Genomic DNA, 113,352 nt, shown 5'->3' on the forward strand with positions numbered 1-113,352 from the left:
CGTGCGCCACCATTATCGCGAGGCGTTCCGCGAACGGCTCGACACGTTGTTCGCGCGCAAGCAGCCGGAGCGCGCGCAGCGCCAGCCGTGGACACCGAACCCGCCGCGAGGAAGCGGCAATCGCCGTTTCGGTCCTGACCCGCGGCTCCAGCCTCCGGTCGACGAAGCGCGGTCGATCGGCCAGATCGGCATTGGCGGCCACTATGCAGCGGCGTTGATCGGCGGATTGCTGCGTTTTCCCGAAGCGCTGCGGCGTAATGAGGAGGCGCTGACGCGGCTCGCGGTCACCGATTCCAGCGACGCCGAACTGCTTGGCGCAATGCTTGACAGCGCGGGTGCACAGGAAGGGCTTGATTGCGAGGGGTTGCTTGCCATATTGGAGCCAATGAAAGTGTATAATAGGGCGATGACATTGCTCAGAGCCGACGGAATGCACTTCTCGTTCAATCGCAGGCTTGACGGCGAAGAGGTTGATGCAGCGCGGGAAACGGCGCTTCGCGACCTGGATGAATATATCGGCGTGCTGGTGACCCAGCCTGAAATTCGCACCCGGCTTGCCGAAGCCACCGCGGATTACATGCGCTCGATGGACGACGAAGGCCATGCGCGGCAGCAAAAGCTGCGCGCGATGGACGAGGAATTGACCCGCCGCCTGGCCGCGCTGTCCGACAGCAGCCCAGGCTGACCCACTGATTGCCCCCAAGGCAGGAACATATATGGCCACCAAGAACACCGCAGCCGAAACCGAAGCCGATACCGACGGCCCGCTGATCGACCTCAACGAGGCCGACGTCAAAAAGCTGATCGCGCGCGGCAAGAAGCGCGGGTATTTGACCTATGACGAGCTGAATGCTGCCTTGCCGCAGGACGAGATGTCGTCCGAGCAGATCGAGGACATCATGTCGGCGATTTCCGACATGGGCATCAACATCGTCGAAAGCGACGAAGATGTGCAGGAAGAGGCCGACGCCGAACCCGACGACGAAGTCGATGTCAGCGCCGGGACCGGTTCGGTTTCGAACCCCGCGATCGAAAAGAAGAAGGAAACGGTCGATCGCACCGACGATCCCGTTCGCATGTACCTGCGCGAAATGGGCGCGGTCGAGCTGCTCAGCCGCGAAGGCGAAATCGCGATCGCAAAGCGCATCGAGGCTGGTCGCGACACGATGATCCTGGGGCTGTGCGAAAGCCCGTTGACGTTTAATGCGATCATCGAATGGTCGAACGCGCTGAACAACGGCGATATGCAACTGCGCGAGATCGTCGATCTGGAAGCGATGTTGTCGAAGGACCCGGCGCCCGAGAATCTCGAGGAAGAGGGCGCCGAGGATAACGGCGAGATCAGCGAGAAGACGGCCGGCGTCTCGTTCAAGGACGAGGACGAGGTCGAGGAAGAACCCGAAGCAAGCTCGGACGACGAGGACGGCGAAAGCTCGTCAGGCAAGCGCGAAACCTTTGAGGAGGATGAGGAAGACAACACTCTCAGCCTCGCCGCGATGGAAGAGCTGCTCAAGCCCGATGCGCTCGAGAAGTTCGCGAACATCACCAAAAGCTTCAAGGCGTTTTCGAAACTGCAGGATGCGCGGCTCGAGGCGTTGTCGGGCATTGGCGAATTTCCCGCGGCGTCGGAAAAAAAATATCACAAGCTGCGTGAAGACCTCACCGCGCAGGTCGAAGGCGTGCAGTTCCACAACACCAAGATCGAATATCTGGTCGATCAGCTTTACAGTTATAACCGCCGCCTGACCGCGCTGGGCGGCCAGATGCTGCGCCTGGCCGAGCGCCACAAGGTGCCGCGCAAGGCGTTTCTCGACAATTATGTCGGGCGCGAGCTGGAAGAAAACTGGATCGATAGCGTCAAGGCGATCGACAAGAAATGGGTTGCTTTTGCCGAAAACGAAGCCGGCGCGGTCGATCGCATCCGCATCGAAATCTCGGAAATCGCGCAAGCCGCGGGCATGAGCCTGACCGAATTCCGCCGCGTCGTGAACATGGTCCAGAAGGGCGAGCGCGAAGCACGGATTGCCAAGAAGGAAATGGTCGAGGCGAATCTGCGGCTCGTGATCTCGATCGCCAAGAAATATACGAACCGCGGCCTGCAATTCCTCGACCTCATTCAGGAAGGCAATATCGGCCTGATGAAGGCGGTCGACAAGTTCGAGTATCGCCGCGGTTACAAGTTCAGCACCTATGCGACCTGGTGGATCCGTCAGGCGATCACCCGCAGCATTGCAGATCAGGCAAGAACGATCCGTATCCCGGTCCATATGATCGAGACGATCAACAAGCTGGTGCGTTGCAGCCGCCAGTTCCTCCACGAAAGCGGCCGCGAGCCGACCCCCGAGGAAATGGCCGAGCGTCTGTCGATGCCGCTCGAAAAGGTCCGCAAGGTGATGAAGATCGCCAAGGAGCCGATCTCCCTCGAAACGCCGATCGGCGACGAGGAAGACAGCCACCTCGGCGATTTCATCGAGGACAAGAATGCCGTCATCCCGGTCGATGCCGCGGTGCAGTCGAACCTCAAGGAAACGGTTACGCGTGTCCTGGCGTCGCTGACGCCGCGTGAAGAACGTGTGCTGCGCATGCGCTTCGGCATCGGGATGAACACCGATCACACGCTGGAGGAAGTCGGCCAGCAGTTCAGCGTGACGCGCGAACGTATTCGCCAGATCGAGGCGAAGGCGCTCCGCAAGCTGAAGCACCCATCGCGCAGCCGCAAGATGCGCAGCTTCCTCGACCAGTAAGCGTTCGGGGTTGAAAGAAATCAGGGGCGGTCCGGCAACGGGCCGCTCCTTTTTATGTCGGCTTTGGGGTGGTGAGCGGACGTTCGCTTGTCCCCTCCCGCAAGCGGGAGGGGCAGCGAGACTTGGGACTTGCTCCCTAGTCGCAGCGGGGTGGGCCATCGCGACGTCGCTGCCCACCCCCGACCCCTCACGCCTGCGGGAGGGGAGAAGAATGTCCTAAAATGATCGCTTCCTGACCGTCGTCCCGGCGTCATGCGTGAATGACGCGTAGAGCGCTGCTCTGACGCAGAGCCGCCCAATGCTGCACCGCACAAATATTTTGCCCGATCCTCTTTAAATCTTCACATTTCAACGCCAGATAGCCGTCGTCACGCGATACGGCGCGCTTCATCACGGGTTCAGGCGCTGCCCATCAAATGGCAATCATTCCCAAGCGATGGGAATGGATTCACGGTCAAGAGCGGGCAGTTCAGCGCAACCGGCCCCAAAAAGCCCGGAAATTCGGGGACTGCTGAAATTGGCACGGCCTTTGCGATGCATATGGCATCGGCGCGAGGCCGTGATCGCAGCCACAACGAAAGACGAAAAAATGGACAACGCAACCACCAATCTCTTCCAGCGTCGCGACACCTTCTTCGGTATCTGCGAGGCCGTGGGCCAGGATTTCGGCTTTAACCCGCTGTGGCTGCGCCTCGCCTTTGTTGCGCCGCTGTTCTTCTTCCCGGTCGAGACCTTTGTCGGCTATTTTGGGCTCGGCCTCGTCGTGCTGGCCTCGCGCCTGCTGTTCCCCGCCAAACCCGCCGGTGCTGGTCAACCCCTGTTGACCGCCGTCGAACCGACGGACCGGCCGGCCGAAAAAATCGAGGAACTCGCCCTCGCAGCTTAAGCGGTAGCGGCCGACCATCCCTCTCAAGGGTTCGGCCATTCCGCGCTGGTGGTGTCCAAACGGACATCACCGATGGGACCGGCACGCTTCCCCCGGGGCTGGCCGGTCCCTTTAATTGTCCCTGACTGAAACAGCACCGGTACAAATCAACCGCCGTCTATAAACGCGACGTTTACGACGTGGCTTTATGACTCGGTTGATATTCCACCGGCCTGGCCCTCGCGGCCCGCGCCACAGGCGAGGAACAAGCGTTGAGCCAGTCGACCCAGCCCCTGCTGCAGCCGCGCGGCGTCGCCGAGATGCTCGATTCGCTGGTCGCCAGCGGCGGCACCGGGGCGCATCCCCACGTCCGCGCCGGCGCGCTGTCGAGCGGACCCGACGCGATGCGCAACTTGGCCGACGCTGTCCATTTTCTCTGCCTGCTCCACGGCCGCCATCCCGGGGTCATCGACAATGCCGCGCGCAAGGCGGTCGATCCGGCATCGCGCCAGTGGATGGACGAGGCCGCCGACGCCTTTGTCCAGGAACGCGCCTTTCTGACGAAAATTGCCTCGGCGGTCGGCCCGGTGCCCAGCACCCAGGGTCAGGCGCAATGCGAGGCCGCGGTCGCCGCACAGCGCAAGGCGATCGACATGCTCGCCGAATCGGATCGCCACGGCTGTGCCGTCGGCGCGGCGATCGCGCTGACGCTCGACTGGCGGACGATCCGCGTCCTGCTCGACATCAGCGCCCAGCGGCTCGACATGACCCCCCCGACCTGCGCTCTGCCCGACCTGCGCGACACCGCAAGGCTCGCCGGCACTGTCGCCGACAGCCCCGCCGTCGAACGCGCGATGATCTTTGGCGCGCAGCAACTGATAACACAGCACAGCGGGTTGTGGGATCTGATGGCGGTGCGCGCGGCCAGCCGGGCGCATCCGTAAATCTTCTCCCCTCCCGCAAGCGGGAGGGGTCGGGGGTGGGCCGGAAAGCTACGACTACCCACCCCGCTGCGACTAGCAGACAAGTTTGCAGGTCTCGCTGCCCCTCCCCGCTTGCGGGAGGGGAGACAAGCTTGCACGCTCTCCATCCCCTCGCTATGCCCGCCCTTGATTGACGTTCACGTTAAGGGAAAGACGAGCCCATGCGTTTCGATGGAACCAGCGCCTATATCGCCACCGACGACCTGAAGGTCGCGGTCAATGCCGCAACGCTGCTGCGTCGCCCGCTGCTGGTGAAGGGCGAACCCGGCACCGGCAAGACCGTGCTGGCCGAGGAGATCGCCAAGGCGTTCGATGCGCCGCTGATCACCTGGAATATCAAATCGACGACGAAAGCCCAGCAAGGCCTCTACGAATATGACGCGGTCGCGCGGCTGCGCGACGGACAGCTCGGCGAAGAGCGTGTCCACGACATCCGCAATTATATTCGCAAGGGCAAATTGTGGGAGGCGTTTACCTCGCCCAAGCTGCCCGTGCTGCTGATCGACGAGATCGACAAGGCCGACATCGAATTTCCGAACGATCTGCTTCAGGAACTCGATCGCATGGCGTTCCATGTGTACGAGACCGACGAGACGGTGACCGCGGTCGAACGCCCGATCGTCGTCATCACATCCAACAATGAAAAGGAACTGCCCGACGCGTTCCTGCGCCGCTGTTTCTTCCATTATATCAAATTCCCCGACCGCGACACGATGCACGCGATCGTCGACGTCCATTTCCCGGGGATCCAGAAGACGCTGGTTAGCCGCGCGATGGACATCTTTTACGAAGTCCGCGACGTACCGGGCTTGAAGAAAAAGCCGTCGACCAGCGAACTCATCGACTGGCTGAAACTGCTGCTGAACGAGGATATGCCGCTCGAAGTCCTCCAGAACCGCGACGTCGGCAAGGCGATCCCGCCACTCCACGGCGCGCTGCTCAAGAACGAACAGGATGTGATGCTGTTCGAAAAGCTGGCGTTCATGGCGCGCCGCCAGGGCAGCTGAGTTCGGGCCAACCGGTATCCCCAATTCCCGTTCGCATCGAGCGAAGTCGAGATGCCACTCGGTGTGGCGCTCTCTCGATGGGTGTCTCGACTTCGCTCGACACGAACGGAGACGATAGGGCTGCTCTACCTATAGCTGGTACGCGACCTCGACGTCGCCCCAACGCCGCCCGTTGATCACCACCGGCGTATAGACGTTGCGCACCGTGACATAATTGGTGCCGTCGCCTTCCTGGCGATAGACCGCCATGAAGAAGGGGGCGTTGCTCCGCTTGGCGGCCTTGTCGGTCTCGTCGAACAGGATGCGGCCGTTGCGGCAATAAGCGGTGTCGTGCGCGACATCGCCCGTCGGGGCGCGCGAACATTCGGTGATGTGGGTCGGCAGAAAGCCGTTCATGTCACCCGCCGACGACATCTTCACTTCGGGATGATTGCCGACAATATCGTCGAACAGCGGCCGCCAATGGGCGTCGGCCCAGTCACACAATGTGGTGCGGAAGCGTTCGGGGTTAGACCCCGCGACGCGGACATAATTGGTGTCGAACAGCTGCTCCGTCGTCAGCTCACCGTTCGCGATCGCCCGTTCGGCCAGCGCGACGAATTTGTCGCGAACCTTGGCGGCCAGATCGACGACCGCCGAATCCTGCGGCGAGACCCCCGCCGAAATCACCGCATTGAACATCCGGTTCGACACATGCTCCATCGACAAAATCGACGTGCGCGTATCTTCCAGTGTCGAGCGATTGTCGCGGACCGACCCGACAACGCGGTCGACCGCTTCGCGGACCTTGGCGCCATTGGCATGGACCATGGCACTCGACTGCGCGATCCGGTCGCTCTGGTCATCGAGCAGCGCCACCAGATGCGTCGCGTCGTGCAGCGCGTCGGTAATCGTTTCGAACTGCGCCTCGGCACGGCTCGACTGTTCGACCCCAGTCTGAATTTCGGTGACAAGCCCGCCCGCTTCGGCCGCCAAGCTGCCGATACTGCGGCGGATCTCATCGGTGGCGCCGCGGGTGTTCTGCGCCAGCTTTTTCACTTCGGCGGCGACGACGGCGAATGTGCGCCCGGCGTCACCGGCGCGCTCGGCCTCGATCGCGGCGTTGAGCGCCAGCATGTTGGTCGTCTTGGCGATCTGTTCGATCGACTGGCTGACCTGCTGCACTTGTTCCATCACCGCGGCGAAATTGGTCACGTGCGTACCGAGCCGCGCGACGAGGTCGATCACCGAGCGAAATTCGGTGACCGCGGCGTTGACGCGTTCGGCGCCGCTGTCGAGCTGTTCGCACGCACGCGCCGAAAGCAATTTCGCTTCGTCGGTCGAATCGGCGATCTGGCGCTGGTCGGATTCCAGGCTCACCACAAATTCTTCGAGTCGGCCGAGCTCGTCGATCTGACGGTCCATCTGACGGGTCGCGCGCTTGATCCGCCCCGCCGCTTCGCTGCATCCCACGGCCAGTTCGCCGCAGTCGCTGGCGACCGACTGGTCGAGCACCGGGCCTGCCGGATTGATCGGATCATATTTCATGCGCGCACCCACCTTATTTTCATCGACGGGTCATGCCGGATAATGGTTAACGGGGCGTCAATGGGTGAGACGACCGACCGACCTCGCAGATGGCCGGAATGGGTTGGGAAGCGGACGTTGCTTATCCTCACTCCGTCATCCCGGGCCTTGACCCGGGACCCGCCTTTTTCTTCAAGGCAGGCAGGCCCGGGGTGACGATAAAGGGGGTGTCCGCAACTGGTCGTTACCCGTCACTCCCGTTTCCGTTCGTGTCGAGCGCAGTCGAGACACCCATCGACCTCGCGCCACGCTGAGGGGTATCTCGACTTCGCTCGATGTGAACGGGAGAATAGGCGGCCGCAAACCAGCCACCCCGCTCTTTCCGTTTACGTAAAGCAGTTGCGCGAGGCACCCGGACGCGATAACCGTCCCCCATGTTTTTCGGCTTTCTCGACGAGCTTCGCGCCGCGGGCATTCCCGCCAGCCTGAAAGAGCATCTGATGCTGCTGGAAGCGCTCGACCGCGAGGTAATCGACCGCAGCCCCGAGCAATTCTATTACCTCAGCCGCGCGATCTACGTGAAGGATGAAGGCCTGCTCGACCGCTTCGACCAAGTGTTCAACAAGGTCTTCAAGGGCATCATCTCGGACTACGGGCAGAACCCGGTCGACGTCCCCGCCGACTGGTTGAAGGCAGTCGCCGAGAAATTCCTGACGCCGGAGGAAATGGCGGCGATCGAGTCGCTCGGCGACTGGGACAAGATCATGGAGACGCTGAAAGAGCGGCTCGAGGAACAGCAGAAGCGCCACGAGGGCGGCAGCAAGTGGATCGGCACCGGCGGCACCTCGCCCTTCGGGAATTCGGGCTATAATCCCGAGGGCGTCCGCATCGGCGGCGAAAGCAAGCACAAGCGCGCGCTGAAAGTCTGGGAAAAGCGCGAATTCGCCAATCTCGACAACACCAAGGAGCTCGGCACCCGCAACATCAAGGTCGCGCTGCGCCGCCTGCGCAAATTCGCGCGTGAGGGTGCGGCGGATGAACTCGACATTCCGGGCACCATCGATGGGACGGCCCGCCAAGGCTGGCTCGACATCAAGATGCGTCCCGAACGGCGCAATGCGGTCAAGCTGCTGCTCTTCCTCGACGTCGGCGGATCGATGGACCCGTTCATAAAGCTGTGCGAAGAATTGTTCAGCGCGGCGACGACCGAATTCAAGAACCTCGAGTTCTTCTATTTCCACAATTGCCCCTATGAAGGGGTGTGGAAGGACAACAAGCGCCGCTGGTCCGAACGCCACCAGATGTGGGACATCCTCCACAAATATGGCCATGACTATAAGGTGATCTTTGTCGGCGACGCGTCGATGAGCGCGTATGAAATCACCCACCCGGGCGGCAGCGTCGAACATTTCAACGAGGAATCGGGTGCGGTGTGGCTCGGCCGGATCACCAAAGTCTATCCCGCCGCGGTGTGGCTGAACCCGGTACCCGAGGCGCATTGGGGCTACACCCAGTCGGTCAAGCTGATCAAACAGCTGATGAACGACCGCATGTACCCGCTCAGCCTCGCCGGACTGGACGATGCGATGCGCGAGCTGACGCGAAAGCATTGACGCAGCGTGGGCGGGGTGTAGGGGCGCGAAGATGATCGACCTCCCCCTCGTCACCATCCTGCTGCTTACCGGCTTCATCAACCTGATCGGGGCGCTGGCTTATGCCGCGCGCATCGCCGGGGTCCGCACGCGGCGGATCGCGATGTCGTTCGCGCTGTTCAACATCCTCGTGCTGTTCTCGCGCACCTCGAACAGCTTCCTCGGCCCCTTCCTCGCCAAACGGATCGAGACGCGCATCCACGACGGCAGCGGCGCGTCGCTGTTCATCGACATGCAGTTCGTACTCGCTGCGGCGAGCGTCGCGACCTTGGTCGGCATCCTGCTGGTCCCCACCGGGCAGCGCATGTTTGCCGCCGCGATCGATTGGTATCAGACCAACCGGTCGACGACAAAGCTGGCGGTGAAGGCGATGAGCCCCAGCGGGCTGCGCACCCTGCGCCGCTCGCTGAGCTTCCCGAGCTTCGCGCATCTGCGCGGCTGGCATATGCCGAAGGGGATCAGCTGGGGCGTACTGATCGCCAATTGCCTGGCACAATCGCTGCTCGCGGTCGGGGTCGTCGCCTCGCTCTATGCCGGCTATCTGGCGCCCGAATTTCGCGTCACCGCATCGCAGTTGTCGGCGCTGATCAACGGCTTTGCGACGATCCTGCTGTTCGCCTTCATCGACCCGCAGCTGTCGGTGATGACCGACGACGCGGTCGAGGGCAAAGTCGGCGAAGGCGAGTTCCGCCGCGCGATCATGCTGATCTCGCTGAGCCGTCTGGCCGGCACCATCCTCGCGCAGCTGTTGCTGATGCCCGCCGCGCTGCTGATCGCCTACGTCGCCGTGCATGTCTGAACCGCGGCCGGACGCGGTGGGCGGCCAAAGCCGCTTTCACGCGGTCCGCGCACGGCTGGAGGCGATGGCGATCGTGCCGGGGCCGCGCGGCTGGTTCCTCGAATTCCTCGTCTTCGGGTTCAAGCAAGGTTGGGCGTGTCTGTTCGGCGGCCTGATGCTGACGCTGCTGCTTGGCACGCATCTGTTCTGGCCCGATAACGCGCCGCTGCATCGCTATGATGCGATCACGATCGGCGCGGTGCTGATCCAGCTCGGCATGCTCGCGTTCCGGCTCGAGACGCCCAAGGAAGCGCTCGTCATCCTGATCTTTCACATCGTCGGCACGGTGATGGAATTGTTCAAGACCGCCGCGGGGTCGTGGCAATATCCCGAGGCGAGTCTGCTCCACATCGGCGCGGTGCCGCTGTTTTCGGGCTTCATGTACGCCGCGGTGGGCAGCTATATCGCGCGCGTCTGGCGCATCTTCGATTTTCGTTATTCGGGCTATCCACCGATCTGGGCGACCTATGCGCTGGCGGCGGCGATCTATATCAATTTCTTCGCGCACCACTGGCTGCCCGATATCCGCTGGCCGTTGTTCGCGGCAACCGCGCTGCTGTTCTGGCGCTGCCAGGTGTGGTTCCGCCCGCTCCACGTCCACCGCCGCATGCCGCTGCTGATCGGCTGGGGGCTCGTCGCGCTGTTCATCTGGTTGGCCGAGAATATCGGGACGTTCGCGCGGGCGTGGACCTATCCCAGCCAGGACGACGGCTGGCATATGGTCGGGGTCGAAAAGCTCGGCAGCTGGTATCTGCTGATGATCATCTCGTTCGTATTGGTGAGTTTGGTGCAGCGGCCGAAGACCCCCGACTAACCGAATGGCTGATCGATCGACGGCGGCGGTTCGCTGAACCACTTCGGGCCGCTATCGGTCATATAGAAGCAATCCTCGAGCCGGATGCCGAACTCGCCCGGGATATAAATCCCCGGTTCGTTCGAGAAACACATGCCGGGCGCCAGCTTCGTCGTTTCGCCGCGCACCAGATTCACCGGTTCGTGGCCGTCGAGGCCGATGCCGTGGCCGGTGCGGTGCGAGGTGCCGGGGAGCTTATAGTCGGGGCCCCAGCCGAGACCGGCATAATAGGTGCGCACCGCGTCGTCCACCGCACCCGCGGGCGTGCCGAGCTTGGCCGCGGCGAAGGCGACGTCCTGCCCCTTGCGCATCTGGTCCCACACCTGCCGCTGGCGCACGCTGGCCTTGCCGTAAACGAAGCTGCGCGAAATGTCGGATTGATAGCCGTGGACGGTGGCGCCGCAGTCCATCAGCACGACCTCGCCCGCGCGCACCGCCTGTGGCTTGCCGCTGCCGTGCGGATAGGCGCTAGCCTCGCCCAGCAGGATCAGCTCGAACTCGCTCTTGCCGCCGAGCGCCTCGGTCGCACGCTTCATGATCGCGCCGATATCTGCGGGGGTCATCCCAACCTCGATCTGCGGGGCTGTGTGGCGATAGGCGGCGAGAGTGATATCGGCGGCGACCTGCATCAGCGCGATTTCGGCGGGCGACTTGTGCATCCGGCACCCGCGCACCACTGGCGCGCCATTGACCACGGTCGCGCCCGGCATCGCCTTTTCGAGGCCGTCGACCGCGAAGTAACGCACCGTTTCCTCGACGCCGATGCGGCCTTTCGTAAGGCCGCGCTTGCCAAGCCACGCGGCGACCGCCGCCAGCGGGTTCTCGTCCTCGTTCCACGTCAGCACCTCTGCCTCGATGCCCAGGCTTTCGCGCACCGACGGTTCTTCAAAGAACGGCGTGACGATCGCGATCTCGCCTTCGCGCGTCAGCACCGCAGCGGTCAGCCGCTCGCTGCGCCACCATTCGACCCCGGTGAAATAGATGAGACTCGATCCGGGCTCGATCAGTAACGCGCCGATATCGTTCGCGCGCATCAGGTCTTTGGCCTTGGCGATCCGCGCCATGCGCTCGACCTTGCCGATCGGCACCGCCTTGGCGGCAAGGTTGGGGAGCGCTCCGGTGTCGGCCGCGAGCACCGGGGCGGGTAAGGCCGCTGCCAGCCCGCCGATTGCCGCCGTCCCAAGAAATTGCCGTCGGTGCATTATCGTCCCCTTCGTCAGTAGATCAGCAAGTCTGCTATTTCCTCGCGCCACGCCGCCTCGTCGGGCAGCGCCAGCGCGTCGAGATCGCCCGCGACCGCGCCTGCATCGTCGACCCACTCGCGCAGGCCCGGCCCGCCGTTGATCACGTCGATTGCCAGCACATCGTCGGTATATTCATATTTGAAATCCGTGCCGCGCCAGATGGGATAGTCTGGATAAAGCGACCGGATCGCCTTGAACCCCAGCGCCTGGACGCGCCACGGCTGGAACGCGGCATCATCGTACCACGGACCCTCGGCATGGATGTGGACGCCGCTACACAGCTGTCCGGCGTGCTTGTGAAAGGTCGGCTGGAACCAGATGTCGCGCAGCTTGCATCCCGCGAGCCAGTGCGGCGCGAGGCGGTGCATTTCGGCGATCACCGCCTTGGCATCGATGTCGGGGGCGCCGAAGATTTCGAGCGGGCGGGTCGTGCCGCGGCCTTCGCTCAAGGTCGCACCCTCGACCATCACCGTGCCGGCATAGGCGCGTGCCATGTTGACGTTTGCGGCGTTGGGGCTGGGGTTGATCCAGACGCGATCGGTAGGCCAGCCGTGGCCCGGACCGACTGCGGGCGCCCACCCTTCCATTTCGATCACGCGGTAATCGACGTCGAGATTGAAGTGGCGGATGAACCACCCGCCCATCTCGCCCATCGTCAGCCCGTGGCGCATCACCATCGCCGCCGCGCCGACGAAGCTTTCCCAGCCCGGGCGGAGCAATGTGCCTTCGACGGGGCGTCCAGCCGGATTCGGGCGGTCGAGCACCCACACCGCCTTGCCATGCTGCGCCGCGGCCTCGAGCATGTAGAGCAAGGTCGTGACATAGGTGTAGATGCGGCAGCCGAGATCCTGGAGGTCGATCAGGACGACGTCAAAGGTGTGCATCGACTGGCCGGTGGGGCGGCGCACCTCGCCATAGAGGCTGAAACAAGGGACGCCATGCACCGGGTCGGTGAAGTCGGGCGACTCCATCATATTGTCCTGCAGGTCGCCGCGCACACCGTGTTGTGGTCCGAACACCGCAGTGACATTCACGCCAGCGGCGACTAGCGCGTCGAGGCTGTGGGTCAGGTCGGCGGTGACCGACGCGGGATGCGCGAGCAGCGCGACGCGCTGACCCATAAGCGGCCCGCGAAGCGCGGGGTCGGCGAGCAGGCGGTCGATGCCAAATTGGACGGTCATGCCGCGTCGGGTGCCGCAAGCGTCAGCGCAAAGCAATCGGGATGATGAAAATCGGGTTTGCCGGGCGGGTGGGCGAGCGCCCAATAGCTTTTGGTGCCGTCGACTTCCTCGATCACCGCGCACAGCGCGAGTTTGGAACCGGTGTCGGGAAAAATCCCGGGCTCGACGCGCAGCGCATATTGTGTTTCTCCGCGCTCGGCCACCATTTCCCATGGCGCAAGCTCGTCGGGGCGGAGCAGCGAGCGATAATCGTCGAACTGGTAACAGGCCCAGCGGCCATCGGGCGCATAGTTGAATTCGGTATAGTCGGGCTGTCCCTCCTCGGTCAGGAACGCTTCGAAACAGGTGCTTTGCCACAGGCCATCGGTCGCGCTGTCGGCGATGACAAGCTGCCCGTCGCCCGGCGGCAGGACGATATCGCTGACCGCGCCATCGACCATGTAGCGCAGCGCAAAGCCGTCATCGAACGACAGCGTGACCTCGACCGCGACCGACCGGATGGTCTTGGCACGAGTGTCGGGGTGACAGACCAGCTCTTTCCGAATGCTATCCAAAGTTCAAACCCCATGCTAAGCGCCCGCCCGCTATGACGAACCATCAATCCGACCTGCTGCGCCTGCTCGACGAGCGAGGCTATATCCACCAGATGACCGACGCGGAAGGGCTGGATGCACTTGCCGCGAAACAGGTCGTCCCCGGATATATCGGTTTCGACGCAACTGCGCCCTCGCTGCATGTCGGCAGCCTGGTCCAGATCATGATGCTGCGCCGGATGCAACAGACAGGACACAAGCCCGTGGTGCTGATGGGCGGCGGGACGACGCGGATCGGAGACCCGACCGGGCGCGACGAAAGCCGCAAGATGCTGTCGGACAACACCATCGCCGCGAACATCGCGTCGATCTTCAGCATCTTTCAGCAATTCCTTACCTTTGGCGATGGGCCGACCGACGCGGTGATGGTCAATAATCACGACTGGCTGGGTCAGCTTGGCTACATCGAATTGCTGCAGGAAGTCGGCACCCATTTCACGATCAACCGCATGATGACATTCGATTCGGTGAAACTGCGGCTGGAACGCGAACAGCCGATGACCTTCCTCGAATTCAACTACATGATCCTCCAGGGATATGATTTCCGGCATCTGGCGAAAGACATGGGGGTGCGGCTCCAGATGGGCGGGTCGGACCAGTGGGGCAATATCGTCAACGGCATGGAGCTGGGCCGCCGCATGGACGGCGCCGACCTGTATGGCCTGACGACTCCGCTGCTCACCACCGCCGCGGGCGCCAAAATGGGCAAAACCGCCGCCGGTGCGGTTTGGCTTAATCAAGAACAACTGTCCCATTTTGACTATTGGCAGTTCTGGCGCAATTGCGACGACCGCGACGTCGGCCGGTTTCTGAAGCTGTTCACCGATCTGCCGCTCGATGAGATTGCGCGGCTCGAAGCGCTCGATGGCGCCGAAATCAACGCCGCCAAGAAAATCCTCGCCGATGCGGCGACCGCGCTGTGCCGCGGCGAAGAGGCGGCGCGCACGGCTTCGGACACGGCGGCGCAAACCTTTGAAAAGGGACAGATTGGCGGCGACCTGCCGCAAGCTGCTGCACCCGCCGACGGGATCAGCGTCGTCGACGCGCTGCGCGAAATGGGTTTTGCCGCATCGAACAAAGAGGCCCGCCGCAAGCTCGATGAGGGCGCCGTCAAGGTTGACGGGATCGTCATTCGCGATCCGCATCACCTGATTCAGCCTGGCGACGAGCCCGTGCCGGTCAGCCTGGGATCGAAAAAACATGGTCTTGTGACCCGCTGACGCGCACAACAGCATTTACGACTTCTTCAGCAATCGGGTGGATCGTCATGGCCAAACAACCAAGGTCCACAAAAATGCGCAAGATCGACACTAGCAAGGCCCATTATGTCGGGCTCGACCAGCGGATCGCCCCGCGTAGCGACGTCTATGTCCGTTTGCCTTTCGTCATGCCCGACGGACGGCAGGAAATGTGCACCTGCGTCAACATCAGCGCCGACGGCATGTTGATGCGGTTCGAGCGCGGGCTCGAGATCGGCGATCTGGTTGTGTTCCGCATGCCGATTATCGGCCGCACCGCAGCGAAGGTCGTGTGGTCGCTCGCCGGCAAGATCGGTGTCCAGTTCGACAAGTCGATCGCGGTCGAAGATTATCTGCCGATGATCCGCGCCATGGGCGCCCGGGCCGACGTCAGTTAACCACTCCGCAATAGCGGCACCGCCGCGTCGCGTTCGAACAGATACAGGCAGTGCCGCACCGCTTCGCCGCGCGCGCCGTCCATGCCGCCGTCGCGCTCGACAAACAGCCGCGCGTCGTCGTGCGCCACAGGCAACAGCCGCACGAGCTGTTCGGCGCTCGCCAGCCCATAATCGGCGTCGCCCGACTGTTTGAGCCCCAGCAGTTCGCCGCCGCCGCGTAGTTCCAGATCCTTTTCTGCAATCATGAACCCGTCGTTCGTTTCGCGCATCAGGGCCAGCCGTTCGCGCGCGGTTTCGGACAGGTTCTGCGAGCGCAGCAGCAGGCACACCGATTTCGCCGCGCCGCGCCCGACCCGCCCGCGCAGCTGGTGCAACTGGGCCAAGCCGAAATTCTCCGCATGTTCGACGATCATCAGGCTGGCGGCGGGCACATCGACCCCGACCTCGATCACCGTCGTCGCGACAAGCACCCCGATCTGGCCCGCTTGAAACCGCGCCATGACGTCATCCTTGTCGGGTCCCTTCATCCGGCCGTGGACCAGCCCGACGCGGCCCGCGCCCAGACGCTCGCGCAGCAAAGCGGCGCGGTCTTCGGCGGCGGCGAGTTCGCTCGTCTCGGTCTCAGCGACCAACGGGCAGACCCAATAGGCCTGCGCCCCAGCCGCCAGATGACGCTCGAGCCCGCCAACCACTTCATCGAGCCGGTCGACCGACACAACGCGGGTGTCGACCGGGGTGCGCCCCGGCGGCATCTCGTCGATCCGCGACACGTCCATCTCGCCATGATTGGCGAGTTGCAGCGTGCGCGGGATCGGGGTCGCGGTCATCACCAGCAGGTGCGGCGGCCGCGCCGCTTTCTGGGTCAGCATCAACCGCTGCGCCACGCCGAACCGATGCTGTTCGTCGACCACCACCAGCGCCAGGTCGCGGTACGCCACCGCGTCCTGAAAAATCGCATGGGTGCCGACGAGGATGTCGATGCTGCCGTCGGCCAGCCCCATCAGGGTGGATTCGCGCACCCGACCCTTGTCGCGCCCGGTCAGGATTGCGATGTGCACCGGCAGCCCCGCGAGCATCGCCTGCAAGGTCGCAAAATGCTGGCGCGCCAAAATCTCGGTCGGCGCGAGCAGCGCCGCCTGCGTCCCCGCCTCGACCGCCGCCAGCATCGCGCGGAGCGCGACCAGCGTCTTGCCCGACCCGACGTCACCCTGGAGCATGCGCAGCATTGGCGTTTCGCGGCCCATGTCGGCGGCAATCTCACGCCCCACCCGCTCCTGCGCCCCGGTCAGCCCGAACGGCAGACGCAGCGCGTCGATCAGCCGTCCGTCGCCGACCACCGCGCGCCCCTTGCGCTTGCGCAGCCCTTCACGGATCAGCATCAGCGCGACCTGGCTCGCAAAAATCTCGTCATAGGCCAGCCGGTCGTGCGCCGGGGCGTCGTGCGGACTGGCATGGGCGCGCGTCAGCGCCTCGCGCCAGGCGGGCCAATTGCGGCTGGTCAGAAGCGGCCCGTCGATCCATTCGGCCAATTTGGGGCGTCGTTCCAGCGCGATCTCGACCAGCTGCGCCAACCGCGCGTTGGTCAGCCCCTCGGTCAGCGGATAGACCGCCTCGCTCGTGGCAATCGCCTCATCGCTATCGGGTTCACTGACATGGTCGGGATGGACGATCTGACGCATGTCGCCATAGCTGTCGAGCCGACCCGAAACCTGCCGCGCTTCACCCAATGGTAACAGCTTCTTCGCGAGCCCCGCAGTGCGGCCGAAATAGACGAGCCGGACATGATCGCCCGCCGCATCGAACGCTTCAACGCCAAAGGGCGCGCGCGGGCTGCGCCCCGACCGATAATCCTGCGCGGTCAGGGTAACGATGATCTGCTGCCCCACCTGCGCATCATCGAGTCGATCGACCGGATAGCGCTGGACCAGCCCCGTCGGCAGATGAAACAGCACATCGACGACACGCTCCAGCCCCAGACGCGTCAGCGGCTTGGCGAGCTGCGGCCCGACGCCTTTCAGGTCGGTCAGCGCGGCAAAGAGCGGATTGAGGATTTCGGGTCGCATGGCTAGGGGGTTTCTAGCCCCCACATTCCGTTCGTGTCGAGCGAAGTCGAGACACCCATCGATGCAGCGCGGGGCTGACGGGTGTCTCGACTTCGCTCGACACGAACGGACTTGGTGATCTTCGTTGCTGAATCATTCGATCGGACTAAAAGGCCCGCCATGACCGACCGCCTCAAACGCCTGAAATTCCGCGCCTGGCATCGCGGCACGCGCGAGGCCGACTATATGATCGGCGGCTTTTTCGATCGCTATGCCGCGGCGTGGAGCGAGGACGAAATCGCCTGGTACGAAATCGTCGTCGAGGAAGACGATGTCGACATCATGGCGTGGGCGCTCGGCACCGGTACGCCGCCGGCGCATCTCGACCGGCCCGAGATGATCGCCGCGATGCGCCGTCTGGACTATATCCCGCTGCCATGACGATGTCTGCCGCCGACATTTTTGCCGCCATCGGGCAGGCGTCGATGCCGCTGACGCTGGCGCGAGCCGCCGACGGCTTTCTGCCGCTGCTGCTCGCCGATCTGGCGCGCGCCAGCGATAAGCGCCTCGTCTATGTCGCGACCGACGATAGCGCGATGCAGGCGATCGCCGACGCTGCGCCCTTCTTCGCGCCCGACCTGATCGTCCACCGCTTTCCCGCTTGGGACTGCCTGCCCTATGATCGCGCCGGACCGTCGATGCGGGCCAGCGCGGACCGGCTGGCCACATTATCGGCGTTGCAGATCGCGCCGAAGCGCGGCGAACTGATCCTCACTACCGTCGCCGCCATCACGCAGCGCACACTGACCCCGTTCCGCATCCGCCAATTGGCGACGACGCTTGCCGCAGGGCAGCATATCGACCGCGATTCGATAGCGGAACTGCTGGTCGCCAACGGGTTCAGCCGCGTCGACACTGTCGCCGACCAAGGCGAGTTCGCGGTGCGCGGCGGGATCGTCGACTTGTTCCCGGCGGGCGAGGAGACGGGCCTACGCATCGATTTCTTCGGCGACGAGATCGAAAGCATCCGCCGTTTCGACCCCGCCGACCAGCGCAGCCTTGGCCCCGCCAAAGCGCTGCAACTGCTGCCCGCCACCGAAACCCTGCTCGATCAGGACACGATCAAGCGCTTCCGCTCGGCCTATCGCGACATTTTCGGCGCGCAGGCGACCGGCGATCCGCTGTATCAAGCGGTCAGCGAGGGGCGGCGACAAGCGGGTATGGACCATTGGCTGCCGTTGTTCGAGGACCGGCTGGCGACCCTGTTCGACCATATCGATCCCGCGACACCGGTCCTGCGCGGCCACCGCAGTGAAGCGACCGCCGAGACGCGCTTTGCCGCAATCGCCGATTATCATGCGAACCGCGTCGCAGCGGAGCAGGAATCGACCGGCAGCTATCGCCCGCTGGCGCCCGAGACACTTTATCTGACGACAGGCGAATGGGCCGACGCGGCGGCAAGCCGTCCGATCCATATCGTCACGCCGTTCGACGTGCCGCCCGCGCCGCAGATCATCGACCTAGAAACCTTTGCCGCGCGCGATTTCACCCCTGAGCGCGCCGCCGACGCCAACGTCTATCAGAAGGTCGCCGATCATCTGAGCGACGAACGCCGCAAGGGCCGCCGCACGATCATCGCCAGCTACTCGGGCGGCGCGCGCGAGCGCTTATCGGGGTTGCTACGCGAGCATGGCGTCACCTCGCTGGCGCCCGCCGACGGCTGGCAGGACGCGCTGGGCACCGCTTCGGCGACAAGCGGCGGCGCGACCGCGATGGTCGTCCTGCCCCTCGATCATGGCTTTGCCTCCGACGCGGTTAGCCTGCTCACCGAACAGGATATCCTCGGTGAACGGCTCGTCCGTCGCCAGAAGCGCCGCAAAAGCGCCGACGCCTTCCTCGCCGAACTCGCGACGCTCAGTGTCGGCGACATGGTCGTCCATCTCGACCATGGCATTGGGCGCTATGAGGGACTGACCCAGATACCCGTGGGGAGCAGCCCGCACGATTGCGTCGCGCTGACTTACGCGGGCGGCGACAAGCTTTACGTCCCCGTCGAAAACCTCGACGTCCTGTCGCGCTATGGCGGTGAAAGCGACGGGGTCGCGCTCGACCGGCTGGGCGGCGAAGCATGGCAGCGCCGCAAGGCGCGGATGAAGGACCGCATTCGCGAGATCGCGGGCGAATTGCTCGCGACCGCGGCGCAGCGCGCGCTGCGCTCGGGCGAGATGCTCGCCGCCGACGCCGCCTATCCGGCCTTTGCCGACCGCTTCCCCTATCAGGAAACCGACGATCAGGACCGCGCGATCGGCGATGTGCTGGCCGACATGGCGTCCGGCAAACCGATGGACCGGCTGGTGTGCGGCGATGTCGGGTTCGGCAAGACCGAGGTCGCGCTGCGCGCCGCCTTCGTCGCAGCGATGGCGGGGGTCCAGGTCGCCCTCGTCTGCCCGACCACGCTTTTGGCGCGTCAACATTTCACCAATTTCGTCGAGCGCTTCAAAGGCTTTCCGGTCAACATCGGCCGCCTGTCACGCCTCGTCCCCGCCGCCGAGGCGCAGCGGACGCGCGACGGCCTGGCGAGCGGTCACATCGATATCGTGATCGGCACCCATGCCGTCATCGCCAAATCGGTCGAGTTCAAACAGCTCGGCCTCGTCATCGTCGATGAAGAACAACGTTTCGGCGTCGTCCACAAGGAGCGGCTGAAACAGCTCAAGACCGACGTCCATGTGCTGACACTCACCGCGACTCCGATCCCGCGCACACTCCAGATGGCCATGTCTGGCTTACGCGAACTCAGCGTCATCCAGACGCCACCGGTGGATCGGCTCGCGGTGCGCACTTATGTGGCGCCCTGGGACGCCATCGTGTTGCGCGAAGCGTTACTGCGCGAGCATGATCGCGGTGGGCAGAGTTTCTTCGTCGTCCCGCGGATCAAGGATCTGCCCGACATCGAGGAATTCCTGCGCAACCGGGTGCCCGAAATCAAATATGTTGTCGCGCACGGCCAGATGACCCCGACCGAGGTCGAGGACCGGATGAGCGCCTTCTACGACCGCAAATATGATGTGCTGCTGTCGACGACGATCGTCGAGAGCGGGCTCGACATTCCGAGTGCCAACACGCTGATCATTCACCGCGCCGACCGCTTTGGCCTGGCGCAGCTGTACCAGCTGCGCGGGCGCGTCGGGCGCGCCAAGACGCGGGCTTATGCCTATCTCACGACCCCCGAGCATGGCGCGATCACCGACACCGCCGAAAAGCGGCTGAAGCTGCTCGGCGACCTCGACACGCTTGGTGCGGGGTTCCAGCTCGCGAGCCACGATCTCGATATTCGCGGTGCCGGAAATCTCGTCGGCGACGAACAATCGGGGCATATCCGCGAGGTCGGCTTCGAACTCTACCAATCGATGCTGGAAGAGGCGATCCTGATGGCCAAGGCTGAAGGCGCGGGCAAGCTGCCGCCGCGCGAGGCGTTGTCGCCGACGATCACCGTTGATGCGCCAATCCTGATCCCCGAGGATTATGTCCCCGACCTGCCGCTGCGCATGGCGCTCTATCGCCGCCTCAACGATGCCGAGGATCGCGCAGCGCTGGACGCCTTTGCGGCGGAAATGATCGACCGTTTCGGCCCGCTACCGCCGGAGACTGCCAATCTCGTCCAGCTGATGGAGATCAAGGCGAACGCAAGAATTGCAGGCATCGCCAAGCTCGATGTCGGGACCAAGGGCGCGCTGGTCAGCTTCCACAGCGACCAGTTCGCCAACGTCCCTGGGCTGATCGCTTATGTCGAACGGCTGAAAGGCCGTGCGCGCCTGCGCCCCGACAACAAACTGTCGGTCAGCGGCGACTGGGTGAGCACCGGCGCACGATTGAACGGCGCGCTGCAGTTGTCGAAGGGGTTGGGGAAGCTGGCAAAGCAGGCTGGATAAATCATCTCCCCCGCCTTCGCGGGGGCGACGATTATTTCATCAACTCCACCAACTCATCCCCCGGAACCGGCCCAGCGCGCAGAAAACCCTGCCATGTCGCGACCCCCAGTTCGGATAGCCGCGCCAGCTGGCGCTCATGCTCGATCCCTTCGGCGACCACCAAAAGCCCCAGCGCGCGCGCCAGATCGACGATCGCGCGGACGACGATGCGGTCGCGGTCGCTGCCGTCGATGGTACGGGTGAAACCGCTGTCGATTTTCAGATAGTCGATCGGCAGCCGCGCGAGCAGCGACAGGCTGGAATAGCCCGTACCGAAGTCATCGATGGCAACCGCACAGCCGAGCGCGCGGATCTGTGCCAGCTGTTCGGCGGCGCTCGCGGGATCGCTCAGCATCGCCTGTTCGGTAAGTTCGAGCGTCAACCGGTCGGGATCGATACCAGCCGTTTTCGCCATGCCTGCAAAGCGCCCGGCGAAGTCGGGATCGCCCAGATCGGCGGCGGTGATATTGAGCGAGACGCGCAACTTTGCCAGCGATTTGGGCCAGTTCGCCATTTCGGTCAGCGCGACCCGGTGGGCATGTTCGGTGAGTTCGCATTCTAGCCGCGCGGCACGCGCCGCGGTGACCAGCGGCCCGGCGCCGAGCAGACCCAATTCGGGATGCTGCCAACGCAATAGCGCCTCGACCCCGGTCATTTCGCCGGTACCGACGTCATATTGCGGCTGGTAATGGATCACTACCTCGTTTTGCGACAACGCCGCGTGGACCATCACCCCGTCGCGCGCCGACGCGGGACGCGACAGCTGGTCGCCAGCGTTGCGAAGCTGGGTGGCGACCGATTCATCGCGGGTGATCAGCGCCGCAGCGATACGGATCGCCAGCCGGCCGTTCGGGTCACCAACGATCGGTTCGGCGAGCGCGACGTGCAGCGCCCGCTCCTGCGCTCGCAGCGCGCCCAGCGACATCGGCATCGACGGCACGATCAGAAAGCGTGGCCCGTCCAGCCGATCGACGCACGACCCTTGCCCGAATTCGTCGCTGGCGAAATTTTCCAGCCGCCGCCCGATCTCGTCGAGCACCGCGTCGCCAGTGGCAGTGCCAGCGCTATTGTTGATGCGCGCCATCTGGTCGATCTGGACCAGAATCACGCCGGCGTCGGCGTCATGCTGTTGGTGCAGGGCTTCCAGTTTCCGGACACAGGCAGAAAGGGATTCGGACAAGCGATTCATCGGATTCCTTTAGCAGGCTTTGCTTGCCAAGCTGCTGCCTTTTGCATCACAAGGTGCGAGTGGCTGCCACATTATCCCAATATGCCGCATCATCGGCTCCGCTGATCGACGGCCACGGCCGACAGATCAGCTACTTAAGGCTGTCGGTCACCGACCGTTGCGACCTGCGTTGCCGTTATTGCATGGCCGAAGACATGACCTTTCTGCCCAAGTCGGCGGTGCTCAGCATCGAGGAAATGGCCGAATTGGCCGAGCGATTCGTCGCGCGCGGGATTCGCCGCGTCCGTCTGACCGGCGGCGAGCCGTTGGTCCGGCGCGGCATCGACACGCTGGCAATGCGGCTGGGGGCGATGATAGGTCACGGCCTCGACGAACTGACACTAACCACCAACGCGATGCGGCTGGCCGAATATGCATCGATGCTCGCCGAAGCGGGCGTGCGCCGGATTAACGTCAGCCTCGACACCCTCGATTCTGCCGCTTTCCGTCATATCACCCGCGTCGGCGACCTTGAGGTCGCGCTCCGCGGGATCACCGCGGCGCGCGCCGCAGGGCTTGCAGTGAAGATCAACATGGTCGCGCTCGCGGGGCTCAACGAGGATCAGTTGCTCCCGATGCTCGCCTATTGCGCCGCGAACGGCTGTGATCTGACACTGATCGAGACGATGCCGCTCGGCGAAGTCGAAGCCGACCGCAGCGATCATTATATCCCGCTCCACCATTTTATCGCGCCGCTTCGCCACGCCCACGCTATCCATCCGATCGATCAACGCACCGGCGGTCCGGCACGCTATTTCGCGGTCGAGGGCAGCAGCGTCACGCTGGGGCTGATCACCCCGCTGTCCGACAATTTCTGCGCGACCTGCAACCGGATCCGTCTGACGGTCGAGGGCCGCGTCTATATGTGCCTGGGGCAGGACGATCATGTCGACCTGCGGTCGGCCTTGCGCGACGGCGGTGATGTCGATGGCTTGATTGATGCGGCGTTGGCTGGCAAACCCCGCGCGCATGACTTTCACATCGAACGAAAATCCACACCGGCGGTCGCGCGTCATATGAGTGCAACGGGCGGCTAGTCAGCCGTCCCAATGTTTGAAGGCACGGGGGAAGCGGACCATTATGCATCGCAAGATAGCGCTAGTCGCGTCGAATTCGCCTGTCGCGATGGAGGCCGAGGCGGAGTTGCGCCCGCTCTACGACTTTGTCGATCTGAACGAGGCCGACCTGCTGATCGCGCTTGGCGGCGACGGTTTTCTGCTGCACATGCTGCACCAATTGCTCGACCAGCGGCGCAGCATGCCGGTGTTCGGCATGAACCGCGGGACAATCGGCTTTCTGATGAACGAGTTTCGCGTCGAAGGACTGGTCGATCGGCTGACCGCGGCGCGGCCGTTTCTGATCCATCCGCTCAGCGGCGACATTACGACGATCAGCGGCGAGCGGCATATCTTGCCGGCGATCAACGAGATTTCGTTGCTGCGCGAAACGCGCCAGGCGGCCAAGCTCGAAGTGCTGATTAACGAAAAGACGATGCTCGAAGAGCTGTCGTGCGACGGTGTGCTTGTGTCGACCCCCGCCGGATCGACCGCTTATAACCTCAGCGCCAACGGCCCGATCCTGCCGCTCGAATCGGAAATGCTGGCGCTCACGCCGATAAGTCCATTCCGCCCTCGCCGCTGGCGCGGGGCGCTGGTTCCCGAATCGACAAGTATCCGCTTCAATGTTCGCGAGGCGGCAAAACGCCCGGTCAGCGCGGTTGCCGACCAGCGCGAAATCCGCGATGTGAAGACCGTGCTGGTCACTACCGACCGCAGCCGCCCGCTGACGTTGCTGTTCGATCCCGACCAGGGTCTCGACGAACGCATCGCGATGGAACAATTTATCGTTTGAGGCCTTGCAAAATGCTGCGGGCGACGGCAAAGGGTCCGCCTTGTCCGCTTCGGCGGCGTGTTCCTCGGTAGCTCAGTGGTAGAGCAATCGACTGTTAATCGATCGGTCGTAGGTTCGAATCCTACCCGGGGAGCCATTTCTTATTTTCGCCGATTATGGCGCTGGAAGCGCCCTCCCGAGCCTCAGCTTTGGGAAGGCTTTCTACTATGATATCAAAGGGTTTGTGAAAGGCCGCAGACACACCCCCGTCGCTGTACGAGCAGTTCGATAGGAGGTGGTGGAGGATGTTTCGTTTGCCCGCGAAATCGGCCTCCGCCAACTTCCGCCGTGCGTCCTTCGCGATACCGAGCAGCGCGATCCCGTCCTCAATATCTGCATGATCTGCTTCAGACAGGCGATCAGATTCCCGCGAGAGCCCTTTCAAATCCCCGCGATAGTCTTCGGCGATTCGCGCAAAGAGCGCTTCCTCGAGCTTGCCATCGACGTGGTCGAGATGCACACCCGTGCCACCGTGTCGACAAACTGCTCAAGCAACTTCTCCTGGCGCACATAGGGTGCCTTGCAGTTCCCTTTGTGTCGGCTGCACCGGTAATAGATGTATTTCTGCTTCTTGATGTCATGATGAACGCCGCCGCGCTGTAGATCGACCAGGATGGCAAAAGTGACCTCGGCGGAATTTATCGAGCGATGATCGAGGCCGCGATGACCGAATGACCGACAGTGTGCGAGAAAATAAGCGGTAGCGCTGGTAGTCGAAAATGGCTGGTTACCGTCAGTCGGGTCTTGAACGCTCGTCGCTCCAAGCAGACATTACACCATCGACACGTTGGGTATGGCCGAGATCAGGCGCTGGCTGCCGAGCCGCTTTTCCATTCCACCTGACCATAAGTTGACTGACCGCTTTCAGGAATCACGCCGGATGATAAGGTCGTTTGGCGCGCCAAGGCTAGCCGCCGAAACTCTTTTCGCGCCGCCGTAATTCGGTCGGCGTCATTCCGAAACGGCGCCCAAAGGCGCGCGTGAAACTGGCGTTGCTTTGATAGCCACAGCGATATCCAATGCTGGAAACCGGCAGGTCGCTAAGCGTCAACAGCGAGCGAGCGTTGCCTAATCGCCGCTCGCTTACCGCCTCGGCGACCGTGCATTTGTACATTTCACGAAAGCCTTGGGTCAGCTTTGCTTTGCCTAGTCCCGAGCGCCGCGCGACATCGGCGACAGTCAAGGGTTTCTGCCAGCTTTCACTCACCAGTTGGTGCGCCGCGGCAACGCGCTGGGCGTCGACTACGCTCAGCATCGTGCTGCCATGATATTCGACCATCCGATGTTGTTCGAGTGCCACGAACAACCGGCAGAGCAACTCCATACTGCGCGCGGTGCGGAGCATGGCGGCCACCTCGCTTTCGCCTTCAATGGCAACGAGCGCCCGACCGAGTTCGCGCAGATCGGCGGCGAGATACCAGCTAGCCTTCACGCTTGGCAAAAGGCGGAACATGCGGAGGCAGGAGGGTCGACTGATTGCGAAGAGGAGGATATGGCCGCTTGCACCATCGCTGATCTGCTCGGTCGCCAGAATGGTGACCGCAGGTTCGCCCATGTCGCCAAACCCGATGACGATCGGCTCGGGCGGCAGGCAGGCTGTGTCTAGCGCGCCATGCCCGACGAAACTCGTGAACTCCGCCGATATGATGATAGCGCGCTTGTATGTCATCGATCCTGTCAGCCTCCCCGCACCCGTCTATGATTCAACAAGAAAGGCGTCCAGTTCTGCCAGCAACAGTCCGGGAACCTCTTCTTGAGGGCTGTGTCCGCAGGGGAGAGCGTGGCCGCGCATGTCGTGAGCTTTGGATCGCCAGCTTTCAATGACGTCAAAGAGCGTGCCTACGGTCCCATGTTCGCCCCAAAGCAGCAGCAATGGCGCCTTGATCCGTCGTTTGCTGTCGGCCGCATCATGGTCGAGATCGATGCTTGCTGCAGCGCGATAATCTTCGCAGATCGCGTGGCGGGTCGCCGGGTCGCGGTAGCAGCGGCGATATTCGGCAACGACGCGCGGATCGAGCGCGCCTTCGACCTTGATCTGGCCGGCGAGGTGGCGGTCGAGAAAATGGTCGGGATCCGCCGCGATCATGCGTTCGGGCAGATCGAACGGCTGGATCAGGAAGAACCACCAAAAATAGCGCGTGGCGAACTCGCGGTTCGTTTCCGCATACATGGTCGCGGTGGGCGCGATGTCGAGCAGTACGAGCCGCGCGACGCGGTCCGGATGATCGAGCGCCATGCGGTGCGCGACGCGGGCGCCGCGATCGTGCGCGACGACATCGAACCGGTCAAAACCTAGCGCCGCCATCACCGCGACCTGATCGGCCGCCATCGCGCGTTTCGAATAATTCGCGTGCGCCGGACCGCCCGGCAGTTTTTCGCTGTCGCCATAGCCGCGCAGATCGGTCGCGACGACGGTGAAGCGTTTCGCCAGATCCGGCACAATCTTGTGCCAGGTCAGATGGGTCTGCGGGTGCCCGTGGAGCAGCAGAAGCGGCGGCCCCGCCCCGCCAACCGCGGCACGGATGCGGACGCCGCCCGCGTCGACGTCCTGCCAGCGAAAACCGGGCATAAGATCAGGATATTCAGGTCTCATGCTCATCGCTGTCAGCACCCATAAGCCAAGGCTTGCGGCCGAGATAGGCCTTCTCGAACGCGCGGATGCGGTCGGCGTGCATCAGCGTCTCTCCGATCCGGTCGAGCCCCAGCATCAGCGCCTGCCGTGTCGCGGGATCGATGTCGAAATCCGCCGCATACGTGCCCATCGCAATACGCTGTGCATCGAGGTCGACGGTCATATTCCCCGCCCCCTCATCGAGCGCCGCCACGAGCGCTGAGATTTCCGTGGTCTGCAGCGACAACAGGAGCAAACCGTTGTTCGCAGCATTGTCGGCGAAGATCGCGCCATAGGAGGAGCCGATGATGCCGCGGATGCCATATTGCAGCATCCCCCACACCGCATGTTCGCGCGACGAGCCACAGCCGAAATTGGGTCCGACGATCAGGAAGCGCGTCTCCGCCATATCGGCGCGGTTGAGGACGAAATCAGGCCTCAACGCTCCGTCTTCATCGAAACGAAGATCATGGAAAAGGCCGATCGCCAGCCCCGAACGGTCGATCCCCTTCAGATACGCTTTTGGCATGATGACATCGGTATCGATGTTGGCGGCAGGCATCGCTGCGGCGCGGCCCGACAAACGGATGAAACGCTCCATCAGGAAATATCCTCTGCCGCGAGTACCCTGACATCGGCGAGCCTTCCGGTGACCGCGGCGGCCGCGACCATCGCGGGACTCATCAGGTGCGTGCGGCCGCCGATCCCTTGGCGGCCCTCGAAATTGCGGTTGGTGCTTGATGCGCAGCGTTCGCCTGGGGCGAGGCTGTCGTCATTCATCGCGAGGCAGAGCGAACAGCCCGAGCGGCGCCACTCAAACCCGGCGTCGATGAAGATGCGATCGATTCCTTCCGCCTCGGCGGCGCGGCGGACGCCGCTGCTGCCCGGCGAAATCATCGCGCGTACCCCCGGCGCAACTTTACGCCCCTTCAATATCCGCGCGGCATCGCGCAAGTCGCTCAGGCGCGCGTTGGTGCATGATCCGATGAAGGCGCGATCGATCGTGATGTCCTGCAACAACGTGCGCGGCGAAAGGTCCATATAGGCCATGGCACGGATCGCGTCGGCGCGGCGCTCGGCAGGCAGTTCCGCCGGATCGGGGACAGCGCCGGTGATCGCCAGCGACTGGTCGGGACTGGTGCCCCAGCTCACCATCGGCGGGACATCGCCGGCTTCGAGGATGATTTCCTTGTCGAACGACGCGTCGGGGTCGCTGCGGAGCCCACGCCAATCGGCGCGCGCGCGTGCGAGCAATTCGGCCGACGGAGCGCGTGGACAGCTTGCAATATAGTCGACGACCTTGTCGTCGGGCGCGATCAGCGCCACCCGCGCCCCGCATTCGACCGCCATGTTGCAGATCGTCATGCGCGCCTCGACGCCGAGCGCGTCAATCGCCTGGCCCGCGAATTCGACGGCATGGCCTGTCGCGCCGTCGGCGCCAATCCGTCGGATCACGTCCATGATCAGGTCCTTCGCGGTCACGCCGGGCGCCAGCGTGCCGTCGATCGTGATCCGCATCGTCTTGAGGCGGCGATAGACGAGCGTCTGGGTTGCCAGCAAATGCTCGATGTCCGACGTGCCGATGCCAAAGCCGACCACGCCGAATGCGCCGTAGGTGGTCGAATGGCTATCGCCCGCGGCGATCACCATACCCGGCAGCACGAGGCCGAGTTCGGGCATCACGACATGCTCGATCCCCTGCCGCGGATCGAAGAGATCGAAGATTTCGATGCCGAAATCGCGGCCGTTCTCCCCTAAATACTCGATCTGCCGCCGCGCCCCGTCATCGAGTTCGCCCGCGTCGCGGTCGGGGTGGGTCGAGTTGACATGATCGACAACGCCCAACGACGCAGCGGGACGCCAAGGGGTTCTTCCGGCGGCACGCAGCCCGCTGAACGCTTGGGGGCTTGTATATTCGTTCAGCACCGTTCTATCGATATAGAGCAATAATCGTTCGCCACCGTCGCCGGATTCGCCAAAAGATAATATGCGATGGTCGTCGACGATCTTGTCATAGAGCGTTTTTGGCGACGACATTCTTCATACCCTTCCTGCGGTTTCGCGGGGAGGGATTACCGTCAGCGGTTCAGACGAAGCCAATGCCGGGACAGTATCAATTGATGCGACGAGTGGAATCAAATGGATATCATGTGGCTCGAGGACTTCATCAAGCTCGCGGATGAAGGCAATTTTTCCCGCGCAGCCGAAGCGCGCAACCTGACCCAGCCGGCCTTTAGCCGTCGTATCCGCGCGCTCGAGGACTGGGTAGGTGCGACGCTCGTCGATCGCGACACCCACCGCATCGCACTGACCGAAGCGGGACAGGCGTTCCGCGTCCTGGCGGAAGAAATCATGCGGCGCCTGACACTGGGCCGCGATCATGTCCGCGAAATCGGCGGTACGCTAAGCAATGAAATCCGTTTCGCGTCGACGCACGCGCTGTCGACAAGCTTTTTCCCACCGTGGCTGCGCAGCCTCCACGACGGGCACGAGGCCGGGACGATCACGTTGATCGCCGACCATATGGTGGCGTGCGAACGCTTCATGCTGGAGGGCAAGGCCGATTTTCTCCTCTGTCATCACCATACCGCCGCGCAGCACCGCCTCGATCCGGCGGGCTTTACTTCGCTGGCGCTTGGCGAAGATGTGCTGATGCCGGTGACCGCGCCGCTCGGCGACGGTTCGCCGACCCATCTGCTGCCGGGCCGTGGCGACCAGCCCCTCCCCTATCTGGAATTTGAGGAAAAATCGGGCATGGGCCGCATCCTGCAAGCCGCACAGGTTATTTCCGCGGGCTCGGCTTCGCTTCGCACCGTGTTTCGATCGCATATGGCAACCGCGCTGCTGTCGATGGCGCGCGATGGGCGCGGCCTGTGCTGGGCGCCGCTCAGCGTCGCCGCAGCTGACCTGGAAAGCGGCCGGCTGGTCGCCGCGGGCGACGCCCGCTGGCATGTTCCGATCGAGATTCGCATCTACAAACCGATCGCGCGGCGGAGTCCGAGCGTCGAGGCGTTCTGGACGATGCTGAAAAATCGTTTGAAGGCCGACAGCGCGTAGCAGGCCCGCCGGGACACAGAGACAAACTGCGTAACAATACTGCGTAGATGCCGGTCACGCCGCACGAATGATTCTATGTCGAACCGGCATTGGGAACGATGTCCGCATCTCCATAGACAGGCTGAACCCTAGCACTAGCCGACGAACGGACGGCGCTGGCGGGGTTAAGGGCGGAGAAAAAACATGATCCAGGGATCGGCAATGGCAGCCAAAAGCGGCCAGCTCAAAATTTCCACATCGCTTTTCGCCATCGCGCTGTGCGCGGGTCTGGCAGGCACCGCACAGGCTCAGGACGCCATCGTCGCACCGGCCGATGAGCAGGCTGTAGAGGGTGGTAGTGACATCGTCGTGACGGGGTCGCGCATCGGTCGCCCCGTCCTCGACCTGCCGACCCCCGTCGGCGTCGTGACCTCGGAAGCCCTCGACAACAACAACGCCCAGTTCGACATCGGCCGCGCGCTCGCTCAGCAACCGTCGATCGGCTTTTCGGGCAGCATGCAGCAAAGCCAGCAGACCGGCGCCTCGGGGTCGCGCGGCGAAAACAGCGGTGGCCTCGCCCTCGTCGATCTGCGCAGCCTCGGGTCGAACCGCACCCTTGTGCTCGTCAACGGCAAGCGCCGCGTCGCGGGGGCCACTGACAGCACCGCCATCGACCTCAATTCGATCAATCCCAATTTGATCGAGCGCATCGAGGTCATTACCGGCGGTGCGTCGGCGATCTATGGCTCCGATGCCGTGTCGGGCGTGGTCAACATCATCACCAAGGATGATTTCGACGGGTTTCGCCTGTCGTTCAACGGCTCGCAACCCGCGCGCGGTTCGGAAGGTCTGACCTACGGCGCCAGCCTCGTTGCCGGCATGAACTTCGCCGACGGCCGCGGGAACATCACGGTGGCCGGCGATTATACGAAGGTCAAGGAACTGACGCCGCGCCAAGCCGACATGACAAACAATGTCGCGATGCTCAATCCCGCCGACACGGGTCCCGACGACGGCATCCCCGACATGATCGTCGTCCCCGGCGGCGAAGCATTGCGCTTCTCGGGTTATGGCGTTGTGGGCTTCGGCAACGACACCGGCGGCCTTGGGCGCTTTGTTTTCAACGATGATGGCACCGCCCGCCCCTTCCCGACGCCCAGCCTGACCGACGGTAGCCTGTTCGGTATTTTCGACAATTGCGGCGTCGCGTGCTTCCGCTTCGACGACTCGATCTCGATCGTTCCGGACATCGAACGCTACAACCTCAACCTCAGCGCGCACTATGATTTCAGCGACAGCGTGCGCGGCTATTTCGGCGTCGATTACAATAATACCTCAAGCTATGGCCGCGGCCAGCCGGTGATCCGATCGGGCGCTGCGATCAACATCGCCCAAAACGCCTTCCTCAATCAGGACTTCCGTCAACGTCTTCTCGCAGCGGGGGCGACGACTTTGCGCCTCGACCGTCTCTATACCGATGTCGGCCTTCGCTTCAGCCAAGTTGATCGCAACAGCCTGTCGTTCGTTGGCGGCGTCAAGGGAGAGTTCGAAACGGGTTTTGCCGATCTTCGCTATGATGTTTACGGCACCTATGGTCGTACCAAGGCGAAGTTCATCGGCTACAACCGCCTCGTCGTTCCCAATTTCCTCGCCGCACTCGACGCAGTGGTCGATCCTGCGTCCGGGCTGATTCGATGCCGCGCCGACGTTCCCGCGCTGCAGCCGGTCGGCTATGTGCGCCCGAATATTCAGGGCAGCGCGCCCTGCGCTCCATTCAACCCCTTCGGATCGACCGCCAGTTCGCCGGAAGCCCGCAACTTCGTCAAGACGACGACCGTGTCGGAGGCCTTCATCCGCCAGACGACCGCGGGCTTTTCACTCGCGGGCGATACCGAAAAATTCCTGACCATGCCGGGCGGCGGTGCCGTCGGCTTCGCTCTCGGCGCCGAATATCGCAAGGAGCGCAATGGCCGCACGACCGACCCGCTGGTCAAAGCGGGCCTGACCAATCAGGCCGCAACGCAGGATTATGAAGGCGGCTACGATGTAACCGAATTTTTCGGCGAGCTCAGCATCCCGATCCTGACCGACATGCCCTTCTTTGAATTGCTGTCGATCGAGGGCGCGGTGCGCCACGCCGATTACAGCCATGCCGGACAAGCGACGTCGTGGAAAGCAGGGGCGATCTGGGAGCCGACCGATGGCCTGCGGCTGCGCGCAACGATCAGCCGCGCGATCCGCGCCCCGAACATCTTTGAGGCCTTCCGTCCGAGCGAGGGACAGACGACCAACGTCAACGACCCCTGCGCCCAGACCAACCTCGGCCTCAACCCGAACCGCGCCGCCAACTGCGCCGCGCTCGGCCGCCCGGCGGGCTTCACCCCGTTGAACGGCGGCGTCGGAGTTCCGTTCATCGTATCGGGCAACCAGGATCTCAGCCCCGAAGTTTCGGACAGCTGGACCGCGGGCATCGTTCTTACCCCGAACTTCTTGCCCGGCCTCCAGATCTCGGCGGACTGGTTCAACATCGAGATCGACGATGCGATCAGTTTTCTCAGCCCTCAGCAGATCGCCGAGAACTGCGTCGACCGCGCCGGTGGCCCCGATCTCGACCTCTGCTCGCTGATCACGCGCGAGTCGAATACCGCCAGCCCGAACTTCTTCGGCATCACGACGGGCAACAGCACCTATGTCAACACGTCGAAGCTCGAAACATCAGGGCTCGACACGCAGCTGTTCTACGCGCTCCCGCTCGGCAGCGGCCGCATTTCGACGAACGTCGCCTTCACCTATCTGCACCGCCTGCGGACCTACACGTTCCAGTCGCGGCCGGACCTTTTTACGGTGCTCGAAGGCTTCTACGGCTACCCAAAGTATAAAGGCGTCGTCGGCCTGACCTACAGCAACGGCCCGCTGACGCTCGGCTGGCAGGGACGCTATCAGTCGAGCCAGGCATTGACCGATATCTCGCCGGGGATCAGCCGCGAATTGCTTTCGCCCGACCGCACGGGATCGCGTTTCTACAACGACATCTCGGCCTCCTACACATTGTCGATGAACGGCAAACAGGAAGCCAAATTCTCGTTCGGGGTTACCAATCTCTTCAACGAGAAGCTGCCGGTGATGGAATCGGTGCAGGTCATCGATCCGTCGGGTGGCGGTTTCGAACAATTCGGACCCGTCATCCGCGCGGGACTTGAAGTGAATTTCTGACACGACCCAGACGGACGAGGCTCGCGTGCCATTTGCTGCGCGCGGGCCTCATCCCGTTTTTCAAAGGAGAACCCATTTTGCCCGGTCAGGAAGGCGCGATCGCGAGCGGCGAAACCATCCGCCCCACGCGCCAAAGGGGATTTCTGGGTTTCGTTGAACGGGTAGGCAATCTCTTGCCCGACCCGACCATCATATTCCTCTACCTGATCGTCGTGCTGATGATCATATCGGCAATCGGCGCGGCGCTAGGTTGGAGCGCTTCTTTGCCCTATTTGGGCAAGGAAGCCCCCCCCGGCGCCGAACTTGCTGGCGGCGTGCTGACCTATCGCGCGTCTAGCCTGTTCTCCGCCGACAATATCGCGCGGCTATTTACCGAGATGCCGCGCACCTATGCCGGCTTCGCCCCGCTCGGCATCATCCTGACGATCATGATGGGCGCTGCGGTGGCCGAGCGATCGGGATTGTTCTTTGCGCTGATCCGCGGCTCGCTGCGGGGTACCCCGCGCCGCTATATGACCCCGATCATCGCGGTGGTCGGCATGGTGTCGCACCACGCGGCCGACGCCGCCTATGTCGTGCTGATCCCGATGGCGGCGGTGCTTTTCGCGTCGGTCGGGCGTCACCCGCTCGCGGGGATTGCCGCCGCGCTTGCCGCCGTATCGGGGGGCTATGCCGGCAACATCATGCCCGGCCAACTCGACGTCCTGCTGTTCGGTTTCACGCAGGAAGCGGCGCGGATTGTCGATCCGGGCTGGACGATGAACCCGCTCGGCAACTGGTATTTCATCCTGGGGATCGTCATCTTTTTCACGCCGATTATCTGGTTTGTTACCGACCGGATTGTCGAACCGCGGCTTGGCGCGTGGAACGAGGTGATCGACGACGAATTGCGTGCCGACCTCGAAAAGGGCGACCTCAGCGATGGTGAGCGGCGGGGACTTCGCCACGCCGGGATCGCCGCGCTGCTGGTCGTCGCGGCGTTTGCAGCGCTTTGCCTGTGGCCAGGGTACACGCCATTCATCAACCAAGATGCCACTGGACCGATCCGACTGCAGCCACTTTACGGATCAATCATCGCGGCGTTGTTCCTGCTGTTCCTGCTCACCGGCATCGTCTTCGGGCGCGCGGTCGGGACAGTGAAAGGATCGAACGACGTCGTCGCGATGATGCGCGAGGGGGTAAAGACAATCGCGCCCTATCTCGTCTTCGTCTTTTTCGCCGCGCATTTCGTCGCGATGTTCAACTGGTCGGGTATCGGCCCGATCATCGCGATCAGCGGCGCCGAAAAATTGCAGGGCATGGCCCTCCCCGCGCCGCTGCTGCTCGTCTGCGTGCTTCTCCTATCGTCGGTGATGGACCTGTTCATCGGGTCGGCCACGGCGAAATGGAGCGTCTTGTCGTCGGTCGTGGTACCGATGTTCATGCTGCTCGGCATCAGCCCCGAAATGACGACCGCCGCCTATCGCATGGGCGACAGTTACACCAACATCATGACCCCGCTGATGAGCTATTTCCCACTCGTCCTCGTCTTTTGCCAGCGCTGGGACAAGTCGATGGGGGTGGGATCGCTACTCGCGCTGATGCTGCCCTACGCACTCTGCTTCATGGTGACTGGGATCGCGATGGTCGTCGCCTGGGTCACCTTCGACCTTCCGCTCGGCCCGGGCGCGCAGGTCTTTTATCAGGTCGCTGCGCATGCCGCACCGTGACGGAGCTGATGATGGAATTTTCCGCCGAGCATGCAACCATGTCCAATAAGCATTGGGGTCCGGAGGACGCTATCCCTAGCGTGACCTCGCCGCTGCGCCAGGAGGTGCGTCCCCATGTCCTTTGACCTGACATCGCTCGAAACCGACATGACCGGCTGGCGCCGGCATATACACCAGCATCCCGAGCTCGGTTTTCACGAGGACAGCACGGTCCGGTTCATTCTCGACCTTCTTGAAAGCTTTGGCATCGACGAGGTTGCGACCGGCATCGGCGGCACGGGCATCGTCGCCACGATCCGCGCCGGCGGGTCGGATCGCGCGATAGGCATCCGCGCCGACATCGACGCGTTGCCGATGACCGAACTGACCGAGTCCGACCATAAATCCTGCACCCCGGGTGTGATGCACGCCTGCGGCCATGACGGGCACACGACGATGCTGCTCGGCGCTGCAAAGCATCTGGCTGCGACGCGCAATTTTGACGGTGCGGTGCATCTTATCTTTCAGCCTGCCGAAGAGTCACTCGGCTATCGGGGGCCGGGCGGCGATCCCGATGGCGGCGCCAGCGCGATGATCCGCGACGGCCTGTTCGAGCGCTTTCCGATGGACGCGATCTTCGGCGTTCATAACCGCCCCGGCCTCGCCGCGGGCAAGCTCGCGGGGCGCGCGGGGGCGCTTTATGCCGCGGCTGATAAGTTCGAGATCATCGTCACCGGCAAGGGTGGCCATGCGGCGCGCCCGCACCTGACCGTCGATCCGGTGCTCGTCGCCGCGCACATCGTCGTCGCCGTGCAAAGCATCGTCGCGCGCAATACCGATCCGATGGACGCCGCCGTCGTATCAATCTGCAAGGTCGAAGCAGGCACCGCATTCAACATCATCGCTGACGAGGCGCACATGGGCGGAACAGTACGCACCTTGTCGCGCGCCAGCCAGGACGCGACCGAGCAGCGGCTGCGCGAAATCGTCACCGGGGTCGCGGCATCGTTCGGCGCGACCGCCGAGCTTCATTACGAGCGCGGCTACCCTGCCCTGCACAATCCGGCCGATCTTTACGCCCAGGTCCGCGAGATCGCGATCGGCGTCGTCGGCCCCGATCGCTTCATCGACCTCGACGCGCCGGGCATGGGGGGCGAGGATTTTGCACGCTATCTCGACGTCGTGCCCGGCTGCTTCCTCCTCCTAGGCAACGGCGACGAGGGGCCGGGGTCGGTGATGCTCCATAATTCGCACTACGCCTATGACGACAGCATTTCACCGACGGGTGCGGCGCTGTGGGTCGCCTTGGCCGAGACATTCCTGCCCAAATAGCCAATCCGGGGAGACGCTTTGATGCGCCGTTCGACTGCCGCCTTGCTCCATGGTTCGACGCTTCTGCTCCTCGCGGTGGCCGCGCAGGCGAACGCCGCCGAAAAGGTCAGCATCTACCGCGACGATTTCGGGGTGCCGCACGTGCAGGCGGAGACGTCCGACGCCGTGATGTTCGGCGCGGGCTATGCGATCGCGTCCGATCGCCTCGCCGCGATGGAACTGGCGCGGCACAACACGCAGGGCCGCCGCGCCGAATTATCGGGTGCCTCGGCGCTCGAAGGCGACAAGATGATGCGCGGTCGGCGGCTGTCCGACGCGGTGCTGATGCAGCGTTACAAGGCGCTGGAGCCCGAGCATCGCCAGATGATCCAGGCGATGGTCGACGGCATCAACAAGCGCATCGACGAAGTGAATGCCGATCCCGCGCGGCTGACCCCGCTCGAATTCATCCGCTGGGGGATCAAGCCAACGCGCTGGCGTCTCACCGAATATCTCGCGCTGATCAGCGCCGCACCGCTCGGCCGCGAAAGCTATGAGATCCAGAACCTCAAATTCCTGAAAGACATGACAGCGCGCTATGGGCTGGAAAAGGCGTGGCAGATCTTCAACGACGTCGTGCCGATTTCCGATCCCGATTCGCCTACGACGATCCCCGCGGGCGACGATCTTGCCCCTGCCCGACCCATACCCACGCCAGTGCTCGCGCCGATCCAGCTGCCGTCCGGCGCCATCGCGTCGGCCGCCGCGCAGGTCGCGCCGCTCCAGCCAGTGAAGGGAGCGAGCCGTTGCATGGTCGTCGGCCCCGAAAAGTCCGCGAGCGGCAAGGTCCTGATGCTCGAGGCGACCGCCGACGGTCCCGAAATCCACCTGCACGGCGGGGGTTTCGACAACGCCGGGTTCGGATCAACCGGCTGGGGCGTGCCGACGATGGGACGCGGCGCGCAGCATGGCTGGCTGCTCGTGTCGGGAAGCAGCGAGGCCGGCACCGTTTTTGCTGAAAAGCTCAACCCGAAGAACCGGTATGAATATTGGTACAAGGGCGCGTGGAAGCGAATGGAGCACCGGACCGAGAGCTTCAAGGTCAAGGACGGGGCAACGGTGACGCACGACGTCGCGTGGACGATCCACGGGCCGGTGATCGCGTGGGATGCCGAAAACGGCACCGCCTATGCGCAGCAGATGGGCGTCCACGGGCGCGAACTCGACACATGGGTCGCCTTCGCAGAAATGGGCCGCGCCAAAAGCCTCGCCGAATTCCGCGAGAAGGGCGTCGATCGGCTCGGCTGGAACCTCGGCGCCTGTTACGGCGGCGAGGATGGCACGATCGCCTATTTCGAGGCGGGCGCGCTACCGAAGAAGGCGGCCGGGGTCGATCCGCGGCTGCCGACGCCGGGTACCGGCGAATATGACTGGAACGGCTTTCTGACGCGCGATGAAAAGCCGCACATGATCAACCCGGGGCAAGGCTATCTCTTCTCTTGGAACAGCAAGGCGACGGGCTGGTCGCAGGAGGGCGACAATGCCCGGATCGGCGCGACCTTTCGCACCTGGCTCGGCGACCGGCTCGCCAAGGAGGGGCAGTCGCTGACCTTGCTCGACATGCGCGAGTTCAACGGCAAGATTTTCAACGCGCTTGGCGCGGTCGATCGCAATCAGGCCGCCCCCGATTTTTTCGCGCCCTACATCCGGCGCGCGATCGAGGCGAGCGACGATCCTGAGGTCAAGCGCGCGGGCGAATATATGATGGGGTTCAACGGGCTCTATCAGGACCGCGATAGCGACCATAAATATGACGACCCCGGACTGACGCTCTATCGTGCCTGGCTGCAAGTCGCGCCGCGGGTGGTGTTTGGCGACGACATGGGGGACGGGTGGAAGACGATCGATGAGGGGCGCTACCTCACCTATCAGACAAGCCTGTTGCTGCGCGCCTTTCAGGGCGATGCCGCCGGAGCGCCGCTGGGCGTGGACTATTTCAACGGGCGCGACCGCACCGCAGTAATGATCGACACGATCAAGGCGACGCTTGCCGAGGTCAAGCCGCGCTTCTCCGGCAAGGATATGGCCGAGTGGAAGCAGCCGATATTCTGGAAATATTTCGACGCCTCGCTGGAAACCCCCGATCGGCCGCAAATGGCCGAGGATGCCCCCGAAAAGCGCCTGTCCGCGTTGCTGCGGCTCGGCCCGACGATGGCGCCGCACAATGGCGGCGAAAGCTGGGTCGGGTTGATGGAAATCGGCGCCGACCGGCGTGCGCTCTATTCGGTCGTCGATGCCGGCGGGCAGAATCTGTTCATCGGTCCCGACGGCAAGGGCAATCCGCATCTCGCCGATCAGACGATGATGCACGAGACCAACGAGCTCAAGAAGATCGAGCTTTCTCCCGACCGGATACGCAAAACGGCCCGTTCGACCACCACGCTCGAATATCGGCCGCAGGCCCGATAACGCGGCAGCGGCGATGAACCAGCACCCCCGACCGGCGGCGATTCCGATCCAGCGACGGGCGATGCTCGGGATGATCGCCGCGCTGCCGCTTTCCGCCTGCGCGGGTCCGCCGCGTGCGCCGGGCGAGCTGTGGGTTGGGTCGTCGCCGACGGGCGTGCCGTTCAGCTATGTCGATCCTGCGACCAACGAACTGACGGGCGCCATGATCGATATTGCGCAGATCGTTTTGCGCGAACTGGGGATGAATGGCGATTATCGCGCCGCGCCTTTCGCCGCACTGATCCCTTCGCTGACGACGGGCCGGATCGACATGATCGCGGCGGCGATGCAGCGCACACCCGAACGCGCCAAAATCGTTGATTTCAGTGCGCCGGTTTTTTCCTATGGCGGCGGGCTTGTCGTCCGCCGAGAAGATCGCGGCACCTATCCCACCCTGTCTGCGGTGCAGCACCTGCGCGTGGGCGCGCAGGTTGGCACGCGCTTCGTCGACCAGCTGCGCGGCGTCGGCGTGACGCGGGTCAAAACCTATGACGGGCTCGGCGAGATCGTTCGCGACCTCGCCAACGGCCGGATCGACGCCGGCTATGGGGACGAACCGATCCTTCGCTACCAGCTTCGGGTTGGCCCCGAGCGGCCCGTTCGCATGGCTCGCGAATTCACGCCGCCGGTCGAGGAGGATCTTTGCCTGATCGTCGCCAAGGGCGATCGGTTGCTCCCCCGCCTCAACGCGGCGATTCTGCGCCTGAAGGCGGCGGAAATACCCGCGATCCTGCAACATTGGGAGCTTGGCTGATGCAGGAATTTCTTGCCGACGCCGTGCTGTTCCTGCCAGTTCTGCTGCGCGGGCTTGGCATCACCCTGTTGCTCACCGTCGCGGCACTCGTCGTCAGCATCGCGCTCGGTCTCGTGTGGGTGCTGATGGGCTATTCGCGCTTTGCCCCGCTGCGCTGGATCAGCGGCACGGTCATCAATGTCATCCGCGGCATCCCGATCATCGTCCAACTCTTCTGCATCTATTTCGTCCTGCCCGAATGGGACATCGACTTGCCCCCCTTTGCGGCAGGCGTGCTCGGCCTCGGCCTCGCCTATTCGGTGTATCAGGCCGAAAATTTCCGCGGCGGGCTGTCATCGGTCGACAAGGATCTGATCGAAGCGGGTACCGCGCTCGGCATGACCTGGCCGGTGCTGATGCGCCGCGTCGTGCTGCCGCTCGGCATCCCCGCCGCGCTGCCCTCGCTGGGCAATACGACGATCATGCTGCTGAAAGACTCGTCGATCGCCTCGACGATCACCATCGCCGAACTGACGCGTGCGGGTCAGTTGCTTGCCATCTCCACCTTCAAGAACGGCACCGTCTATCTGCTCATCGCGTTGCTTTACCTCGCCGCCAGTCTGCCGATGGCAGCGGGCGTGCGCGCCCTCGAACGCCGGTTTGCACGCAAATGATCCGGCTGCGCGGCGTCCGCAAATCTTTCGGCGGGCGCGAGGTCTTGCGCGACGTGAACTTTGAGGTCGCGGCGGGCGAGGTCACGTGTCTGATCGGTCCCTCGGGGTCGGGCAAGTCGACGATCCTCCGCTGCATCAACGGGCTCGAAGCCCATGATGCGGGGACGATCGAGGTCGACGGCGTGCCGGTGACGCCGCACGCGCTGCCGCATGTCCGCATGGCGGTGAGCATGGTATTTCAACGCTTCAACCTGTTCCCGCACCGCACCGCACTCCAGAATATCATCGAAGGTCCGGTCCATGTGCTCGGGCAGCCAATCGCCGAAGCGACCGCACGCGCGATGGCGCTGCTCGAAAAGGTCGGCATGGTGTCGCACGCCAACGCCTTCCCGCGTCAATTGTCGGGCGGCCAGCAACAGCGCATCGGCATTGCGCGCGCGCTCGCGATGGAGCCGCGCGCGATCCTGCTCGACGAGCCGACCTCGGCGCTCGATCCCGAGCGCGTCGGAGAGGTGCTGAAGGTGATGCGCGATCTTGCCGACGGCGGCATGACGATGATCGTCGTGACCCACGAAATCGCCTTCGCGCGTGAGGCGGCGGACAGTATCCTGTTCGTCGACAATGGCGTGATCACCGAGCAGGGACCCGCTGCCGAATTCCTTTCCAATCCCAAGACCGACCGCACCCGCCTTTTCCTGAGCCGGGTCCGCCACCCCATGTGATCCAGGAGCCACATATGACCGCCGAAGCGATCAGCCTATTTCGCTCTCACGAACTTCTCGCCATCGGCGCAATCGCACCCGTCGCTGCGCCCCTGGGCGAACCGGTTTCGCAGGTACGATCGGTCGCGATACCCGGGGCTGGCGCAAGCCGCCATGGCGTTTGGCATTGCACCCCCGGCGTCTGGCGCCGACAGGTCGTCGAGTCCGAGTTCTGCCATTTTCTTGCTGGAGAAGCGATCTTCCGGCCCGACGATGGCGAGCCTTTGCACATCACCGGCGGCGACACTGTCTATTTTCCGCCGCGAACCGGCGGAACCTGGGAAATCCTGCGCGATAGCGAAAAGATCTTCATTGTCTTTGACGAGGTCGGAGCCGCCCGATGAGCGCAACCGTTTCACCCGCCGACATCGGCAGCTATTGGCTCGCGAGCTGTAACGACGATCTGACGCCGCGACCTGCCGTTTCTGGCGACGATACGGTCGACGTTGCGATCATGGGCGGCGGTTTCTCTAGTTTGTGGACCGCCTATTTTCTGCTGCAAGACAACCCGGACCTGTCGATCGCAATCGTCGAGCGTCAGTTTTGCGGTTTTGGCGCGTCGGGGCGCAATGGCGGCTGGTGTTCACCGCGCTTTCCGATCAACCCCGCGGCATTGACCCGCCGTTTCGGCGCCGCGACCGCCCGCGCGATGCTGGTCGCACAGCAGACGATGATCGACGAGGTTGGCCGGATTTGCGACCAGGAAGGCATCGATTCCCAATTCAATCGGGTCGGGGTGCTGACGCTTGCCCGCAGCGCCGAACAAATACCCTCGGTCCGACATTCCTATGATGCCTATTGCAAACTGGGGATGGCCGATGCTTGCGAGCTGCTCGACGCCGGTCAGGCCCAGGCAGCCGTGCATGCCACCGACGTCCACGGCGCGCTGCGCCTTCATGCCGGCGCGACCATCCATCCGGGCCGCCTTGTGCGCGGGCTCGCGCGCGCACTCGAGCGACGCGGCGTCCGCATCTACGAGCGCAGCGAGGTGCTGCAAATGGTTGAGAGTCCGGCGCCCGCGCTGGTCACGGCGGGCGGCACCATTCGCGCCCGCCGCGCGATCCTGCTCGCGGGCGAGGCCTATCTGACGGCGCAGCCCGGCTATCGGCGCCGGTTGATCCCGATGGCGTCGACGATCATGCTCACCGCGCCGCTGACCGCCGCGCAATGGGACAGCGTCGGCTGGCGCGGCGGCGAGTGCCTTTCCTCCTACGTCCACACCACCAATTACCTGACCCGCACCGCCGACGGGCGCATCCTGTTCGGCAGTCGCGGCGCGCCCTATCGCTACGGATCGGACATGGACGAAGCCGCGCTCCGCGAAAATGCCAACTTCGACTGGATCCGCGAACGGCTGATCGAATGGTGGCCATCGCTTAACGGCATCGAATTCACCCACCGATGGGCGGGTTATCTCGGCATCCCGCGCGACTGGCTGCCCACCGTCCATTTCGACCCCGAACGGCGGCTTGGCCACAGCTACGGCTATACCGGACATGGCGTCATCACCAGCGCGATTTGCGCGCGGGCGATGGCGGGGCTGGTCACCGGCCGCGCGCCCGATCCGCATGCCCCTTATATCCGCGCGCAGGCGCCAAACTGGGAAGTCGAGCCGCTGCGCTGGGCGGGCATCCGCTACGTCCAGAACGCCTATCTGCGGATGGATGTCGCCGAGGCGGCTCAGAAATCACCACCGCTCGATGCGAACCTCGCCAAATATCTCGGTGAGCCTTAGCCGACGATCACTTCGCCATGTCATCCAGCGCCCGTTCGAGCCCGGGCACAAACTGCGCGCCGGTCTTCAACTCGACACGCGACCCGACAAGATCGTCGCCAAAGGGTTCGGCCGGTCCCCCAAGGCATTTCGACAGGAAGTGCTCGGCGATCGCCGCGAACGAGATATTCGTCGCGTCCTTCGCATAAACATGGCCTTCGTCGGGATAGAAGGCATAAGTCACTGGCTTGCGTCTTGCTTTCAACGCATCGACGATCTCTTCCGACTGGCTGGGAAAGATGCGCGGGTCGTTCGCGCCGTTAGTAACAAGCAGCGGCTTTGAGATCGCGTCGACGCGCGCGATCGGCGAGCGCCGCATCAGGTCCGCCGCACCCTCGGGCGTCGTCGGATCGCCGACGCGGTTGATGAACTGCGGGCGCTGCCAGGTCCACCAGTCGGGCATGGCCGCCACTTGCCGTACCAGATTGCTCGGCCCAGCCAGATCGACGCCGCACTGGAAAGTATCGGGCGTGAAACTGAGCGAGACGAGAGTCGAATAGCCGCCGTAGGACAGCCCCATCGCCGCGACGCGATCCTTCGCCGTTACCCCCTTGTCGATCGCCCACTGCACCCCGTCGAGCAGGTCGTCGTGCATCGTTTCCGACCATTTCCTGTCGCCCTTCGCCATGAAGTCGCTGCCGAAGCCCCCTGACGCGCGAAAGTTCACCGACAGCACCGCATAGCCGCGGTCGGCGAGCCACGCATGCTGCGGATCGAAAGCCAGATCGTCGCGAAGCCAGGGACCGCCGTGAACGAGCAAAACCATCGGAACGGGCGTCTCAGGCATCCCATCGGCGCCGAGTTTCGTGTTGGTCGGAAGGGTCAGGTAGCTAGGGAGCGTCAGGCCATCGCGCGAAGCGATTATGACCGGGATACGGCGGGCCAGCACCTGTTGATCGAGATCGGGCCGCGTCGACAGCAGCGGCACGAGCGTCCGGTCGTTGCGGTTCCACCAGCTATAGCGGTCGGGACGGTTCGGAACCGTTTCGAGGAGCAGCCAGCGCGCATTGTCGGCGGTCTGATCGACAATCTTGAACGGCCCTGCGGCCGCCGCTTCGAGCGCCGCGAATTCGGCGCGCACGCCCTCCGATCGCACCGTCCATTCGCTGACCAGCGGGTCTTCGCGCGTCGCAATCAATGCACCGCTAGCTTCATCGAACAGCGGATCGACGATATCGGCGCGTCCAGCGGCGGCGAGCATGGTCTGCTTGCCGGTGCCGAGATCGACCGAGACGAGGTTCGCCTTGTCGCTGGTCCGGCTGTCGAACATCAGCAGCTTGCCCTTGCTATCGAGGCTCAGTATTCTGGAATTGCGTAGCGAGGCGAGCGGGATCGTCATGACCTCGCTTGGCCCAGCGGGGTCAAGACGGAGATAGGTCGACGAGCCGTCGACATTGCCACGAACGACCAGCCGGATGTTGAAATCGGGATCGGCCACGACGTCGATATAGTTTCTCTCGTTGCGGAACACCTCGGTCCGCTGCCCCGTCGCGAGGTCGATCCGGTAGATGTCGCGATAGCGGCGGTCGCGAATGTTCATGCCAACCAGGATTTCGCCCGGGCGGCGCTTCGAAACTTTCACGATCTTCGTCTGCACCGCAGGATCGGCGGTCATATTGGTGACCGTTCGTTTTTCGAGGTTCGCGACCCAGAGCTGGCTATGCTCCTCACCGCCGACATCCTTCACCACCAATATATACCGCCCATCGGCGCTCCACTGGAAACCGTCGGGCGGCCTTGTATCGAAACGGGTGACTGGGGTTGCAGCCTTAAGATCGTCGAGCGGGGCGACCCACACGTTCAGAACCCCGTTCAGCGGATGAAGAAAGGCCAGCTGTTTGCCGTCAGGGCTGATTTGCAGTTCGGAATAGGTCGGCGAAGCAAAGAGCGCATCGCGCGGGACGAGCGACGCCGCCTGCACCGGCCCCGGCTCGGCACCCAACACCGGCAGAGCGCTGAGGAGGATTCCTGCGCCAAGTATCGCGGCCGTCAATACCGTCACCCGACTGGCCCGATTTGGTCGTTCCTGCCGCAGCATGTTGAAATCCATCACTTACTCCCTCATTCAACCTGTCTGCGAAATTACCGCTCACCGATGCATGTCATCGCAGCGTTGGACGCAGACTGCCAATCGGGCGGGCACAGCTCCAATGCACAATATGGATCAATCCATGCTGATCAGCATGGGTAGGCCCGGCTCTTTCGACGCCCGCCCGCCAAACAATATTCGCCAGCTGCAGCGCGAGCTTGCCAGCAGCGTTCTGGCGGCGGGTTCAAATTAGAGACTGATTGCGAGAGCGCGAAGGTTGTTTTTGGCTGTTAGAGAACGGTCCGTATCGAAAGCATGAACCGCGAATAGCGCACGTTGCTATGTCTTGCTCTGCACATCGTCTCGTGGTGACTAGCAACGGGGACGTCGGCGCTGGTCACTGATTGAAGCGACCTCGTCCGTGTGAACCAGAAAGGACGTGATCTGTGCAGGTCCGAACGCCGTGGTGAGCGCGGTATCGGTCGCGTCGCGGCCGCGCGCCATCAAGATGCGGCCGATACGCGGGCGATTGTGGCGTGCATCGTAGGTGTACCAGTCGCCGTCGATATAGACGTCGAACCAGGCAGAGAAGTCCATCGGTGCATCGACGGGCGGGATCCCGATATCACCGAGGTAGCCGGTGCAATAGCGCGCGGGTATGTTCATGCAGCGGCAGAGTGTGATCGCGAGATGGGCGAAGTCACGGCACACGCCCTGCTTTTCTTGATAAGCGTTCCAGGCGGTCTTGTCCGAGCGCGCATGTTCGTAGCCGAACTTGATATGATGGTGGACGAATGCCACGATCGCATCGACGCGGTCGCGCGCCGACGCGATATGGGCGAATTCGGCCCAGGAGACGCCCATCAAGCGGTCGGTCTCGCAATAGCGGCTGCCGAGAAGATAGATGAGGATATCGTCGGGAAGCTCCTCGACCGGCGTCGGCGGCGCGTCGGGCGCGCGGGCATCTTCGAGACCGCTATCCTCGATCACGAAATCGGCCGACAGGGTAACGCCACCCGCCGGGACGGTTAGCCGGGTGCAGATATTGCCGAAGCTGTCCTCATAATTATAGATCGGGATGACCGGCACCGTCTCGATCTGCTGCGGAGTCTGCAGGTCCTTCTGCCGCGACGGATGGATGCTGAGCATCGCCATCATCGGGGTCGCACTCGCGGTCTCGAAGCGTATTTCATATCCAGCCCTGATCAACACGTTTGCTTATTCCTCATCTTGCCGGCGCTCCGGTTATTGGTCGCACCGCCTGAACGAATGTCCTGATCTTCGCTGGCTTCGGTACCCAGCTTCACTTCGACGGTGACGTCCATGCCGAGGTAGCTCGCGGGAAAGCCGCTCCAGCTCCCGGACAGAGGCACCGCCTGATAGGGGTCGCGCGCGACCGCGACGCGAACGAGGCCGCTGCTCCCAATGATACCGTTGGTGGGATCAAACTCGATCCATCCCGACCCGGGAAGGAAGACGCGCACCCAGGCGTGGGTGTTGCCGCCGCCGACACGGCCCTCGCTGCGGCTCGGATTATACACATATCCCGACACGAACCGGGCCGCGAGACCGAGTGCCCGGACCGCTTCGATCATCAGCACAGCAAAGTCGCGGCAGGTCCCCTGGCGCAGCGTCAGCGTCTCGATCGGCGACTGCGTCCCTTTCTCGTGCCGCGGCACATAGGTAAAGCTCTGTTTGATCGTCGTCGCCATGTCGGTGAGCAGCGCCAGCGTGTCGGTGGGTCCGTCCTTGCGGAGAAAATCGTTCGCCCATTTATCGATCACCCGCCCCACATCGAGATATTGGCGTTCGATCGAGCGCAGGAGGTCGGGCATGTCCTCAGAGGCATAGGTAAAAGGAAAATGGCGGGCATAAGCCTCGATATCGATCTGCTGGCGTTCGAGTGGGGCATGATCAAGGGTCATCTCGCTCATCACCCGAAGCACGTTGGCGCGGGTGTCGAACAACGCAATGGCGACCGAATTGCCGAGGACATCGTGCAACCATCGCAGCTCGCAGGGATGAGGCGAAATATCGAGCTCGGCCTTCACAAGACGCTGGTCGAAACTCTCGCGCGGCCGCATCATGATCCGGTGCTCGCCAAACGCGACCGGCTGCCGATACCTATATTCAGTCGTATGGCGGATCGTGAGCAAAGGCATAGAAGGCTTTCGTGATGACGCTTCTTGAAAACCCCCTCCTCGGGACGGCCGATCCTGCGGCGGCTCAGCTCTTCAACGCAGGTGGGCGGTCTCCGTTCCTTATCGTCGGGGATCACGCCGGAAATGCGATCCCGCATCGACTTGGGACATTGGGACTGACGGAGGCCGACCGCGCGCGCCACATCGCGTGGGACATCGGTGTGTATGATCTCGGGAAGGCGCTCGCCCAAGCCCTCGACGCGCCTTTCATTTTTCAACGCTATTCACGGCTCGTCATCGACTGCAATCGCGATCCAGGCCATCCCGACGCCGCGTCGGCAGTCTCGGACGGAAGCGTGATCCCGGGCAATGCCGGGCTCACGCCCGACCGCCTCGCGGCCCGAGTAGCGGCAATTCATACACCTTATCACGCGCGGATCGCGCTAGAGCTGGCGCGGCGTGACGCCGCGGCACAGCCGACGATCTTGCTCGCCTTGCACAGCTTCACCCCGACACTCGGCGGTAAGTCGCGCCCTTGGGAAGTCGGCATCCTCCACGACGGCGGCGACACGCGCTTCGCGAGGGTCCTGCTCGCCAGCCTCGTCGCGCGCGCTGACATCACCGTCGGCGACAACGAGCCCTATCGGATGGATGCTACCGACTACAGCGTGCCGCGACACGCCTACCCGGCAGGTCTGCCGTATGCCGAGATAGAAATAAGGCAGGATCTTCTTGCCGACGCGGCTGGCGTCGCAGCGTGGAGCCTTACCCTTTGCTCTGCTTGCAAAACGGCACTTCAAAGTACCGCAACGAGAGGTTCGGCCCCCTAGCAGCGGCCATGCGGAACACTCTCGGTTCCTGCGGCGTTGAATTGTATGCGGCGCAGCGCGACGCGTAACTTTCGGCATCGACAGGATGATCTAGGATGAAGACGCAGACGCTTCCGAATAGCGGCCGGATCAACCGCAGCAGCATCGAAGACATGCGAGCATGGTCGGACATCCTTGGTGCGCTGCAGGTCGAAATCCTGGTCGCGGTTGCCGCGGTCGGCCCATGGTACCAGGATGTGCGAACGTACCTGCGGGAGAAGTTTTGCTTTTCCAGCCGCGAGCCGGCACCCGAGGTCGAGATGGTCCCTCCCGAGGCGCGCAGCCTGGCCGCATGACGCCCTGACCGGCATCGTCGATCAATACGGCAATCGTCGATCGTTTTGGCCTACTCTTGGCCGCTTTCGGACAGCCAGGGTTCCAGGCAGGAATCGTGAGAAGCGGACATTCGCCGTCGCCGAGCCGCTACGACGTGAATCGACCAATTTCAGCTACGCCGGATCGGTCGGCGGAAAGCGCAATATGGCCGCGATCTGAGCTTCGGCTGTGGTTGCTTCAGCAATGAGCAGACGCAATGCCTTTGCGGTGTCTTCCAAAAGCCCGTCACCAAGAGGCCGCTCGCCATTGATGAAACGGCGGATCGCCCGCTCGTCTATGCCAAGACGCCGCGAGAATGCGGTGGTGCCGCCAAACAGTTGGACGCAATAAGCAAGATGCTCGCGTCGCTCGTCCACTGAAAATGGCGCGGCCATTGTATCCCCTTTTCGTTCGCTGCCGATGGCCATAGGCTATCTGTCGGATGAGGCGCAATCGACCAATTGCAGGTATTGGAAGTCGCGCCAAAGCGGACATTCGATCGCCGGCATTCTCGGTGTAAACGAGATGATCTACCCCGATGACCAAAACTGGCCGTTGGCGGACGGTCGGCTTTTGGGATGCCGGTAATCCAAAGCCGTCAGCCGGGCGAGCATTTTGAACGCTTTGGCCAGCATGGGCCGATGCAACGGAACGATCGCTGCAAAGGGCCGTAGTCTCCAGCGAAGGGCAGTTTGCCCTCAACGTGGGAGAAAGACAATGAAGAGGCTTCTGACAATTTTCGTACTTGGTAGTTCGATACTGGCGCTGTCTGCTTGCAACACGGTTGAAGGTGCAGGGAAAGATGTTGAATCCGTTGGCGACTGTGCTGATGGCGTGAAGGGCAACTGCTAAGGCGGCGCGGACTGATTGGCGTCGACCGCCATTCGCGGTTCAAATGATAGTCGCCCAACTGAGGCAGTCCGGTAGCAGGCCGAGACGGCAAAAAGCGGATTAGCGAGCTAAGGCCTGCGCAAGGAAACTGCGGTCGAGGCGAAGTCCGACGGGATCCACGGTGTGCGCCACACCGTGGGAAACGTGCGTCGTGACGTCGACGTCGAGGCGCTTGAGTTCGCTCTCCGACATGTTCAGCGCGGCGATCGGGACGACCCGATCGGCCGTGCCGTTCACCAATAGCCCGGACGGCTTTGGAAGTTTTCCGGGACTCAACCCGAGCATCCCCGCTAACATGCCAGAATAGTCAACGACGGCAGCCACAGCTTGCAGGCGATACAGCGCGACATGCAGTGCCGTCATCGCCCCCCGCCCCGCCCGATGACAGACGGGATGATGGCCATTGGGAACAGGGCAGATGGTGAAATGGCGCTGACGCTTGTCAAAGGTTTGGCGCCGCACTATTCCTCGCGGCCGTAGCCCCGGGCTCCCTGACCCAGCGGACACCGCCACCAAAGATTGCTTCCGCTGAGCCCTGTTCAAGCCACTCCCTATGTCGAACAGCTCAGCATCGGAGCGGGACGCCGTACGCTTGCCATAAGCCTGGCGGTGCTGATCCCGGCGCTTCTGCTGCTATTGCTGCTGTCATTTGGTGCGGAAAAGCCGCCCAAATTTCGGGAAGAGCGTGTGAGCATGGTGAGCCTCGAGGCCAACAAGGCTTCCGAGAAAGCCCCAGAACCGAGCAGCGCAGAGCGCGAGCAGGCCGAGGAGCGGCCCGTGCCGCCGCAGCCCGCCGCCGAGCAACCGCGACCGCCCACACCGCTACCCCCGCAACCCGCGGCACCCAAGGCGGCACCGACAGCGCCGACGCCCAGCGAACGGCCGCCGTCGCCGGCGAATCCCCCGATCGCGGTTCGTCCACCGGGCGGCGCGGTTTACGGGCCACCCAACATTGGAGGCTCCCCCTCCTCGGGCGACTCGGAGCGGGTAGGAACGGCCCCCAATGGCGAACCGCTCTATGCCGCGAAATGGTATCGCGAGCCGCGGGATGACGAGCTGCGCGGCTATTTGTCCACCGCCAGCGGACCCGGCTGGGGACTGATCGCGTGCCGGACGGCGCCGGATTATCGGGTCGAAGATTGCGTCGGACTGGATGAGTATCCGAACGGATCGCAAATCAATCGCGCGGTGCTTGCCGCAGCGTGGCAGTTCAAGGTGCGCCCTCCCCGCGTTGGCGGACGGTCCATGGTGGGCAGTTGGGTGAGGATCAGGATCGATTACGGCATCACGCGGCGTTAGCACCGGAGTGAGCGATGGGCGAAGCCATGAAGGCACGCGCGTCTCCTCGAACCGTTCGCTGGCGGCGATGCCGACACCGCAGCCGAACGCCCGATCCGGCACTTCGACGGCATCGGCCGCACCTTGGCAGCAAGCTGCGATCAGCTCGCCAACGCGCTCGAAGGTGACCGCAAACTTGGCGAATCGATCGTTGCGGCACGAACGCTGATCCAGGCGTAATTACGCGAAGAGATATCCCGGACCACCCTCACTGCCGCCGATCCCCGCTTTCAAGAGTTTCCGGCTCATGATCGGAAAGGCCGCCACCGAATGGCTTCACGTCACCTTTGTCACGCAAAACTGGGGCTATTTGGCTGACGAAACCATTACGCAAGGAACGATCGCCGAGGTCGAGGGACCCTCCGGCGTCTGCTTGCCCGCGCCTTCGATGTCGGCGCGTATGGCATCATCCTCGCCCATAATCATCCGTCGGGATCAGCGGAACCGAGCGCGAGCGATGTCGAAATGACGAAGAAGATCGAGTGACTGGCGAATGCGGTCGATATTCGCCTTCTCGATCGTCTCGTCATCGGCGGACGCACCATCGTGGGCATGCGCGAGAGGGGTCTGTTATGAGCGGGACGCCGGACGTGCGCGCGAGCGGTCGACGCAGGACAATCGCGTAATCCCTGTCCCACTGACAGCCCATGGTCTTGGCGGCAATGGAACGCTATCTGATCGGCCGCGCACGTCCGGCTGCGCGTCCGGCGACGTCTGTCGCGGCGCTCGCGTCCAGCGCTTGACTGCCGGCGGCGCTGCTGCCGAGAGGCTCGCCAAAGCCCACTCGCCCCCGCCAATCACGTGACGGCGTCGCGCGCCTGATATTCCAGGCTTTTCCAAACGCCATCGTCCATGATTGTCGCCAGCCGGTCAACGGCATCCCACACATCGGCATAGCCGATATAAAGCGGGGTAAAGCCGAACCGCATCGTATCGGGGGCGCGGAAATCGCCGATGACGCCGGCGGCGATCAGCGCACGCATGATCGGATAGCCCGCGGCATGGGCAAACGACACCTGGCTGCCGCGCGCCGCGGCATCGCGCGGCGAGGCCAGCGCAAAACCGGACCCCGCACACCGATGTTCGACCAGACGGATGAACAGGTCGGTCAGCGCCATCGACTTGGCGCGGATCACGGCCATGTCGGCCTGCAGATGGATATCGAGACCGGTTTCGACGAGCGTCATCGACAAGATCGGCTGGGTGCCGATCAGAAACTGGCGCAGTCCAGGTTGTGGGCGATAACCGGGTTCGAAAGCGAAGGGCGCAGCATGGCCCCACCATCCGGTCACGGGTTGCAATGCCTGTCCCTGATGCCGCTTCGCCGCAAACAGATATGCAGGCGAACCTGGACCGCCGTTCAGATATTTATAGGTGCAGCCGACCGCGAAATCGGCGTTGCAACCGCCCAGATCAACCGGCATCGCGCCGGCGCTGTGGCACAAATCCCAGATTGCGAGCGCACCTGCCGATTGTGCGCGCGCGGTGATCGCCGCCATGTCGTGGATATGCCCGCTCTTGTAATGGACATGGGTGATCGCGACCGCGACAGTATTTTCGTCGATCGCGTCGGCAATCTCGTCCTTCTCGCACAGGCGCACGGTCACGCGTCCGTCGGTCGCCGCGGCGACCCCTTCGGCGATATAATTGTTGGTGGGAAAATTGCTGCCCTCGAGGATCAGCACGCTGCGATCGGGCCGCATCGCGACCGCCGCCGACAAGACCTTGAACAGATTTTGACTGGTCGAATCGCAGACGATGACTTCGCCCGCTTCGGCGCCGATCAACGGCGCCAGCTTATCGCCTAGCCGGACCGGCAGGTCGAACCAGCCAGCGCTGTTCCAGCTTTTGATCAGGTCGGTGCCCCATTCGCGCGTCACGACCCTTTGCGCCCGCGCGCCGGCCGCCTTGGGCATCGCGCCCAGCGAATTGCCGTCAAGATAGATCACCCCGTGGGGCAGCACGAACTCGTCGCGCATCGGCGCGAGCGTGTCGGCGCGGTCCATCGCTTCGCACCAGGCGCGATCGGGCATGTCGGGGATCTCTATCGTGGCGTCATCAAGCATCATGGAAACATATCACCTTCGGCTGGCTTCGTGCACCAGCGGTTGTGCCATAACCCGTTTGGCCGCCCCGTTGGAAGTCGCGACACGCTGCTGATTCATCTTGGCGCGCTGCGTCCGCTCGTCCTAAGGCTTGGCCGACGATCATGGAGAGCCAGTGCCAATGTCCGACGCCCAGCCGCAAAGCTACCCCGAAATCCGAGAGGCGGTGCGCCGCCTGTGTGCGGGGTTTCCCGGCGAATATTGGCAAAGGCTGGACCGCGACCGCATTTATCCCACCGAATTCGTCCGGACCCTGACCGAAGCCGGGTTCCTGTCGGTGCTGATCCCCGAGGAGTTTGGCGGATCGGGCCTCGGGCTGGGCGCGGCGACCGCGGTGCTCGAGGAAATCCATCGTTCGGGCTGCAACGGCGGCGCCTGTCACGCGCAGATGTACACGATGGGGACGCTGCTGAAGCACGGGTCGGCAGCGCAGAAGGCGGCGTATCTGCCCGCGATCGCACGCGGCGACCTGCGCCTGCAGGCGTTCGGGGTGACCGAACCAACCGCCGGTACCGACACCACCCGCATTCGCACCTTCGCCAAGCGGGTCGGCGACGATTATGTCGTCAACGGCCAGAAAATCTGGATCAGCCGCGCCGAACATTCGGACCTGATGATCCTGCTGTGCCGCACGACCCCGCGCGAGGACTGCGCCAAATCGTCCGACGGAATGAGCGTGCTGCTGGTCGATATGCGCGAGGCGGTCGGCAACGGCCTGACCGTCCGTCCGGTCCGCACCATGCTCAACCACGCGACGACCGAATTATTCTTCGACGACCTAAAAGTTCCTGCGGCGAATTTGATTGGCGAGGAGGGCAAGGGCTTTCGCTATATCCTGTCTGGCATGAACGCCGAACGCATCCTGATCGCGTCCGAATGCATCGGCGACGGCCGCTTCTTCATCGACCGCGCCGCCGCCTATGCCAAGGAGCGCGAGGTGTTCGGGCGGGCGATCGGTGAAAATCAGGGCGTCCAGTTTCCGATCGCACGCGCTTATGTGCAAATCGCTGCCGCCGCCGAAATGGTCGACAAGGCGGCGCGTCTGTTCGATTCCGGGCAGGACGGCGGGACCGAGGCGAATATGGCGAAAATGCTGGCATCGGAAGCCAGCTGGTACGCCGCCGACATGTGCATCCAGACCCACGGCGGTTTCGGCTTTGCCGAGGAATATGACATCGAGCGCAAGTTCCGCGAAACGCGCTTGTACCAGGTCGCGCCGATCAGCACCAATTTGATCCTGAGCCATGTCGCGACCCACGCGCTTGGCTTGCCCAAAAGTTTCTAGGGCGGTGATGGACGATTTTTCGGACTGGGTCGGGCGCAGCGAAACGCGGCACGACGTCGCGACCGCAGCGCCGCTCGTGGGCTTGGCCGCGCTGCTCGACCATGAAGTCGCCGCGCCGGCGACGGTGCCGCCGCTCGGTCATTGGCTCTATTTCCTGCCCGACGCGCGCCAGTCGGCGATCGGCGACGACGGCCATCCGCGCCGCGACGATGGCGGGCTGTTGCCGCCGGTCCCCCTCCCCCGCCGGATGTGGGCGGGCGGGCGCGTCGAATTCCTCGCCCCCATCGCGATCGGTGCCGACCTCGCTCGCGTTACCACGATAGAAGCGATCCGCGCCAAGCGCGGTGCCAGCGGCGACCTGCTGTTCGTGACCTTACGGCACGACATCGCGGCCGACGGCGTCCCGGCGATCCGCGAGGAGCAGGATCTGGTGTATCGGGCGGCGGCCACCGCGACCCCAGCGTTGGTCGCGGCCCCCGCCACAGCATTGGCGCCCGAGCCCGCTGAAGCGGCCCGGCGCGTCACGCCCGACCCCATATTGCTGTTCCGCTATTCGGCGCTGACCTTCAACGCCCACCGTATCCATTACGACCGCGACTATGCCCGCGATGTCGAGGGCTATGCCGGGCTCGTCGTGCATGGCCCGCTGATCGCAACGCTGCTTCTCGATCATGCGTCGCGCGAAATACCGGGCCTGACGCCCGCGCGCTTCAGCTTCCGCGCCGAAGCGCCGCTGATCGATGGCGCCGCCTTCGACCTCTGCCTGACGCGCGAAGGCAGCGGCGCGCGATTGTGGGCGCGCGACGGAACAGGGCGGACAACGATGCGCGCCGAGGTGACGGCTTGAACGCTTAGGATCAGGACTAATTGATCAGAGCCAGAAGATGACGGTAGCGGCGAGGGCTACGCCGGAGAAGAATGCTTTCGGGCACCGATCGTAGCGTGTGGCGGCGCGGCGGGTTCCTATGGACGATTCCCCGCATCGTCCCTGACCTCACCTCCTTGAGACGACCGAGCATGATCTCGACGCGATTGCGGCGTTTGTAGCGCCGCTTGTCGTATTTTACGGTCTGGTTCCGTATTTTCCGGCCTGGGATACAGGGCGTGATCCCCTTTTCCTGCAAGGCATCGCGGGACCAGTCGGCATCATAGCCTCGGTCGGCCAGCATCCATTGCGCTTGGGGCGGACTGTCGAGCAGAGCGGCAGCGCCAGTGTAATCGCTGATCTGCCCGGCGGTCATGAAGAAGCTGCTGCTGAGGAGGTTGGTGAAGCGCAAACGATTCCTATCGTCTGCGAGTTCGCAGGCTCGTCCGGATTGCACGGGCGCATCTTCGAGACCCTCTTGGTGGGCCTTGGCTAGGACGAGGTGAGACGGGGTCAGGCGTTTGAACGGTAAAATCTGGTGATTGCCATGTGATTGCTAGCGTTAATACGCATTCTTGCAAACTTAGAAAAACGGCGGAAAAATGGTGCACCCGGCGGGATTCGAACCCACGGCCCCCAGATTAGGAATCTGATGCTCTATCCTGCTGAGCTACGGGTGCGCCGCGGTTCGTTTAGCGGCGGCGGGCGCGCAGCGTCAATCGCGCCGGGTCAATTAACGGCGTCCGGCGGGACGATCGGTACCAGCAGCGGCATCGCCGCGATCCCGTCGTCGCGCAGCGCCTGCGCCTCTTGCGCCGACGCTTGGCCGTGGATCAGATCTTCGGCAGCGCGGCCTTCGTGCATCGCGCGCGCGGCATCGGCGAAATCGCGTCCGACCCAGCGCGATTGCGGCAGCATTTCGGCCTGTTTCGCCGCGATCTCGGCCATGACTTTGCGTACCAGTTCCGGGGAAACCTCCCCGCTGGTGGGGACGTCGTCCGACTTGGGGGACCGCTTGACGGTCAATTGGTTGGATTTGGCACCGATGCGCGGCGCCATCGCCGCTTTTTTTACGGCGTTGTCGCCGCATATGGGGCAGGCAATCAGCCCGCGCGCCTGCTGATCACCAAAGCTGTCGCTGCTCGCGAACCAGGCTTCGAACCGATGATCGCCAGCCCTGCAGCAAAGGTCAAAAACGATCAAGGTCCGGACGGATCCAACAGGGGATCGAGCCCGCCACGCGCGTCGAGCGCCGCCATATCGTCGCTGCCGCCGATATGCTGACCATTGATGAAAATCTGGGGGACGGTGCGGGCGCCGCCGGCGCGCGCGACCATCGCATCGAAACCCGCGCGGTCCATCGTCACGTCGATTTCCTGATACGCCGCGCCTTTGCGATCGAGCAGCGCCTTCGCCCGCGAGCAATAGGGGCATAGAAATTTGGTAAAAACTTCGATCTTGGCCATGCGCCTATCCCGTCAGTGTCTGGTCCATCATATCGGAATCCAACGAAGCAAAGTCAATTATGTTGCTCGTCATCAGCGCGTCGGGGACGACCCGCGCCCAGGTCAGCGCGGAGACCCGCGCTGCACCACTACGCCGTAGCACTTTAGCCGCCGCGCGCAACGTCGCACCGCTGGCGTGAACATCGTCGATCAGGACAATATGGCGTCCCGTCGCGCGCGCCTTGCCGTCGTCCGCCAGCGCAAACGCCCCGGCCACGATCCGCTCACGCTCGCGCCGGGTCTTGCCGCGCAGCGAGGCCGTGGATTTGACCCGGAGCAACAGATGATGGTCACGCGGCGCACCTGTCGCGCGCGCCAGTTCGTCGGCCATCAACGCCGCCTGATTGAAGCCGCGCGACCAGAGTCGCCAGCGATGCAGCGGCACCGGTACCAGCAGAATGTCGTCCGCGGCGCCCAGCTCCGCGAGTTGCCGCGTCATCAGCTGCGCCATCAACCGCGCATGACCGGTGCGGCGTCCATATTTAAGGCGCAATGCAACGGTGCGCGCGACTGGGCCGTAAGCGACTGCGGCGGGCGCTCTGTCGAACGGCGGCGGACTGGCGAGACAGGCCCCGCATGCTATCGGCCCGCCCGGCAACGCCGTCGGCAGCGGAATCGAGCAATGCGAACAGGCGGGTCCAGCGAGGAAATCGAGCGACAACCAGCACGTCAGGCAGAATTGCCGGTCTTCACCGACGATGGCCCCGCAACCCGGGCAGCGCGGCGGCAGCGCATAATCGACGATCGCGCGCCCAGTCGTCCGCAGGCCGCGGAGCCATGGTCGGGATGCAGCCCCCGTTTCTTCGACATCGCCTGTCGTTGTCGCCATCGCCGACTTGTGAAGCATCGCCGGGACCGGCACAAGCGGCGCATGTCGCAGCCGCCCCGCCCCCTTTTTTCCGCAGCACGCCATCGCGCCCAGCGCGACCGCATGGCAAGCCGTCCCGCATCGGCCAATTTCCTCGCGCCGATCATCGCCGAAACCCTGCTCGACCGGTTGACGATGGTGACACGCGCGTTTCCGCGGATGCTGCTCATCGGCGCGCATGACCAGACGCTGGCCGATCATTTGCGCGCTACCGGCAGCGACCTGACGATCATCGAGGCGAGTCCCCGGCTCGCGGCCGCCGTCGGCGCGCTGGTCGTCGAAGCCGACGCGGTTGATCTGCCGCTCGCAAGTTTCGACCTCATCGTCTGGCCCGGCGGTCTCGACAGCGTCAATGACGTTCCGGGGGCGCTGGTGCGCTTGCGCGCGTTGCTCGCCCCCGACGGTCTGCTGCTCGGCGCTTTTGTCGGCGACGGCAGCCTGCCTCGCCTGCGCCGCGCCGTGATGACCGATGGGGTGCGCCCCATCGCGCGGCTGCATCCGCAAATCGACCTGGCGGCCATGGGCAACCTGCTCCAGCGCGTGGGGTTCACCCTTGCCGTGGTCGATGTCGAGGCGCTGACGGTACGCTACGGCGACTCGTTCGCGCTCGTCCGCGACTTGCGCGCTGCGGGCCTGTCGAGCCGCCTTGCGCTGGCGCCGCCGCCGCTAACGCGCGAGGAAGCAGCGCGGATCGCTGCGAGCTTTGCGGCTCAGGCCGACTCCGACGGTCGCATCGCCGAAAGCTTTCGCATCGTCCATTTCAGCGGGTGGGCGCCGCATCCCGATCAACCACAGCCAGCACGGCGCGGCAGCGGCACCGCCTCGCTCGCCGCGGCGTTGAAGCCGAGTATTTAAATTCTGACCCTAGATCAGCGCTTCCAGCAAGCCGATCAGCGGCTTGTCGGCAGGCGGCATGGCGAGACCATGCAATTCGACCGGCCGCACCCAACGAAGCGCACTGGCGTGGTGAGCGACGGGGGTGCCGCGCCATTTGCGGCAGACGTAGAGCAGCAACAATAAATGCCGATCGCCCAGCATGTCGCTCGCAAAACAGGCGGGGGCCAAGCAGGCCTTTTCAACGTCGATGCCCAGTTCCTCGGCCAGTTCGCGGATCAGTGCCTGTTCTGGGGTTTCGCCGGCTTCGACTTTTCCGCCCGGAAATTCCCACAACCCTGCCATTGGCAGGCCTTCAGGGCGCTGTTGAACCAGCAGGCGGCCGTCGCGATCAACCAGCGCCGCGGCGACCACGACCAAGTCAGTTTTTTGAGGTTTTCCGGTGCTGAGCACGGACAAAGTGTTAACTTTCCTATGCGATTACGGGCATCCTCGGGAACTATACTTCAGTCAGGGGCGGAACAATGCGCAATCTTTACAGGCTGATGCGGTCGACCAGGGCCGCTACAGCCGTCGAATATGGGCTGATACTAGCTCTGATTTTCCTTGCCGCCGCCAGCACGATAACGGACGTCGGCAATTCGACAACAAATATGTGGACCACGGTTTCGGACGCCACGACGAGCGTGATGTAGCGGGATGTCCATTTTCGGGACTTGATAGATCATTTATCCGGGTTCCGTCATTAAGGTTTTCAAAACCAATTCGTCCTAAACCAACCAATGTTGACCCAGACCAGACCGTCAACAGGGTAAGTGAAATCAGGAGACCAGTCATGAAGTTTATCAAAAAGCTCGTTCGCGACACGAAAGCCGCAACCGCCATCGAATACGGCCTGATCGCCGCTCTGATTGCCGTCGCCGGCATCACCGCAATGGGTGCAGTTGGCAACAGCGTCAGCAGCACCTTCAATAAGGTCGATCAAAATCTGACCAACGCCTAATTTGCGCGACTTCCCGGGTCACCGGGAAATCAAAAAAAGAGAAAGGGGCGGTTCCAGTGGCCGCCCCTTTTTTCGCCTAAAGTTTAGCGGGTCGCATACGCGACGATTTTAACCTTTTGCCCCGGCGTCAAGCGGCTCGACGCGGTCAAACGGTTGAGCACCTGGAACCGCTCCGTCTGATAATTGCTGTACGCCATGCGACGCGCCAGACTGGCCATAGTGTCGCCGCGCCCCACCGTCACCACATCGATCCGCCGCGGCTTGATCGCCGCCGCCTCGGGCGCGCTGAGCCGCCGGACGCTGTTGAACATCGAATTGAACACCGTGCCGCCACCCGCTTTCGTCAGAGTCACGAAGTGAAACGCGCTGCTTCGCGAGAATTCATAGGCAAAGACGGTCACATCGACCTGCCCTGACTGACTGTTGACGCGCGCGGTCGAGTAGGACGCGGGAATACCGCCGACCGTTGTGCGCTGGATCGCACCGGGGCTGATCGCGGTGTTGCCCGCCACCGCCTTGAACGCCGCGGCGATATAGGCGTTCATGTCGCCATTATAGGCCGCAGTCGAAAATTGCGCCTGACCGCCGTTGCCGCTGATCGACACCGCAGCCGCGCCGTTCTGCATACCATAGCCGTTCGGCACCGCGAATTTCAGCCGCAGATCGGGGTGGATGAATTCATTGCCCTCGACGACCCCCTGCGCCGGATCGTCACCATAAAGCACGCCATCGACCGAAGCCAAAAAGGCATCGGCGTTACGATTGCCGCCGCTACCACCTGCGCGGCTCGCCAGCGTCTGGGCGTTGCGCACGCGCGACGCTGGATCGGGGTGAGTGCTCGCCCATTCGGGCAACGACCGCGCATCCCCGCCTGACAGCCGCGCATCGAGGGTGGTCTGGTTGGCGAGGCTGGTCAGCATCGTCGACAAGGCAAGCGGGTCATAGCCCGCACTGCGCAGATATTGGACGCCGAGCTGATCGGCCTCCAACTCCTGGCTGCGCGAGAAGCCCAGTGTCGCATATTGCGCGACTTGCATCGCGTTGTTCTGAACCAGTCCGCCCAGTCCGCCAAGCACACCGCCATTGTCGCCGATCGCGCCGCCCACGACCTGCGCCAGCACGCCCAGGATCGCGTTGCGCGTCGCCGCTTTCTGCCGCTTTTTACTGTGCTGCGCGGCGACATGGCCGACCTCATGCCCCAGCACCCCGGCGAGTTCGGCTTCGTCGTTCATCAGCGCCATCAGCTGGCGCGTGACATAGACATAACCGCCGGGAATCGCGAAAGCGTTGTTCACCGGCGAATTGAGCAGGGTAACGGTGAAATCGCTGGGCGAGCGCGACAGGCCCGACTGGACCGCGATGTTCTGCCCGACGCGGTTCACATAGGCCGCCTGCGCGCCGCTATAGGCGCCGCCGAATTCGGCCATCAACTGCGGATGCGCGTCGGTGCCCTGTTTTCGCTCGGCTGGCGAAATGCTCGTCGCGGTCTTGATCGCCTTCAGCTGCGCGTCGGCCGCGCCCGTCACCGCGATACCGCCGATCGCGAGCGCAGCCGCCAGGGTTTTTCCGGTTTTCCAGCTCATCGAATTGCCTCCCACCATATTCTGCCGGTCAGGGTATCCCCGTCCAGCGACAACGCAAGCCGCGCGATGAATCGCGGCCGGCCGATTTCAAAAAGGGAACGCGATAACCCGCGATCGGGTTCCGCGAGAACCGCGTCTAAGCGCGGCCCATCGCCAGGAATTTTTCTTCGCGCGCAGCAAGGATCGCGTCGCGCGGCATACCGGACAGCGTGTCTAGTTCCTGCGCGATCGCATCGCCCAACGCGGCCATCGCGACTTCGGGGGCCCGGTGGGCGCCGCCGACGGGTTCGGGAACGATGCGGTCGATGATTTTCAGCCCCAGCAGATCCTGCGCCGACATCTTCATCGCCGCAGCGGCATCGGCCGCCTTGTCCGACGTGCGCCACAGGATCGATGCGCAACCTTCGGGCGAAATCACCGAATAGACGGCATGTTCGAACATCAGCACACGGTTTGCTGCCGCCAGCGCAATCGCGCCGCCCGATCCGCCTTCGCCGACGATCGCCGCGATCATTGGCACCCCCAACGCCAGACATTGCTCGGTCGAGCGCGCGATCGCTTCGGCCTGACCGCGCTCTTCGGCCTGGATGCCCGGAAAAGCGCCCGACGTATCGACCAGCGTGATCACCGGCAGGCCGAAACGGTCGGCAAGCTGCATCAGCCGGATCGCCTTGCGATACCCTTCTGGTTTCGCCATTCCGAAATTATGCTTCATCCGCGACGGAATATCGTCGCCCTTTTCATGGCCGATGACCATCACGCGGCGGCCGCGAAAGCGCGCCAGCCCGCCCAAAATCGCCTGATCGTCGCCGAAATTACGGTCGCCGGCGAGCGGCATCCAATCGTCGAACATTTCCGCCGCATAATGTTTGAAATGCGGTCGGTCCGGATGGCGCGCGACCTGTGTTTTTTGCCACGGCGTCAGCTTCGTATAGATATCGCGCAGCATTTTTGAGGACTTGTCCTCCAACCGCGCGATATCATTGTCGATGTTGAGCGTGGGGTCGTCCCCCATCTCGCGCAGCTCGGCGATTTGCCGATCGAGCGCGGCGACCTGTTTTTCGAAGTCCAGAAAGGCTGTCATCGTCGGACCGCTAAGCCGATGGCGCCGCAACGTCAACGTCTGGCAACCCCTGTCCGACCGTCATGCGCGCGAGCGGATGGCGGCGGTTGACCAGCTCGACCAGGCGGCGGCTGTCAACATGGGTGTAGATTTCGGTCGTCGCGATATCAGCATGGCCCAGCATCAGCTGCAGCGCACGCAGGTCGGCGCCGCCTTCCAGCAGGTGGGTGGCAAAGGCGTGGCGTAGCACATGGGGGCTAACCGCGGCCGGATCGATCCCGGCGCGGCCCGCCAGATCCCGGAGCATCTGAAACAGGCGAACGCGCGACACATGGCTCTTGCCCGACGGAAACAACCAGGTGGGGCCGTCGGCGAGCAAAGGAAACCAGCGATCAAGTGCACCGCGAGCGCGGTCGGAGAGCGGCACCAGCCGCTCCTTGTCGCCCTTCCCCCGCACGATCAGATATTCGCGTTCGCCGGCAATTGCGCGCCGCGGCAGCGACACCAGCTCGCTCGCGCGCAGCCCCGACCCGTAAAGAAGTTCGAGCAGCAACAGCATGCGCACCGACGCCGCTGGCGGCGACGTGCCTGCCGCTTCCGCTTCGGCCTGCGTGAACAAGCGCTTGATATCATCGTGGGTCAAAATGCGCGGCAGCGGGCGACGGGTCGTCGGGCGCGCAACATCGAGCGCGGGATTGTCGGCGCGGTCGCCTTCATCGAGCAGAAAGGCAAAAAACTGGCGCAGCGCCGAAAGCTTGCGCGCCGCGCTGCTCGCCGCAAGCGATTGATAATCCGACATCAATTTTCGTAAGATCGCCACATCCGCATCGACGAGCCGACCCGACACGAAATCCGTCGCCTGAGCGAGGTCGCGGCGATAGGCGGCCAGCGTATTGCGCGATGCACCTCGTTCGGCTGCCATCATTTCGAGGAAGCGGTCGATCGCCGCCTCATCAGACATCACGGATGCCCAACGCGCTTGTCGGCTCAGACACGCACCAGCGCTTCGGCGGCGATCATCCGCGCTTCGGACCCGAGGCCCACCTCGCGCAGCGCCCGCACAATATAATAGAGGTGATAGGGCGGCACTTTCGACCACTCGCCTTGCATCCCTGTCGCCGCGAGCAAGGCCACCATGCCCGGTTCGCGCCGCTCGGCTGCGGCCATAATCGCCCGCGACCAGCGCGTCTGCTTGCCCAGATCGACCTCGAGGTCGCCCGCTGCCGACGCAGCGGCATCGGCGTCGATCCGCCCGAGCCCCGCGAGGCCGGCGAGCAGGAATTTCGAGCGCACATAATCCGCGCTATCGTCATTGCCTGAAAATTGCCCGACTACGCCCGCTGTCGTGCCATTCAAAGGTCGCGGCGAACCGACCGCCAAGACGCCCCACGCACGGCTTCCGACCGTGACCGTCGGCACCCAGGCAATCGCATTATCGTCATAGCCGCCCGCCAGCATCGACCCCATCAGCTGCCACGGATCGGCGCCGACATCGGTGTCGATGGGCAGCGCGGCTGCGGCGCGAGCGGTCGCGACCATCGCGGCATAGCGCTGGGTCGGTGCGGCGCCCGTACCCCAGAGCTTCTCCATCGCCGCGTAACGTTCGGCGCCATTCGCCGCGCCAAAGGCGCCGCGCAGCTGATCGGACTGGTTCGCAAGCGCCTCGGCCGGTTCCTCTTCGCTGGCCGCCGCGCTGAGCAGCGATACATAGGCCTCGCTCGACAAGACGCCGCGCGCCGCTGCCTCGGGCGCTGCCGCAATGCGGTGCGCCATGTCGGTCATCGGCGCCAGCACCGTCCAGCCCTTCATATAGGCCGGGGCCGCGGTGCGTAGTCCTTCGGGAACGGGGATCGCGGTCGCGGTCGCCATGCCGAAACGCCAGCTCGTCAGGCGGTCGATATTGTCCCACTCGATCGTGGTCGACCGACGGCTCGCGCCGCTCGCGCCCAAGACGCGTTCGGCCAGCAGAATGTCGAAGTTCGCGATCTTGCCGCTCGACCGCACCCGGCCAATCGCCCAACCCGCTGGCCCGGCCTCGCCCGACAGGCCCGAACAGATGGCGGCCGACAGGCGCCATGCCTGTTCGTCGCCATGCGCGAGTCCGGCGGGAACATAGGGACACATGCCCGCCGGATCGGCGTTGGCCAGATAAGTCTGTTGTGCGGCGGCGACGAGGCGCGGGCTGGCGCGGTCATAATCGACCGACTGGACGATCCAGCGCGCGGCGATCGATTCGCCCATGCGCAGCAGCAGCGACGCGCGATCGGCCGCCAGGTCGGCGCCATTGATCGTATCCGGTGTGTCGATCGCCGACGCCAGCGAGCGGCGCAGCAGAATTTGGCCCCACCGCGAGGCGAGCTGGCCGTTGGTCCGGCGCATGATCGCGGCGGCATATTGACCGCGCACCCCGAACGCATCGGGGCCGAGCCCGCCCGTTTCAGGGGTCAGCGGCCCGATGCGGGTCAGCAGGCGCCGGGCGCCCGGCGGCAGGTCGTACTTCAGCGTCCCGGGCGCGACCTCTTCGCCGTCCTCGCCCTCATCGGCGGCGGCGTCGGTCGTCCCGACGGTCTCGGTGCTGCCGATGGTCGGGTTGACGACTGGCGGGATCACGCCGCCTTTTGGCGTCGCGTTCGGCGTCGGGGCTTGCGACGGCGTCGGCGTCGGGCGCGGCGCGGGGGTTTCGGCCGGATTGCCAAAGCCTTCAGGCAACAGCGACTCCTGGGCGAGCGCGGGCAGCACCAGCGCAGCGGCCAGCGCGGAGCCCGACAGGGCCAAGGTAAGCGTCAGCAGTTTCTTCGTCATCGCGCTGCGCTTTCGGCAATCTTGTCGGCCACGTCCACCTCAATCATTCGCGCCCGCTTGACCGGGCCATCGTCCATCGGCGAAAACCGTTGTTCCGCGCGCCCCTCGCGGTATAGCCGCGCGCATCATGTCGCGAAACCCGAAAAGCCCTTCGCCGAACAGCACCAGCGCCGTCGCCGCCGCGATCCGCGACCGGTCGATCGTGCTTGTCGGGTTGATGGGGTCGGGGAAATCCACGGTGGGCCGCCGCCTTGCCGGGCGGCTCGGCATGCGTTTTGCCGACGCCGATGATGAAATCGAACGTGCGGCCGATATGACGATCGCCGATATTTTCGAACGCTTTGGCGAGGCGCATTTTCGCGATGGCGAACGGCGGGTGATCGCACGGCTGCTGGCGGGGAAGCCAATGGTGCTGGCTACCGGCGGCGGCGCCTTTATCAACGAAGAGACGCGCGCGCTGATCCTGCGGGACAGCCTGTGCATCTGGCTCGACGCCGATATTGCGACGCTGGTCGAGCGCGTCGGGCGCCGCAGCCACCGCCCGCTACTCAAGAACCGCGACCCCGGCGAGGTGCTGGGCGAACTGGCGGCCATTCGCAACCCCATCTATGCCGAAGCGCATCTGCGCATCAGTTCGGCGAGCACGCCGCACGACGACACTGTGCGCTGCATTCTGGAGGCTCTGTCGCAATGGAACAGCTGACCGTCGAACTTGGCGACCGCAGTTATCCGATCCTGATCGGCGACGGGTTGATCCGCGCCATCGGCGAGCATGTCGCCCCTTTGCTAAAGCGCCCGCGGACGATGATCGTCACTGATGCCCATGTCGCCGACCATTATCTGGTACCGCTCGGCACCGCGCTGGCGATGGAGAATATCTCTTTCTCCTCGTTCGTTCTCGAACCGGGCGAAGCCACCAAAAGCTGGGCCGGGCTTGCACGGCTGACCGACTGGCTGATCGGCGAAGGCGTCGAGCGCAGCGACCATGTCATCGCGCTCGGCGGCGGTGTCATCGGCGATCTGGTCGGTTTCGCGTGCAGCATCGTCAAACGCGGCTGCAACTTCATCCAGGTCCCGACCACCCTGCTGGCACAGGTCGACAGCAGCGTCGGCGGCAAGACCGCGATCAACGTCGCCGCGGGCAAGAATATGATCGGCGCCTTTCACCAGCCGGCACTTGTCGTAATCGATCCCATGACACTCGCCACGCTGCCGCGCCGCGACCTCGCTGCGGGCTATGCCGAGGTGGTCAAATATGGCCTAATCAATGACGCCGATTTCTTTGCCTGGTGCGAAGCGCATGGCGAAGCGCTGCTGTCGGGAGATAGCGATGCGCGTCACACGGCGATTGCCCACAGCGTCGCCGCCAAGGCGCGGATCGTCGCTGCCGACGAACGGGAGACACAGGACATTCGCGCCCTGCTCAACCTTGGCCACAGCTTCGGCCACGCGCTTGAGGCAGAAACCGGTTATTCGGACAAGTTGCTCCACGGCGAGGCGGTCGCAGCGGGCATGGCGCTGGCACACCGCTTCTCGGCGGCACAGGGTCTGTGTTCGCTCGCCGATGCCGACCGCGTGGCGGTGCATCTCGCTGCCGTCGGCCTGCCTTATGATTTGACGAGCGCGGGTGTCGAAGCCAGCGGCGCGACGCTCGCGGGCCATATGGCGCACGACAAGAAAGTGCGCGGCGGCAAGCTGCCGCTCATCCTGACCCGCGGGATCGGACAGAGCTTTGTCACCGACGCCTACGGGCTCGATACGGTGGCGGCGTTTCTGGACAGCGAGCGGCCGCGCTAGGCGCCAACCGCCGCCTCGGCCTCTTCCTTGGCCAGCTTGGCCGCGCGGCGCCGTTCGCGCAGCGTTTCGAGCACACTCGCCGCCTGCCGTCCGCCGCCTGCGATAAAACGGTGGTCCATGCCAGCCCGCAGATCACCTTCGCTGATCTGCGCGTCCAGTCGCTCGGCGTCGAGGTGACGCAGCGCCTGTTCGACATCGGCGATCTCATCCTCGCTGACCTCAATCTGCTTGAGCGCCAGCAATCCCAGCGCGATCGAGCTTTCAAAGGTTTCGCGCACCGCGCCGTCGATACCGGCACCGTCGATCGCCATCAGCTGGCGGCGATCAAACACCCGGGTCAAGATCTTGGCATCGGGGAATGCTTTGACGATCGGCGCCATCACCGCGGCATCGAAACTGCGATCGTCGGTGCAGAAGATGATTAGCCGCGCATGCTCTGCATCGGCACGGCGCAAAACATCGATCTTCAGCCCGTCCCCATAATAAACTTTGGTATCGAACCGCCCCGACGTCTCGATCTGGCTCGGCTTTTTATCGATTAGCGTCACCGAGCAATCGACGGCGTTCAGCATCTGCGTCACGATCTGCCCGAACCGCCCGTAACCGACGACAATCGCCGAGCCGCGCGGCGCATGTTCGGGATCGTCGAGATCGGCGGCGACGCTTTCGGGCGCGAATTCCAGGTTGCGCGCGAACAGCATCAGGAACGGCGTCGATATCATCGACAGCGTCACGACGGCGCTGAACAGGCTGGCCGCCTCGGGAACGATCAGCTGCGCTTCGGTTGCCTGGGTAAACAGCAGGAAACCGAACTCGCCGCCCTGGCTCAGGAGCAGCCCGAGCCCAAGCGCGACGCTCCACGGTTTGCCGAACAGGCGCACGATGACGGTCAGCACCGCGACCTTCACCGCAACCAGCCCCGCGGCGAGCGCTACGACGCGCAGGGGGTCGTCGCGGATGACATTGAGGTCGAGCACCATACCGACAGCGAGGAAAAACAGCCCGAGCAGCACCAGGCGGAACGGCTCCACGTCCGCCTCGATCTCATGGCGATAGGGCGAATCGGCCAGCATCACCCCGGCGATGAACGCGCCGAGTGCGGTCGACAGGTGCAGGCTGTGCATGAAGGCGGCGCTGGCGAGAACGACCAGCAGCCCGACGACGACGAAGAGCTCGCGCTCGCCATAACGGCCGATGATCCGCAGCAGCGGATTGACCACGAAGCGCCCGGCGAGAACCAGAACGACGATTGCGCCGACGGTATAAAGCGCCATTTGCCAGCCCGGCGGCCCGGCGGCACTGGCGGGCGCGCGCGATAGCACGGCGATGATCGTGATCATCGGCACGATCGCCAGATCCTGGAACAACAGAATCGAAAAGGCTTTTTCGCCAAAGGGCGAGTTGATCCGGCCCGAACTTTTGAGGCCCGGCAGCACCTGCGCGGTCGACGACAGCGCCAGGGGCAGCCCCAGCGCGAGCGCGGCCTGCCAGCTGAAACCCAAGGTCAGAAAAATAAGGCCGGAGAGGATCAGACCGGTGATCACGACCTGCGCCAGACCCAAGCCGAAAATCGCATGACGCATGTCCCACAAGCGCCGCGGATGGAGTTCCAGCCCGACGAGAAACAGCAGGAATGCAATGCCGATTTCGGCAAAAGCCAGCTTCGATTCGCCGCCGCCGACGAGGCCCAGTCCATAGGGGCCAACCAGCGAACCCGCGATCAGATATCCCAGCACCGCACCCAGGCCAAGACGGCGAAAGAGCAGCACGAACAGCGTCGCGACCCCCAAGAGGATCGCACCTTCGACCAGCGCCGTGTCGCTCGCTTGCTCGGCGGCCACTTCGGTCGCTGCGACGGTCAGCGCAAGCAGGCTCATACGCGCGCGCCCTGCTTATCTAACGCGGCGATCGCGGCGTCGAACGGCAGCAGGATGGCCCCCTGTCGCGCCGGATAGTCGCGGGCGGGCGCGAGCAGGTCGAAACCCGGCCAATCGGGGATGGCGCCGGTACCGGCAAACCAGTCGGCAATCGCATGGCGCGCACTGCGAACCTCATCAACGCTGCGTCCCCTGATGTCGCGCGCCAGCAATGTCGCGGCCGCCTGCCCCAGCGCGCATGCCTCGACATGCATGCCGATACCGGTCACCCGCCCCGCTTCGTCGGCGTCGAGGTCGAGGAGAATGCGGCTACCACATAGCGGCGCACGCGCGCTGGCATGATAACGGGCATCGGGATTGGGCAGATGTTCGGACGTCGCTACCGCCAGCGCCAAAATGTCGCGATTATACAGCGGCGCGCTCATGGCGTCGGCGCGGCCGGCGCGGCCTTCTGCTCGACCTCGGCTTCGCGCGCTTCTGCCCGGCGCTCGGCGATCACCTTGCTCAGCGCCTGGCTCGTCGCATTGAGCGCCGGATAGGTACGGCTGTCGGTCATCCATGTCGGGCGTTGGGCATTGCCATAGCCGATGTCGTAGAGCAGCGTAACAAGCATGAAGCCGATCGCCGCGATCATCAGCCCTTTCACCGCGCCGAACCCGGCCCCGAGCCCGCGGTCGAACCCGCCGACGATCGACGCGCGGCTGCGCTGGCCCATCGCGCGCGATCCCCATTTGGCAAAGGCAAAGACGCCGCCGAACAACAGCACGAACGCCAGCATGGCCGCGCCGCCGCCGCTGCCGACCCAGCCTGTCAACAGTTCGGTGACGATGGGGTGAAAGAAACGCACCGCTGCAATCGCCAATATCCAGGCGAGCAGCGTCGTCACCTCCTGCACCAGGCCACGCGAAAAACCGAGCACCGCACTGCCGCCAACCAGCACCAGCACGACGATATCCAGAGCTGTCAGACTTCCCATTCAGGGGTGGCTAGTCGCGACCGAGCATCAGGTCAACGAGTTCGCCGAGCCGTTCGAAACCGGTCACCGATATTCCGCCGACCGGCTTCATTCCCTTTGGCCCCCAGCCGTTGGAAAAACCGAGCTTTGCCGCTTCGCGCAGGCGCAATCCGTCGTGCGATACCTGCCGCACCTCGCCCGACAGCGACAATTCGCCGAAGACGATGGCGTCGGCAGGCACCGGCCGCTCCGTGAACGCCGAGATCAACGCCGCGGCGACCGCCAGATCTGCCGCCGGATCAGTCAGCCGATAACCACCCGCGATGTTGAGATAGACTTCGGCAGCGCCCATTTGCAGCCCGCAGCGCGCTTCGAGCACCGCGAGTACCATCGCCAGCCGCCCGCTGTCCCAACCGACCACGGCGCGGCGCGGCGTTGCCCCGCTCGCCAGCCGCACGGTCAGCGCCTGCACTTCGACCAACACCGGCCGTGTGCCTTCCAATGCGGGAAAGACCACCGAACCCGGCACATCGCGGCTGCGGTCGGTCAGGAACAGGCTCGACGGGTTGCTCACCTCGCCCAGCCCCTCCTCGCCCATCGCGAACACCCCGATCTCGTCGGTGCCGCCAAAACGGTTCTTCACCGCGCGCAGGATACGATATTGGTGGCTGCGCTCGCCCTCGAACGCCAGCACGGTGTCGACCATATGTTCGAGCACGCGCGGCCCGGCGATCGTCCCGTCCTTGGTGACATGGCCAACCAGCACGATCGCGGCGTCGCTGTCCTTGGCATAGCGGATCAGTTCCTGCGCGCTCGCGCGGACCTGGCTGACTGTCCCCGGCGCGCTGTCGATCAGGTCGCTGTGCATCGTCTGGATTGAATCGATCACGACGAAATCGGCGGTCTGGCGGTCAAGCGTCGCCAATATGTCGCGCACCGAGGTCGCGCTCGCCAGCGCGACCGGTGCATTGCCCAGCCCCAGTCGCTGGGCGCGCAACCGCACCTGCGCCGCGGCTTCCTCGCCGCTGATATAGACGACCGATTTGCCCGCCTGAGCCAGCCGTCCCGCGGCTTGCAACAACAGGGTCGATTTGCCGATCCCCGGATCGCCGCCGATCAGCGTCGCCGACCCGGCGACAAATCCGCCGCCCAGCGCGCGGTCGAATTCGGCAATACCGCAGAGCATCCGTTCAGGCATCTTGCTGTCGGCATCGAGCGTTTCGAGCGCGATCGTCCGCCCGCCCTTGCTGAGGTCGTGCTTGGCCGAAAACACGGTTTCGCCCGCCTCCTCGACCAGCGTGTTCCACTCGCCGCAATCGGCGCACTGCCCCTGCCAGCGATAGGTCGCCGAGCCGCAATTCTGGCAGACATATTGGCGTTTTGCTTTGGCCATGCGGATCGCATAATCGGAACAAACGTGGAACGCTAGCCCTTTCCTCATTCGTCACCCCGGACTTGATCCGGGGTCCATGCAGCGCCGCTGCTATGGATGCCGGATCAAGTCCGGCATGACGAACGGGGGTGAGGACGGTTCATATTTTGCCCGCACTGTTCTAGGGCGGACGCAACCACCGAATCGCTCTTCCGACAGAAAGCCCGCGCCATGAAATTCTTCGCCGACACCGCCGAAATCGCCGACATCCAGGAGCTCGCCGCAACCGGCCTGCTCGACGGGGTCACCACCAACCCGTCGCTGATCGCCAAGTCGGGCCGCGATTTCAAGGAAGTGACCAAGGAAATCTGCGCCATCGTCAACGGCCCGGTGTCGGCCGAGGTCGTCGCGCTCGACCATGAAACGATGATGAAAGAGGCGGAGATTCTGCGCAAGATCGCCGACAACGTCTGCATCAAGGTGCCGCTGACGATCGACGGGCTCAAGACGTGCAAGGCGCTGACCAGCGACGGCACGATGGTCAATGTCACGCTGTGTTTTTCGGCCAATCAGGCGCTGCTGGCGGCAAAAGCCGGCGCGACTTTCGTCTCGCCGTTCGTCGGCCGCCACGACGACAATGGTTTCGACGGCATGGCTTTGATCGCCGACATCCGCCTGATTTACGACAATTACGCCTATCCGACCGAAATCCTGGTCGCCAGCGTCCGCCACGGCATCCACGTGCTCGAAGCCGCCAAAATCGGCGCCGACGTGATGACTGCCCCGCCGTCGGTGATCAAGGGGCTGTTCAAGCATGTCCTGACCGAAAAGGGCATCGAAGGCTTTATGGCCGATTGGGCGAAGACCGGGCAGTCGATCTGACCCTGTGCCGTCGTCGCCGCCAAGGCGGGGCGACGGTTAGCAGTTGACGTAAACGTCAACCAACCGCGATACTCCTGCCAAAGGGAGAGATTCGCATGACCGACACAACCATCCTTACCGAGCGCCAGGGCTATGTCCTCATCGTCACGATCAACCGGCCCGAAGCGCGCAACGCGGTCAACGCTGCGGTCCATATCGGCATCGGCACGGCACTCGAAGAAGCAGAAAACGATCCAGAAATCCGCGTCGTCGTCATCACCGGTGCGGGCGAGAAGAGCTTTTGCGCCGGCGCCGACCTCGTCGCGCTGTCGCGCGGCGAAAGCCTCTACCCCGACGATCCAGCGCAGCAAGCGTGGGGCTTTGCCGGCATGGTGTCGCACCCGATCTCGAAACCGATCATCGCTGCGGTCAACGGCTTCGCCTTTGGCGGCGGCTGCGAAATCGCGTTGATGAGCGACATCATCATCGCCGCCGATCACGCGCAATTCGGCCTGCCCGAGGTCAAGGTCGGGCTGTTCGCCGCGGCGGGCGGCGCCTTTCGCCTCGCCCAGCAAATCCCGCGCAAGCTGGCGATGGAATATATGCTGACCGGCGACCCGATCCCCGCCGCGCGCGCCGCCGAGTTCGGGCTGGTCAACCATGTTGTCCCGCTCGCCGACCTGCTGCCTACCGCCATCGCGCTGGCCGAAAAAATCGCCGCCAATGCGCCGCTGTCGGTGCAAGCGTCGAAGCGCGTCGCACTCGGCATCCACGAGCGCCGCATCGCCGCCGACGCGCCCTATTGGGAAGCCAACACGCTAGAGCGCACCGCGCTGATGCGCAGCGAGGACGCCCGGGAAGGCCCGCGCGCCTTCGCCGAAAAGCGCAAGCCGGTGTGGAAGGCCTGCTAAGCATGGCCATGACCGACCCCGAGCGTATCCCCGTCATCATCGGCGGTGGGCAGATCAACGACCGCCCCGCCGATCCCTATGAAGGGCTGGATTCGCTTGGGCTGATGGTGGAGGCGCTGAAAATCGCGGCGGCAGACGCTGGCGTATCGCTGGCCGATCTCGACAGCCTCGCGATCGTCGACCAGATCAGCTTTCACAGCTTGGGCAAATTGTGCGACCCGCTCGCCGCCGCGATCGGCGCGAACCCGGCGGTCAACTACCAGTCTGCCGCGCCGCACGGCGACACCCCCGTACGCCTGCTCAACGAAGCGGCGAACCGCATCGGCGCGGGCGAGATCAAGCTCGCCGCGATCGTCGGCGCCGAGGCGTTGCGCACCGCCGCCGGCCGCGCCGCCCAGGCGGCGAGCGGCGAGGACAAAAGTTATAACGCGATCCGCAAGGTCGCGACGCGGCGCGAGCCCAACTATGCCCAACTCCACGGCCTCGCGGCCCCGGTCGACGTCTATCCGCTTTACGAAAACGCGACGCGCGCGGCGTGGGGTCAGAGCCTCGCCGAGGCACAAACCGAAAGCGCAGAAATCTGGTCGCGCTTTTCCGAGGTCGCCGCCGCGAACGAAGGCGCGTGGATCCGCAAGCCTGCGACGCCCGAAGATATCCTGCGCGTCGATGAGCGCAACCGCCCGATCGCATTTCCCTATTCGAAACTGATGGTCGCCAATTCGTCGGTGAACCAGGGCGCCGGCTTTATCGTCGCCAGCCTTGCCGAGGCGCGGCGGCGCGGGATCGCCGAGGACCGGCTGATCTATGTCGGCATGGGCGCCGCAGCGAAGGAACCCGCAAGCATCCTCCACCGCGACCGTTATGACGGCAGCGTCAGCATGGAGACGTCGATCGCGCGTACACTCGCATTGAACGCGATGACCGCCGACGATTTCGATTGCGTCGAACTTTACAGCTGTTTCCCTTGCGTCCCCAAGATGGCGCGGCGCATTCTCGGATGGTCATGGGATCGCCCTGCAACGGTGTTTGGCGGCCTGACTTTCGGTGGCGGCCCGATCGCCAATTATATGAGCCACGCGATCGTCTCGATGGTCGACAAGCTGCGCCGCGAAGGCCGCTATGGCTTCCTGTTCGCCAACGGCGGCTTTGCCACCGACAATCATTGCATCGTGCTGGGCAAGGCGCCGATAGCGGTCGCGATTTTCCCGCAAGACTTCGACTATCAGGCGGAAGCCGAAGCAAAGCGCGGCGCGGTGCCGCCACTGGTCGAGGATTATGCCGGTACGGCCGTGATCGAAAGCTACACGATATTTTACGGCCGCGACGGCACCCCGAAAGCCGGGGTCGTCGTCGCCCGCACCCCTGACGACAAGCGCACCTTGGCGAATGTCGATGTGAGCGACGCGGCGATGCTGGCGTTCCTGACCGACGGTGAGCACGAGCCGGTGGGCACAACGGGCCAGGTCGTCGCGCTTGAAGAAGGCTTCGGATGGCAGTCAGCTTAGATTTCTGAAACCCGTTCGTGTCGAGCGAAGTCGAGACACCCCTAAGGCGCGCACGACCGATGGGCATCTCGACTTCGCTCGATGCGAACGGCGATTTGGATTATGTTCTCGCCGTCAGATCTCGAACGAAACCCCCTGCGCCAGCGGCAGCGCGTCGGAATAATTGATCGTATTGGTGGCCCGCCGCATATAGGCTTTCCAGCTGTCCGATCCGGACTCGCGTCCGCCACCCGTTTCCTTTTCGCCGCCGAACGCCCCGCCGACTTCAGCCCCGCTTGTCCCCAGATTGACGTTGGCGATGCCGCAATCGCTTGCCGCAAGAAAGCGTTCTGCCTCGCGCAGGTCGGTGGTGAAGATCGCCGACGACAGCCCGGCGGCCACGTCGTTGTGCTGGTCGATCGCCGCACCTAGGTCGTAATAGCGCATGACGTAAAGGATCGGCGCGAACGTCTCTTCCAGCACTGGCCCGACCTGTCCCGGCATTTCGACCAGTGCGGGCTTTACATAAAAGCTCGCACCATCGCCAACCCGTTCGCCGCCGTGCACGACGCCGCCCGCGCGTCGCGCTGCGGCCAGCGCCTGGTCCATCGCCTCAAAGGCCGCGCGGTCGATCAGCGGGCCGACGAGCACGTCGCCGGTCAGCGGGTTGCCAACGGCCACGCTGGCATAGGCGGCCTTCAGCCGCGCGACGAAGCCGTCATAGATGCTGTCGTGGACGAACAGCCGCCGCGTCGTCGTGCAGCGCTGCCCCGCCGTTCCCATCGCGCCGAACGCCACCCCGCGCAGTGCAAGGTCGAGGTCGGCCGATGGCGCAACGATCACGCCATTGTTGCCGCCAAGCTCGAGGATCGCGCGCGCAAAGCGCTGCGCCAGCCGCGGCGCCACCGCGCGGCCCATGCGCGTCGAGCCGGTCGCCGAGATCAGCGCGACACGCGTGTCGTCGACCAACGCCTCGCCCACCTCCCGCTCGCCGATCAGCAGTTGCGACAGGCCGTCCGGCGCGTCGCCGAACCGCGCCACCGCGCGATCGAACACCGCTTGCACCGCCAACGCGGTCAGCGGCGTCTTTTCCGACGGTTTCCACACGACGCTGTTGCCGCAGACCAGCGCGAGTGCGGCGTTCCACGCCCACACCGCAACCGGAAAGTTGAACGCCGAAATCACCCCGACGACGCCGAGCGGATGCCAAACCTCCATCATCCGGTGGCCCGAGCGCTCGGTCGCCATGGTGAGGCCATAGAGCTGGCGTGACAGGCCGACGGCAAAATCGCAGATGTCGATCATTTCCTGCACCTCGCCCGCGCCCTCGGACGGGATCTTGCCCGCCTCGATCGTCACCAGCTTGGCCAGATCGTCCTTTGCCGCGCGTAGTTCTTCGCCCCACAATCGGATCAGCTCGCCGCGGCGCGGTGCGGGGACATGGCGCCAGGCGCGGAACGCCGCACTTGCCTTGTCCAGTGCATCGCCGGTTGTGGCGGCGTCGGCGACCTTCACCATCGCCAGCCGCTCGCCGGTCAGTGGCGTGACCGACGGCAGCGACCCGTCGATCCACAACGCGCGGTCGACTCCTATTCCGTCAAGCAGACGCCCGACTTCTTCGCCGATCACGGCCATCTTCTTTCCTTTCGCGATACTCTCGCGCTGCCTCTAAACGCCCTCGCCCGTTCGTGTCGAGCGAAGCATGTCCCGAGCAAGTCGAAGGGTCGAGACACCCCGAAGTCGTATGCGACCATGGGCATCTCGACTTCGCTCGATGCGAACGGCTATGAGAAGGGCGAATAGAGGAGAGCCAATAGTGTCCGAACTGCCGCCGTCCGAACCTTTTGTCCCCGTTCCTGCCGATGCCGCCGCGAACACGCATTGCAGCGCCGCCGACTACGACCGGCTTTACGCGCAGAGCATCACCGATCCCGACATCTTCTGGGCCGAACAGGCGAAGCGGATCGACTGGATCACCTCGCCGACGAAGATCGGCAACTGGTCTTACGACCCGGTTGCGATCCAATGGTATGAAGATGGCTTGCTCAATCTCTGCCACAACGCGGTCGATCGCCACGTTGCGGTCGGCCATGGCGATCGCACCGCGATCATATTCGAACCCGACGCCCCCGATGGGGAGACGCGGACGATCAGTTACGCGGCGCTGCTCGCCGACGTCATCCGCTTCGCCAATACGCTGAAGAAAATGGGCGTCCAAAAGGGCGACCGCGTCACCATCTACATGCCGATGATCCCCGAGGGGGCAGTCGCGATGCTGGCCTGTGCGCGCATTGGCGCGGTGCACAGCGTCGTGTTCGGCGGCTTCTCGCCCGAGGCGATCCACGGCCGCATCGAGGATTGCGCCAGCGACTGGGTGATCTGCGCCGACGAAGGACGGCGCGGCGGCAAGACCGTGCCGCTCAAGGCCAATGTCGACAAAGCGCTTGAGCGTGTCGATGTGAAGGCGGTTCTCGTCATCGCCCACACCGGCGGCGACGTTGCGATGCAGGAGGGCCGCGATCATTGGTACGACGCGTTGTCGGCCGATGTCGGCGACACCTGCCCGTGCGAGCCGATGAATGCCGAGGACCCGCTGTTCATCCTCTACACCTCGGGATCGACTGGTAAACCGAAGGGCGTGCTCCATACCGTCGGCGGCTATTCGGTGTGGACCGCCAGCACCTTCCACTACGGTTTCGATTATCGCCCCGGCGAGATTTTCTGGTGCAGCGCCGATATTGGCTGGGTCACCGGCCACAGCTATGTCGTCTATGGCCCGCTGCAAAACGGCGCGACAACGCTGATGTTCGAAGGGGTGCCAAACCACCCCGACCACGACCGCTTCTGGCAGGTCGTCGACAAGCACCGGGTCAACATCCTCTACACCGCCCCGACCGCGATCCGCGCGCTGATGCGCGAGGGCGATAACTATGTGACCCGCCACGATCTGTCGTCGCTCCGTCTGCTCGGCAGCGTCGGCGAGCCGATCAACCCCGAGGCTTGGCGCTGGTATAGCCATGTCGTTGGCAAGGACCGCGTGCCCGTCGTCGATACCTGGTGGCAAACTGAAACCGGCGGCATCATGATCACCACCCTGCCCGGCGCACATCCCGCGCAACCGGGCAGCGCAGGGCGCCCCTTTTTCGGCGTCCGCCCGCAGCTCGTCGATGCCGAGGGCGGCGTGCTGGTCGATGAACAAACCGGCGGGGCGGCCGAAGGAAATCTCTGCATAACCCACAGCTGGCCCGGACAAGCGCGGACGATCTATGGCGACCATGCGCGCTTCGCCGAAACCTATTTCTCGACCTACAAGGGCAAATATTTCACCGGCGATGGCTGCCGCCGCGATGCCGAAGGCTATTGGCGCATCACCGGGCGCGTCGACGATGTCATCAACGTGTCGGGCCACCGCATGGGCACCGCCGAGGTCGAAAGCGCGCTGGTGCTGCACGAGGATGTCGCCGAAGCCGCGGTCGTCGGCTTCCCGCACGACATCAAGGGCCAAGGCATCTACGCCTATGTAACGCTCAACGCCGGGGTCGAACCTACCGAAGAGGTCGCCGCGGCGCTCAAGCAGCAGGTCCGCAAGGAAATCGGTCCGATCGCGACCCCCGACCATATCCACCTCACCCCGGGGCTCCCCAAAACGCGGTCGGGCAAGATCATGCGCCGCATCCTGCGCAAGATCGCAGAAAACGACTTCGGCTCGCTGGGCGATACGTCGACGCTGGCCGATCCGAGTCTGGTCGATGGGCTGATCGAGGGGCGGAAGAACAAATAGCCTCAATCGTCATCCCGGACTTGATCCGGGATCCATTGGGACGGAGCGCCCTTGGACCCCGGATCAAGTCCGGGATGATGAGAAAGTAGAGCTACTTCGCCAGCGCCTCGCACAGGCCATCGATTGCCAGCGCGATGCGCGATTCCGCCGTCTTGCGATTGGCCGCGCTGTTCTCGACCCCCCGGGTTTCAGTATTGAATGCCAACAGGCTACCGACATGCTGTTCGGGACACAGGCTGAGATAAGCGCGGAAGCCGTTCTGATCGCCATTGTGCCCGACAAAGCGCACCCCCGCGCTCTGGTCGATGAAGAAGGAAAGGCCGCTCTGCGTCGTCGTGGCCATCCGGCCCTGCGTGAAGTCCTCGCCCGCCGCGATTTGCGGCGCCCACATTTCGTCGAGCGACGACCGCCTGAGCACCAGATCATAGTCGCTCTGCCGCGCCGGATCGCCGAGCAGGAACGCCACATACTTTGCCATGTCGGGCATCGGCGCATTGAGCCCGCCGTTCGACACGGTCACGCCGGTATCGGCATCGAAGGGCGCGGCGACCCGCCGGCCATCACGGATAGTATAGCTGTGCGACCGATGCGGCAGCAGGTGCGGCGGGGTGCGATCGAAATAGCTGGCGTGCATCGCCAGCGGCTTCAGGATATTTTTGTCGATATAGACTTCATAATCCTCGCCCGACAGCCGCTCGATCACCTGACCGAGATAGACGATGCCGGGATTGGAGTAGCCAAAGCGCGTGCCAGGCTTAAACTCAACCTGGGTGTAAGGCAGCATCGCCGCCAGCTGCGACCATTCCTTCGGTTCGAACGGCTGCCAGTCATGGTCGCGCCACGGCCAGGTTCCGCTGCGAAATCCTGCGCTATGGCTCATCAACTGGCGCAGCGTGATCGCGCCGGTGTCGCCGTGCGGATTATGCACCGCCGCCAATTCGGGTACATAGCGTATGATGGGATCGTCGAGCGACAGCAGCCCGCGATCGCGCAACTGCATGATCGCAATCCCCGTCATCGTCTTGGTGATCGACGCCCAATGATAGATCGTCGCGGCATCGACGGGAACATGGGCATCACCATCCTGCTCGCCTAGGTGATCGGCGGCGACGGTCCGGCCGTCCTGCACCAAGTAAAAACTGCTCCCGACGATGCCCGATCGGCGCATTTCGGTGCGGTGCAGCTCGCGAAAGTCGCGCAGCGCCGTGTCAAAGCCCGATTCTTTAGCCGTGGCGGGAGCGGCCATCAGAAGGAGAGCGGCGGCAATCCAGCGCGACATGCGATCCTTTCCCTAGTTTGACCAGATCGCCGTCGAGGGCGATCAGAAATGAAAGTCGGGCAATTCCGCCAGAGCGATTCCCAGTGCTTCGGCCCAGCCGTCGGCGACGCTGTCGAAATAAGGGTCGCCGCGTTCGAACCGCCGCTCGCGCACCGTCGTATAATCGTCGCGTTCGTGGATTTTGAGGTCGATCGGCAGGTCGACACCAGCGTTGGCGCGGATCGTCGAATCGAACGACACGCAGAGCAGTTTCACTGCATCTTCGAACGACATCGCCGGATCGTAGGACCGGACGATGATCGGGCGGCCATATTTGGTTTCACCGATCTGAAAGAACGGATTGTCCTCGCCCGCCTCGATGAAATTGCCTTCGGGATAGACCATGAACAGGCGCGGTTCGGCGCCCTTGATCTGGCCGCCGACGATCAGCGACGCCCGAAAGGGCGACGCAGCGGCCGGCCCCTCGGCACTGTGGCGCATGACGATCTGGCGCAGTGTTTCGCCGACGATCGTCGCAACCGAGAACATCGAAGGCGCGGCGAGGATCGACGGATGGCGTTCTTCGGGTGCCTTGGTCCGTTCGTCGAGCAGGCTGACGACCGCTTGCGTCGTCGCCAGATTACCCGCCGACATCAAAGTGATGACGCGCTCGCCGGGCATATGCCAGCTGCGCATCTTGCGGACCTGCGCGATGTCGTCGACGCCCGCGTTGGTGCGGGTGTCCGACATGAACACCAGCCCTTTGTTCAAACGCATCCCAACGCAATAAGTCATCGAATCCCGTATCCCCGCCCCGGATCGTTCCGATCGCCCCCGATCCGCTTATTGCTGGACCTGCAATTGAACAACCAGATTTTCTTGCGCCGCACCATATCGCATGCCGCGAACCGGCGCAGCATCGCGGTAATCGAGGCCGGTGGCAACGCGGATATAGCGCTGGTCGGGCGAATAGCCATTGCTGACATCGAAACCGATCCAGCCGATATTTTCGAAATGCGCCTCGGCCCACGCGTGCGTCGCGTCCTGCTGGGTCCGATCGTCCATCATCAGATAGCCGGACACATAACGCGCCGGATGGCCCAGGTGGCGCATCGCGGCAATGAAAATATGGGCATGATCCTGACACACCCCGCCCTCGCTGCCCAGCGCCTGTTCGGCGGTCGTTTCGGCATCGGTAAACCCGATCCGGTACGCCAGCCGCTCGATGATGAGGGCCGACAGCGCATGCGCGCGTTCGATGTCATTGGCATAGTCGCGGCCGAGCTGCGCGGTCAGCGCCCGCACCTGCCGCCCCACCCGCGTCAGCGGCGTGGGCCGCAGAAAGGTCCACAGCGGCATCGCGCCGCGGTGGGCGCCGATGACGCCGTCCCATGTTTCGAGTTCGACGGTGCCATGACAGCGGATCATGAGATCGGTCACGCCGCTATCGACCGCGATCAAATCGACGCCATTGCCGTGATGGTCGCTATAGTGCAGCTGCTGCGTGCCGCCCTCGACCTCGATCGCCCAGTCGACGATATGCTGCTGCCCAGGCCGGTCTTTCGGCGTCAGCTTGAGCTGCTGCAGCGCGTACCGGACCGGTGTATCATATTGATAGCGGGTGATATGTTCGACGCGAAGTTTCATTCGACAAACCGATAGTCGCGCTCGATCTGCCGCGCGAGTGTGGCGGTATCGCGCAGGAAGCCGGTCACATATTGGTGGAGGCCGCCGTCAAAGATCGACTGGATCGGCGCGTTGAGTTTTTCATGGGCCAGCGTGTGCGCCATCCGGCACGCCGCGGTTTCCTCGTTATATGCGCGCTGAAGCTGTGCCAGATGATGCTCCATCCGCTCGCTGCAAAAGGCCAGGCTGCGCGGCATCTGGCGATACAGGATCAGGAATTCCGCAATCTTCAGCGCGCTGATTTCGGCCCCATAGAGCCAGCGATAGGCGCGGTGCGCCGACACCGAACGCAGGATCGTCTCCCACTGCACATTGTCGATCGAGGTGCCGATATGCGCGACCGAGGGCAGCAGCAGATAATATTTGACGTCGAGAATGCGCGCCGTGTTGTCGGCGCGCTCAAGATAGGTGCCGAGCAGCGCAAAATGATAGCCGTCGTTGCGCAGCATCGTGCCGTTCAGTGCGCCGCGGACCTGCGCGCTTTGCTGGCGGATCGTGGTCAGCACGTCGGGCAGATCGTCTTCCCGCACTTGCCGTTTGAGCAGCGCGGTCAGCGTCATCCAGCTGGTATTGACCGCCTCCCATGTTTCGCGGGTCAACGCGGTGCGCGCGGTGCGGGCATTGTCGCGCGCCAGCCTGATCACCGACAAGATGCTGGACGGATTGGCGGGATCGCGGAGCAGGAAATCGATCACCCGCGCCGAGCTGTAGTCGCCATGCGCGGCTTTGAAGGCCGGATTGACCCCCGCGGTTACCAGCACCGATTTCCATTCGGCGGCAGCGGTGCTCGACCGGGTGAGCGCGATGCGGAACCCCGCGTCGATCAGGCGCGCATTATTCTCGCTACGCTCAAGGTAGCGCGCCATCCAGAACAGCGATCCTGCGGTCTTGCCCAGCATCAGTCTTCCAACACCCAGGTGTCTTTGGTGCCGCCGCCCTGGCTCGAATTCACCACCAGCGATCCCCGGGTCATCGCGACGCGGGTCAGTCCGCCCGGCGTGATCGTGATCCCTTGCGGCGACATCAGCACGAAGGGGCGCAGATCGACGTGGCGCGGCGCCAACCCCTTTTTGGTAAAGATCGGCACGGTCGACAGCGACAGCGTTGGCTGCGCGATATAGTTGCTGGGGTTCGATTCCAGCTTGGCGCGGAACGCCGCCAGCTCCTTCTTGCTCGCTGCCGGCCCAACCAGCATCCCGTAGCCGCCCGATCCATGGACTTCCTTGACCACCAGTTCGGGCAGCCGGTCGAGCACTTCGCGCAAATGCTCAGGCTCCGAACAGCGCCACGTCGGCACGTTGGGCAATAGCGCTTTTTCGCCGGTATAAAATTCGATGATGTCGGGCATGTAGCTGTACAGCGCCTTGTCGTCGGCGATACCGGTCCCCGGCGCGTTGGCGATGGTAATGCCGCCGGCGCGATAGACGTCCCAGATCCCCGGCACGCCGAGCATCGAATCGGGGCGGAAGTTCAGCGGATCGAGGAAATCATCATCGACGCGGCGATAGAGGACGTCGATCGCTTTATAGCCCTGTGTCGTGCGCATTGCGACGCGTCCATCGACGACGCGCAGATCATGCCCCTCGACCAGTTCGGCGCCCATGTGGTCGGCGAGGTAGCTATGCTCATAATAGGCGCTGTTGTGGATGCCGGGGGTCAGCACCGCGACCGTCGGCGTCCCGCCGCACGCCGGCGGCGCACAGGCGGCCAGCGATTTGAGCAGGTTGATCGGATAATCGCTGACCTCGCGCACCGCGACCTTCGCGAACAGCTCGGGAAACATCTGGAGCATCGTTTCGCGGTTTTCGAGCATGTATGACACCCCCGACGGGGTGCGGGCATTGTCCTCGAGCACATAAAATTCATTGGCGCCAGTGCGCACGATGTCGGTGCCGCTGATGTGCGTATAGATGCCGCCCGGCGGGTCGAGCCCCATCATCATCGGCAAAAAGGCTTCGTTGCCGGCGATCAGCGCCGTCGGCACCCGACCGGCGCGCAAAATCTCCTGCCGGTGATAGATGTCGTAGAGAAAGGCGTTCAGCGCGCGCACGCGCTGCTCGATGCCGCGCGACAGGCGGCGCCATTCGCTGGCCGAAATGATCCGCGGCACGACGTCGAACGGGATCAGCCGTTCGTCACCGTCGGCGGCGCCATAAACGTTGAAAGTGATCCCCGTGGTGCGGAACAGCGCCTCGGCCTGCACCGTCTTGTGCTGAATACGCGCGACATCCTCAGCCTCGAACCACCCGCAATAGTCTTGATAGGGCGACCGGGTTTCGCCCTCTTGGCTGTTCATTTCATCGAAAAAGGAAATGCGCCTGACCTTTCCACGCAACCTGCCAACCATTACCGCGCGCGGGGCGCGCGGCGCATCCTGTTCCAGCTGCTGCGGCGCTTGCCGACTGCGTGGCCGTCAAGCTTGTGTGGGCAATGCTAGCACCGCCACAGGGGAAGGCAAGCGCGCAAAAAAGCGTTAGAAACCAAACAACAGACGGATCGCGACGACCCCAACGAGTATGGCGGTGAGCCGCCGGATAAGCGTCGCGCGCCCGCTTTTCACCGCAAGCTGCGTCCCGATGGCACCGCCGATCAATACCGCGACCAGCAACGGCCAGTGACTCACGACAGCGCCCATCATCTCGCCGCCCTTGCCCTTGATCAACTGGCCGGTCAGCCCGAACAGGCTGTTGACGAGGATGAAGAGGCTCGCGGTCGCGGCGACCGACCGTTCTTCTGCCCAACGGATCAGGTGCAGGATCGGCGCGAGGAAGATACCGCCGCCGATGCCGACGACCCCCGCGAGATAGCCGAGCGCTGCCGCGATCGGCAGCAGCAGTGCGGGCGATAGCTTGACCGGCTTCGCCGTCTGCGGCTGGATCAACAGCGCGAGCGCCGAGGCCAGCAGCGACAGACCAAGCAAGGTCACCAGCACCCCCTGCTTCACCGGAGTCAGCCCGCCGAGGAACGCGAGCGGCGCGGCGACGGCGACAAGCGGCAGCCCCTTTGCCCAAGGCATCACACCCGACCGCGCGAAGCGGATCGTGCCGCCGCTGACGACGATGACATTGCACGCCAAGCTGATCGCCGGGACGAGCCCGACCGCAACCCCGCCGAGCAACAGCAACGCGGTGTAGGTCGATCCGCCGCCAAATCCGACCGCGGCATAAAGCAAAGCCGTGAATCCGAATGCGACCGCTAATCCGCCCATGATATCTTCTCCAGACCCAACAACATTGTCGTTAACAGCAAGGCGAAGAATCCCGAGCGGTTGCCCTACACGTCAGCGGGGTATTCGAACGTCAAATCGCGCCGTGGCAGTGCTTGTACTTGCGGCCCGAACCGCAGGGGCACGGAGCGTTCCGGCTGATATCCAGCGCCGCGTAAGGATTTTCGCCTTCGGGCAGATCGGGGCGCGGGATTTGCATCGGCGGCAGCGTATTCGCGATCAACCACAGATCCCCGCCGTCGATGTCGGCGCTGTTATCTTCACCGGTGAACGGATCGATGTGCGTCGTCAGGAAATCGGGCAGGTCGGGGAGCGCCATCGGCTCAGGCTCGTCAAAGCGCAGGTCGATGCGCGCCACGGTGCGCGTCACATCCTCGCGAATGCTCGACAGCATGCGTTCGAACAGGGCGAAGGCTTCCTGCTTATATTCGTTGATCGGCTGTTTCTGCGCGTAAGCGCGCAGAAACACGACCTGACGCAGCGCATCGAGCGTCGCCAGATGCTCTTTCCATTGATGGTCGAGCGTCTGAAGCAGCACCGATTTCTCGATACCCTTCCACGTGTCGGGATCGACGAGCGCCGCTTTCTCGGCCGCAACCGCATCGGCCATGGCCTGGATGCGCTCTTCGAAAATTTCGGCATCGACCGCGTCTTCTTCCATCCACGCGTCGATCGGCGGATTGAGGTCGAGGATATTGGCGACCCGCTCCTTCATCTGCTCGATATTCCATTGTTCGGGATAGCTGCCCGGCGGGCAGGCGTCGGCGACAATCGCGTTGACCGTCTCGGCGCGCATCGCGATCATCACTTCATCGACGGTCTCGCTGTCGATGATTTCGCCGCGCTGTTCATAGATGACCTTGCGCTGGTCGTTCATGACATTGTCATATTCGACGACCTGTTTGCGGATGTCGTAGTTGCGCGCCTCGACCTTTTTCTGCGCGGTCTCGATCGCCTTCGACAGCCATTTCGACCCGATCGCCTCGCCGTCCTCCAGATTCTTGTTCATCATTTTGGAAAACAGCGTGTCGGGACCAAAGATACGCAGCAGATCATCGTCGAGGCAGAGGTAGAATTTCGACAGGCCAGGGTCGCCCTGACGCCCAGAACGACCGCGCAGCTGGTTGTCGATGCGGCGGCTTTCGTGGCGCTCGGTCGCCAGCACGAACAGCCCGCCCGATGCCTTCACCGCTTCACGCTCGGCGGCGACTTCGGCGGTGATACGCGCAATACCGGCTTCGCGCTCGGGGCCTTCGGGGACATCCTTCAGCTCGTCGTCGATGCGGAATTCTTCGTTGCCGCCGAGTTTGATGTCGGTACCGCGGCCGGCCATGTTGGTGGCGATGGTGACCGCGCCGGTGCGTCCCGCCTGCGCGACGATATGCGCTTCGCTCTCGTGGAACCGCGCGTTGAGGACGCTGTGCGGTACGCCTTCCTTTTCAAGGTAGGACGACAGCAGTTCAGACTTTTCGATCGACACGGTGCCGACCAGCACCGGCTGGCCGCGGTCGTTTGCTTCGCGGATCGTTTTGGCGATGGCGCCGAACTTGTCAGCGATATTCTTGTAGAACTCATCCTCGTCGTCCTGGCGGGCGATCGGGCGGTTGGTCGGGATGTTGACGACGTTCATCTTGTAGATGTCGAAAAATTCGGCCGCTTCGGTCGCCGCGGTACCGGTCATGCCCGACAGTTTGGGATACATGCGGAAATAATTCTGGAAGGTGATCGACGCCAGCGTCTGGTTCTCGGGCTCGATCTGGACGCCTTCCTTCGCCTCGACCGCCTGGTGCAGTCCGTCGGACCAGCGGCGTCCGTCCATCATGCGGCCGGTGAATTCGTCGATGATCACGACCTTGTCGTCCTTGACGATATAGTCGGTGTCGATGCGGAACATCACGATCGCCTTCAACGCCTGATTGACGTGATGGACGACCTGCGTGTTCTCGATATCGTAAAGGTTGCTGCCCTGAAGCAGGCCGGCATCCTCGAGCAGACGCTCGACATGCTCGGTGCCGTCTTCGGTCAGGTTGATCGATTTGGACTTTTCGTCCTTCTCATAATCATCCTCGACCAGCTGATGCACGATCGCGTTGACGCGGATGTACAGTTCGGACTTGTCGTCGGTCGGACCGGAAATGATCAGCGGGGTGCGCGCTTCGTCGATCAGGATCGAATCGACCTCATCGACGATGCCGAAATTAAACTCGCGATGGACCATCTGCTGGCGATCAAACTTCATATTGTCGCGCAGGTAATCGAACCCCAGCTCGTTGTTCGTCGCATAGGTGATGTCGCTGCCATAGGCGTCGCGGCGTTCCAGCTCGTTGAGGTTGGGGACGATGATCCCGGTGGTCAGGCCCAGGAAGGCATAGACCTGCCCCATCCATTCGGCGTCGCGGCGCGCGAGATAGTCGTTGACGGTGACGACATGGACGCCCTTGCCCTCGAGCGCGTTAAGATACGCCGCGAGCGTGGCGACCAGCGTCTTGCCCTCGCCCGTCCCCATTTCGGCGATTTCGCCGCGGTGCATGACGATGCCGCCGATCATCTGAACGTCGAAATGGCGCATGCCGAGCGTGCGGACGGCCGCCTCGCGCACCGTCGCAAAGGCTTCGGGCAGGATGTCGTCGAGCGTTTCGCCGGCTTCAAGGCGCGCGCGGAATTTCGGCGTCTGCGCTTGCAACGCCGCATCGTCATATGCCTGCATCGTCGGTTCAAAGGCGTTGATCTTGTCGACGATCTTGCGGATCGAGGCGACATAACGGTCGTTGGACGAGCCGAACAGGCTCTTGGCTAGGCCAGAAAACATTGGGATTTCCTTGAATTTCGGATGAAATGGCGGCGCGCGGCCGCGTTAAGATGCAAAAAGCCCCGAGACGGGGCGGCGCCGCGAAAGGACGCCAAGGCGCCGCTCTATTCGAGCGCGCGGTCGCTGCCGGTGAGCAGGCCGGGAAGATGCGGCGGCGCGGCTTTGCGCGGTTTGCGTCCGGTGCCACTGCCGGTACGCCGCGTCGGCGCAGTCGCGGTCGGGCGGCGCTCGCTATCGCTGACTTCGGCCTGCCCTGCCGTTTCGGCCAGCAGGACAAGCGCCCCCATCGCCGCCGGTGTGGCAGGCGCGGCAACGGCCCGGTCGGCCGTCGCCAAACCAGTCAACAATGCCAAAAGGGTCAGAAATAACCGCAAGAATAGCCCCTGTTGCGTTCGGAGCCTCAGATATTGCGCCCCGTTCCCTGAACATAGGGTGAAAGGTGCGCCGCGTCTAGGGGTGGACTGCTCGCGCAGAACCGCCCCCAATATCCCTCAGAAGCGCAACCATGGGGTCGACGGCCCCCTCATGTCTTCGTGTCACCCCGGACTCTATCCGGGGTCCAAAACCGCCTGCGCTGCCTTATCCTACTAGAGGAGATGGAACCCGGATCAAGTCGGGGATGACGACAGTGGAGGTCCGCAATCAGTGCAAAACGGTCGTCAGCCCAACTCCGGATTGAGCCCCTTCACTTCAATCAGAAAGCTTTTCGGTTTCTTGAACAATTTGCTCTTGCGATTGACCTTGAGCCCGACCACCTCCGCCAACTCCATTACGAAATGCACGCAATTGCGCTTGTTCAGACTGTAGCTCGGCTGCTTGCGGTCGCGCCATTCGCCGACCTTGGCCATCAATCTTGCGTAGGTTGCGTCGTCGACGGTGACGTCAAACTGGCGGTCGCTCTTTTCGATATAGTCAGATTTCGATGTCTGGACTTCGCCCTTCACCGATCCAAGCAGAATCGCCGGGCTGACCGACGTCGCGGTGAAACCGTAATTGGCGTCGATCGCTTCGCCTGTCGCGTCGACCGTGCCCTTTATCACGATGAAGGCATGCGGAAAGCGGTCGCCAAAATCATGGCTGTAGAAGCTTACGACCACCTCGGCGCGGGCCGGCGCGGTCAGCCCGGCGCAAAGCAGCAACAGGGAGAAGAGGATCAGGCGCACGCCGCGGGTCATCGCGCTCTCTTAACCAGCATGGCTCGACGTTGCCAAGCCGTCATTGCCGCTTGACGGACCCGCCCGCTTCTTATCTTGTCCCACTAACAAGAATGTAAGGAGGGCAGGATGGCACGGAAGGCTATTTTCATCACCGGTGGCGGTTCGGGCATTGGCCGCGCGGTCGCGCGCCATTTCGCCGACCAGGGCTGGTTCGTCGGGATCGCCGACGTCAACCGCGCCGGGATCGACGAAACCGCCGCGCTACTTCCCGACGGCGCCTCGTCGCGGCATGACATGGACGTGCGCGATCGCGACCAGTGGAACGCCGCGCTGGACGCCTTTGCGGAGCAAAGCGGCGGCCGCCTCGACGTCCTGTTCAACAATGCCGGGATCGGAACCGGCGGCCAGTTCGCCGACATGCCGCCGGCCGAGGCCGACCGGCTGATCGCGATCAATTTCGGCGGCGTCGTCAACGGCACCTATGCCGCGCTGCCGCTGCTGCGCGCGACGCCGGGATCGGCAATTCTCAACACCGGATCGGCGTCGGGCTTTTACGGTGTTGCGGGGCTTGCCATTTATTCAGCGACGAAATTCGCCGTGCGCGGTCTGACCGAGGCGCTGGAGATCGAGTTCGCCAAACACGGCATCAAGGTGCGCTCGCTGATGCCCGGCTTCATCGACACCCCGCTGCTCGATCAGGTCAGCGCCGACAGCAACGCCCCGGCGCGCGATCGCCTGTCGCAAAGCGGGTTTGAAATCATCCCTGTCGAACGCGTCGCCGAAGCGGCGTGGGCGGCAGTCCATGGAGAAAAGGTTCACACCACGGTCGGCAAGATGGCAAAACGCTTGGCCCGCCTTGCGCGCTGGTTCCCGGGTTTGATCATGCGCCAGTCGAAGAAGATCGACGGATTGGGCACGGCAGCGCAATAGATTTTTGCCCTCCCGCAGGCGGAAGGGATCGGACCGCTATCGCTTGGCCGTGCCGCACTGCACCGACCCATTGCCGACATTGCGCACCGTGCACACCGGCTTGCCGAGCACCACCGTTTTGCCCACCCCACGCGCCGCCACCGCCGCGGTTTTCACAGCGCGCAGCACATGGTCACCGGCGCCCTCGCCATCGAACGTCAGCATATCCACGGCCAATGCGCCCGCATCGAACAATCCGGCCCCCGAAACGGTCATCTGCGCCTGCTTGGCGGTGCCGCTTAGAGTCATCGTGCCGTTACCGATCATCACGACCGACAGCCGGTCGGTCGTGATCGCGCCCACCGACATCGTACCCGGACCGCGCAGGCCGATGGTGACGCGCGTCCCCTTCAGGCGGTCGATCTGCAGCGACCCCGCACCGCCCATCGTCACCGAACGCAGGTTGGCCGCATTGATCCGGATCGTCACCGCCCCCCGCGGCGCGCGGCGATCCGCATCGCCGGCAAACTCACGCTGGCCGATCACCAGCCGTCCGTCGCGCGCGTCGATGGTCAGCCGGTCGAGTGCATCCTGCGGTCCGGTCGCCACCGCGCCGACGGGCGCGCGCGTCGTCACTTCGATCGCGTAATCGGCGTTGACGTCGATCGCTTCAAAGCTGGTCAAACCAAAGCGTTTTTCGGCGGCCGCGGCAGGAGCAATGGCGAGCAGGGTGATGGCCGCGAGCGCGGCGCTTCGAATGGGAAGGGTCATGGTGCCGCCCTACCCCTTTCGGTCAGGCGGCACCAGCATCGCTTCATTTGCAGGTGACCGAGCCCGAACCCATCTGGCGTGACGAACAGGTCGCGCCGCCGCCCAGCGTGACATCGCCCGATCCCAAAATGCTGACATCGGCCTTGCCCGCCGCCTGCGCGTCGATATTGCCCGATCCGGTGATCGAGACATCGAGCGTCTGGGCGACCAGTCCGTCGGCGTCGATGTCGCCCGATCCAGTCACGCTATATTCGCCCGATGTGACCGTGCCGCCGCCGATCTCGATATCGCCCGAACCCGATACGCTAATCTCGGCGCTCTTGCCCGTCAGTTTCGCGATCTTGAGGTCGCCCGATCCGGTAACGACGGCCTCAACCGCATCGCCATCGACGCTGTCGGCGTCGATTTCGCCCGATCCGGTCAGGCGCACCGCGGTCAGCCGCGGCATGGTGATCGCAATCTCGACGTCTTTGTCGTCGCGATGCGAAAAGCTGAACCCTTCGCGCTTGCGGCCGATCAACAATGTCGAGCCATCGAGCTCGATCTCCAGCTCGTCGAGCACCGCCTGCGGACCCTTGGCGCTGATCGAAAATGTGTCGCCCTGCCGGATGGTGACGTCATCGGGGCCGGCGACCTTGACGCCGGTGAAGCCGGTCAGCGCATAGGTTTTGGCGGTGACCGGACCCGCGTTGGCGGACGGCGCCGCCTCACTTTTGGCCGAATGATTGCCATCGCCGCGGTCGGTTCCGTTACACGCGGCCACCGTCATCGCCAAAGCCAGCGGCAACACCGCCATTGTCCATTTACGCATCGCAAATCTCCTCTGTGTGTTATATGCGTAACACACAGAGGGCTGACTGTCCAGCGATCCTACCAGCGCAGCAGCGGTGCCAGCAGCAGTCGGCCGGCGACCCCCGACAATGCGACCGCGAGGCCGTGCCACAGGGCAATATGCATCATGTCATTCGACGCACAGTGCAGCGCGACGATCGTCGCGCCGGCGGCGCCCGCCGCGATGCCGATCACCCAGCCAGCGCGTGTCGGCGACGTCGGCGCCCCGCGCTTCAACCACGCGAACAGCGCCGCGCCGACGCCCAGACCCGCAAGGACGCCTTCGATCATGCAGCGCAGCCCGTTTTCGGGCCGCGCCGCCTCCATCGCGGCATGGTGATCGCCAAAGCCCATCACCAGCGCAGAAAAGGGCAAGGCGAGCGCAGCGAGTCCGGCCCAGCGCCAGCCGCTGTAATCGCGGCCGACCCCAGGCAGTCCCATGCGCAGCGCGCTCCAAGCCGTCGCCACGCCCAGCGCAACGATCAGCCAGAAAGCCAAAAGCGGCAGTGGCGGCATCATCGCACCCGCAGCCAAGTCGTGGCGCATTCCCGATAGCCACAGCAGCAGCGTTGCGCCGACGGTCCAGCCGCCCACCACCCACAGCGACCCGCGCGCCACGCGGCGGGGACGAACGGGCTCGAGCTCGCTCGCCAGGTCGTCGATCAGATGGTCGATCGATAGGTCGGTCATGTCATTCGCTTTCAATCAATTGCGCGAGCTTTTTCAGCCCGCGATGAATATTCACTTTTACCAGCGACTCGCTCTGGCCGCAGATCTGCGATGCCTCGGCAATCGACGCTCCCTCGATCTTCACCAGCGTGATCGCCTGCGCTTGTCCGGCAGGCAGCAAGATCAGCAAACGGTCGAGACTGAGGCGCGCGTGGACGAGCTCGTCCTCAGCCTCGACCGCCGCGTCGCCTTCACCAAGTTCAACTTCGTCGCGCTGGCGGCGCAACATGTCGATCCAGCGATAGCGCGCGATTGCCGCCAACCACGGCAGGAACGGTCGGCTATTGTCCCAGGTCGAGAGCTTGCGGTGCACCGAAATCAACGTTTCCTGGACCAGATCATCGATCTGGTGCGGTGCGATGCGGCGTGCGAAATAACGCGCCAGCCATTTGCCCGAATCGCCCAGCAGCGCGCGATAGGCGACGCGGTCACCCCGCTGCGATGCCGCCATCAAACGGGCCAGCGAGGGTTCGTCGATGCTCATTTGCGCCGGAGCTTAGCAATGATTGTGTCGATCGAGAACAGCCCGCCGCCGCGCACGATCAGGATCGCCGCCATCGCGATCCACAAGGAATGGACGGGCCACCAGGCGTCGGGAAAGACAAAGAACTGGATCACCAGCGTCATCACCAGCAACGCCCCGGCCGATAGCCGCGTCGCCAAGCCCAGCAGCAGCAATGCCGGGAACAGATGCTCGGCATAGGCGGTCAGCGGCACCGCGATCGCAGGATCGAGCGGCAGGCCCGAAAATTCCGACGCAAATAAATCATACTGCCCCGGGTCGATCTGCAGGAAGCTGCCCTCGACAATTTTGGTCTGCCCCGACCGCCAGAACACCCCGGCGAGCGCTAGGCGGAGAAGGAACAGCGCGATGGCTTCGGGAACCCGCCCCGACGCGATGGCAACACCGCGATCGTAAAATGCGATAATCCTGTTCATCCCTCAAACCCTCTCGAACGCCCCGGCGCCGATCAGCGCCGCAATGGCAGCACCGCCGCCCGGATGATGTTCGGCGAGATGACCGATGAGGTTACCAAGCGGCAAAAATTCGCGCGCCATGTCGAGCACCGCGGCGTCTGCTGCGTCGATCGCGAACAGCCGCACCTCGGCATCGGGCCGCGTCACGAGCAGCGCGCGGACGTCATGTGCAAAAACTCGATCGAGGAGCGGCGCGGCGGCGCGCGTCAGCGTCACGACGCGCATCGCCGGATGGCGCCGTACGACAAGAGCAAGCAACGCCGCTTCGTCCAGCCCGGTCAAATCGGCGAGCGCCAGCGCCGGAGCGTCGGCGGCGTGATAGCTTTCGAGCCAGGCCCATTCGACCCGCGCCAGGTCGGCGACAAGCGGATCGGCAAGCCAGTCCGGAAAACCCGCGCCGATGAGCGCCGACGACCGGCCCTGCGCACCGCCGACGTCGATGAAGGCCCGCGAAACCCGGTTGAATTCCCCCGCACCCATATGCTCGCGGGTGCGCGGAAACGTCGCCTCCAGCGCCACCAGGCGTGCGTGCGAGATTGTGTTGGCATGGACGCGCAGTCCGCGCAGCACCGCCGCCGGATCGCCCGCAAAAACACCGGGAGGCAATTGGCCGGGACCGCGAAGCAGCGTCGCGGCAATTGCGGCCTGGTCCTCAAGCATCGGCCAGTTCGCTCGTCAGCATCGCGTCGGCCTTGGCCACTTCGGCCATCAGCACCGCATAATCGGGAATATCGCTGTCCCATTCTACCAACACCGGCTTCGGCCCGGAGCGGCGCAGAAAGGTCGCGAGCAGATCCCAGCAGCTTTGCCCGACCGCCGACCCATGATCATCGATCGCGATCGTCTCGCCGACATCATCGTCCTTGCGGCTATGCCCCGCGACATGCACCTCGCCAACCAGCGCCGGATCGAACGCATCGAGCCAGCGCGCCGGATCGCGCCCGAGGTTGAATGCCGACACCTCGACATTGTTGATGTCGAGCAACAGCCCGCAACCCGCGCGGCGGCAAAGTTCGTGGAGAAAATCGACCTCGTCCCAATCGTCACCGGCATAAGCGAGGTAGCGCGACGGATTCTCGATCAGCATCGCGCGCCGCAGCCGGTCCTGAACGCGCCCGACTTCGTGCACAAAATGGTCAAGCGCCGCATGACTGTAGGCGATCGGCAACAGGTCGGGAAATTTGTCGTTGGGTCCGTTGCTCCAGCTCAGATGATCGGAGACCATCGCCGGATCATAGCGGTCGCAAAGCAGCGCCAGCGCGTCGAGCTCGGTCACATCGACCCCCGCTGCCGATCCGATCGACAGGCCGACCGAATGGAAACTCAGCGGCAGATGATCCGCAATCGCGGTCAGCCAGCGATGCGGAGGCCCGCCTGCGCCGAAGTAGTTTTGGGGATGTACTTCGGCCCAGGCGGGCAGGGATGCCCGCTCCGCCGCCGCCAGCACGTCGGCATAATGTTCGGGCTTCAGCCCGAAACCGGCGCGCTGCGGCAAGACGTGGAACGGGCGGGGGGGCACGGAATTCCTAATCTTCGCTCAGCCCTTTTTAGCGACCGGCTTGGCATTGCCTTCATGCGCGGCCAGCGTGCCGCCCATCTTGACGCAGCTGCCCTTGGCAACATTCTTCCAGGCATTGCCCTGATAATTGACGGTCGAGGTGCCGGCGCAGCTGGTCCCCGGACCGGCGGCGCAATCATTCTTGCCCTTCAGCGACACGCCATAGCATTTTTCCTTGGCGCCATCGGCGGCGGCGGCCGGCATGGTCATCGCACCGGCAGCCATGGCGAGCACGGCCGAGGCGGCGAGCGAAAGTTTCAGCGTATTGGACATAATGGATACTCCGTTTGAAACAGGGATGCGAAGGATGGCATCGACAGGAGTTTCGCAGGGAACCGCCCGAAGGTTACGCCGCTCCTCGATTGGCCGCGCCATTTTGTCGCCACCTTCGGCGGGCAGGGGCATCCTTTGCAATTTCGACCAGAAAGCGTGACCATGAGCGTAGCGTTCCGCCGTGAAGGCGACGACGAGCACAAGGAACCAGAATATGAGCTGCCTATCGCGGTTGGCCCGAACTGGGTAACCGTGCGCGGGCTGCGGCGGCTCGGCGAAGCCGTCACGCGGATCGAGGCGGAGATTGCGGGGACGACTGAAGAGGAGGCGCGCAAGAAGTTGCAGCGCCGCCTGCGCTATTTTCACACCCGCCAATCGACCGCAGAGGTCCAGGCGCCGCCCACCGACGGCAGCGTCGGGATCGGCAGCAGGGTGACCTATCGGCTAAGCAAAGCCGAAAAAACGATCACCATCGTCGGCGGCGACGAAGCCGATCCCGACCACGGTCATATCGCCTTTTCAGCCCCCATCGCCCGCGCCTTGATGGGCGCCGAAGCCGGGGAGCGCGTCGAATATCAGGGCCGCGAGGATGCGATCACCATCCTGACGGTCGAAGTCGACCCGGAGGTCATGGCATGAAAGACAAGTTCGAACGTCACAAACAGCCGTGGACTCCGGCCGAGATCGACAAGCTGCACACGCTGGCCAAAAAGGGCATGCCGCTGAAGTCGATCGCCAAAGCACTGACCCGCAGCGAGGAATCGGTGAAGGCGCGCGCCAAGGCCGACAGCCTGCCGATCGCCAAGCTGCACTGAGCCATCATGCCTACAACCGAATTTGATGCCATCGTGCTGGGCGCCGGCGCGGCCGGGCTGATGTGCGCCGCGGTCGCCGGGCAACGCGGCCGCCGGGTGCTGTTGCTCGACCACGCCGACCAGGTGGGGAAAAAGATCCTGATCTCGGGCGGCGGGCGCTGCAACTTCACCAATGTGAACACGGCGCCCGACCGCTTTATCTCGGCGAACCCGCATTTCGCGAAATCTGCGCTGGCGCGCTACACACCCGCCGATTTCATTGCGCTCGTCGATCGCTATGGCATTGCGCATCATGAAAAGACGCTGGGCCAGCTGTTCTGCGACGGATCGGCGAAACAGATCGTCGCAATGCTGCTGGAGGAATGCGCGAAGGGCAACGTCGACGTTCGCACCGGTCAGCCGGTGGACGACGTCACCCATGCCGACGGCAAGTTCACAGTCCGGTTCGGCGACCAGCGTTTCAGCGCCGCCAGCCTCGTCATCGCCACGGGCGGGCCGTCGATCCCGCAGATGGGTGCAACGGGCTTCGCTTACGACCTCGCACGCCAGTTCGGATTGAAGGTCGTCGAGCCCCGCCCCGCGCTTGTTCCGCTGACGCTCGGCGGCGGCGATGTGCTGTTCCGCGAATTGTCGGGAATCGCCGCGCCGGTTGAGGCGCGCGCGGGCAAGGCGGCGTTCCGCGAGGCGGCGCTCTTCACCCATCGCGGCCTTTCCGGCCCAGCGATCCTGCAAGCCAGCAGCTATTGGCGCCACGGCGATCCCGTCACGATCGATTTCCTGCCCGACGCACCGGATGACTGGTTGCGCGAAGCCAAACGCACCCGCCCGCGCGCCACGGTGCGGGCCGCGCTCGGCGCGCTGCTCCCCGATCGCCTCGCCGAAACCCTCGCCGAACGCCTTGCGCTGGCCGGCGAACTCGCGGCGCAAACCGACCGCAAACTCGCCGATGCCGAATCGCGTCTCGCGCGCTGGGATTTTCGCCCCAATGGCACCGAAGGCTTCGCCAAAGCCGAGGTCACAGTGGGCGGAATTTCGACCGCCAGCCTGTCTTCGCAAACAATGGTGGCCAAAACCGTCGCGAACCTCTATGCGGTCGGCGAGGCCGTAGATGTCACAGGGTGGTTAGGCGGCTATAATTTTCAATGGGCCTGGGCAAGCGGACACGCTGCCGGACAGGTGATTTAAGCCCATTGAGCCCCTTCTATCGGCCCGTCACCGCACCGGTGACCGCCTATTCTATTGAGATAAAAATGAATTTCGAAAATCTTGTTCCCGTCCTTTCGGACGCCCTTGCCGCGCGCGGCTATGAAGCGCTCACCCCCGTTCAAACGCAGGTTAGCGAAGACCAGGCCAAGGGCCGCGACCTGCTTGTCTCTGCCCAGACCGGGTCGGGCAAGACCGTCGCTTTCGGTCTCGCGATGGGCGACGAGCTGATCGAGGATGGCCGCCTGCCCTTCGCGACCTCGCCGCTCGCGCTGATCATCGCCCCGACGCGCGAACTCGCGCTGCAGGTCAGCCGCGAACTCAGCTGGCTTTACGCCAAGGCCGGGGCGCGCATCGCCACGTGCGTCGGCGGCATGGACGCCAGCAAGGAACGCCGTGCGCTCAGCCAGGGCGTGCAGATCGTCGTCGGAACCCCCGGACGCCTGCGCGATCACCTCGAACGCGGCGCGCTCGACCTCTCGGCACTCCGCGTCGCTGTGCTCGACGAGGCCGATGAAATGCTCGACATGGGCTTTCGCGACGACCTGGAGGAAATCCTCGACGGCACCCCCGCAACGCGCCGAACCCTGCTCTTCTCGGCCACGATCCCCAACCCGATCGTTCAGCTCGCCAAGCGCTACCAGACGAACGCGCTGCGCATTTCGACCGTCGGCCAAGACCGCGGTCATGGCGACATCGCCTATCAGGCCGTGACCGTCGCCCCCGCCGACATCGAGGGCGCGGTGGTCAACCTGCTCCGGCTTCACGACGCCGAAACCGCGATGCTGTTCTGCGCCACCCGCGACAATGTTCGCCGTCTGCACGCCAGTCTGGTCGAGCGCGGTTTCGCCGCGGTCGCTCTATCGGGCGAGCATAGCCAGAATGAGCGCAACGCGGCGCTGCAAGCGCTGCGCGACCGCCGCGCCAAGGTTTGCGTCGCCACCGACGTCGCCGCGCGCGGTATCGATCTGCCGACGCTCAGCCTCGTGATCCACGTCGAAATTCCGCGCGATGCCGAAGCATTGCAGCATCGTTCGGGCCGCACCGGCCGCGCGGGCAAAAAGGGCACCGCGGTCATCATCGTCCCCTATCCGCGCCGCCGCCGCGTCGACGGCATGCTGCGCGGCGCCCGGATCGAGGCCGAATGGATGGACGCCCCGACCGCCGCCGACGTTCGCAAGCGCGATCAGGAACGGTTGATGGAAAAGCTGCTCACTACCGTCGAGCATGAAGCCGAAGATATCGAACTCGCGCAGCGCCTGATGGCCGAGCGCACCCCCGAGGATATCGCCGCCTCGCTCGTTCAGATGCACCGTGCGCTGATGCCGCCCCCCGAAGACCTCATCGACAATAGCGCCCGTGGCCGCGACACCGCCGGCCGTCCCGAGCGCGGCGAGCGTTTCGAACGCCCCGAACGCGGCGCCGGTGGCGACCAGCGCGAAGGGTTCGAGGACAGCGTCTGGTTCCGCCTGAACATCGGCCGCCACCAGAACGCCGACCCGCGCTGGATCCTGCCGCTGCTGTGCCGCCGCGGCCATGTCAGCAAGAACGAGATCGGCGCGATCCGCATCGGTCCCAAGGAAACGATGTTCAACATCCCGCGCGCCATTGCCGATCGCTTTGCCGAGGCGGTGATCCGCAGCGCCAATGAAGATGGCGAAGACGAAAGCGGCGTCGCAATCACCCCCGCACCCGACGGCCCGACCTATCCGCCGCGCCGCGATAAAGGCGGTCATTCGGCAGGTCCACGCAGCCCCGCCCCGCGCGCCACGCTGGGCCGCGCGCCCGGCGGCGACCGCAGCTTTGGCGATCGTCCCCGCGGTCCCGGTGGCCCGGGCGGCAAGCCGACCGATCGCTACAAGCCCAAGCCCTTCGGCCAGCGCAGCCCGCGCCGGCCGAGCAAATAAAATTACATGCCCTCTCCTTCAGGGGAGGGCAGCGAGACTTGCCAGCTTGCTGGCTTAGTCGCAGCGGGTGGGGGCCATCGGCCTTGTGCAAGGCCGATGGCCCCCACCCCAACCCCTCCCCTGAAGGGGAGGGGCTTTTACCGCACCACTCTTGCACCGTTGCTTCCGCTTCCCCAGATGGACCGGACAGCAGGAGACAGGCGCGTGAAAGAAACCCAAGCCTTTATCGAAAGCCAGGGTGGACCCGAGGTCATCGACTGGCGCGAGGTGACGCTGGGCGAACCCGGTCCCGGCCAAGTCCTGCTCCGCCAGACGGCAGTCGGGCTCAACTACATCGATATCTATCATCGCGACGGCACCTATCCGATCCCGCTGCCCAGCGGGCTCGGCCTGGAATCCGCGGGTGAAGTCATCGCGGTCGGCGAAGGCGTCACCGGCTTCCAGCCGGGCGACCGCGCCGCGACCTTCGGCCCCGAACGCAGCGCTTACGCCAGCGCCCGGCTGGTCAGCGCCGCGTCGCTGTTCAAACTCCCCGCCACCATCGACGGCGAAACCGCGGCCGCCGCGCTTTTGAAAACGTGCACGGTCGAAATGCTCGTCGAACGCTGTGCAAAGGTCGAAGCAGGCTGGCCGGTCCTTGTCCACGCCGCCGCGGGCGGGGTCGGCCTCATCCTGACCCAATGGCTGAAGGCGATCGGCGCGACCGTCATCGGTACCGTCAGCACCGACGCCAAGGCGCAGGCGGCGCGCGACGCCGGCGCCGACCATGTGCTGATGTATAAGACGGACGACGTCGCCGCGCATGTCCGCGAAATCACCGACGGTCAGGGCGTACCCGCGACCTTCGACGGTATCGGCATGGCGACATGGGAAGTTTCCCTCAAAGCCACTGCGCGGCGCGGACTGATCGTCAGCTATGGCAATGCCGGCGGGCCGGTGACCGGGGTTAACCTGGGCGTGCTGGCGCAGCATGGCTCGCAGTTTGTCACCCGGCCGACGCTATTCGACTATTATCTCCACCCTGGCGAACGCGCTGCGGGCGCGGCGCGGGTGTTCGAAATGATTGCATCGGGGGCAGTGAAAATCACGGTTGGCCAGCGTTATGGGTTGCAGGATGCGGCGAGAGCGCATGCCGATTTACAGGCGGGGCGGACGACCGGATCCAGCCTATTGATCCCGGAACACCGCTAAACTTCCGTTCGCATCGAGCGAAGTCGAGATGTCCATCGTCAGAGCACGACTTAAAGGTGTCTCGACTTCGCTCGACACGAACGGAAATAAGTGGCGGATCACGCCCTCAACCTTTCCGCATGCCAAGCCACATGTTCGGCCAAAAAGGTCGAGATGAAATAATAGCTGTGGTCATACCCCGGCTGCATCCGGATTTCGGCCTTTTGCCCCGCCAGCTCGCACGTCTCGACCAGCAGGTTCGTCTTCAATTGCTCGGTCAGGAAATTATCCGCGTCGCCCTGGTCGATGAGCAGGTCGGCCACCCGCGCGCCGTTCGCGATCAACGCGCAGGCGTCATAAACCGTCCACGCTGCGCGATCCTCGCCGAGGTAATTGCCGAGTGCTTTCTCGCCCCACGGGCATTGCAGCGGCGCGACGATCGGCGAGAAGGCCGATACCGACTTGAAGCGGTCGGGCGTCCGCAACGCCACCGTCAGCGCGCCATGCCCGCCCATCGAATGGCCGGTAATCCCTTGCCGCGTCATGTCGGCGGCGGCAAATTCGCGCAGGATCAGCGACGGCAGCTCGTCCTCGACATAAGACCGCATCCGGTAGTTTTTCGCCCAAGGCTCCTCGGTCGCATCGACATAAAAGCCTGCGCCCAGCCCGAAATCCCACGCCCCGTCGGGATCATCGGGAACCTCCTCACCGCGCGGGCTGGTGTCCGGCGCTACGAAGATCACCCCATGCTCGGCGCACGCGGCACGATATTCGCCCTTTTCCATCACATTTGCGTGGGTGCAGGTCAGCCCCGACAGATACCACAGCACCGGTAGCTTCGCGCCGGGTTCATGATCGGGGATAAACGCAGCAAAGGTCATGTCGGTGCCGGTGGTCGTGCTCGAATGTTTGTACACGCCTTGCGTGCCACCATGGCTGCGAACGGTGGAGACGGTTTCTAGGGTCATGGTTCGTCCTGCTTGTCTTTTCGCCAGCCTAGGCCATGCTGACAGAAAATCCAAAGGGGAGACGCGCCACATGTTCGACAACGCCATCCATGGAACCTGCCAGGACCGCTTCGCCGCCGTTCGCCTCGGCATGGCGGCCAGCCTTGCCGCCGGAACCGACGTTGGCCTCTCCTTTTGCGCGACGATCGAGGGCGAAACGGTGGTCGACCTGTGGGGTGGCCATGCCGACGAAGCGAAGACGCGGCCGTGGCAGGCCGACACGATCGTCAACGTCTATTCGACGACCAAGACGATGACCGCACTCACCGCGCTGCTCCTTGCCGACCGCGGCGAACTCGATTTCGCCGCGCCGGTCGCGCGCTACTGGCCCGAATTCGCCGCGAACGGCAAAGAGGCGGTCACCGTCGCGCAGTTGATGAGCCACAGCGCCGGTCTGTCGGGCTGGGAAGCGCCGATGGCCACCGAGGATTTCTATGACTGGGAAAAGGCGACGTCGCTCCTCGCGGCGCAATCGCCGTGGTGGCAACCCGGCAGCGCCCCGGGCTATCATGCGCTGACCCAGGGCTATCTGGTCGGCGAGGTCGTCCGCCGGATCACCGGCAAATCGATCGGCACCGTCTTTCGCGAAGAAATCGCCGAACCGCTCGGCGCCGATTTCCACATCGGCTTGCCCGCGTCCGAAGACCACCGCGTCGCCGACCTGATTCCACCGCCCGAAACGCCCCGCGACTTTACCAGCGACATCCAGCGCAAGACCTTTGCCAATCCCGGGATCGACGTGTCAGCAACCCGGACGCGGGCGTGGCGCGGCGCTGAAATACCGGCGGCGGGCGGCACCGGCAACGCGCGCAGCGTCGCCGAAATCCATGCGCTGCTCGCCAATGGCGGCGTCGCGAAGGGCAAGCGCATCCTGTCCGAAGCGGGCTGCCGCAAGGCGCTGGAACTACAGAGCGCGGGCATCGACCTGATATTGGGCATCCCGGTGCGCTTCGGCATGGGCTTTGGCCTACCCAACGAACTGGTACCATTGCCCAATCCGAACACGATCTTCTGGGGCGGCTATGGCGGATCGGTGATCATCATCGATATGGATGCCCGCGCCACCTACAGTTACGTGATGAACAAGATGAACAGCGGGCTGACCGGCGACACGCGGTCCTTCGCGCTGATCGGTGCGATGTGGATGGCGATGGCGGGCTAATGCCAATCTCGTCCACGCAAATAGGAACCATTGGCGAGAATCTGCTGATCAACGCCATCATGAAAGCAAGCGACGGACGTCTCTCGCCGTTTCAACCCGTCGCGGATGACGACGGGATCGATGTGCTATTTTTCGACAAGGCAACAGGTCATGCGGTCGCAGTCCAGTTGAAATGCCGGACAAGATCACTGTTCAAGCCAGGGACGCAGGATCGCGGGAACGGCGTTCATTTTGAAGTCCGGAAGGCGACATTCAACGACGCGCGCCGCGCTCATCTGGTGGCCGGTTTATTGAACGAAGAGATGACCCAGTTTGTCGCAATGTGGTTCCTGCCGATGATCGACCTGCCAACGGTGGCCCGTGACGGCGGAACAAAATGGGTGATCCGACCGAGCAAGGCGGCGGAAACAAGGGATCGCTTTGTCCCATATCGCTGCACCGATGCCTTTGATCTGGCCCAGCGGATATTCGCTCTTTGCGATACATCGACCAAGGATTCTGACGCTTAGCCTACGCTGTTATCCTGTACCGGAATAGCGGCCACGACCGGCGCATGACCCCAATGGCGCAGCAGGTCGAGGATCGCGGCGCCCGCCAGCCCCAGCGTCGCGGTGTTGCGGAGCGGGTGGACGTTGACCGGATCGGCGTCAGCCAGCGCGGCGTCGAGGACCACGGTGAGGCTCTCCGGCACGGCATTGATCGCGGCGAGTGGGGTCACCGATCCCGGCGTGATGCCGAGCAGGCGTGCCATATCCTCCGCCTTGCCAAAACTGACAGGTTTGCACCCGATCGCAGCCGGCAGCGCCTTCAGATTGACACGCGCATCGGACGGCACGGTGATCAGCCAAAAGGCACCGCCCCTGTCCTTCAGGAACAGATTTTTGGTATGCGCCCCCGGCATGGCGGCATGCACCGCATCGCTCTCGGCGACGGTGAACACTGCGTCATGCTCATGTTCGGCGAAGCGGATAGCCAGCGCACACAAGTCCGCCCGCAATCCCGCCTCGCCGCGCATAATCTTATCGGCCGTTTACAGGCGCTTCAGCGCGCACAGCTTGTTGCCGTCGGGATCGCGCAGATAGGCAAGGTACAGCTTGCCAAATCCGCCTTCGCGGACGCCCGGCGGATCTTCGATGCTGGTGCCGCCCGCGGCGACGCCGGCGTCGTGCCAAGCCTTGGCCTGCGCCTCGTCGGCCATCGCAAAACCGATGGTGCAGCCGTTGCCCGCGGTCGCGGGTTCGCCGTCGATCGGCGGGGTGACGAGGAACAACCCGTCATTGTGCATATAGATCAGGCGGCCCTTGTCGTCCTGGATCCCCGGCTTGCCGCCGAGCGCCTGGAATGTCGCATCATAAAATGCCTTCGCTTTCGCCACGTCGTTCGTGCCGACCATATTGTGACTGTACATCGCTCTCTCCTTTTTTCGTTGCGAATCGATACCGAAACCCTGCCAGTCCTGTCAGCGAAATACTACGGTCTTGCGTCCGTCGATCAATACGCGCTGCTCCGCGACCCAGCGCACCGCTTTCGCCAGCACCTGCGCCTCGACATCGCGGCCAATGCGGATCAGATCCTCGACGCTGTCGCGGTGATCGACGCGTTCGACCGCCTGTTCGATGATCGGCCCTTCGTCGAGGTCGCCGGTGACGAAATGCGCGGTCGCGCCGATCAGCTTGACCCCGCGCTCGTGCGCGCGGTGATAGGGCCTGGCGCCCTTGAACCCCGGCAGAAAGCTGTGGTGGATATTGATGCAGCGGCCCGCCAACTGATCGGTCAGGTCGGCCGAAAGCACCTGCATATAGCGCGCCAGCACCAGATAATCGGCGCCGGCCTCGGCCATGATTTGCAGGATCGCCGCCTCTTGTTCGGCACGATTGGCGTCGCTCACCGGCAGGTGGTGAAACGGCACGCCATGCCATTCGGCCAAGCGCCGCTGATGGTCATGGTTCGACACCACGCCGACCACGTCGATCGCCAGATTGCCCGTCGACCAACGGTGGAGCAGGTCGTTCAGGCAATGGCTGCCCTGCGACACCGCGATCACGAAGCGTGGTTTTTCGGCGCTATCGCGAATCCGCCAGTCCATTGCAAAGCGTGCGGCGGTCGGCGCGAACGCCGCCTGCATCGCGGCCAGATCGGCCGGGAAGCGCGGCCCGGCGCCGCGGAACGCAACGCGCATGAAGAACCGCCCGCTGTCCAGATCGGCATATTGCTGGCTGTCGAGAATGAAGCCGTCGCACTCCGCGAGCAGCCCCGTGACCGCCGCGACGATGCCGACGCTATCGTCGCAGGTCAGCGTCAGGATATGGGGCGGATTGTCGGCCGCCACCGGGTCAGCCCGACACCTTGTGAAACGCGCACAGCTTGTTGCCCGACGGATCGCGCAGATAGGCCAGATACAGCACCCGGCCTTCGGTTGCCTGACGGATACCCGGCGGATCCTCCGCCGTCGTGCCGCCCGCGGCAAGACCGGCGGCGTGCCACGCATCGACCACCTCGGGAGAAGCGGCCAGCAGGCCCAGCGTGTGTCCATTGCCCGATGCCGCAGCCTCGCCATTGACCGGGTTGGTGATCAGCAATCGCCCGCCGGCGTGCATATAGATCAGGCGGCCCTTGGCGTCGATCTGCCCCTCGGCCACCCCCAGCGTGGCCAGCGCCGCGTCGTAAAATATCTTGGTCGCGGCGATGTCATTCGCCCCGATCGTCACATGGCTGAACATCGCTGCGCTCCCTTCGGTCAGTAAACGACGACGCTGCGAATACTCTCGCCCGCGTGCATCAGGTCGAACCCCTTGTTGATCTCGTCGAGCGTCAGCACATGGGTGATCATCGGGTCGATCTGGATCGTCCCGTCCATATACAGATCGACGATCTTCGGCACGTCGGTGCGCCCCTTGGCGCCGCCGAACGCGGTGCCGCGCCAGTTGCGTCCAGTGACCAGCTGGAACGGCCGGGTGCTGATTTCCTTGCCCGCCTCGGCCACCCCGATGATGATGCTGGTACCCCAGCCGCGGTGGCACGCTTCCAAGGCCTGGCGCATGACGGTCGTGTTGCCGGTGCAGTCAAAGGTATATTCGGCGCCGCCGTCGGTCAGCGCGACCAGATGCGCGACGATGTCGCCATCCACGTCTTTGGGATTGACGAAATGTGTCATCCCGAATTTCTTGCCCCATTCTTCGCGGTCGGGATTGATGTCGACCCCGACGATCATCCCAGCGCCCGCCATCCGCGCGCCCTGCAGCACGTTCAATCCGATGCCGCCGAGCCCGAAGACGATGACATTGTCGCCCGGCTGAACCTTAGCGGTGTTGGTCACCGCGCCCACCCCGGTGGTGACGCCGCAGCCGATATAGCAGCTCGACTGGAACGGCGCGTCCTGACGGATTTTCGCGACCGCAATCTCGGGCAGCACGGTGAAGTTCGAAAAGGTCGAGCAGCCCATATAATGAAAGATCGTCTGCCCTTTGTAGCTGAAGCGCGACGTCCCGTCGGGCATCAACCCCTTGCCCTGCGTCGCGCGGATCGCGGTGCACAGGTTGGTCTTGCCGCTCAGGCAGCTTTTGCACTGGCGGCATTCGGGGGTGTAGAGCGGGATCACATGGTCGCCGGGTTTCACCGATGTGACGCCCGCGCCGATTTCGCGCACGATGCCCGCGCCTTCATGGCCGAGCACGCTGGGGAACAAGCCCTCGCTGTCCAATCCGTCGAGCGTATAGGCGTCGGTGTGGCAAATCCCCGTCGCCATGATCTCGACCAGCACTTCGCCCGCCTTCGGACCTTCGAGGTCGAGCTCAACGATTTCGAGCGGCTTCTTCGCTTCGAACGCAACGGCGGCGCGGGTCTTCATGGGCGGTCTCCTTCTCGGCGCTCCCAATCAGGCAAACGCTGCAGCAATGCAAGATACAAGGCGCTCACCGTCCCTCCGTCACGCCGGACTTGATCCGGGGTCCATCACTTCAGCGCCGCCGTGGTTCCCGGATCAAGTCCGGGATGACGATGGACGAAACGTGCCGCTCAACATTCCACCACACTAACCGCCAGCCCGCCCTTCGACGTCTCCTTATACTTATCGCGCATGTCGCGGCCCGTTTGCAGCATCGTGGCGATCACCGTGTCGAGGCTCACGACATGCGTGCCGTCGCCGATCATCGCGATGCGGCTGGCGTCGATCGCCTTGATCGACCCCATTGCGTTGCGCTCGATGCACGGGATCTGCACCAGCCCGCCGATCGGGTCGCAGGTTAGGCCGAGGTTGTGCTCCATGCCGATCTCGGCGGCGTTTTCGACCTGCGCGTTCGTGCCGCCCAATGCCGCGGTCAGCCCCGCCGCCGCCATCGAACAGGCGACCCCGACCTCGCCCTGGCAGCCGACCTCGGCACCCGAGATGCTGGCGTTGCGTTTGTAGAGCGCGCCGACCGCGCCCGCGGCGAGCAGGAAGGTCCGAACCCCCGCATCATCGCCGCGATAGCCGCGCCGGTAGAAACGGATAACCGCCGGGATGATTCCCGCCGCGCCGTTGGTCGGCGCGGTGACGACCTTGCCGCCCGCAGCATTCTCTTCGTTCACCGCCATCGCCCACAGGTTGATCCAGTCCATCATCGCGAGCGGGTCGGTGAGATTCTGTTCGTGGCGGTTGCGAATGTCGGCGGCGATCTGCGGCGCGCGGCGCTTGACCTTGAGCCCGCCCGGCAGGATGCCCGTGCTACAGCAACCCGCTTCGATCGACGCATCCATTGCGCCAGCGATCGCGTCGAGACCCGCTTCGACTTCGGCCAGCGGGCGATGCACCAGCTCATTCTCGAGCATCATTTCGGCAAAGCTCTTGCCCGACGCCGCGCCCATGCGCAGCAGGTCGGCACCCGAAGTGAAAGCGAAGGGCAGGCTCACCTCATCCTCGGCGCCGCGGCTGTTGCGGCCAGCCTCATCCTCGTCGACGACAAAGCCGCCGCCGATCGAAAAATACATCCGCTTGGCGAGGATTTCCCCGTCGGCGTCGCGCGCGCTAAAGCTCACGGCATTGCTGTGAAACGGCTGGCGCTGGCGCATCTGGAAATGCAGGTCACGCGCGGGCTGGAACCGGACGCGCTGGCGTCCGAGCAGGTAGAGGAAGCCCTCGCCTTCCGCCCGGTCCCAATGCGCCTTGATCGCGGCGAGGCTGGTCGAGGCGGGAATTTCACCCGCAAGCCCCGCGACGATCGCGGTATCGGCGGCGTGGCCCTTGCCGGTCAAAGCCAGCGAGCCATAAAGATCCGCCTCAACATGCGCGGTTAGGCCCAGCAGGCCGCTGTCGTCCAGCCAGACGGCAAAACGGCGCGCCGCAACCATTGGCCCGACTGTGTGCGAGCTGGAAGGGCCGACGCCGATTTTGAAAAGTTCGAACAGGCTGATCGTCATGACCGCGCCTATAGAGGCGGCGCGGTCATGACGATAGATGCCAGGTCAAATTCCCTTACGGTCAGGCCGGATAGGTCCAAGTCGTCTCGCGCGCGAAATTCTCCGCGGCGAAATCCCAGTTCAGCAGTTCGTCGACCACCGCGTCGACATAGGCCGGACGCAGATTCTTGCGGTCGATATAATAGGCATGTTCCCACACATCGATCACGATGATCGGCTTGATACCCGCGACCAGCTCGGTTCCTGCGTCATGCGTGTCCGTAACCGACAGCGCACCGTCGCGCGCGACGAGCCAGGCCCAGCCCGACGCGAAATGGTTGACGGCGGTTTCCTTGAGCTTCTTTTTCAGATCATCGAGCGACCCGAAATCGCGCTCGATTGCCTCGAGCAGATCGCCTTCGGGTGCGGTCTTTTCGGGGCTCAGGCTGTTCCAATAGAAGGCGTGGTTCCACGACTGGGCGGCGTTGTTGAACAATCCCTTGTTCCCCGCGCCTTCGGCATGGTGGACGATTTCTTCGAGCGGCTTGTCCGCCAGTTCGGTGCCTTCGACGGCGGCATTGACCTTGTCGACATAGGCCTTGTGATGCTTGCCATGATGCGTCGCGAGGGTGTCGGCCGAAATATGCGGCTCGAGCGCGTCCTGCTTATAGGGGAGCGGGGGAAGAGCGATCGTCATGGCAGTCTCCATCGTTTTTTATTGAACGTTCGGGGCTTGTAACTCGGGATCGACCCCGCCGGTTGCAACCCTGTGACCGCAATTTTTCCCATTAATACTCACGTCACCATCGCCAGCAGCGTCGCGATCCGATCCGCCTCTTCCGCCGGTTTGTCGCGGCGGATGCGCGATATGCGCGGGAAGCGCATCGCCAAGCCGGACTTATGGCGCTTCGACGCATGGATCGAATCGAACGCAACCTCGAGCACGAGCGACTTTTCGACTTCGCGCACCGGCCCGAAACGGTTGAGGGTGTTGTCGCGGACGAACTTGTCGAGCCCCTTCAATTCCTCGTCGGTGAAACCCGAATAGGCTTTCCCGACGGGCAATAATTCGCCCTCTTCCGACCAACAACCGAACGTATAATCCGAATAGAAACTCGCGCGGCGCCCATTGCCGCGCTGCGCGTACATCATCACGCAATCGGCGGTCAGCGGATCGCGCTTCCATTTATACCATAGCCCCGCGCGGCGCCCCGCGACATAAGGCGCGTTGCGGCGCTTGAGCATCACCCCCTCGATCGCCGCATCGCGCGCACCGGCGCGGCGCGCCGCAAGGTCGTCGAAATCGGCCGCGTCGATCACTTGCGACAGGTCGAAATGGCTGGTGGCGAGCCGCGGTACAAACGCCTCCAATTGCCGACGTCTTTCGGCCCAAGGGAGCGGGCGCAGATCGTCGCCGTCGACCGCGAGCAGATCGTAAATGCGAACGAACGCGGGGGATTCGGCGAGCATCTTTTTCGACACGGTCTTGCGCCCGAGCCGTTGTTGCAGTGCGTTGAAGCTCGCCGCTTCGCCGCCCTGCGCATCACCGCGGACGAGCAGTTCACCGTCGATCACCGCATCCTGATCGAACGCCGCGACCAATTCGGGAAAGGCGCTGCTGATCTCCTCGCCGCCGCGGCTGTAGATGCGCGTCTGTCCGCCGCCATGGACGATCTGAACGCGGATGCCGTCCCACTTCCACTCGGCAGCATAGTCGGCCAGATCGACGGTCGCATCTTCGAGGGGATGCGCGAGCATGAAGGGGCGAAAGAAGGCGACGTCCTTCAGGTCGGGGCGCTCGGCCCTGCCCTCGCCCCATGCGAACAGCGGCGCATAAGGCGGCGGGATTGCGTGCCACAGCTCCTCGACATCGTCGACGGGGACATCAAACGCCTGCGCAAACGCCTGCTTTGCGAGCCGCGCCGACACCCCGACGCGCATTCCGCCGAGCGCGAGCTTGAGCAAAGCATAGCGGCCGTCGGCATCGAGCCGGCCGAGCAGCTCGGCGAGGATCGCGGGGGCGGTGGCGCGGGTGGCGGCGGACAAGGCATCGACGGCGTCGGATACGCTTAATCCCCCATCCCCTTCAGGGGAGGGGTCGGGGGTAGGGCCATCGGCATCGCGCTGTCTTGCGACCCCCACCCCAACCCCTCCACTGAAGGGAAGGGGCTTTTCCTGGTCCGGCCACAGCAGCGCCGCCGTCTCTGCCGTGTCGCCCACAAAATGCCGCGACAGCCGGAACAAGTCCTCATCGACCCGCGTCGCTAAAAGCGCCCGCACCATCGCCGACTTCACCGCCGGAAAATCGAGGCTCTCGGTCAGCGCCGCAATCGCCCAGCCGCGATCGGGATCCGGGGTGTGCGTCAAATAATCGGCGATTAGCGCCAGCTTGCTGTTGCGCGAGCGCGTATAAATAAGTCGGTCGATCAAGGCGGCAAAAGCCTTCACACCTCCTCCTCCAGATCGCGGCCGACCAGATGCAGCGCGCGCGCCTTGCGTTGATGCAGTTCGCACCAGCGCAGCAGGCCATCTTCGCTGCCATGGGTGATCCATGTCTCCTTGGGGTTCACTTGCGAAATCGTCGTCGTCAGCTCATCCCAGTCGGCATGGTCCGAAATCACCAGCGGCAGTTCGACCATCCGCTGCCGCGCGCGCTGGCGCACCCGCATCCAGCCGGAAGCCATCGCGGTCACCGGATCGGGCAATCGCCGCGACCAGCGGTCATTGAGCGCTGACGGCGGCGCGACGATAATCTGTCCCGCCATCGCGGCCTTGTCGGTCTCGCTCACCAGCCGCAGTTCGCCGAGATCGACGCCATGCGCCGCGTAGAGCGCGCACATTTTTTCCATCGCGCCGTGGATATAGATCGGCGCGTCCCATCCCGCGGCGCGCAGCTCCGCCATCACCCGCTGCGCCTTGCCCAGCGCATAGGCGCCGACGAGCACGCAGCGATCGGGCTCCGCGCGCACCGCGCCGATCAGCTTGGCGATCTCGTCTGACGTGGGAGGATGGCGAAACACCGGCAATCCAAACGTCGCCTCGGTGATGAAGATGTCGCACGGCACGACTTCGAACGGCGCGCAGGTCGGGTCGGGGCGCCGCTTGTAATCGCCGGTGACGACAATCCGTTCATCCTGATATTGCAGCAAAATCTGCGCGCTGCCCAGCACATGCCCCGCCGGATGAAAACTGAAACGCACCCCGCCGCGCTCGAACCCCTCGCCATAGGGCACCGCCGCATTATGGCTCGCCTCGACATCGACGCCGTAACGCAGCGCCATGATCGCCAGCGTTTCGGGGGTCGCGAACACCGCGCCATGGCCGCTGCGCGCGTGGTCGGCATGGCCGTGGGTGACCGCCGCGCGCTCGACGGGGCGCGACGGGTCGATCCACACATCGGCTGGCTTCACATAGATCCCGTGCGAATGCGGTTCGATCCAGGATTTCGGTTTCGCCATCAGGCGGCGAGCTGCCGCGCATGGGTCAGGTCGGCGATGAACGCCGCGCGTTCCTCGGCAGCGCGCTCGCGATCAGGCAGGCGGAGCAGGAAGGATGGATGGATCGTCGCGATCAGCTTCGTGCCGCCTGCCAATTCATGCACCGCGCCGCGCATCGACTTGATGCTTGCGCTTTTGCCCGTCACCCCACGCAGCGCGCTGCCGCCCAGGGTCACGATCAGGTAGGGCTGCACCAGCGCGCGCTCCTTGTCGAGCCACCAGCGGCAGATGTCGATCTCGCCCGTTGTCGGGTTCTGGTGGAGCCGACGTTTGCCGCGCGGCTCGAATTTGAAATGTTTGACCGCGTTGGTGAGGAACACCGACCGCCGGTCGAGCCCCGCTTCCTCCAGCGCCTCGTTCAAAACCTGTCCCGCCGGTCCGACGAAGGGCCGCCCTTCCAGATCCTCGCGATCGCCCGGCTGCTCGCCGACCAGCATGATCCGCGCCGCGCGCGACCCTTCGCCCGTTACCGCCTGCGTCGCGTTGCAATAGAGCGGGCAACGCGTGCAGCCGCCGACCGCGCGGGAAAGTTCGTCCAGCGTTTCGATATCGTCGGTCAGGGTCAGCTCTTCGGGCACGCGGGTTCGCCACTTTCCGGTTTGCGGGTTCGCTAGCGAAACGGCGGTCTCACGCATCCGTTCCACCCGCGCCCCAGCCCCGGCGAGCAGCGGCGCGATATCCTGCGCTTCAGGCAGGTTTTTCCAATATTTCTTGGGCATCTCGGCCCGCATCGCCGCAACCTTCACCCGCGCCGGATTGAAGATCGCGCCATAATAGGTGCGCCACTGATCCTCGACGACATCGCTGTCGGGAACCTCGTCTTTTGTCCCGCCTGGGCCATAGGTCAGCGTCTCGTCCTGCCAGATCGCGCGCGCGTCGGGGGTCACGATCGCCCAATCCATCCCATAGAAGCGGCGCTGGAAAAAGGGTGCGGTCAGCCGCATGATCTGGTGCGTCGGTTCGAACCACGCCGCAAAGCTTTCCCGGCCCGTTTCATCCTCGCCCAACCGTCGGAACCGCACGAACGCATGCATCTTGTGGATGTCACGGCGGATCGCCTTGTCGGCCTTGCGCAGCCAGTCGATATCGGCATCGGTCGTCCGCGCCAGCAACTGCCGATCATCGGCAGCGCGCCAGACGATGCGATACAGCCGCGCCGGGACCGCGGCATCGCGATAACAGATGACCCGTTCGGCCATTTCCAGCAATTCGCGCGGCAACGACACCGCACCCGCCGCCGCCGGAACCGCCGCGTCGCCGAACAGCGACGCTCCCTCGTCCTCGCCGCGCCAACTTATATCCTCGGGCGCGACGCCGCTCGCCAGCAAAGCGCGCGCCGCGCGACGCCACTCGGCAAAGTCGCCAGCCCGGTGCAATACAATCTCTCTCACAGCGTGAGCACCAGCTGCTCCGCTGGCGGCGCAAAGCGGGCGCGAAGGTCGGCGCTGTCGGTGAGTGCGCCGGGGCGCCAGTCAGGGGTGACGATGAACGGCAGGACTTTCTTTACCGACGCGGTCAGCTTTGCCAGATCGCCGATCCGCAACTTGCCGGTGCGCCGCACCGCCACGATCCGGTCGACCGCGCGCGTCCCCAGACCCGGCACCCGCAACAGGATCTCGCGCGGCGCGCGATTGATGTCGACCGGAAAGATGTCACGCCGCATCAGCGCCCACGCGAGCTTCGGATCGATCGCGAGGTCGAGCATCCCCGCCTGCGCTCCCTCCATGATCTCGGCGCGCTCGAAACCATAGAAACGCAGCAACCAGTCGGCCTGATAAAGGCGGTGTTCGCGCATCAGCGGCGGACGGACCGGCGGTAGATCGCTGCTGGCGTCGGGGATCGGGCTGTACGCCGAATAATAAACCCGGCGGAGTTGATACCCCGAATACAGGTTGGTCGCGGTCTTCAATATATCGTCGTCGCACGACGCATCCGCCCCGACAATCATCTGCGTCGATTGCCCCGCCGGCGCAAAGCGCGGCGGCTTCGCCTTTTTGAGGAGCCGCCCTTTGGCCGCTTCGATCGCATCGTCAGCGCCGACCCGCACCGATGCCATCGTCTTGCGGATCGTCTCGGGCTTTTTCTCCGGCGCAAAGCTTTGCAAACCCGCCTCGGTCGGCAATTCGACATTGGTCGACAGCCGGTCGGCATAGAGCCCGGCGCGCGCGATCAGTTCGGGGGCCGCACCGGCGATGGTCTTGAGGTGGATATAACCGCCGAACCGATGTTCCTCGCGCAGGATGCGCGCGACCTCGACCAGCTGCTCCATCGTGTAATCTTCGGAGCGGATGATCCCCGACGACAGGAACAGCCCCTCGATATAATTGCGCTTGTAGAAATCGAGCGTCAGCCGCACGACTTCCTGCGGATTGAAGCGCGCGCGCGGCACATTGCTCGACGCGCGATTGATGCAAAAGCGGCAATCGTAAATGCAGAAATTGGTCAGCAGGATCTTGAGCAGCGAAATGCAGCGTCCGTCGGGCGCATAGCTGTGACAGATGCCCATCCCCTCGGTCGAACCAATCCCTTTGGTGCCGGTCGAATCGCGTTTGACCGTCCCCGACGACGCGCAGGACGCATCATATTTGGCAGCGTCGGCCAATATGCTGAGCTTTTCGAGAATCGGTTTTGTGGACATTTCCTATACATAGCACAGGAACATAGTAGGAACAAACCGCTCTGGCGCACTCAGGCGTCGCGCCACCGCGCGGGCAAGGTGATGTCGAGGATCAACCCGGTCGGCTCCCAGCGGCGCTCGATCGTCCCGCCCAGATTGTTGCGGACGCTGCGTTCCATCAACAAGGTGCCAAAGCTGGTCTTTTCGGGCGGGCCGATCGGGCCATGATTGCCGGTTTCGGTCCAGGTCAGCCGGAACATCCGCGAATCCTGACCTTCGGGATCCTGCGTCCATTGAATATCGACATCGCCGCTCGCACCCGACAGCGCACCATGCTTGACCGCATTGGTCGCCAGTTCATTAAACACCAGCGCCATCGCAACCAGCGCATTTTCGGGCAGCAGCAGGTCTGGCCCCGCCCAGCGGATGCGCGGAAACGCCGCCTCCACCTCGCGCAGCAGCGCATGCATCGACCCGGTCATGAAATTGGCGCCGAGCAGGACATTCTGCGCCCGATTGAGCGCATCGAGACGACCGGTGATCCGCTCGACATAATCGTCGACGTCGGTTGCAGCGTGGCGGGTGAGCGAGATGATTGCGCTGACCGTCGCGAACAAATTGCGCATCCGGTGGTGCAGCTCGCGCATCAACAGATTGGCATTTTCCTGGCGGCTTTTCTGTTCGGTGATGTCGATGCTGATCCCGGTCAGGATCGCATCGTTCGATTTGACGTCCCAGTCGGCGCGCACCGCAATCCAGCGCACCCCGCGTTCGGGGTGCTGGATACGGTATTCAGTGGCATAATGGGTGCCGCTCTCGACCGATCCACCCAGAACACCGCGTACCATTTCGCGGTCGTCGGGAAGCAGCCGCTCGTAGAATCCGTCGATATCCGCCAGCGCCGTGTTGAAGTCAGCGCCCCACAGATCGGCGGCGGCACCGCCCCAATTGATCGATCCGGTCCGGGCATCATAACGCCATGTCGCGATGCCCGAAAAATCGAGCGCGCGCTCCAGCGTCTGCCGCGCCTCGTCGCGTTCGGCGACGATGCGCCGCAGATCGGCTTCGGCCATGATGATCGCGGCAAAATCCTGGAGGCGCTCCAGCTCGCGCTCGACAAGCAACGGCCGCACCTTGCGATCGATGACACACAACGTCCCCAAAATCGTCCCGTTATACGCGCGCAGCGGAACCCCGGCGTAGAAGCGAATGAATGGATCACCGGTGACCAGCGGATTGTCGCGAAACCGCTCATCACCGAGCACATCGACGATGACCACCGGTTTATCCTCGGCGATCACATATTGGCAAAAACTGATGTCGCGCGATGTTTCTGGGAC

Annotated in this window: 107 protein-coding genes, 2 tRNA genes and 1 pseudogene (2 of these 110 cut by a window edge); 47 read left to right on the forward strand and 63 right to left on the reverse strand. The window is 63.9% G+C overall.

What is annotated here, in order from left to right:
- The 5 genes from dnaG to ACQY6T_RS02985 all read left to right on the forward strand — a co-directional run.
- On the forward strand, positions 1-685 hold the end of the coding sequence (gene dnaG / locus ACQY6T_RS02965) for a DNA primase (protein ID WP_428628238.1). 1,199 nt of this gene lie to the left of the window's left edge; 685 of the gene's 1,884 nt are visible here — the last part of the coding sequence; the start codon falls outside the window, past its left edge; its stop codon occupies positions 683-685.
- 31 nt (positions 686-716) lie between these two features.
- Positions 717-2,744, forward strand: coding sequence for an RNA polymerase sigma factor RpoD (rpoD, locus tag ACQY6T_RS02970; RefSeq protein WP_428628239.1), 2,028 nt, complete (start codon positions 717-719; stop codon positions 2,742-2,744).
- A gap of 559 nt (positions 2,745-3,303) precedes the next feature.
- Positions 3,304-3,630 carry a PspC domain-containing protein gene (locus ACQY6T_RS02975; protein WP_428628242.1) on the forward strand — a complete coding sequence of 109 codons (327 nt, stop codon included), beginning with the start codon at positions 3,304-3,306 and terminating at the stop codon, positions 3,628-3,630.
- A 251-nt stretch (positions 3,631-3,881) separates the two neighbouring features.
- The gene (locus ACQY6T_RS02980; protein ID WP_428628244.1) at positions 3,882-4,553 is read left to right on the forward strand and encodes a DUF6975 family protein; all 672 of its coding nucleotides are present in this window, start codon (positions 3,882-3,884) and stop codon (positions 4,551-4,553) included.
- A gap of 200 nt (positions 4,554-4,753) precedes the next feature.
- Positions 4,754-5,599 carry an AAA family ATPase gene (locus ACQY6T_RS02985; protein WP_428628246.1) on the forward strand — a complete coding sequence of 282 codons (846 nt, stop codon included), beginning with the start codon at positions 4,754-4,756 and terminating at the stop codon, positions 5,597-5,599.
- Between the two features lie 129 nt (positions 5,600-5,728).
- Here the strand turns inward: ACQY6T_RS02985 and ACQY6T_RS02990 are convergent, their stop codons facing one another.
- Positions 5,729-7,126, reverse strand: coding sequence for a methyl-accepting chemotaxis protein (locus ACQY6T_RS02990; RefSeq protein WP_428628249.1), 1,398 nt, complete (start codon positions 7,124-7,126; stop codon positions 5,729-5,731).
- Positions 7,127-7,539: 413 nt separating this feature from the next.
- Between ACQY6T_RS02990 and ACQY6T_RS02995 the strand changes: the two genes are divergently transcribed.
- From ACQY6T_RS02995 to ACQY6T_RS03005, 3 genes are read left to right on the forward strand one after another with little or no spacing between them, the layout of a single operon-like run.
- On the forward strand, positions 7,540-8,718 hold the full coding sequence (locus ACQY6T_RS02995) for a vWA domain-containing protein (protein WP_428628252.1): 1,179 nt from the start codon (positions 7,540-7,542) through the stop codon (positions 8,716-8,718).
- A 31-nt stretch (positions 8,719-8,749) separates the two neighbouring features.
- Entirely contained in the window at positions 8,750-9,556 is an 807-nt protein-coding gene (locus tag ACQY6T_RS03000) for a lipid II flippase Amj family protein (protein WP_428628254.1), read from the forward strand.
- Positions 9,549-10,409 carry a DUF817 domain-containing protein gene (locus tag ACQY6T_RS03005; protein WP_428628257.1) on the forward strand — a complete coding sequence of 287 codons (861 nt, stop codon included), beginning with the start codon at positions 9,549-9,551 and terminating at the stop codon, positions 10,407-10,409. Before ACQY6T_RS03000 ends, ACQY6T_RS03005 begins: the two co-directional genes overlap by 8 nt.
- On the opposite strand, the gene ACQY6T_RS03010 is transcribed toward ACQY6T_RS03005, so the two are convergent.
- From ACQY6T_RS03010 to ACQY6T_RS03020, 3 genes are read right to left on the reverse strand one after another with little or no spacing between them, the layout of a single operon-like run.
- Complete coding sequence (locus tag ACQY6T_RS03010; protein WP_428628259.1) at positions 10,406-11,650, reverse strand: M24 family metallopeptidase; 1,245 nt, start codon at positions 11,648-11,650, stop codon at positions 10,406-10,408. The two genes, ACQY6T_RS03005 and ACQY6T_RS03010, sit on opposite strands and share 4 nt — an antisense overlap.
- Positions 11,651-11,664: 14 nt before the next feature.
- Positions 11,665-12,873 (reverse strand): exo-beta-N-acetylmuramidase NamZ family protein, encoded by a 1,209-nt coding sequence (locus ACQY6T_RS03015; protein WP_428628261.1) that lies wholly within the window; start codon positions 12,871-12,873, stop codon positions 11,665-11,667.
- Positions 12,870-13,427 (reverse strand): DOMON-like domain-containing protein, encoded by a 558-nt coding sequence (locus tag ACQY6T_RS03020; RefSeq protein ID WP_428628263.1) that lies wholly within the window; start codon positions 13,425-13,427, stop codon positions 12,870-12,872. Before ACQY6T_RS03020 ends, ACQY6T_RS03015 begins: the two co-directional genes overlap by 4 nt.
- Before the next feature lie 32 nt (positions 13,428-13,459).
- Here ACQY6T_RS03020 and tyrS point away from each other — a divergent pair, with 32 nt between their 5' ends.
- Together tyrS and ACQY6T_RS03030 are read left to right on the forward strand one after the other, a co-directional pair.
- Positions 13,460-14,686: a tyrosine--tRNA ligase gene (gene tyrS / locus ACQY6T_RS03025; protein ID WP_428628264.1), complete on the forward strand. Its 1,227-nt coding sequence runs from the start codon at positions 13,460-13,462 to the stop codon at positions 14,684-14,686.
- 74 nt (positions 14,687-14,760) lie between these two features.
- Complete coding sequence (locus tag ACQY6T_RS03030) at positions 14,761-15,102, forward strand: PilZ domain-containing protein (RefSeq protein ID WP_428628266.1); 342 nt, start codon at positions 14,761-14,763, stop codon at positions 15,100-15,102.
- Here the strand turns inward: ACQY6T_RS03030 and recG are convergent.
- Positions 15,099-17,165, reverse strand: a complete 2,067-nt coding sequence (gene recG, locus ACQY6T_RS03035; RefSeq protein WP_428628269.1) for an ATP-dependent DNA helicase RecG — start codon at positions 17,163-17,165, stop codon at positions 15,099-15,101. The genes ACQY6T_RS03030 and recG overlap by 4 nt on opposite strands.
- 159 nt (positions 17,166-17,324) lie before the next feature.
- Here recG and ACQY6T_RS03040 point away from each other — a divergent pair, with 159 nt between their 5' ends.
- The gene (locus ACQY6T_RS03040) at positions 17,325-17,585 is read left to right on the forward strand and encodes a succinate dehydrogenase assembly factor 2 (protein WP_428628270.1); all 261 of its coding nucleotides are present in this window, start codon (positions 17,325-17,327) and stop codon (positions 17,583-17,585) included.
- Positions 17,582-21,076, forward strand: coding sequence for a transcription-repair coupling factor (gene mfd, locus ACQY6T_RS03045; RefSeq protein WP_428628272.1), 3,495 nt, complete (start codon positions 17,582-17,584; stop codon positions 21,074-21,076). Before ACQY6T_RS03040 ends, mfd begins: the two co-directional genes overlap by 4 nt.
- Before the next feature lie 31 nt (positions 21,077-21,107).
- On the opposite strand, the gene ACQY6T_RS03050 is transcribed toward mfd, so the two are convergent.
- Positions 21,108-22,304 (reverse strand): GGDEF domain-containing phosphodiesterase, encoded by a 1,197-nt coding sequence (locus ACQY6T_RS03050; RefSeq protein WP_428628274.1) that lies wholly within the window; start codon positions 22,302-22,304, stop codon positions 21,108-21,110.
- Between the two features lie 53 nt (positions 22,305-22,357).
- On the opposite strand from ACQY6T_RS03050, the gene moaA reads away from it, so the two are divergent.
- From moaA to ACQY6T_RS03065, 3 genes are all read left to right on the forward strand, one after another.
- Complete coding sequence (gene moaA, locus ACQY6T_RS03055) at positions 22,358-23,380, forward strand: GTP 3',8-cyclase MoaA (protein ID WP_428628275.1); 1,023 nt, start codon at positions 22,358-22,360, stop codon at positions 23,378-23,380.
- A 43-nt stretch (positions 23,381-23,423) separates the two neighbouring features.
- Positions 23,424-24,194, forward strand: a complete 771-nt coding sequence (locus tag ACQY6T_RS03060; protein WP_428628277.1) for an NAD kinase — start codon at positions 23,424-23,426, stop codon at positions 24,192-24,194.
- Between the two features lie 61 nt (positions 24,195-24,255).
- Positions 24,256-24,330, forward strand: a tRNA-Asn gene (locus tag ACQY6T_RS03065).
- On the opposite strand, the gene ACQY6T_RS03070 is transcribed toward ACQY6T_RS03065, so the two are convergent.
- The 6 genes from ACQY6T_RS03070 to leuC form a co-directional block, all read right to left on the reverse strand.
- Positions 24,316-24,693 carry a hypothetical protein gene (locus ACQY6T_RS03070; RefSeq protein ID WP_428628280.1) on the reverse strand — a complete coding sequence of 126 codons (378 nt, stop codon included), beginning with the start codon at positions 24,691-24,693 and terminating at the stop codon, positions 24,316-24,318. The two genes, ACQY6T_RS03065 and ACQY6T_RS03070, sit on opposite strands and share 15 nt — an antisense overlap.
- Complete coding sequence (locus ACQY6T_RS03075; RefSeq protein WP_428628825.1) at positions 24,615-25,001, reverse strand: zinc ribbon domain-containing protein; 387 nt, start codon at positions 24,999-25,001, stop codon at positions 24,615-24,617. Before ACQY6T_RS03075 ends, ACQY6T_RS03070 begins: the two co-directional genes overlap by 79 nt.
- Positions 25,002-25,140: 139 nt before the next feature.
- Positions 25,141-25,902 (reverse strand): helix-turn-helix transcriptional regulator, encoded by a 762-nt coding sequence (locus ACQY6T_RS03080; protein ID WP_428628283.1) that lies wholly within the window; start codon positions 25,900-25,902, stop codon positions 25,141-25,143.
- A 27-nt stretch (positions 25,903-25,929) separates the two neighbouring features.
- Positions 25,930-26,832, reverse strand: a complete 903-nt coding sequence (locus ACQY6T_RS03085) for an alpha/beta fold hydrolase (RefSeq protein ID WP_428628286.1) — start codon at positions 26,830-26,832, stop codon at positions 25,930-25,932.
- Positions 26,816-27,445, reverse strand: a complete 630-nt coding sequence (gene leuD, locus ACQY6T_RS03090; RefSeq protein WP_428628289.1) for a 3-isopropylmalate dehydratase small subunit — start codon at positions 27,443-27,445, stop codon at positions 26,816-26,818. The genes ACQY6T_RS03085 and leuD overlap by 17 nt, the downstream gene beginning before the upstream one ends.
- Positions 27,445-28,881, reverse strand: coding sequence for a 3-isopropylmalate dehydratase large subunit (leuC, locus tag ACQY6T_RS03095; RefSeq protein WP_428628291.1), 1,437 nt, complete (start codon positions 28,879-28,881; stop codon positions 27,445-27,447). Before leuC ends, leuD begins: the two co-directional genes overlap by 1 nt.
- Positions 28,882-28,983: 102 nt before the next feature.
- Between leuC and ACQY6T_RS03100 the strand changes: the two genes are divergently transcribed.
- The 10 genes from ACQY6T_RS03100 (at position 28,984) to ACQY6T_RS03145 (ending at position 42,503) form a co-directional block, all read left to right on the forward strand.
- Entirely contained in the window at positions 28,984-29,901 is a 918-nt protein-coding gene (locus ACQY6T_RS03100; protein ID WP_428628294.1) for a LysR family transcriptional regulator, read from the forward strand.
- A 201-nt stretch (positions 29,902-30,102) separates the two neighbouring features.
- Complete coding sequence (locus ACQY6T_RS03105) at positions 30,103-33,093, forward strand: TonB-dependent receptor domain-containing protein (RefSeq protein ID WP_428628296.1); 2,991 nt, start codon at positions 30,103-30,105, stop codon at positions 33,091-33,093.
- 77 nt (positions 33,094-33,170) lie between these two features.
- The gene (locus tag ACQY6T_RS03110; RefSeq protein WP_428628299.1) at positions 33,171-34,802 is read left to right on the forward strand and encodes an AbgT family transporter; all 1,632 of its coding nucleotides are present in this window, start codon (positions 33,171-33,173) and stop codon (positions 34,800-34,802) included.
- 114 nt (positions 34,803-34,916) lie between these two features.
- Positions 34,917-36,113, forward strand: coding sequence for a M20 aminoacylase family protein (locus ACQY6T_RS03115; RefSeq protein ID WP_428628300.1), 1,197 nt, complete (start codon positions 34,917-34,919; stop codon positions 36,111-36,113).
- Positions 36,114-36,134: 21 nt separating this feature from the next.
- Positions 36,135-38,561, forward strand: a complete 2,427-nt coding sequence (locus ACQY6T_RS03120) for a penicillin acylase family protein (RefSeq protein ID WP_428628303.1) — start codon at positions 36,135-36,137, stop codon at positions 38,559-38,561.
- Between the two features lie 13 nt (positions 38,562-38,574).
- Positions 38,575-39,354: a substrate-binding periplasmic protein gene (locus tag ACQY6T_RS03125; RefSeq protein WP_428628305.1), complete on the forward strand. Its 780-nt coding sequence runs from the start codon at positions 38,575-38,577 to the stop codon at positions 39,352-39,354.
- Complete coding sequence (locus ACQY6T_RS03130) at positions 39,354-40,007, forward strand: amino acid ABC transporter permease (protein WP_428628308.1); 654 nt, start codon at positions 39,354-39,356, stop codon at positions 40,005-40,007. The genes ACQY6T_RS03125 and ACQY6T_RS03130 overlap by 1 nt, the downstream gene beginning before the upstream one ends.
- Positions 40,004-40,729 carry an amino acid ABC transporter ATP-binding protein gene (locus ACQY6T_RS03135; protein WP_428628311.1) on the forward strand — a complete coding sequence of 242 codons (726 nt, stop codon included), beginning with the start codon at positions 40,004-40,006 and terminating at the stop codon, positions 40,727-40,729. Before ACQY6T_RS03130 ends, ACQY6T_RS03135 begins: the two co-directional genes overlap by 4 nt.
- A gap of 14 nt (positions 40,730-40,743) precedes the next feature.
- Positions 40,744-41,112 carry a cupin domain-containing protein gene (locus tag ACQY6T_RS03140; protein ID WP_428628313.1) on the forward strand — a complete coding sequence of 123 codons (369 nt, stop codon included), beginning with the start codon at positions 40,744-40,746 and terminating at the stop codon, positions 41,110-41,112.
- A complete protein-coding gene (locus ACQY6T_RS03145; protein WP_428628316.1) occupies positions 41,109-42,503 on the forward strand; it encodes an NAD(P)/FAD-dependent oxidoreductase in 1,395 nt (464 codons plus the stop codon). The genes ACQY6T_RS03140 and ACQY6T_RS03145 overlap by 4 nt, the downstream gene beginning before the upstream one ends.
- Before the next feature lie 7 nt (positions 42,504-42,510).
- Here ACQY6T_RS03145 and ACQY6T_RS03150 read toward each other — a convergent pair whose 3' ends face one another.
- The 3 genes from ACQY6T_RS03150 to ACQY6T_RS03160 form a co-directional block, all read right to left on the reverse strand.
- Complete coding sequence (locus ACQY6T_RS03150; RefSeq protein ID WP_428628318.1) at positions 42,511-44,592, reverse strand: S9 family peptidase; 2,082 nt, start codon at positions 44,590-44,592, stop codon at positions 42,511-42,513.
- 351 nt (positions 44,593-44,943) lie between these two features.
- Entirely contained in the window at positions 44,944-45,783 is an 840-nt protein-coding gene (locus tag ACQY6T_RS03155) for a transglutaminase-like domain-containing protein (protein ID WP_428628321.1), read from the reverse strand.
- The gene (locus tag ACQY6T_RS03160; RefSeq protein WP_428628324.1) at positions 45,777-46,733 is read right to left on the reverse strand and encodes a transglutaminase family protein; all 957 of its coding nucleotides are present in this window, start codon (positions 46,731-46,733) and stop codon (positions 45,777-45,779) included. Before ACQY6T_RS03160 ends, ACQY6T_RS03155 begins: the two co-directional genes overlap by 7 nt.
- A 14-nt stretch (positions 46,734-46,747) precedes the next feature.
- Here ACQY6T_RS03160 and ACQY6T_RS03165 point away from each other — a divergent pair, with 14 nt between their 5' ends.
- Together ACQY6T_RS03165 and ACQY6T_RS03170 are read left to right on the forward strand one after the other, a co-directional pair.
- Positions 46,748-47,542 (forward strand): N-formylglutamate amidohydrolase, encoded by a 795-nt coding sequence (locus ACQY6T_RS03165; RefSeq protein ID WP_428628327.1) that lies wholly within the window; start codon positions 46,748-46,750, stop codon positions 47,540-47,542.
- 95 nt (positions 47,543-47,637) lie between these two features.
- Entirely contained in the window at positions 47,638-47,877 is a 240-nt protein-coding gene (locus ACQY6T_RS03170; protein ID WP_428628329.1) for a hypothetical protein, read from the forward strand.
- 153 nt (positions 47,878-48,030) lie between these two features.
- On the opposite strand, the gene ACQY6T_RS03175 is transcribed toward ACQY6T_RS03170, so the two are convergent.
- Positions 48,031-48,324: a hypothetical protein gene (locus ACQY6T_RS03175; RefSeq protein ID WP_428628331.1), complete on the reverse strand. Its 294-nt coding sequence runs from the start codon at positions 48,322-48,324 to the stop codon at positions 48,031-48,033.
- A gap of 523 nt (positions 48,325-48,847) precedes the next feature.
- The gene (locus ACQY6T_RS03180; protein WP_428628334.1) at positions 48,848-49,150 is read right to left on the reverse strand and encodes an alpha/beta hydrolase; all 303 of its coding nucleotides are present in this window, start codon (positions 49,148-49,150) and stop codon (positions 48,848-48,850) included.
- 156 nt (positions 49,151-49,306) lie between these two features.
- Here ACQY6T_RS03180 and ACQY6T_RS03185 point away from each other — a divergent pair, with 156 nt between their 5' ends.
- Positions 49,307-50,086 (forward strand): hypothetical protein, encoded by a 780-nt coding sequence (locus tag ACQY6T_RS03185; RefSeq protein WP_428628336.1) that lies wholly within the window; start codon positions 49,307-49,309, stop codon positions 50,084-50,086.
- A 408-nt stretch (positions 50,087-50,494) separates the two neighbouring features.
- Positions 50,495-50,611 (forward strand): JAB domain-containing protein, encoded by a 117-nt coding sequence (locus ACQY6T_RS03190; protein WP_428628827.1) that lies wholly within the window; start codon positions 50,495-50,497, stop codon positions 50,609-50,611.
- Positions 50,612-50,922: 311 nt separating this feature from the next.
- Here the strand turns inward: ACQY6T_RS03190 and kynU are convergent, their stop codons facing one another.
- A complete protein-coding gene (gene kynU / locus ACQY6T_RS03195; protein WP_428628338.1) occupies positions 50,923-52,194 on the reverse strand; it encodes a kynureninase in 1,272 nt (423 codons plus the stop codon).
- A gap of 157 nt (positions 52,195-52,351) precedes the next feature.
- On the opposite strand from kynU, the gene ACQY6T_RS03200 reads away from it, so the two are divergent.
- Positions 52,352-53,515, forward strand: coding sequence for an acyl-CoA dehydrogenase family protein (locus ACQY6T_RS03200; protein WP_428628340.1), 1,164 nt, complete (start codon positions 52,352-52,354; stop codon positions 53,513-53,515).
- A 7-nt stretch (positions 53,516-53,522) separates the two neighbouring features.
- Entirely contained in the window at positions 53,523-54,362 is an 840-nt protein-coding gene (locus ACQY6T_RS03205; protein WP_428628342.1) for an FAS1-like dehydratase domain-containing protein, read from the forward strand.
- Between the two features lie 24 nt (positions 54,363-54,386).
- Here ACQY6T_RS03205 and ACQY6T_RS03210 read toward each other — a convergent pair.
- From ACQY6T_RS03210 to ACQY6T_RS03230, 5 genes and pseudogenes are all read right to left on the reverse strand, one after another.
- Positions 54,387-54,762 (reverse strand): annotated as a pseudogene (locus ACQY6T_RS03210) (transposase); the annotation flags it as partial.
- A gap of 221 nt (positions 54,763-54,983) precedes the next feature.
- Positions 54,984-55,060, reverse strand: a tRNA-Arg gene (locus tag ACQY6T_RS03215).
- Between the two features lie 49 nt (positions 55,061-55,109).
- Positions 55,110-55,583, reverse strand: a complete 474-nt coding sequence (locus ACQY6T_RS03220) for a DUF1178 family protein (RefSeq protein ID WP_428628345.1) — start codon at positions 55,581-55,583, stop codon at positions 55,110-55,112.
- Positions 55,580-55,846, reverse strand: a complete 267-nt coding sequence (grxC, locus tag ACQY6T_RS03225) for a glutaredoxin 3 (RefSeq protein ID WP_428628346.1) — start codon at positions 55,844-55,846, stop codon at positions 55,580-55,582. The genes ACQY6T_RS03220 and grxC overlap by 4 nt, the downstream gene beginning before the upstream one ends.
- A 4-nt stretch (positions 55,847-55,850) precedes the next feature.
- The gene (locus ACQY6T_RS03230; protein ID WP_428628348.1) at positions 55,851-56,714 is read right to left on the reverse strand and encodes a double zinc ribbon domain-containing protein; all 864 of its coding nucleotides are present in this window, start codon (positions 56,712-56,714) and stop codon (positions 55,851-55,853) included.
- A 102-nt stretch (positions 56,715-56,816) separates the two neighbouring features.
- Between ACQY6T_RS03230 and ACQY6T_RS03235 the strand changes: the two genes are divergently transcribed.
- On the forward strand, positions 56,817-57,608 hold the full coding sequence (locus ACQY6T_RS03235) for a methyltransferase domain-containing protein (RefSeq protein ID WP_428628349.1): 792 nt from the start codon (positions 56,817-56,819) through the stop codon (positions 57,606-57,608).
- A 9-nt stretch (positions 57,609-57,617) separates the two neighbouring features.
- Here the strand turns inward: ACQY6T_RS03235 and ACQY6T_RS03240 are convergent, their stop codons facing one another.
- Positions 57,618-58,001 carry a (deoxy)nucleoside triphosphate pyrophosphohydrolase gene (locus tag ACQY6T_RS03240; RefSeq protein ID WP_428628351.1) on the reverse strand — a complete coding sequence of 128 codons (384 nt, stop codon included), beginning with the start codon at positions 57,999-58,001 and terminating at the stop codon, positions 57,618-57,620.
- A 421-nt stretch (positions 58,002-58,422) separates the two neighbouring features.
- Here ACQY6T_RS03240 and ACQY6T_RS03245 point away from each other — a divergent pair, with 421 nt between their 5' ends.
- Positions 58,423-58,590, forward strand: coding sequence for a Flp family type IVb pilin (locus tag ACQY6T_RS03245; protein ID WP_428628830.1), 168 nt, complete (start codon positions 58,423-58,425; stop codon positions 58,588-58,590).
- An 83-nt stretch (positions 58,591-58,673) separates the two neighbouring features.
- Here ACQY6T_RS03245 and ACQY6T_RS03250 read toward each other — a convergent pair whose 3' ends face one another.
- From ACQY6T_RS03250 to ACQY6T_RS03265, 4 genes are all read right to left on the reverse strand, one after another.
- Complete coding sequence (locus ACQY6T_RS03250; protein WP_428628352.1) at positions 58,674-60,173, reverse strand: M48 family metalloprotease; 1,500 nt, start codon at positions 60,171-60,173, stop codon at positions 58,674-58,676.
- A 136-nt stretch (positions 60,174-60,309) separates the two neighbouring features.
- Positions 60,310-61,257: an acetyl-CoA carboxylase carboxyltransferase subunit alpha gene (locus ACQY6T_RS03255; RefSeq protein ID WP_428628353.1), complete on the reverse strand. Its 948-nt coding sequence runs from the start codon at positions 61,255-61,257 to the stop codon at positions 60,310-60,312.
- A 10-nt stretch (positions 61,258-61,267) separates the two neighbouring features.
- Complete coding sequence (locus ACQY6T_RS03260; protein WP_428628355.1) at positions 61,268-62,197, reverse strand: tyrosine recombinase; 930 nt, start codon at positions 62,195-62,197, stop codon at positions 61,268-61,270.
- A 26-nt stretch (positions 62,198-62,223) separates the two neighbouring features.
- The gene (locus ACQY6T_RS03265; protein ID WP_428628356.1) at positions 62,224-64,038 is read right to left on the reverse strand and encodes a hypothetical protein; all 1,815 of its coding nucleotides are present in this window, start codon (positions 64,036-64,038) and stop codon (positions 62,224-62,226) included.
- A gap of 127 nt (positions 64,039-64,165) precedes the next feature.
- On the opposite strand from ACQY6T_RS03265, the gene ACQY6T_RS03270 reads away from it, so the two are divergent.
- Positions 64,166-64,741, forward strand: a complete 576-nt coding sequence (locus tag ACQY6T_RS03270; RefSeq protein WP_428628359.1) for a shikimate kinase — start codon at positions 64,166-64,168, stop codon at positions 64,739-64,741.
- Positions 64,729-65,835, forward strand: coding sequence for a 3-dehydroquinate synthase (gene aroB, locus ACQY6T_RS03275; RefSeq protein WP_428628361.1), 1,107 nt, complete (start codon positions 64,729-64,731; stop codon positions 65,833-65,835). The genes ACQY6T_RS03270 and aroB overlap by 13 nt, the downstream gene beginning before the upstream one ends.
- Here the strand turns inward: aroB and ACQY6T_RS03280 are convergent.
- Genes ACQY6T_RS03280 through radA form a run of 4 tightly spaced genes read right to left on the reverse strand, consistent with a single transcriptional unit; the run spans position 65,832 to position 70,060 of the window.
- Positions 65,832-67,712 (reverse strand): cation:proton antiporter, encoded by a 1,881-nt coding sequence (locus ACQY6T_RS03280; protein ID WP_428628364.1) that lies wholly within the window; start codon positions 67,710-67,712, stop codon positions 65,832-65,834. The two genes, aroB and ACQY6T_RS03280, sit on opposite strands and share 4 nt — an antisense overlap.
- Positions 67,709-68,137, reverse strand: a complete 429-nt coding sequence (locus tag ACQY6T_RS03285) for an iron-sulfur cluster assembly scaffold protein (protein ID WP_428628366.1) — start codon at positions 68,135-68,137, stop codon at positions 67,709-67,711. The genes ACQY6T_RS03280 and ACQY6T_RS03285 overlap by 4 nt, the downstream gene beginning before the upstream one ends.
- On the reverse strand, positions 68,134-68,688 hold the full coding sequence (locus ACQY6T_RS03290; RefSeq protein ID WP_428628369.1) for a CvpA family protein: 555 nt from the start codon (positions 68,686-68,688) through the stop codon (positions 68,134-68,136). Before ACQY6T_RS03290 ends, ACQY6T_RS03285 begins: the two co-directional genes overlap by 4 nt.
- A 10-nt stretch (positions 68,689-68,698) precedes the next feature.
- The gene (gene radA / locus ACQY6T_RS03295; protein ID WP_428628371.1) at positions 68,699-70,060 is read right to left on the reverse strand and encodes a DNA repair protein RadA; all 1,362 of its coding nucleotides are present in this window, start codon (positions 70,058-70,060) and stop codon (positions 68,699-68,701) included.
- Between the two features lie 210 nt (positions 70,061-70,270).
- Between radA and fsa the strand changes: the two genes are divergently transcribed.
- From fsa to ACQY6T_RS03310, 3 genes are all read left to right on the forward strand, one after another.
- Positions 70,271-70,921: a fructose-6-phosphate aldolase gene (gene fsa, locus ACQY6T_RS03300; protein WP_428628373.1), complete on the forward strand. Its 651-nt coding sequence runs from the start codon at positions 70,271-70,273 to the stop codon at positions 70,919-70,921.
- Positions 70,922-71,016: 95 nt separating this feature from the next.
- On the forward strand, positions 71,017-71,811 hold the full coding sequence (locus ACQY6T_RS03305) for a crotonase/enoyl-CoA hydratase family protein (RefSeq protein ID WP_428628375.1): 795 nt from the start codon (positions 71,017-71,019) through the stop codon (positions 71,809-71,811).
- A gap of 2 nt (positions 71,812-71,813) precedes the next feature.
- The gene (locus tag ACQY6T_RS03310; RefSeq protein ID WP_428628377.1) at positions 71,814-73,316 is read left to right on the forward strand and encodes an acetyl-CoA acetyltransferase; all 1,503 of its coding nucleotides are present in this window, start codon (positions 71,814-71,816) and stop codon (positions 73,314-73,316) included.
- Positions 73,317-73,430: 114 nt separating this feature from the next.
- Here ACQY6T_RS03310 and amaB read toward each other — a convergent pair whose 3' ends face one another.
- Positions 73,431-74,930, reverse strand: coding sequence for an L-piperidine-6-carboxylate dehydrogenase (gene amaB, locus ACQY6T_RS03315; RefSeq protein ID WP_428628380.1), 1,500 nt, complete (start codon positions 74,928-74,930; stop codon positions 73,431-73,433).
- A gap of 181 nt (positions 74,931-75,111) precedes the next feature.
- Here amaB and acs point away from each other — a divergent pair, with 181 nt between their 5' ends.
- On the forward strand, positions 75,112-77,076 hold the full coding sequence (acs, locus tag ACQY6T_RS03320; protein ID WP_428628381.1) for an acetate--CoA ligase: 1,965 nt from the start codon (positions 75,112-75,114) through the stop codon (positions 77,074-77,076).
- Between the two features lie 91 nt (positions 77,077-77,167).
- Here the strand turns inward: acs and ACQY6T_RS03325 are convergent, their stop codons facing one another.
- The 9 genes from ACQY6T_RS03325 to ACQY6T_RS03365 form a co-directional block, all read right to left on the reverse strand.
- Positions 77,168-78,355 (reverse strand): serine hydrolase domain-containing protein, encoded by a 1,188-nt coding sequence (locus ACQY6T_RS03325; RefSeq protein WP_428628383.1) that lies wholly within the window; start codon positions 78,353-78,355, stop codon positions 77,168-77,170.
- 42 nt (positions 78,356-78,397) lie between these two features.
- Positions 78,398-79,129, reverse strand: coding sequence for a peptidase (locus ACQY6T_RS03330; protein WP_428628386.1), 732 nt, complete (start codon positions 79,127-79,129; stop codon positions 78,398-78,400).
- Positions 79,130-79,177: 48 nt separating this feature from the next.
- Complete coding sequence (locus ACQY6T_RS03335) at positions 79,178-79,981, reverse strand: transglutaminase family protein (protein WP_428628387.1); 804 nt, start codon at positions 79,979-79,981, stop codon at positions 79,178-79,180.
- Positions 79,978-80,919 carry an alpha-E domain-containing protein gene (locus ACQY6T_RS03340; protein ID WP_428628390.1) on the reverse strand — a complete coding sequence of 314 codons (942 nt, stop codon included), beginning with the start codon at positions 80,917-80,919 and terminating at the stop codon, positions 79,978-79,980. Before ACQY6T_RS03340 ends, ACQY6T_RS03335 begins: the two co-directional genes overlap by 4 nt.
- Positions 80,919-82,316: a circularly permuted type 2 ATP-grasp protein gene (locus ACQY6T_RS03345; RefSeq protein ID WP_428628391.1), complete on the reverse strand. Its 1,398-nt coding sequence runs from the start codon at positions 82,314-82,316 to the stop codon at positions 80,919-80,921. Before ACQY6T_RS03345 ends, ACQY6T_RS03340 begins: the two co-directional genes overlap by 1 nt.
- Before the next feature lie 177 nt (positions 82,317-82,493).
- The gene (locus ACQY6T_RS03350; RefSeq protein WP_428628393.1) at positions 82,494-83,228 is read right to left on the reverse strand and encodes a TSUP family transporter; all 735 of its coding nucleotides are present in this window, start codon (positions 83,226-83,228) and stop codon (positions 82,494-82,496) included.
- A 91-nt stretch (positions 83,229-83,319) separates the two neighbouring features.
- The gene (gene secA, locus ACQY6T_RS03355) at positions 83,320-86,055 is read right to left on the reverse strand and encodes a preprotein translocase subunit SecA (protein ID WP_428628396.1); all 2,736 of its coding nucleotides are present in this window, start codon (positions 86,053-86,055) and stop codon (positions 83,320-83,322) included.
- A gap of 104 nt (positions 86,056-86,159) precedes the next feature.
- Positions 86,160-86,402, reverse strand: a complete 243-nt coding sequence (locus tag ACQY6T_RS03360; RefSeq protein WP_428628398.1) for a hypothetical protein — start codon at positions 86,400-86,402, stop codon at positions 86,160-86,162.
- A gap of 312 nt (positions 86,403-86,714) precedes the next feature.
- Positions 86,715-87,230 (reverse strand): hypothetical protein, encoded by a 516-nt coding sequence (locus ACQY6T_RS03365; RefSeq protein ID WP_428628400.1) that lies wholly within the window; start codon positions 87,228-87,230, stop codon positions 86,715-86,717.
- 108 nt (positions 87,231-87,338) lie between these two features.
- On the opposite strand from ACQY6T_RS03365, the gene ACQY6T_RS03370 reads away from it, so the two are divergent.
- Complete coding sequence (locus tag ACQY6T_RS03370) at positions 87,339-88,142, forward strand: SDR family oxidoreductase (RefSeq protein ID WP_428628402.1); 804 nt, start codon at positions 87,339-87,341, stop codon at positions 88,140-88,142.
- Between the two features lie 36 nt (positions 88,143-88,178).
- Here the strand turns inward: ACQY6T_RS03370 and ACQY6T_RS03375 are convergent, their stop codons facing one another.
- From ACQY6T_RS03375 to ACQY6T_RS03410, 8 genes are read right to left on the reverse strand one after another with little or no spacing between them, the layout of a single operon-like run.
- Positions 88,179-88,892 carry a head GIN domain-containing protein gene (locus ACQY6T_RS03375; protein WP_428628404.1) on the reverse strand — a complete coding sequence of 238 codons (714 nt, stop codon included), beginning with the start codon at positions 88,890-88,892 and terminating at the stop codon, positions 88,179-88,181.
- Positions 88,893-88,935: 43 nt separating this feature from the next.
- Entirely contained in the window at positions 88,936-89,703 is a 768-nt protein-coding gene (locus ACQY6T_RS03380) for a head GIN domain-containing protein (protein WP_428628405.1), read from the reverse strand.
- Between the two features lie 59 nt (positions 89,704-89,762).
- Entirely contained in the window at positions 89,763-90,413 is a 651-nt protein-coding gene (locus ACQY6T_RS03385; protein ID WP_428628407.1) for an NrsF family protein, read from the reverse strand.
- Between the two features lies 1 nt (position 90,414).
- Positions 90,415-90,936 carry a sigma-70 family RNA polymerase sigma factor gene (locus ACQY6T_RS03390; protein ID WP_428628409.1) on the reverse strand — a complete coding sequence of 174 codons (522 nt, stop codon included), beginning with the start codon at positions 90,934-90,936 and terminating at the stop codon, positions 90,415-90,417.
- Positions 90,933-91,391, reverse strand: coding sequence for a DoxX family membrane protein (locus tag ACQY6T_RS03395; protein WP_428628412.1), 459 nt, complete (start codon positions 91,389-91,391; stop codon positions 90,933-90,935). Before ACQY6T_RS03395 ends, ACQY6T_RS03390 begins: the two co-directional genes overlap by 4 nt.
- Before the next feature lie 3 nt (positions 91,392-91,394).
- Complete coding sequence (locus tag ACQY6T_RS03400) at positions 91,395-92,090, reverse strand: putative DNA-binding domain-containing protein (protein ID WP_428628414.1); 696 nt, start codon at positions 92,088-92,090, stop codon at positions 91,395-91,397.
- Positions 92,083-92,949, reverse strand: a complete 867-nt coding sequence (locus ACQY6T_RS03405; protein WP_428628417.1) for a DUF692 domain-containing protein — start codon at positions 92,947-92,949, stop codon at positions 92,083-92,085. The genes ACQY6T_RS03400 and ACQY6T_RS03405 overlap by 8 nt, the downstream gene beginning before the upstream one ends.
- 18 nt (positions 92,950-92,967) lie before the next feature.
- On the reverse strand, positions 92,968-93,261 hold the full coding sequence (locus ACQY6T_RS03410) for a DUF2282 domain-containing protein (RefSeq protein ID WP_428628418.1): 294 nt from the start codon (positions 93,259-93,261) through the stop codon (positions 92,968-92,970).
- Between the two features lie 162 nt (positions 93,262-93,423).
- On the opposite strand from ACQY6T_RS03410, the gene ACQY6T_RS03415 reads away from it, so the two are divergent.
- The 5 genes from ACQY6T_RS03415 (at position 93,424) to ACQY6T_RS03435 (ending at position 98,377) form a co-directional block, all read left to right on the forward strand.
- On the forward strand, positions 93,424-93,900 hold the full coding sequence (locus tag ACQY6T_RS03415) for a GreA/GreB family elongation factor (RefSeq protein ID WP_428628420.1): 477 nt from the start codon (positions 93,424-93,426) through the stop codon (positions 93,898-93,900).
- Positions 93,897-94,076, forward strand: coding sequence for a hypothetical protein (locus tag ACQY6T_RS03420; RefSeq protein WP_056368868.1), 180 nt, complete (start codon positions 93,897-93,899; stop codon positions 94,074-94,076). Before ACQY6T_RS03415 ends, ACQY6T_RS03420 begins: the two co-directional genes overlap by 4 nt.
- Positions 94,077-94,082: 6 nt before the next feature.
- Positions 94,083-95,261 carry an NAD(P)/FAD-dependent oxidoreductase gene (locus ACQY6T_RS03425; protein ID WP_428628422.1) on the forward strand — a complete coding sequence of 393 codons (1,179 nt, stop codon included), beginning with the start codon at positions 94,083-94,085 and terminating at the stop codon, positions 95,259-95,261.
- A gap of 65 nt (positions 95,262-95,326) precedes the next feature.
- Positions 95,327-97,186, forward strand: coding sequence for a DEAD/DEAH box helicase (locus tag ACQY6T_RS03430; protein WP_428628424.1), 1,860 nt, complete (start codon positions 95,327-95,329; stop codon positions 97,184-97,186).
- A 204-nt stretch (positions 97,187-97,390) separates the two neighbouring features.
- A complete protein-coding gene (locus tag ACQY6T_RS03435; protein WP_428628427.1) occupies positions 97,391-98,377 on the forward strand; it encodes a quinone oxidoreductase family protein in 987 nt (328 codons plus the stop codon).
- Between the two features lie 98 nt (positions 98,378-98,475).
- Here ACQY6T_RS03435 and fghA read toward each other — a convergent pair whose 3' ends face one another.
- The gene (gene fghA, locus ACQY6T_RS03440) at positions 98,476-99,324 is read right to left on the reverse strand and encodes an S-formylglutathione hydrolase (RefSeq protein ID WP_428628428.1); all 849 of its coding nucleotides are present in this window, start codon (positions 99,322-99,324) and stop codon (positions 98,476-98,478) included.
- Positions 99,325-99,394: 70 nt separating this feature from the next.
- On the opposite strand from fghA, the gene ACQY6T_RS03445 reads away from it, so the two are divergent.
- Positions 99,395-100,525: a serine hydrolase domain-containing protein gene (locus tag ACQY6T_RS03445; protein ID WP_428628430.1), complete on the forward strand. Its 1,131-nt coding sequence runs from the start codon at positions 99,395-99,397 to the stop codon at positions 100,523-100,525.
- Positions 100,525-101,034, forward strand: a complete 510-nt coding sequence (locus tag ACQY6T_RS03450) for a hypothetical protein (protein WP_428628433.1) — start codon at positions 100,525-100,527, stop codon at positions 101,032-101,034. Before ACQY6T_RS03445 ends, ACQY6T_RS03450 begins: the two co-directional genes overlap by 1 nt.
- Here ACQY6T_RS03450 and ACQY6T_RS03455 read toward each other — a convergent pair.
- The 12 genes from ACQY6T_RS03455 to ACQY6T_RS03510 all read right to left on the reverse strand — a co-directional run.
- The gene (locus ACQY6T_RS03455) at positions 101,031-101,510 is read right to left on the reverse strand and encodes a prolyl-tRNA synthetase associated domain-containing protein (protein WP_428628435.1); all 480 of its coding nucleotides are present in this window, start codon (positions 101,508-101,510) and stop codon (positions 101,031-101,033) included. The genes ACQY6T_RS03450 and ACQY6T_RS03455 overlap by 4 nt on opposite strands.
- A gap of 45 nt (positions 101,511-101,555) precedes the next feature.
- Positions 101,556-101,933: a VOC family protein gene (locus ACQY6T_RS03460; protein ID WP_428628436.1), complete on the reverse strand. Its 378-nt coding sequence runs from the start codon at positions 101,931-101,933 to the stop codon at positions 101,556-101,558.
- 51 nt (positions 101,934-101,984) lie between these two features.
- Positions 101,985-102,830, reverse strand: coding sequence for a formyltetrahydrofolate deformylase (gene purU / locus ACQY6T_RS03465; RefSeq protein ID WP_428628832.1), 846 nt, complete (start codon positions 102,828-102,830; stop codon positions 101,985-101,987).
- A gap of 28 nt (positions 102,831-102,858) precedes the next feature.
- A complete protein-coding gene (locus ACQY6T_RS03470; protein WP_428628438.1) occupies positions 102,859-103,245 on the reverse strand; it encodes a VOC family protein in 387 nt (128 codons plus the stop codon).
- 17 nt (positions 103,246-103,262) lie between these two features.
- Positions 103,263-104,372 (reverse strand): S-(hydroxymethyl)glutathione dehydrogenase/class III alcohol dehydrogenase, encoded by a 1,110-nt coding sequence (locus tag ACQY6T_RS03475; RefSeq protein ID WP_428628440.1) that lies wholly within the window; start codon positions 104,370-104,372, stop codon positions 103,263-103,265.
- 167 nt (positions 104,373-104,539) lie between these two features.
- Positions 104,540-105,919, reverse strand: a complete 1,380-nt coding sequence (locus ACQY6T_RS03480) for an L-serine ammonia-lyase (protein ID WP_428628441.1) — start codon at positions 105,917-105,919, stop codon at positions 104,540-104,542.
- A 61-nt stretch (positions 105,920-105,980) separates the two neighbouring features.
- Entirely contained in the window at positions 105,981-106,595 is a 615-nt protein-coding gene (locus ACQY6T_RS03485) for a superoxide dismutase (protein ID WP_428628443.1), read from the reverse strand.
- Positions 106,596-106,693: 98 nt separating this feature from the next.
- Positions 106,694-108,346: a cisplatin damage response ATP-dependent DNA ligase gene (locus tag ACQY6T_RS03490; protein WP_428628444.1), complete on the reverse strand. Its 1,653-nt coding sequence runs from the start codon at positions 108,344-108,346 to the stop codon at positions 106,694-106,696.
- Positions 108,343-109,356 carry a ligase-associated DNA damage response exonuclease gene (locus ACQY6T_RS03495; protein WP_428628446.1) on the reverse strand — a complete coding sequence of 338 codons (1,014 nt, stop codon included), beginning with the start codon at positions 109,354-109,356 and terminating at the stop codon, positions 108,343-108,345. The genes ACQY6T_RS03490 and ACQY6T_RS03495 overlap by 4 nt, the downstream gene beginning before the upstream one ends.
- Complete coding sequence (locus tag ACQY6T_RS03500; protein WP_428628449.1) at positions 109,356-110,786, reverse strand: UdgX family uracil-DNA binding protein; 1,431 nt, start codon at positions 110,784-110,786, stop codon at positions 109,356-109,358. The genes ACQY6T_RS03495 and ACQY6T_RS03500 overlap by 1 nt, the downstream gene beginning before the upstream one ends.
- Positions 110,783-112,033 carry a putative DNA modification/repair radical SAM protein gene (locus ACQY6T_RS03505; protein ID WP_428628452.1) on the reverse strand — a complete coding sequence of 417 codons (1,251 nt, stop codon included), beginning with the start codon at positions 112,031-112,033 and terminating at the stop codon, positions 110,783-110,785. Before ACQY6T_RS03505 ends, ACQY6T_RS03500 begins: the two co-directional genes overlap by 4 nt.
- 50 nt (positions 112,034-112,083) lie before the next feature.
- Positions 112,084-113,352 carry the 3' portion of a sensor histidine kinase gene (locus ACQY6T_RS03510; protein ID WP_428628454.1) on the reverse strand. 252 nt of this gene lie beyond the right edge of the window, so only the last 1,269 of its 1,521 coding nucleotides appear in the window; its start codon lies off the right edge, out of view; its stop codon occupies positions 112,084-112,086.

Origin of the sequence: Sphingopyxis sp., from assembly GCF_965279725.1 — a bacterium.
Taxonomy (GTDB): Bacteria; Pseudomonadota; Alphaproteobacteria; order Sphingomonadales; family Sphingomonadaceae; genus Sphingopyxis.

Coding starts and splice junctions, on each gene's coding strand:
- tyrS (WP_428628264.1), top strand. CDS start 13,460: ATGACGAACCATCAATCCGACCTGCTGCGCCTGCTCGACGAGCGAGGC.
- ACQY6T_RS03085 (WP_428628286.1), bottom strand. CDS start 26,832: ATGAGCATGAGACCTGAATATCCTGATCTTATGCCCGGTTTTCGCTGG.
- fsa (WP_428628373.1), top strand. CDS start 70,271: ATGAAATTCTTCGCCGACACCGCCGAAATCGCCGACATCCAGGAGCTC.
- ACQY6T_RS03390 (WP_428628409.1), bottom strand. CDS start 90,936: ATGAGCATCGACGAACCCTCGCTGGCCCGTTTGATGGCGGCATCGCAG.
- ACQY6T_RS03175 (WP_428628331.1), bottom strand. CDS start 48,324: ATGGCCATCGGCAGCGAACGAAAAGGGGATACAATGGCCGCGCCATTT.
- secA (WP_428628396.1), bottom strand. CDS start 86,055: ATGTTTTCTGGCCTAGCCAAGAGCCTGTTCGGCTCGTCCAACGACCGT.
- ACQY6T_RS03145 (WP_428628316.1), top strand. CDS start 41,109: ATGAGCGCAACCGTTTCACCCGCCGACATCGGCAGCTATTGGCTCGCG.
- ACQY6T_RS03395 (WP_428628412.1), bottom strand. CDS start 91,391: ATGAACAGGATTATCGCATTTTACGATCGCGGTGTTGCCATCGCGTCG.
- ACQY6T_RS03255 (WP_428628353.1), bottom strand. CDS start 61,257: ATGACAGCCTTTCTGGACTTCGAAAAACAGGTCGCCGCGCTCGATCGG.
- ACQY6T_RS03120 (WP_428628303.1), top strand. CDS start 36,135: ATGCGCCGTTCGACTGCCGCCTTGCTCCATGGTTCGACGCTTCTGCTC.
- ACQY6T_RS03375 (WP_428628404.1), bottom strand. CDS start 88,892: ATGACCCTTCCCATTCGAAGCGCCGCGCTCGCGGCCATCACCCTGCTC.
- ACQY6T_RS03130 (WP_428628308.1), top strand. CDS start 39,354: ATGCAGGAATTTCTTGCCGACGCCGTGCTGTTCCTGCCAGTTCTGCTG.
- aroB (WP_428628361.1), top strand. CDS start 64,729: ATGGAACAGCTGACCGTCGAACTTGGCGACCGCAGTTATCCGATCCTG.
- ACQY6T_RS03165 (WP_428628327.1), top strand. CDS start 46,748: ATGACGCTTCTTGAAAACCCCCTCCTCGGGACGGCCGATCCTGCGGCG.
- ACQY6T_RS03150 (WP_428628318.1), bottom strand. CDS start 44,592: ATGGATTTCAACATGCTGCGGCAGGAACGACCAAATCGGGCCAGTCGG.
- ACQY6T_RS03290 (WP_428628369.1), bottom strand. CDS start 68,688: ATGGGAAGTCTGACAGCTCTGGATATCGTCGTGCTGGTGCTGGTTGGC.
- ACQY6T_RS03280 (WP_428628364.1), bottom strand. CDS start 67,712: ATGAGCCTGCTTGCGCTGACCGTCGCAGCGACCGAAGTGGCCGCCGAG.
- ACQY6T_RS03030 (WP_428628266.1), top strand. CDS start 14,761: ATGCGCAAGATCGACACTAGCAAGGCCCATTATGTCGGGCTCGACCAG.
- ACQY6T_RS03475 (WP_428628440.1), bottom strand. CDS start 104,372: ATGAAGACCCGCGCCGCCGTTGCGTTCGAAGCGAAGAAGCCGCTCGAA.
- ACQY6T_RS03325 (WP_428628383.1), bottom strand. CDS start 78,355: ATGTCGCGCTGGATTGCCGCCGCTCTCCTTCTGATGGCCGCTCCCGCC.
- rpoD (WP_428628239.1), top strand. CDS start 717: ATGGCCACCAAGAACACCGCAGCCGAAACCGAAGCCGATACCGACGGC.
- ACQY6T_RS03420 (WP_056368868.1), top strand. CDS start 93,897: ATGAAAGACAAGTTCGAACGTCACAAACAGCCGTGGACTCCGGCCGAG.
- ACQY6T_RS03400 (WP_428628414.1), bottom strand. CDS start 92,090: ATGCTTGAGGACCAGGCCGCAATTGCCGCGACGCTGCTTCGCGGTCCC.
- ACQY6T_RS03340 (WP_428628390.1), bottom strand. CDS start 80,919: ATGCTGGGCAAGACCGCAGGATCGCTGTTCTGGATGGCGCGCTACCTT.
- ACQY6T_RS03265 (WP_428628356.1), bottom strand. CDS start 64,038: ATGACGAAGAAACTGCTGACGCTTACCTTGGCCCTGTCGGGCTCCGCG.
- ACQY6T_RS03200 (WP_428628340.1), top strand. CDS start 52,352: ATGTCCGACGCCCAGCCGCAAAGCTACCCCGAAATCCGAGAGGCGGTG.
- ACQY6T_RS03425 (WP_428628422.1), top strand. CDS start 94,083: ATGCCTACAACCGAATTTGATGCCATCGTGCTGGGCGCCGGCGCGGCC.
- ACQY6T_RS03005 (WP_428628257.1), top strand. CDS start 9,549: ATGTCTGAACCGCGGCCGGACGCGGTGGGCGGCCAAAGCCGCTTTCAC.
- ACQY6T_RS03310 (WP_428628377.1), top strand. CDS start 71,814: ATGGCCATGACCGACCCCGAGCGTATCCCCGTCATCATCGGCGGTGGG.
- ACQY6T_RS03370 (WP_428628402.1), top strand. CDS start 87,339: ATGGCACGGAAGGCTATTTTCATCACCGGTGGCGGTTCGGGCATTGGC.
- ACQY6T_RS03385 (WP_428628407.1), bottom strand. CDS start 90,413: ATGACCGACCTATCGATCGACCATCTGATCGACGACCTGGCGAGCGAG.
- ACQY6T_RS03015 (WP_428628261.1), bottom strand. CDS start 12,873: ATGACCGTCCAATTTGGCATCGACCGCCTGCTCGCCGACCCCGCGCTT.
- ACQY6T_RS03485 (WP_428628443.1), bottom strand. CDS start 106,595: ATGACGATCGCTCTTCCCCCGCTCCCCTATAAGCAGGACGCGCTCGAG.
- ACQY6T_RS03100 (WP_428628294.1), top strand. CDS start 28,984: ATGGATATCATGTGGCTCGAGGACTTCATCAAGCTCGCGGATGAAGGC.
- ACQY6T_RS03270 (WP_428628359.1), top strand. CDS start 64,166: ATGTCGCGAAACCCGAAAAGCCCTTCGCCGAACAGCACCAGCGCCGTC.
- ACQY6T_RS03160 (WP_428628324.1), bottom strand. CDS start 46,733: ATGCCTTTGCTCACGATCCGCCATACGACTGAATATAGGTATCGGCAG.
- ACQY6T_RS03000 (WP_428628254.1), top strand. CDS start 8,750: ATGATCGACCTCCCCCTCGTCACCATCCTGCTGCTTACCGGCTTCATC.
- recG (WP_428628269.1), bottom strand. CDS start 17,165: ATGCGACCCGAAATCCTCAATCCGCTCTTTGCCGCGCTGACCGACCTG.
- ACQY6T_RS03115 (WP_428628300.1), top strand. CDS start 34,917: ATGTCCTTTGACCTGACATCGCTCGAAACCGACATGACCGGCTGGCGC.
- fghA (WP_428628428.1), bottom strand. CDS start 99,324: ATGACCCTAGAAACCGTCTCCACCGTTCGCAGCCATGGTGGCACGCAA.
- ACQY6T_RS03040 (WP_428628270.1), top strand. CDS start 17,325: ATGACCGACCGCCTCAAACGCCTGAAATTCCGCGCCTGGCATCGCGGC.
- ACQY6T_RS03060 (WP_428628277.1), top strand. CDS start 23,424: ATGCATCGCAAGATAGCGCTAGTCGCGTCGAATTCGCCTGTCGCGATG.
- ACQY6T_RS03350 (WP_428628393.1), bottom strand. CDS start 83,228: ATGGGCGGATTAGCGGTCGCATTCGGATTCACGGCTTTGCTTTATGCC.
- ACQY6T_RS03445 (WP_428628430.1), top strand. CDS start 99,395: ATGTTCGACAACGCCATCCATGGAACCTGCCAGGACCGCTTCGCCGCC.
- ACQY6T_RS03345 (WP_428628391.1), bottom strand. CDS start 82,316: ATGAACAGCCAAGAGGGCGAAACCCGGTCGCCCTATCAAGACTATTGC.
- ACQY6T_RS03105 (WP_428628296.1), top strand. CDS start 30,103: ATGGCAGCCAAAAGCGGCCAGCTCAAAATTTCCACATCGCTTTTCGCC.
- ACQY6T_RS03140 (WP_428628313.1), top strand. CDS start 40,744: ATGACCGCCGAAGCGATCAGCCTATTTCGCTCTCACGAACTTCTCGCC.
- ACQY6T_RS03230 (WP_428628348.1), bottom strand. CDS start 56,714: ATGGCGACAACGACAGGCGATGTCGAAGAAACGGGGGCTGCATCCCGA.
- ACQY6T_RS03170 (WP_428628329.1), top strand. CDS start 47,638: ATGAAGACGCAGACGCTTCCGAATAGCGGCCGGATCAACCGCAGCAGC.
- leuD (WP_428628289.1), bottom strand. CDS start 27,445: ATGGAGCGTTTCATCCGTTTGTCGGGCCGCGCCGCAGCGATGCCTGCC.
- ACQY6T_RS03460 (WP_428628436.1), bottom strand. CDS start 101,933: ATGTACAGTCACAATATGGTCGGCACGAACGACGTGGCGAAAGCGAAG.
- ACQY6T_RS03180 (WP_428628334.1), bottom strand. CDS start 49,150: ATGACGGCACTGCATGTCGCGCTGTATCGCCTGCAAGCTGTGGCTGCC.
- ACQY6T_RS03330 (WP_428628386.1), bottom strand. CDS start 79,129: ATGACTTATTGCGTTGGGATGCGTTTGAACAAAGGGCTGGTGTTCATG.
- leuC (WP_428628291.1), bottom strand. CDS start 28,881: ATGTCGTCGCCAAAAACGCTCTATGACAAGATCGTCGACGACCATCGC.
- ACQY6T_RS03080 (WP_428628283.1), bottom strand. CDS start 25,902: ATGACATACAAGCGCGCTATCATCATATCGGCGGAGTTCACGAGTTTC.
- ACQY6T_RS03415 (WP_428628420.1), top strand. CDS start 93,424: ATGAGCGTAGCGTTCCGCCGTGAAGGCGACGACGAGCACAAGGAACCA.
- ACQY6T_RS03260 (WP_428628355.1), bottom strand. CDS start 62,197: ATGTCTGATGAGGCGGCGATCGACCGCTTCCTCGAAATGATGGCAGCC.
- ACQY6T_RS03410 (WP_428628418.1), bottom strand. CDS start 93,261: ATGTCCAATACGCTGAAACTTTCGCTCGCCGCCTCGGCCGTGCTCGCC.
- ACQY6T_RS03365 (WP_428628400.1), bottom strand. CDS start 87,230: ATGACCCGCGGCGTGCGCCTGATCCTCTTCTCCCTGTTGCTGCTTTGC.
- ACQY6T_RS03450 (WP_428628433.1), top strand. CDS start 100,525: ATGCCAATCTCGTCCACGCAAATAGGAACCATTGGCGAGAATCTGCTG.
- ACQY6T_RS03135 (WP_428628311.1), top strand. CDS start 40,004: ATGATCCGGCTGCGCGGCGTCCGCAAATCTTTCGGCGGGCGCGAGGTC.
- ACQY6T_RS03285 (WP_428628366.1), bottom strand. CDS start 68,137: ATGAGCGCGCCGCTGTATAATCGCGACATTTTGGCGCTGGCGGTAGCG.
- ACQY6T_RS03245 (WP_428628830.1), top strand. CDS start 58,423: ATGAAGTTTATCAAAAAGCTCGTTCGCGACACGAAAGCCGCAACCGCC.
- amaB (WP_428628380.1), bottom strand. CDS start 74,930: ATGGCCGTGATCGGCGAAGAAGTCGGGCGTCTGCTTGACGGAATAGGA.
- ACQY6T_RS03495 (WP_428628446.1), bottom strand. CDS start 109,356: ATGGCGAAACCGAAATCCTGGATCGAACCGCATTCGCACGGGATCTAT.
- ACQY6T_RS03050 (WP_428628274.1), bottom strand. CDS start 22,304: ATGAATCGCTTGTCCGAATCCCTTTCTGCCTGTGTCCGGAAACTGGAA.
- ACQY6T_RS03125 (WP_428628305.1), top strand. CDS start 38,575: ATGAACCAGCACCCCCGACCGGCGGCGATTCCGATCCAGCGACGGGCG.
- ACQY6T_RS03430 (WP_428628424.1), top strand. CDS start 95,327: ATGAATTTCGAAAATCTTGTTCCCGTCCTTTCGGACGCCCTTGCCGCG.
- ACQY6T_RS03505 (WP_428628452.1), bottom strand. CDS start 112,033: ATGTCCACAAAACCGATTCTCGAAAAGCTCAGCATATTGGCCGACGCT.
- ACQY6T_RS03380 (WP_428628405.1), bottom strand. CDS start 89,703: ATGCGTAAATGGACAATGGCGGTGTTGCCGCTGGCTTTGGCGATGACG.
- ACQY6T_RS03480 (WP_428628441.1), bottom strand. CDS start 105,919: ATGACGATCAGCCTGTTCGAACTTTTCAAAATCGGCGTCGGCCCTTCC.
- ACQY6T_RS02995 (WP_428628252.1), top strand. CDS start 7,540: ATGTTTTTCGGCTTTCTCGACGAGCTTCGCGCCGCGGGCATTCCCGCC.
- ACQY6T_RS03250 (WP_428628352.1), bottom strand. CDS start 60,173: ATGAGCTGGAAAACCGGAAAAACCCTGGCGGCTGCGCTCGCGATCGGC.
- radA (WP_428628371.1), bottom strand. CDS start 70,060: ATGGCCAAAGCAAAACGCCAATATGTCTGCCAGAATTGCGGCTCGGCG.
- ACQY6T_RS03470 (WP_428628438.1), bottom strand. CDS start 103,245: ATGTTCAGCCATGTGACGATCGGGGCGAATGACATCGCCGCGACCAAG.
- ACQY6T_RS02985 (WP_428628246.1), top strand. CDS start 4,754: ATGCGTTTCGATGGAACCAGCGCCTATATCGCCACCGACGACCTGAAG.
- mfd (WP_428628272.1), top strand. CDS start 17,582: ATGACGATGTCTGCCGCCGACATTTTTGCCGCCATCGGGCAGGCGTCG.
- kynU (WP_428628338.1), bottom strand. CDS start 52,194: ATGATGCTTGATGACGCCACGATAGAGATCCCCGACATGCCCGATCGC.
- ACQY6T_RS03205 (WP_428628342.1), top strand. CDS start 53,523: ATGGACGATTTTTCGGACTGGGTCGGGCGCAGCGAAACGCGGCACGAC.
- grxC (WP_428628346.1), bottom strand. CDS start 55,846: ATGGCCAAGATCGAAGTTTTTACCAAATTTCTATGCCCCTATTGCTCG.
- ACQY6T_RS03235 (WP_428628349.1), top strand. CDS start 56,817: ATGGCAAGCCGTCCCGCATCGGCCAATTTCCTCGCGCCGATCATCGCC.
- ACQY6T_RS03010 (WP_428628259.1), bottom strand. CDS start 11,650: ATGCACCGACGGCAATTTCTTGGGACGGCGGCAATCGGCGGGCTGGCA.
- ACQY6T_RS03305 (WP_428628375.1), top strand. CDS start 71,017: ATGACCGACACAACCATCCTTACCGAGCGCCAGGGCTATGTCCTCATC.
- ACQY6T_RS03335 (WP_428628387.1), bottom strand. CDS start 79,981: ATGAAACTTCGCGTCGAACATATCACCCGCTATCAATATGATACACCG.
- ACQY6T_RS02990 (WP_428628249.1), bottom strand. CDS start 7,126: ATGAAATATGATCCGATCAATCCGGCAGGCCCGGTGCTCGACCAGTCG.